The 82,746-nt window shown below is 41.2% G+C and carries 73 protein-coding genes, 3 tRNA genes and 1 pseudogene; 56 read left to right on the top strand and 21 right to left on the bottom strand.

Features of this window, described 5'->3' with window-relative positions; translation table 11 throughout:
* The first annotated feature begins 627 nt into the window (after window positions 1-627).
* From OCV72_RS11580 to OCV72_RS11540, 9 genes are all read left to right on the top strand, one after another.
* Window positions 628-867: a helix-turn-helix domain-containing protein gene (locus OCV72_RS11580; RefSeq protein ID WP_055283959.1), complete on the top strand. Its 240-nt coding sequence runs from the start codon at window positions 628-630 to the stop codon at window positions 865-867.
* A 371-nt stretch (window positions 868-1,238) separates the two neighbouring features.
* Complete coding sequence (locus OCV72_RS11575) at window positions 1,239-2,114, top strand: hypothetical protein (protein ID WP_055283957.1); 876 nt, start codon at window positions 1,239-1,241, stop codon at window positions 2,112-2,114.
* Window positions 2,115-2,178: 64 nt separating this feature from the next.
* Window positions 2,179-2,817 (top strand): DUF1847 domain-containing protein, encoded by a 639-nt coding sequence (locus tag OCV72_RS11570; protein ID WP_055283955.1) that lies wholly within the window; start codon window positions 2,179-2,181, stop codon window positions 2,815-2,817.
* A gap of 115 nt (window positions 2,818-2,932) precedes the next feature.
* Complete coding sequence (locus tag OCV72_RS11565; RefSeq protein ID WP_055283953.1) at window positions 2,933-3,922, top strand: LacI family DNA-binding transcriptional regulator; 990 nt, start codon at window positions 2,933-2,935, stop codon at window positions 3,920-3,922.
* Window positions 3,923-4,166: 244 nt separating this feature from the next.
* Window positions 4,167-5,489: an ABC transporter substrate-binding protein gene (locus tag OCV72_RS11560; RefSeq protein ID WP_055283951.1), complete on the top strand. Its 1,323-nt coding sequence runs from the start codon at window positions 4,167-4,169 to the stop codon at window positions 5,487-5,489.
* A 38-nt stretch (window positions 5,490-5,527) separates the two neighbouring features.
* A complete protein-coding gene (locus OCV72_RS11555; RefSeq protein WP_227079906.1) occupies window positions 5,528-6,445 on the top strand; it encodes a carbohydrate ABC transporter permease in 918 nt (305 codons plus the stop codon).
* A gap of 2 nt (window positions 6,446-6,447) precedes the next feature.
* Window positions 6,448-7,278: a carbohydrate ABC transporter permease gene (locus OCV72_RS11550; RefSeq protein ID WP_055283948.1), complete on the top strand. Its 831-nt coding sequence runs from the start codon at window positions 6,448-6,450 to the stop codon at window positions 7,276-7,278.
* A 31-nt stretch (window positions 7,279-7,309) separates the two neighbouring features.
* Window positions 7,310-8,653: a glycoside hydrolase family 172 protein gene (locus OCV72_RS11545; RefSeq protein WP_006427727.1), complete on the top strand. Its 1,344-nt coding sequence runs from the start codon at window positions 7,310-7,312 to the stop codon at window positions 8,651-8,653.
* An 18-nt stretch (window positions 8,654-8,671) separates the two neighbouring features.
* On the top strand, window positions 8,672-10,153 hold the full coding sequence (locus OCV72_RS11540) for a glycoside hydrolase family 32 protein (RefSeq protein ID WP_055283946.1): 1,482 nt from the start codon (window positions 8,672-8,674) through the stop codon (window positions 10,151-10,153).
* A gap of 65 nt (window positions 10,154-10,218) precedes the next feature.
* Here OCV72_RS11540 and OCV72_RS11535 read toward each other — a convergent pair whose 3' ends face one another.
* From OCV72_RS11535 to OCV72_RS11520, 4 genes are all read right to left on the bottom strand, one after another.
* A complete protein-coding gene (locus OCV72_RS11535; RefSeq protein ID WP_055283944.1) occupies window positions 10,219-12,516 on the bottom strand; it encodes a DNA topoisomerase III in 2,298 nt (765 codons plus the stop codon).
* A gap of 64 nt (window positions 12,517-12,580) precedes the next feature.
* Window positions 12,581-12,651: transfer RNA gene (locus OCV72_RS11530), tRNA-Cys, on the bottom strand.
* 60 nt (window positions 12,652-12,711) lie between these two features.
* On the bottom strand, window positions 12,712-13,350 hold the full coding sequence (locus tag OCV72_RS11525) for a lactate utilization protein (protein ID WP_055283942.1): 639 nt from the start codon (window positions 13,348-13,350) through the stop codon (window positions 12,712-12,714).
* Window positions 13,351-13,458: 108 nt separating this feature from the next.
* Window positions 13,459-14,598 carry a PucR family transcriptional regulator gene (locus OCV72_RS11520; protein WP_055283940.1) on the bottom strand — a complete coding sequence of 380 codons (1,140 nt, stop codon included), beginning with the start codon at window positions 14,596-14,598 and terminating at the stop codon, window positions 13,459-13,461.
* A gap of 355 nt (window positions 14,599-14,953) precedes the next feature.
* On the opposite strand from OCV72_RS11520, the gene OCV72_RS11515 reads away from it, so the two are divergent.
* The 4 genes from OCV72_RS11515 (at window position 14,954) to OCV72_RS11500 (ending at window position 17,540) form a co-directional block, all read left to right on the top strand.
* The gene (locus OCV72_RS11515) at window positions 14,954-15,910 is read left to right on the top strand and encodes an L-lactate dehydrogenase (protein WP_055283937.1); all 957 of its coding nucleotides are present in this window, start codon (window positions 14,954-14,956) and stop codon (window positions 15,908-15,910) included.
* Between the two features lie 175 nt (window positions 15,911-16,085).
* Window positions 16,086-17,108, top strand: coding sequence for a type I glyceraldehyde-3-phosphate dehydrogenase (gene gap, locus OCV72_RS11510; protein WP_055283934.1), 1,023 nt, complete (start codon window positions 16,086-16,088; stop codon window positions 17,106-17,108).
* A gap of 286 nt (window positions 17,109-17,394) precedes the next feature.
* Window positions 17,395-17,466, top strand: a tRNA-Glu gene (locus OCV72_RS11505).
* 3 nt (window positions 17,467-17,469) lie between these two features.
* Window positions 17,470-17,540, top strand: a tRNA-Cys gene (locus OCV72_RS11500).
* Between the two features lie 93 nt (window positions 17,541-17,633).
* Here OCV72_RS11500 and bilS read toward each other — a convergent pair.
* From bilS to OCV72_RS11480, 4 genes are all read right to left on the bottom strand, one after another.
* Complete coding sequence (gene bilS, locus OCV72_RS11495; protein ID WP_055283932.1) at window positions 17,634-18,152, bottom strand: flavodoxin family protein BilS; 519 nt, start codon at window positions 18,150-18,152, stop codon at window positions 17,634-17,636.
* A gap of 74 nt (window positions 18,153-18,226) precedes the next feature.
* Window positions 18,227-18,931 carry a DnaJ domain-containing protein gene (locus OCV72_RS11490; protein ID WP_055283930.1) on the bottom strand — a complete coding sequence of 235 codons (705 nt, stop codon included), beginning with the start codon at window positions 18,929-18,931 and terminating at the stop codon, window positions 18,227-18,229.
* Window positions 18,928-19,872 carry a DUF5685 family protein gene (locus OCV72_RS11485; RefSeq protein WP_055283927.1) on the bottom strand — a complete coding sequence of 315 codons (945 nt, stop codon included), beginning with the start codon at window positions 19,870-19,872 and terminating at the stop codon, window positions 18,928-18,930. Before OCV72_RS11485 ends, OCV72_RS11490 begins: the two co-directional genes overlap by 4 nt.
* A gap of 9 nt (window positions 19,873-19,881) precedes the next feature.
* Window positions 19,882-20,253, bottom strand: a complete 372-nt coding sequence (locus OCV72_RS11480) for a TFIIB-type zinc ribbon-containing protein (RefSeq protein ID WP_006427708.1) — start codon at window positions 20,251-20,253, stop codon at window positions 19,882-19,884.
* Window positions 20,254-20,473: 220 nt separating this feature from the next.
* Between OCV72_RS11480 and OCV72_RS11475 the strand changes: the two genes are divergently transcribed.
* From OCV72_RS11475 to nagB, 8 genes are all read left to right on the top strand, one after another.
* On the top strand, window positions 20,474-21,763 hold the full coding sequence (locus tag OCV72_RS11475; RefSeq protein ID WP_055283925.1) for an L-cysteine desulfidase family protein: 1,290 nt from the start codon (window positions 20,474-20,476) through the stop codon (window positions 21,761-21,763).
* A 37-nt stretch (window positions 21,764-21,800) separates the two neighbouring features.
* Entirely contained in the window at window positions 21,801-22,637 is an 837-nt protein-coding gene (gene srtB, locus OCV72_RS11470; protein WP_055283923.1) for a class B sortase, read from the top strand.
* Window positions 22,637-22,831, top strand: coding sequence for a DUF951 domain-containing protein (locus OCV72_RS11465; protein WP_022415154.1), 195 nt, complete (start codon window positions 22,637-22,639; stop codon window positions 22,829-22,831). Before srtB ends, OCV72_RS11465 begins: the two co-directional genes overlap by 1 nt.
* A 129-nt stretch (window positions 22,832-22,960) precedes the next feature.
* On the top strand, window positions 22,961-23,248 hold the full coding sequence (rpsF, locus tag OCV72_RS11460) for a 30S ribosomal protein S6 (protein WP_006427704.1): 288 nt from the start codon (window positions 22,961-22,963) through the stop codon (window positions 23,246-23,248).
* A 20-nt stretch (window positions 23,249-23,268) separates the two neighbouring features.
* Complete coding sequence (locus OCV72_RS11455; RefSeq protein WP_055283921.1) at window positions 23,269-23,733, top strand: single-stranded DNA-binding protein; 465 nt, start codon at window positions 23,269-23,271, stop codon at window positions 23,731-23,733.
* 59 nt (window positions 23,734-23,792) lie between these two features.
* Entirely contained in the window at window positions 23,793-24,059 is a 267-nt protein-coding gene (gene rpsR, locus OCV72_RS11450; RefSeq protein WP_006427702.1) for a 30S ribosomal protein S18, read from the top strand.
* 178 nt (window positions 24,060-24,237) lie between these two features.
* Window positions 24,238-24,852 carry a carbohydrate-binding family 9-like protein gene (locus OCV72_RS11445; protein ID WP_055283919.1) on the top strand — a complete coding sequence of 205 codons (615 nt, stop codon included), beginning with the start codon at window positions 24,238-24,240 and terminating at the stop codon, window positions 24,850-24,852.
* Between the two features lie 25 nt (window positions 24,853-24,877).
* Window positions 24,878-25,609, top strand: coding sequence for a glucosamine-6-phosphate deaminase (nagB, locus tag OCV72_RS11440; RefSeq protein ID WP_022415243.1), 732 nt, complete (start codon window positions 24,878-24,880; stop codon window positions 25,607-25,609).
* A gap of 108 nt (window positions 25,610-25,717) precedes the next feature.
* Here nagB and OCV72_RS11435 read toward each other — a convergent pair whose 3' ends face one another.
* Window positions 25,718-26,581: an RpnC/YadD family protein gene (locus OCV72_RS11435; protein ID WP_055283917.1), complete on the bottom strand. Its 864-nt coding sequence runs from the start codon at window positions 26,579-26,581 to the stop codon at window positions 25,718-25,720.
* A gap of 612 nt (window positions 26,582-27,193) precedes the next feature.
* Window positions 27,194-28,111 carry an AraC family transcriptional regulator gene (locus OCV72_RS11430; RefSeq protein ID WP_055283915.1) on the bottom strand — a complete coding sequence of 306 codons (918 nt, stop codon included), beginning with the start codon at window positions 28,109-28,111 and terminating at the stop codon, window positions 27,194-27,196.
* A gap of 230 nt (window positions 28,112-28,341) precedes the next feature.
* Between OCV72_RS11430 and OCV72_RS11425 the strand changes: the two genes are divergently transcribed.
* The 4 genes from OCV72_RS11425 to OCV72_RS11410 all read left to right on the top strand — a co-directional run bounded on the left by OCV72_RS11425 (window position 28,342) and on the right by OCV72_RS11410 (window position 33,640).
* On the top strand, window positions 28,342-29,649 hold the full coding sequence (locus tag OCV72_RS11425; protein WP_055283912.1) for an ABC transporter substrate-binding protein: 1,308 nt from the start codon (window positions 28,342-28,344) through the stop codon (window positions 29,647-29,649).
* 96 nt (window positions 29,650-29,745) lie between these two features.
* The gene (locus OCV72_RS11420) at window positions 29,746-30,651 is read left to right on the top strand and encodes a carbohydrate ABC transporter permease (RefSeq protein ID WP_022414981.1); all 906 of its coding nucleotides are present in this window, start codon (window positions 29,746-29,748) and stop codon (window positions 30,649-30,651) included.
* A 15-nt stretch (window positions 30,652-30,666) separates the two neighbouring features.
* Window positions 30,667-31,545, top strand: coding sequence for a carbohydrate ABC transporter permease (locus OCV72_RS11415; RefSeq protein ID WP_022414982.1), 879 nt, complete (start codon window positions 30,667-30,669; stop codon window positions 31,543-31,545).
* 151 nt (window positions 31,546-31,696) lie between these two features.
* A complete protein-coding gene (locus tag OCV72_RS11410) occupies window positions 31,697-33,640 on the top strand; it encodes a DUF5107 domain-containing protein (protein ID WP_055283910.1) in 1,944 nt (647 codons plus the stop codon).
* A 20-nt stretch (window positions 33,641-33,660) separates the two neighbouring features.
* Here the strand turns inward: OCV72_RS11410 and OCV72_RS11405 are convergent, their stop codons facing one another.
* Complete coding sequence (locus OCV72_RS11405; RefSeq protein ID WP_055283907.1) at window positions 33,661-34,578, bottom strand: helix-turn-helix domain-containing protein; 918 nt, start codon at window positions 34,576-34,578, stop codon at window positions 33,661-33,663.
* Between the two features lie 198 nt (window positions 34,579-34,776).
* On the opposite strand from OCV72_RS11405, the gene OCV72_RS11400 reads away from it, so the two are divergent.
* The gene (locus OCV72_RS11400; RefSeq protein WP_055283970.1) at window positions 34,777-36,162 is read left to right on the top strand and encodes an aminopeptidase; all 1,386 of its coding nucleotides are present in this window, start codon (window positions 34,777-34,779) and stop codon (window positions 36,160-36,162) included.
* Between the two features lie 90 nt (window positions 36,163-36,252).
* Here OCV72_RS11400 and OCV72_RS11395 read toward each other — a convergent pair whose 3' ends face one another.
* Window positions 36,253-37,182, bottom strand: coding sequence for an AraC family transcriptional regulator (locus OCV72_RS11395; RefSeq protein WP_055283905.1), 930 nt, complete (start codon window positions 37,180-37,182; stop codon window positions 36,253-36,255).
* Between the two features lie 149 nt (window positions 37,183-37,331).
* Between OCV72_RS11395 and OCV72_RS11390 the strand changes: the two genes are divergently transcribed.
* From OCV72_RS11390 to OCV72_RS11370, 5 genes are all read left to right on the top strand, one after another.
* Window positions 37,332-39,221: a DUF5696 domain-containing protein gene (locus OCV72_RS11390; protein WP_055283903.1), complete on the top strand. Its 1,890-nt coding sequence runs from the start codon at window positions 37,332-37,334 to the stop codon at window positions 39,219-39,221.
* A 38-nt stretch (window positions 39,222-39,259) separates the two neighbouring features.
* On the top strand, window positions 39,260-40,564 hold the full coding sequence (locus OCV72_RS11385) for a Gfo/Idh/MocA family protein (RefSeq protein ID WP_055283968.1): 1,305 nt from the start codon (window positions 39,260-39,262) through the stop codon (window positions 40,562-40,564).
* Window positions 40,565-40,659: 95 nt separating this feature from the next.
* Entirely contained in the window at window positions 40,660-41,943 is a 1,284-nt protein-coding gene (locus tag OCV72_RS11380; RefSeq protein ID WP_055283901.1) for an ABC transporter substrate-binding protein, read from the top strand.
* Between the two features lie 23 nt (window positions 41,944-41,966).
* Window positions 41,967-42,893, top strand: a complete 927-nt coding sequence (locus tag OCV72_RS11375; RefSeq protein WP_028088580.1) for a carbohydrate ABC transporter permease — start codon at window positions 41,967-41,969, stop codon at window positions 42,891-42,893.
* 18 nt (window positions 42,894-42,911) lie between these two features.
* Window positions 42,912-43,736, top strand: a complete 825-nt coding sequence (locus OCV72_RS11370) for a carbohydrate ABC transporter permease (protein WP_028088579.1) — start codon at window positions 42,912-42,914, stop codon at window positions 43,734-43,736.
* A gap of 109 nt (window positions 43,737-43,845) precedes the next feature.
* On the opposite strand, the gene OCV72_RS11365 is transcribed toward OCV72_RS11370, so the two are convergent.
* From OCV72_RS11365 to OCV72_RS11355, 3 genes are all read right to left on the bottom strand, one after another.
* Window positions 43,846-44,490 (bottom strand): YesL family protein, encoded by a 645-nt coding sequence (locus OCV72_RS11365; RefSeq protein ID WP_055283899.1) that lies wholly within the window; start codon window positions 44,488-44,490, stop codon window positions 43,846-43,848.
* A gap of 31 nt (window positions 44,491-44,521) precedes the next feature.
* Window positions 44,522-46,237 (bottom strand): sensor histidine kinase, encoded by a 1,716-nt coding sequence (locus OCV72_RS11360; protein ID WP_055283897.1) that lies wholly within the window; start codon window positions 46,235-46,237, stop codon window positions 44,522-44,524.
* A gap of 67 nt (window positions 46,238-46,304) precedes the next feature.
* Window positions 46,305-47,030 (bottom strand): response regulator transcription factor, encoded by a 726-nt coding sequence (locus tag OCV72_RS11355; protein WP_055283895.1) that lies wholly within the window; start codon window positions 47,028-47,030, stop codon window positions 46,305-46,307.
* A 297-nt stretch (window positions 47,031-47,327) separates the two neighbouring features.
* Here OCV72_RS11355 and OCV72_RS11350 point away from each other — a divergent pair, with 297 nt between their 5' ends.
* The 11 genes from OCV72_RS11350 to dnaB all read left to right on the top strand — a co-directional run bounded on the left by OCV72_RS11350 (window position 47,328) and on the right by dnaB (window position 59,442).
* Window positions 47,328-48,674 (top strand): ABC transporter substrate-binding protein, encoded by a 1,347-nt coding sequence (locus OCV72_RS11350; protein ID WP_055283893.1) that lies wholly within the window; start codon window positions 47,328-47,330, stop codon window positions 48,672-48,674.
* A gap of 35 nt (window positions 48,675-48,709) precedes the next feature.
* Window positions 48,710-49,612, top strand: a complete 903-nt coding sequence (locus OCV72_RS11345) for a carbohydrate ABC transporter permease (RefSeq protein ID WP_028088569.1) — start codon at window positions 48,710-48,712, stop codon at window positions 49,610-49,612.
* A gap of 2 nt (window positions 49,613-49,614) precedes the next feature.
* Window positions 49,615-50,457, top strand: coding sequence for a carbohydrate ABC transporter permease (locus tag OCV72_RS11340; RefSeq protein ID WP_055283891.1), 843 nt, complete (start codon window positions 49,615-49,617; stop codon window positions 50,455-50,457).
* A gap of 49 nt (window positions 50,458-50,506) precedes the next feature.
* Window positions 50,507-51,538 (top strand): Gfo/Idh/MocA family protein, encoded by a 1,032-nt coding sequence (locus tag OCV72_RS11335; RefSeq protein ID WP_028088567.1) that lies wholly within the window; start codon window positions 50,507-50,509, stop codon window positions 51,536-51,538.
* A 115-nt stretch (window positions 51,539-51,653) separates the two neighbouring features.
* Window positions 51,654-52,208 carry a hypothetical protein gene (locus OCV72_RS11330; protein WP_155515231.1) on the top strand — a complete coding sequence of 185 codons (555 nt, stop codon included), beginning with the start codon at window positions 51,654-51,656 and terminating at the stop codon, window positions 52,206-52,208.
* An 87-nt stretch (window positions 52,209-52,295) separates the two neighbouring features.
* Window positions 52,296-53,222 (top strand): nucleotidyltransferase family protein, encoded by a 927-nt coding sequence (locus OCV72_RS11325; protein ID WP_055283887.1) that lies wholly within the window; start codon window positions 52,296-52,298, stop codon window positions 53,220-53,222.
* Window positions 53,223-54,341 carry a phosphotransferase enzyme family protein gene (locus tag OCV72_RS11320; RefSeq protein WP_055283885.1) on the top strand — a complete coding sequence of 373 codons (1,119 nt, stop codon included), beginning with the start codon at window positions 53,223-53,225 and terminating at the stop codon, window positions 54,339-54,341. It abuts the gene before it with no gap.
* A gap of 11 nt (window positions 54,342-54,352) precedes the next feature.
* The gene (gene galE, locus OCV72_RS11315; protein WP_044925843.1) at window positions 54,353-55,375 is read left to right on the top strand and encodes a UDP-glucose 4-epimerase GalE; all 1,023 of its coding nucleotides are present in this window, start codon (window positions 54,353-54,355) and stop codon (window positions 55,373-55,375) included.
* Window positions 55,376-55,566: 191 nt separating this feature from the next.
* Window positions 55,567-57,630, top strand: coding sequence for a DHH family phosphoesterase (locus tag OCV72_RS11310; RefSeq protein WP_055283883.1), 2,064 nt, complete (start codon window positions 55,567-55,569; stop codon window positions 57,628-57,630).
* Window positions 57,630-58,079 carry a 50S ribosomal protein L9 gene (rplI, locus tag OCV72_RS11305; protein ID WP_028088561.1) on the top strand — a complete coding sequence of 150 codons (450 nt, stop codon included), beginning with the start codon at window positions 57,630-57,632 and terminating at the stop codon, window positions 58,077-58,079. The genes OCV72_RS11310 and rplI overlap by 1 nt, the downstream gene beginning before the upstream one ends.
* A 13-nt stretch (window positions 58,080-58,092) precedes the next feature.
* Window positions 58,093-59,442 carry a replicative DNA helicase gene (gene dnaB, locus OCV72_RS11300; RefSeq protein ID WP_028088560.1) on the top strand — a complete coding sequence of 450 codons (1,350 nt, stop codon included), beginning with the start codon at window positions 58,093-58,095 and terminating at the stop codon, window positions 59,440-59,442.
* Here dnaB and OCV72_RS11295 read toward each other — a convergent pair.
* Window positions 59,416-59,790, bottom strand: a complete 375-nt coding sequence (locus OCV72_RS11295) for a hypothetical protein (protein ID WP_028088559.1) — start codon at window positions 59,788-59,790, stop codon at window positions 59,416-59,418. The two genes, dnaB and OCV72_RS11295, sit on opposite strands and share 27 nt — an antisense overlap.
* A gap of 209 nt (window positions 59,791-59,999) precedes the next feature.
* Window positions 60,000-60,170: a DUF362 domain-containing protein gene (locus OCV72_RS11290; protein ID WP_028088558.1), complete on the bottom strand. Its 171-nt coding sequence runs from the start codon at window positions 60,168-60,170 to the stop codon at window positions 60,000-60,002.
* 376 nt (window positions 60,171-60,546) lie between these two features.
* On the opposite strand from OCV72_RS11290, the gene OCV72_RS11285 reads away from it, so the two are divergent.
* Complete coding sequence (locus tag OCV72_RS11285) at window positions 60,547-61,767, top strand: substrate-binding domain-containing protein (RefSeq protein ID WP_055283881.1); 1,221 nt, start codon at window positions 60,547-60,549, stop codon at window positions 61,765-61,767.
* Between the two features lie 76 nt (window positions 61,768-61,843).
* Here the strand turns inward: OCV72_RS11285 and OCV72_RS11280 are convergent, their stop codons facing one another.
* Genes OCV72_RS11280 through OCV72_RS11270 form a run of 3 tightly spaced genes read right to left on the bottom strand, consistent with a single transcriptional unit; the run spans window position 61,844 to window position 66,385 of the window.
* Window positions 61,844-63,256: a sensor histidine kinase gene (locus OCV72_RS11280; protein ID WP_055283879.1), complete on the bottom strand. Its 1,413-nt coding sequence runs from the start codon at window positions 63,254-63,256 to the stop codon at window positions 61,844-61,846.
* A 15-nt stretch (window positions 63,257-63,271) separates the two neighbouring features.
* Window positions 63,272-63,973, bottom strand: a complete 702-nt coding sequence (locus tag OCV72_RS11275) for a response regulator transcription factor (protein WP_028088555.1) — start codon at window positions 63,971-63,973, stop codon at window positions 63,272-63,274.
* 33 nt (window positions 63,974-64,006) lie between these two features.
* A complete protein-coding gene (locus tag OCV72_RS11270) occupies window positions 64,007-66,385 on the bottom strand; it encodes an endonuclease MutS2 (protein ID WP_055283877.1) in 2,379 nt (792 codons plus the stop codon).
* A 157-nt stretch (window positions 66,386-66,542) separates the two neighbouring features.
* On the opposite strand from OCV72_RS11270, the gene OCV72_RS11265 reads away from it, so the two are divergent.
* The 10 genes and pseudogenes from OCV72_RS11265 to OCV72_RS11220 all read left to right on the top strand — a co-directional run bounded on the left by OCV72_RS11265 (window position 66,543) and on the right by OCV72_RS11220 (window position 77,509).
* A complete protein-coding gene (locus tag OCV72_RS11265) occupies window positions 66,543-67,832 on the top strand; it encodes a S1C family serine protease (protein WP_055283874.1) in 1,290 nt (429 codons plus the stop codon).
* Window positions 67,833-67,905: 73 nt separating this feature from the next.
* Window positions 67,906-68,847 carry a 3'-5' exoribonuclease YhaM family protein gene (locus OCV72_RS11260; protein WP_055283871.1) on the top strand — a complete coding sequence of 314 codons (942 nt, stop codon included), beginning with the start codon at window positions 67,906-67,908 and terminating at the stop codon, window positions 68,845-68,847.
* A 2-nt stretch (window positions 68,848-68,849) separates the two neighbouring features.
* Window positions 68,850-70,253, top strand: coding sequence for a 23S rRNA (uracil(1939)-C(5))-methyltransferase RlmD (rlmD, locus tag OCV72_RS11255; protein ID WP_055283966.1), 1,404 nt, complete (start codon window positions 68,850-68,852; stop codon window positions 70,251-70,253).
* Window positions 70,254-70,617: 364 nt separating this feature from the next.
* A complete protein-coding gene (locus OCV72_RS11250) occupies window positions 70,618-70,896 on the top strand; it encodes a helix-turn-helix domain-containing protein (protein WP_055283868.1) in 279 nt (92 codons plus the stop codon).
* Between the two features lie 80 nt (window positions 70,897-70,976).
* Window positions 70,977-72,026: an ORF6N domain-containing protein gene (locus tag OCV72_RS11245; protein ID WP_055283867.1), complete on the top strand. Its 1,050-nt coding sequence runs from the start codon at window positions 70,977-70,979 to the stop codon at window positions 72,024-72,026.
* Between the two features lie 15 nt (window positions 72,027-72,041).
* Window positions 72,042-72,366 (top strand): annotated as a pseudogene (locus OCV72_RS11240) (KilA-N domain-containing protein); the annotation flags it as partial.
* Between the two features lie 158 nt (window positions 72,367-72,524).
* Window positions 72,525-73,847 (top strand): MATE family efflux transporter, encoded by a 1,323-nt coding sequence (locus OCV72_RS11235; RefSeq protein ID WP_055283860.1) that lies wholly within the window; start codon window positions 72,525-72,527, stop codon window positions 73,845-73,847.
* An 8-nt stretch (window positions 73,848-73,855) separates the two neighbouring features.
* On the top strand, window positions 73,856-74,707 hold the full coding sequence (locus OCV72_RS11230; RefSeq protein ID WP_055283858.1) for an AraC family transcriptional regulator: 852 nt from the start codon (window positions 73,856-73,858) through the stop codon (window positions 74,705-74,707).
* 76 nt (window positions 74,708-74,783) lie between these two features.
* Window positions 74,784-76,430, top strand: coding sequence for a glycoside hydrolase family 13 protein (locus OCV72_RS11225; RefSeq protein ID WP_155515232.1), 1,647 nt, complete (start codon window positions 74,784-74,786; stop codon window positions 76,428-76,430).
* A 143-nt stretch (window positions 76,431-76,573) separates the two neighbouring features.
* Window positions 76,574-77,509 (top strand): exonuclease domain-containing protein, encoded by a 936-nt coding sequence (locus OCV72_RS11220; RefSeq protein ID WP_055283852.1) that lies wholly within the window; start codon window positions 76,574-76,576, stop codon window positions 77,507-77,509.
* Window positions 77,510-77,601: 92 nt separating this feature from the next.
* Here the strand turns inward: OCV72_RS11220 and OCV72_RS11215 are convergent, their stop codons facing one another.
* Window positions 77,602-78,474 carry a LysR family transcriptional regulator gene (locus OCV72_RS11215; protein ID WP_055283850.1) on the bottom strand — a complete coding sequence of 291 codons (873 nt, stop codon included), beginning with the start codon at window positions 78,472-78,474 and terminating at the stop codon, window positions 77,602-77,604.
* A gap of 174 nt (window positions 78,475-78,648) precedes the next feature.
* On the opposite strand from OCV72_RS11215, the gene OCV72_RS11210 reads away from it, so the two are divergent.
* From OCV72_RS11210 to OCV72_RS11200, 3 genes are all read left to right on the top strand, one after another.
* A complete protein-coding gene (locus tag OCV72_RS11210; protein ID WP_055283963.1) occupies window positions 78,649-79,926 on the top strand; it encodes an L-cysteine desulfidase family protein in 1,278 nt (425 codons plus the stop codon).
* Between the two features lie 16 nt (window positions 79,927-79,942).
* Window positions 79,943-80,887, top strand: a complete 945-nt coding sequence (locus tag OCV72_RS11205; RefSeq protein WP_055283848.1) for a DMT family transporter — start codon at window positions 79,943-79,945, stop codon at window positions 80,885-80,887.
* Window positions 80,888-81,133: 246 nt separating this feature from the next.
* Window positions 81,134-82,630 (top strand): alanine/glycine:cation symporter family protein, encoded by a 1,497-nt coding sequence (locus OCV72_RS11200; protein WP_055283846.1) that lies wholly within the window; start codon window positions 81,134-81,136, stop codon window positions 82,628-82,630.
* Window positions 82,631-82,746 lie beyond the last annotated feature (116 nt).

Below are 82,746 nucleotides of genomic sequence, written 5' to 3'. Positions count from 1 at the left end.
AGAGCATTCGGCTGTTAACCGAAGGGTCGTTGGTTCGAACCCAACTCGGGGAGTTAAAGACAGAAATCGATTTGATTTCTGTCTTTTTTCGATATTTCAATATAAAAGCACAAGCCTTCTGCTTATTAAAAAGGAGGTTTGTGCTTTTTATAATACATTATTTCTGTAATTGAATCTTATTATTGTCAACCCGATATTCATACTCTGCGCAGGAATATCCTTTCTTAAAACACCATGAATTTGCAAACAGAACAATCTGATAAGTCGTATCACCGGAAAGTTTATTAACAGCCCGGTGCTTTTTTATAATTTCTTTGCAGTACTGATCCGGTCGAAAGACAATGAAACGATTCGTTACTATATATAGTTCAATTTCTAGCGTATTATCATTGGTATAGACCGTAGAATGCATGACAGAATAAGGTCTGGTTTGAATAAAGGAGAAAAAGAATGCAATGATCAATAATATAGCTAGGATTCGGATAGTTCTTTTTTTCAAGGCAAACCTCCTAAATGGTAATTTCTTACAGTGTATATAAATACATCTATATAAATACAGTGTAAGTTATCACATCTATTTTTTCAACCGAAATCTTAGTATACTTCAGTTATAGGATGGTACGAAAGATGAGTAGAATTAAGATTGAACTGGAAAAGGTATTAAAAGAGAGGAAGATCAGCAAGAATCAGTTATGCTATGCATGTAAGCTGCAGCATACACAGTTAAACAATTACTGTAAGAATAAAGTGGTAAGAGTTGATCTGGCTACAATCGCAAAGATCTGCGATTATGTGGGATGCAGTATAGCGGATATATTGGTGCTGGAGAAGGATGAAGAATCGGAGCAAGAGATAGCGGAAAAGTAAAAAAAGACTACAGATTTTAAACGTGCGATGATTAAAAAAGGAGATTATTATAACTCATTAATAAATGAGTGTAATAATCTCCTTTTTATTGACGAAAAATAGTATACATGATAGTATAAACCCACAGATGATGGTCTATCAGAGAGACTGTCATACATCTTCAAATTTTAAATGTTAATTTTCAATAATTTTTCAGAAATCAGAATCGACAATTCATGACAAATCAACCCTGAATCGGGGAACATTTCTCATAGAAAAGAACTACAAAAAATAAGAAAATAAAAACGGAAAACCATTGTCTGTAGTATAAGTATTTGTTATTATGAAGTAAAGATAGTTTCTCTGTATAGTATTTCCAGAAAGGATACTATATGGCAGATAAAAAACAGAAGAAAGATCTGGCAAATGTCGGAAGTCAGAACATTCAGCAGGAAGATACTGCAATGAAAACCTTGGCGTTGTTCTTCGCAGAAGAATTGTTCCCATTATTAAATATTAAGGGAAAAGTAAAAAGAGTAGCACCTACAGAGATTGTACATTTGGAATTAAAGAAAATGTATCAGGACTTTAATTATGAGATGGAAGACAACTCATGGGTGCATCTGGAATTTCAAAGTACAAATGAAGGTGTGCAAGGCTTAAAGCGGTTCCGAACTTATGAAGCACTGGCAAGCTATCAGTACGGAGTAGCAATTACAACGTATGTACTTTTTTCAGGAAATATTAAGAATCCGATTACAGAGTATTCAGAAGGAATCAATACATACCGTGTACATCCAATTATCCTGCAAGGGAGAAATGCAGACCAGTTACTTGAAAGATTAGAGACAAAGATTCAAACAGGAGAAGAAATTGCAAAAGAAGAACTGGTTGAACTGGCGATGTGCTCTTTGATGGGCGGTGAAAGTTCACAAAAGGAAAGATTTCATAGAAGTTTTGCTGTGATGAGGGAGATAACAGGACACTTACCAATCGACAAAGAGAAGATAGAGGCGGTGATGTATGCAATGGCAGAGAAATTTTTAGATGAAATGGATCTGGAAGAGATTAAGGAGGATTTGAAGATGTGGAAGATTGGGAAGATATTACTTGATGAAGGTCGAAGTGAGGGCTGGAATGAAGGTGCCATTGAAGCAACACAAAAGATCATCAGAAATATGAAAGACAAATTTTCTGTCGAGCAGATTGCCGAAGTGACAGATATGAGTATAAAAGAAATAGAGGATATTTTACAAAGTAAAGCTTAATCTAGAGAATCTGCCAGTGGCAGGCCTCTGTAGATACCAAGGTATACAAAAGGAGAATGAAGAAATGAAAAAAGAAGACATGTCTTGTATTGACTGCGCAGTAAAAAACTGCAACAAAATGGATAAAACCTATCCGGATTTCTGTCTGACAACACATATGGATGAAGAAGTCTTAAATGAAGCAATGGAATGCTACAACGAGGATGACAACCGTAAAGTAACGATTGCTGCAGCTGAAGTAGAGTATGAGAATTACTGCAAACATACCCGTGTCGAAGAAATCATGGATTTTGCAAAGAAGATCGATGCGAAAAAGATCGGGATCGCGGCCTGTGTCGGCTTACTGAAAGAAAGCCGTATCCTGGCAGATATCCTGCGCAGACACGGCTTTGATGTGTATGGTGTCGGCTGCAAGGCAGGAACACAGAAGAAGACATCCGTCGGCATTCCGGAATGCTGCGAAGGTGTCGGTGTGAATATGTGTAATCCGATCCTGCAGGCAAAGCTTCTGAACAAGGCGAAGACGGACTTGAATGTTGTGGTCGGACTTTGTGTGGGGCATGACAGTCTGTTTTATAAATATTCCGAAGCACTGACTACGACAGCAGTGACGAAAGACCGTGTATTGGGGCATAATCCGGTGGCGGCGCTTTATACTGCGGATAGTTATTATTCGAAGCTTAAGAAGAGAGAAGAAGAGTAATATTCTAATTTTGGCGTTTAAAGATACATAAAAATATAACAAAGCGAAAAATGAAACTAGAGCTTGTGTAAATGTTCTGTTATAATAAATTGTTGAAATGAGAGGAGGTGTAAACATGGCAAGTATAAAAGATGTAGCACAAAAGGCAGGAGTCGGTGTTGGAACAGTATCAAGAGTACTGAATAACAGTGGATATGTATCGGATGAGACACGTGAAAAAATAGAAGAGGCTATGAAAAATCTTCAGTATACACCGAATGAACTTGCCAGAAATCTGTATCATAAAAAGAGTGGGATCATTGCTGTTCTGGTGCCAACAGTAGAAATTCCTTTTTTTGCAGAACTTGTACATAATATTGAAGCAGAACTCTATAATGAAGGATTCAAGATCATGTTATGTAATACAGATAAGGCACATAATGCAGAACTCGAATATCTGGATATGTTAAACAGGCATATCGTGGATGGTGTGATTACAGGTGTACATTCCTTAGATGTAGAAGAGTACAAAAAGATAAAAAAACCAATCGTTGCATTTGACCGTTATTTGGGAGAAGATATTCCTGTGGTTACAGTCGATCATAAGGAGGGCGGACGACTGGCGGCGGAAATTCTGCTTAAGAATGGGTGTAAAAAAGTAGTACATTTCAGAGGTGCAACTGCAGTAGAGTCGCCATATCATGAAAGACATTTTGAATTCGCAAGAATTATGAAGGAACAGGGAGTAGAGTGCTTTGATTATGAACTGGCATGGAATAAATTTGATCTGGAGTATTATAAGTATGCGGTAAAAGATTTGTTTGACAGACTGGATGAATGGGAATTTGATGGGATATTCGGAACAGATCTGGTTGCAATCGAGTGTATGAATGAGGTTATCCGAAGACATAAAAAGGTTCCGAAGGATGTAAAATGTGTGGCTTATGATGGAACATATATTACACAGATAGTAGAGCCAAGTGTGACTGCAATCGTTCAACCGATAAAAGAACTGGCAAAAGAGGCGGCCAGGTTAATTTGTGAATTGGTTAATGGGAAGACATATAAAAATGAAAAAGTAACATTGGGCGTATCTGTAAGAAAGGGGAGAACAACAATGAAATAGTAAAAATGCACAAAAATGGTGCGCGAAAATTGATAAAATAAACGAAATGATGAAAAAATGTTGACATCTGAGCAGCTAAGAGTTATATATAGATTATACAAATCAGTCACGTGCACAGCTGAATTTATTTTTTTAACAAACATGGAACGGGTTCCATAAAAAAGAAAAGATGCGGAATTATTTTTTTTAGGAACATGGAACGGGTTCCATAAACAACCATCTACTCATTTAGGGAGGAAAAACTATGAAGAAAAAAAGCTTAAAAAAGGTTACATCTGCAGTATTAGTTGCAGCGATGTCGATGGGACTGCTTGCCGGATGCGGAGGAAGTAAGTCATCAGAAGAAGCAAAAACGGATGCGGACGGGGCAACCGTCATTAAATTTGGTATTCATGTGGCAAACCCAAAAAAACAGGAAACGGTTACTTACAATATTGTTCAGGGATTTAACAAAGAAAATAAAGGAAAATATAAAGTAGAATTCGTAGCAGCTGATACAGAAGCACATTCAAAAAATATGAAACTGGCAGCACAGGATGGAAGTCTTCCGGAAATTGTACATTTAGATTCAGCGGAGGCACCGGAATACAATGAGGCCGGATACTTATTAGATATGTCTGATTTCCTGAAAGAAAATAAAGACATTGATGATGCACTGGATGGTATGGAAGATGCATTCAATGATGGAAAAGTACAGTATGGACTTCCATATCAAAGTAATGTTCAGGGATTTTTCTATAATAAAGATTTGTTTGATAAAGCTGGGATTGCTTATCCAACAGATGATACAACTTATGACGAATTCCTTGATATGATCGCAAAACTGAAAGATTCAGGAGTTACACCAATCGCAATCGGAAGTAAGAACAGTGGATACTCAATGTGGGAGTTCAATGAATTCTTTTCAAGATATGGATGGGAAGATAATGAAAAATCCTATACTGGTGATAAGGCAAAATATTCAAACGATGATATGAATGCATGTTTTGAAAAAATAAAAGGACTTGCAGATGCCGGAGCATTTCCGGAAAATATGGCAACGATCGAATATTTTGACGCAAAACAGCTCTTTGATGAAGGAAAAGCAGCTATGTTCGGAACAGGCCAGTGGGACTGTGGAGAATTTGATAAAAATATCGGTGAACACATCGGATTCTGGTGGGGACCAAAATTTGAGGATTCTTCTTATGAACAGAATATTGCAATGAAAGTTCCGGCAGCTCCGCTGGTAGTAAGTTCAGCGGTAAAAGATAATGATAAAGCAAAAGAAGCTGTGTATGCATTTTTGAAATATTATTATGGAGAAGAAGCAGCAAAGATTTCTTATGAAGGATCCATTTTCCCGGCAACCAATTATGATGGTATTGCAGCAACAGATTCACAGTATGCAATGAATGCAATGATCACAGCACTTGGAAATGGATGGAAAACACCAAAAGCAGCTCCGGACCAGACAGTTACTCCGGCAGTTCAGGAAGCAATGTATGATGCAATATTTGGTGTTATGCAAGGAACATACAGTCCGAAAGATGCTTTAAAAAATATGGATTCGGCAGCAGCAAACTAGACAGACGTTAATATTGGCTGACACTGCATGGGACCGCCATGAAGATTTATCATGGTGGTCCCGGATATAAAGAGGATGAGCGTATGCATTGGTTAAGTAAAAAGAGATACAAGATAGGATTGGTAATTCCGACACTGGTTGTGTATATGGTATTTATTATTATTCCTATTGGAATGTCAATTGGATATAGTTTTACAAAATATTCTGGAATTGGAAAGGCTACATTCAACGGATTGACAAATTATATGAGATTATTTAAAGACCGTTTGTTTTGGATATCCTTAAAGAACACAATGATTATGTTTATATTGGCATTTGTATTGTTATTGTCTTTATCTTTTCTCATTGCTTTGTTACTGAATAATAAATTAAAAGGAGTGGATTTTTCAAAGTCATTAATCTTTTCTCCTGCGATTATCGCACCGATCATTGTTGGAATTATCTGGGTTTATATATTAGATCCAAACATTGGTATTATCAATAATGTTTTGGATGCGATAGGGGCATCTGGTTTGAAACAAAAATGGATAGGCGGCAATACACTGTCTCCGTATAGTATCGCGATTATCTATTTCTGGCAGCAATTAGGATATCTAGTAACGGTATTTATTGCAGGTCTTAAAATGATACCGGGAGAGGTGTTGGAAGCAGTTGAAATAGATGGTGCAAGCTTTATACAGAAGACAATGTATGTCACAATTCCAATGATGAAATCAACGATTTCAACAGTAGCAGTTCTGATCATTACAGGAGTGTTTAAGATCTTTGAAATTGTGCAGCAGACAACAGGAGGAGGTCCAAACCACCTGTCTGAGACGTTGGTTACATATAGTTACTCAATGACATTTAACAGTGGAGATTATGGTTATGGAATGTCTTTGGCTACATTTACATTCCTTCTTTCACTGGTGATCACAGGTATTTATTCAATACTTACAAGAGAAAGAGGTGAATAGGAATGGTACCGAAAAGAAAGAAAATTGCAATGTATGCTGCGATGATTATTATAACAGCGATTGTTGTATTTCCATTTTTATGGATGGTATTGCTTTCGTTCAAATCAAGTTCAGAGATCATGTCTAATCCATTGGCAATGCCGAAGGCATTTAATCTCGACAACTTCAAACATGCATTGGAAACATTAAACTTTCCACAATTATATGCGAACACTTTTGTTGTATGTATAGTATCTGTTGTGTTGGAACTTATTATTACATTCTGCAGCTCTTTCGTAATTGCAAGAATGGAATTTAAGCATCCGAAGGCAAAGAGTTTATTGTATGGATTTTTGATTTTGGGATTATCTGTTTCACCATTTATTTTATTGTTCCCGGTATATAAGATTAATATCTTTTTCGGGTTGAGAGGAAAATGGGCATTGATTTTTCCATATGCAGCAAGTTCGATTTCATTCAATACGCTTCTTCTGACAGCATATTTGAAACAGCTTCCTACGGAAATTGACGAAGCGGCTGTAATAGATGGCTGTAACATCTGGCAGCTGATGGTGAAAGTTATTTTGCCAATGGCAAAGCCGGTTATTGCAACAATTGTCATTTTTAACGTGTTATACATATGGAATGAATATCCGTATGCATCTGTAATGCTGAAAGATGTATCTGATTATACACTTTCTATGGGAGCTTCATTCTTCAAAGGAAATTATACGGTAGATTATGGTGGAATTGTAGCATCCAGTCTTATGATTATTGTTCCGGAACTGATCTTCTATGGATTATTCCAGAAGAATATTGTAGAGGGTATGACAGCGGGAGCTGTGAAAGGATAATTATTAACAAAAAGAAAAGGAGACTTATATTATGAGCAATGTATCAGGATTATTTAAAGATTTGACAACTGTAAAAAAAGCCAGAAACGGAAGACTTGCCAGCTGGGATCAGAGAGGTAAGAATCAGGATTATTGGGAAATCCCGGCAGGTGAGACAATCTCTCTTGGAGAAGTGGAAGGACCGGGATGTATCACACATATTTGGATGACTTCTTCCTGCAGAAAAGTAGTAGCACCAAGTATTCTTGATCCGGTATTAAATGCTTCAGCAGCTCCGGTTATGGAGATTCATCCGGCACTTGGAGTTATCTGGGATGATTATGATCCATTCTATTATAGAAAAGTTCTGATCAAGATTACATGGGATGATCAGGATACACCAAGTGTACTTGCACCATTGGGAGATTTCTTCTGTATTGGTAACAGTTATCCGGGCAATTTTTCTTCGCTGCCATTTAATGTTTCGCTGAAACCAGAAGAAGCAGGAAGATATGGAGCTCCTTGTTCTGTGTCATGCTATTTCCCAATGCCTTTTAATAAAAAAGCAAAAATTGAGATTGTAAATGAAAACGAACTTCCATTTATTTTATATTTCAATATTGACTATGAAATGTATAAAGAGCCACTGGATGAGAATACAGCATATTTCCATGCAAGCTGGCACAGAGAAAATCCTTGTCAGGGCTGGGGACCAGACCTTCAGACAAACTGTCCGGAAGTTAATAATGTAACCAATTTTAAAGGTGAGAATAACTATACAGTGCTTGACGTAGAAGGAACGGGACATTATGTAGGATGTAACCTTACTGTAAAACACTACCAGGGAAGCTGGTGGGGAGAAGGAAATGATATGTTCTTCATTGATGGAGAGGAATACCCGTCATTAAATGGTACAGGAACAGAGGATTATTTCAATCATGCATGGGGAATGCAGAAAAATGCATATCCATTCTTTGGAACTATTGTACATGAAAGTGATACGGATGGATTCCAGGTATCTTATCGTTTCCACATTACAGATCCAGTAAGATTTGAGAAACATTTGAAAGTTACGATTGAACATGGACATGCGAACCATCTGTCAGATGACTGGAGTTCAACAGCATACTGGTATCAGACACTGCCAACAGCAAAACCAATTACGATTCTTCCTGTAGAAGAGAGAATTCCAAATGTACCGGTACTTCCAGAACGCAATCTTCAGATGCCGGAATTAACAGAAGAAATGAAAGCAGCGAGAGAATCATGGGCAAAACGCTGGGAAGAGTATAAGCCTGCAAGAGAAGAACAGTTCAGAATTAAAGAAAATAAGGCCCGCCGGGAATCAAAGCTTAATACTGAATTTGCAAAGAAGCTTCGTGAAGAATATAAGTAATAATATCGGAGGCACAATATGTCAAAAGAACTGATGATTGAAAGAATAGAAAAAGCCCAGAAAGAAATTGAAGCAAAAAGAGAAACCGTACAGCAGGGAAAATTTCGTCAGGACTATCATTTTATGGCAGAAACCGGATGGATCAATGACCCAAATGGGTTGATATATTTTAAAGGAAAGTATCACTTTTTCTATCAATATAATCCATATTCCGGATTTTGGGACTGTATGCACTGGGGACATGCTGTCAGTGAAGATATGATTCATTGGGAGTATCTGCCATTAGCGCTTGCACCAAGTGAAGTATATGATGATCATTTGAAGGGGGGCTGCTTCTCCGGCAGTGCGATTGAACATGATGGAAAGTTATTCCTGATCTATACAGGAACCTGTAATAATGGAAATGGGTTTGAACAGGCACAGTGTATCGCATATAGTGAAGACGGAATCCACTTTGAAAAATATGAAGGGAACCCGGTGATCACAGCACCGGAAGGTGTTCCAACAGATCTGTTCAGGGATCCGAAAGTGTGGAAACATGATGATATCTATTATGTAGTCTGTGGAGCAAGCAAAAATGGATTTGCACAGGCAAGACTGTATAAATCGACAGATATGTTCCACTGGGAATTTGTCAATGTCCTTGCAGAGAGCAGAGGCGAATGGGGCTATATGTGGGAGTGCCCGGATTTTTATCCGGTAGGAGATAAATATGTGTTGATGTTCTCTCCGATGGGAGGAAAAGAGCGCACCAGTGTTTATCTGGTGGGAGATTTTGACTATGATACCGGAAAATTTTTCTATACAATTTCAGGGGAAATTGACTGGGGATTTGATTATTATGCACCACAGTCATTCCTGGCACCGGATGGCAGAAGGATTCTGGTAGGATGGGCGAATGCATGGGATTGGATGCCATTTTGGAAAGACTGGGGTCCGACATATCAAGAAGGCTGGTGCGGATTCTTTAACATTCCGAGAGAGGCGGTATTAGCAGAAGATAATACATTAAAGTTTATTCCTGTAAAAGAATTACAGGATCTCCGGAAGAATAAGCAGGAAGAAGCGGACATTCTGATAAAAGAAGACGAGAAAAAAGAACTTCGGAGCGGCTGTGTTTATGAAACGGAAATGCGGATAAATCTGAAAAAATCAACTGCAGACAAGATTAGGCTGAACTTAAGAATGTCTCAGGGAAAGAAGACAGAGATCCTATTTGATCTGAAGAGAGCGGAAGCATATTTTGACCGTAATAATTCCGATGGCTGGAGTAAAGGAGTCGCAAGATGTCCATTGAATTTAATGGGCAAAGAGCATCTGGATATTCATATTTATTCTGACAAAATTTCATTAGAAATATTCAGCAATGATTATCAGAATAATTTTTCTTGTAATATATATAATGTGGATGATGATCAGAAAAATGAAGTGAAAGCAATTGGCGGAGATCTGGTTATTGAAAGCATTCGGTCATGGGAACTTGAAAAGACAATGAAATAATTATTCTCTATCTGAAAAGGAATAACAAACCAGATTAGCAAAGGTTTGTTATTCCTTTTTGCATATTATTTATCTAACTTAAGTCCCGCCAGTGCCTGTGCAAATGCGTTATTCACCGGTTCGTCATTTTGCTGCTGCTGTTTCTTCAGATATTTCTGGACATCGCGCTTAGATACGCCGGCACCTTCTTTGGCACGACGGTTCTTGAATGCTTCCAGCTTCTCTTTGTAGCCGCAGGAGCATACAAATGTCTCACTGTCCCCCTTTTTGATCAGTTCCATCTTCTTGTGACAGTTCGGACATCTTGCATTGCTGGTGCGTGCGATCGTCTCGCGGTAGCCGCATTCACGGTCCTGGCAGACCAGCATACGGGAGTTCTTGCCTTTGACAGAAAGCATACGCTTGCCGCAGTGCGGGCATTTTGTATTAGTCAGGTTATCGTGACGGAAAGTTCCGTCGGAAGTCTTGATATCCTGAATTAATTCTTTGGTGTAGCTTTCGATATCTTTGATAAATACCTGTTCTTTGTGTGCTCCTTTGGCAATCTTGGCAAGTTCCATTTCCCAGGAAGCGGTAAGCTCCGGTTTTTTCAAATCTTCCGGGACTAATTCCAGAAGCTGTTTTCCTTTGGATGTCAGAAGAATCTCATTTCCCTTCTTTTCCAGCAGGAAAGAGTGGAACAATTTTTCAATGATATCGGCTCTTGTCGCTACGGTTCCGAGTCCGCCGGTTTCACCGAGAGTTTTTTTCATCTTATTATCATCAGAAGACATATAACGTACCGGATTCTCCATGGCGGACAGAAGTGTCGCTTCTGTAAAACGGGCGGGAGCTTTGGTCTTACCGCTTGTGATATTCGTGCGTGTGACAGTCAGGGTGTCGCCTCTGTGGAGAACAGGAAGTGCCTGCTCTGAAGCCTTTAAGTACATATCATTATTTTGGAAATCTTCTCCAAAATCTTCAGAATCTTCATAATCTCCGTAAGCATCATACTGTGAAGCAGAGGAACCGGAAGATGCAGCATCGGCATATACGGCCTTCCATCCGGCGGCTTTGATGACCTTTCCTTTTGCAGTAAATGTTTCACCTGCGGCTTCAGCTTTCAGTGTAGTCTGCTCATATTCAAATGCCGGATAGAGGACGCTGATAAAACGGCGTACGACCAGATCATAGATCTTGCGTTCATTGTTCGACATATGTTCCATCTGGACATATTCTTCCGTCGGGATGATCGCATGATGGTCGCTGACTTTTTTATCATCTACGAAGGCTTTGCTTGTCTTAAGCGGTTTCTTTAAGAGCTCCGGAATATATTTCTTATAAGGTCCGATATTGCAGGCTTTCAGGCGCTCTTTGATCGTTGGCACAATGTCCGTGCCGATATAGCGGGAGTCTGTTCTTGGATAGGTGAGGACTTTGTGGTGCTCGTACAGACTCTGCATGATATTCAATGTCTCCTTTGCGGAGAAGCCAAAGCGCTTATTGGCATCGCGCTGTAATTCCGTCAGATCATAGAGGCCCGGGGAAGGTGTCCGCTTGGATGAGGTATGCACATCTGTCACGGTAAGCGTCTGGTTCTTTAATTTTTTATCAAGGCCGGTTATCAGCTCTTTGTTAAAGGAGCGCAGGGAACCGCTTTTCTTTTGCTGCCATGTCCATGTGACGATAGAAGCCATAGTGCCGACAGAACCACCGGTAACAGAAGTTGTACACCGCAGTCCATAATAATCTTCCGGTTTAAATGAACGGATCTGCTGTTCGCGGTGTGCGATCATGGCAAGTGTCGGTGTCTGTACACGTCCGCAGGAGAGCTGGGCGTTATACTTGCAGGTCAATGCACGGGTGGCATTGATCCCGACCAGCCAGTCTGCCTCTGCGCGGCTTCTTGCGGCATGATATAAGTCGTTGTACGCACGACCGTCCTTCAAGTGGGCAAACCCTTCTTTGATCGCTTTATCGGTAACAGAGGAGATCCACAGACGGCGGATCGGCTTATGACAGCCGGATTTGTCCAGGATCCAGCGGGCAACCAGTTCTCCCTCACGTCCGGCATCGGTGGCAATGATGATCTCAGAGACATCTTTCCGGAAAAGCTGTGTTTTTACATTATGGTATTGTTTGGATGTCTGTTTGATCACGACGAGTTCCCATTTCTTTGGAACCATCGGGAGATAAGACATATCCCAGGCTTTGAATTTCTTATCATATTCTTCCGGGTCTGCTAAAGTGACCAGATGGCCGAGTGCCCAGGTGACGATATAATTGCTGCCTTCGATCGCACCGGAAATGTTCTTGTGACAGCCGAGAACACGGGCGATATCGCGGGCAACAGATGGTTTTTCTGCCAGTACGAGTGATTTCATATATATATACTCCTTTCAGATATAGAAAAACCCCGAAAACATGATGTTTCCGAGGTTATATAAGAGGCGCCAACCAGATTTGAACTGGTGATAGAGGTGTTGCAGACCTTTGCCTTACCACTTGGCTATGGCGCCATGCCTTACGTACTGTTAAGTATAACAAATACGTAAGATGAAGTCAAGAAAATCTGTATGTTAAAATCCGAGATCTTCATTTACCAGAATGACTTTGATGCGCTGTGGTGTCTTGGAATATCTGGTGATCAGGATCTGACAGCAGATCGTATCCGGTGTTTTGCAGTCGAAACAGGCACCTGTTTTGCAACAAGGAGTGCTCAGGTTGAAACGTTGTGCGTTGATCGGCGCGGCTTCATTTCTTGCACGGGACATGGCAGAATCTACATCGCGTGTAACTTTATTCATTCCGATGATCATCAACACATTCTGTGGTCCGGCAGCGATAGAGGATACACGGTTGGAATGTCCGTCGATATTGATCATAATTCCATCTTCCGTGATTGCATTTGCACTGGTCAGGAAGTAATCACAATCATATGCCGCAAGCTCGATCTTGCGCTTATCTTCCGGTGTCGGTGCGGTATCGCGGTTGTATACCTGATAATTTCCCTGACAGACAGCTTCTTTTAAGCCGATCTCATTGACAGACATGGAACCGCCCCAGGAGATGCTGCTTCCTTCCGGGATTAATTCCAATGCTTTCTTCAGAGCCTCTTCTTTGGAGTCTGTATAATAAGCTTCCATGTTGCGGGCTATAAGTTCTTTTACAATCTTTGCGCCTAACATCTGGTTTCGTTTGATTCGATTCTGATCCATAATGAATCCCTCCCACGTTTATGTTGTTTAGATATTTCTACTTGAAATTATAACACAGATTCAGGTCCGTAGTCTTTGAAATCATGCAGAAGTTGAGGGGATGATCATTTATATACTGCGCTTTTCCAGTCTTAAAATATAAAAAGAAAGCATGATGTTTGTCCGGTTCTCATTGGTCAGGATATCATAATCCAGAAGTTCTTTTATCTTATTCAGTTTATACGACAGCGTATTCTTATGACAATAAAGTGCATCTGCGGTATGGATGATACTACAGTCATGATCAAAGTAGACTTCCAGGATATGCAGATAATCGGTATGATGCACAGCGTCATAGTCAAGAATCGGGCCAAGTGTGGAGTTCAGGAAATCCGTTGTCAGAGATTGATTGTGGATATCGGCCAGAAGTTTGTATACACCAAGCTTATTGTACTCAAGGAAGTTCTTCGGGAGAGCAGTTTTGGTGAGCTGATAGGCGGTAAATGCGGTCTCGTAAGAGCGGTGAATGTCTGTAAGCTGCGAGACCGTAGTTCCGATCCCGACATAGACATCGGAGTTATTCTGACAGACATCGTAGAGCTTCTGAGATATATCGTTTACAGATTCACCGGCAAACAATACGATCAGATGCTTCCCTTCTTCATATACGATCCCTTTAGACATGAAATAACGGATCTTCTTTTCCAGCTGTTCCAGGTAAGAATTACCGGAATCACTGTCATAAGTGTGGCAGCTGATTATGAGGACAGTATAGTTCATGTCGCGGAAGAATCCATTGCTTTCCAGAGGATTCAGATAGGAGTCTTCATTCTCGGGGTAATAGATCGCATTTTTCAAAGCAGCGGCAAGACTGGTCTCGCGGTGTTCGTTTTTTAACAGAATCTCAGAAAAGATCCGCATGATATCAATGAACGGAGTGTCCCAGGAAGTGGAGAACAGCGGAAGCTGTATTTCATTGCAATAGTCGATAATCTCCTGGGAAAATGCAGGACGTGATTTTACAGAGATGATCAGTCCGCTGGCGTGTGCGTCTTTCAATGACTTTAAGAACTCTTTCAGCCAGTCTTGAGAGGTAAAATTCAGACCGGAGTTAAAGATCAGTTCATCACCGTGGAGCAGATGGGAGAATTCACCCTGTTCGACGGTATGGATCCAGGTTACTTCTTTATCATAAAAACTATTGGTATGAAGGATGACATCAAATTGGTTGTTAATTGCTTCATACAGGGACTGTAATTTAATTGCCATAAGTGTAGTCCTCCTGATATATGTTGATCAGAGTATAGATATATTTTATCATAATTGTGTGCGACACACAATTTATAGAATAAAATCTGTCGATTAAAACTATATTCATAGTGAATTTCATATGATATATTGTATGAGAAGTACAAAAGAATGAATATTCAACCCCGAAAAATGTGCTTCTAAAAAATCCATTCTCTAGATTTTTAAAAGACGGAAAGCTCTTCAACGAAAGTTGAGGAGCTTTTTGCAATTCCAAAAAGCAAAAAACAGAGTGCACTCTATTTACAGGTAATACCAATAGTGCTAGAATGAATAACATATTGATACTACCCAGGAAAAGACGGAGGAATGAAAAATGAAAGCAATAAAAAATGGGAAAATTGTAATTATCGGAGCAGGACATGTAGGATCTCATTGCGGACTGAGTCTTATGATGCAGGGACTGGCAGATGAGATCGTATATATTGATATAGATAAGAATAAAGCGGCAATGCAGGCACTTGATCTTGATGATATGGCCTCTAATCTGGATAGAGATTTTACAGTGAGAGCCGGAGATTATTCCGACTGTGCGGATGCGCATATCGTTGTGATGGCGGCCGGAAAGAGCCGTCTTCCGGGACAGACAAGGCTGGATATGTTCGATGATTCGATCAAGATGATGAATACGATCGTAGGACCGTTAAAAGAGTCAGGATTCCATGGGATTCTGATCAGCATTTCCAACCCGGCAGACATCATTGCTGATTTTTTAAGAAAAAGACTGGGACTTCCAAGAAATCAGGTATTCAGCACCGGAACATCTCTGGATTCAGCAAGACTCCGCAGAATGTTATCTGAGATCACCGGCGTAAGCCGTCATTCCATTCAGGCTTATTGTATGGGTGAGCATGGGGATTCACAGTTCATTCCGGTATCACATATACAAATTGGCGGAATACCGGTAAAAGAATACCTGAGCATTCATCCGGAATACCGGGATAAAATGGATTTTGATAAGATCAGTGCGGAGGATAAGGTCTGTGGATTTCACATCGTAGAAGGAAAAGGCTGTACAGAATTTGGAATCGGTGCCGTACTCAGCAATATTACAAGAGCAGTCATGCATGATGAAAAGAGGATCCTTCCGGTATCCGTTCTCCTTGAAGGAGAATATGGAGAACAGGGTATTCCAGCGGGAGTACCATGTGTAATCGGGAAAAACGGTGTGGAAGAGATTTTGGAAATCTCCCTGACAGAGAAAGAAAAAGAGCAGCTTCATAATTCATGTAACGTCATTCGGGGATTCGTCGAGAAAGCCGATCAGATGTAAAAATCGTTAATATTTTAATTACTTTTGGATGTGTTGCATTTTATAGCGTCCTATGTTACATTGACAACAGAGTACAAAAAGAATCAGAAAGAGCCAAAAACAGTGCCCCTCTAACAACAGAGACCGGAACAGGATAACCGGCAGACAAGTATGTCTTATAGGAGGTAATTGTAACATGGCAATTTCAATCGGCATTAACGGATTTGGACGTATTGGACGCGTAGCACTCCGTATCGCCATTAATCAACCAGATACTTTTAAAGTATGCGGAATCAATGTACGGAATGCAGACCTGGGTTATATGAAGTATATGATCCGGTATGATTCTACATTTGGACGTTTTCAGGGAGAACTGGATACATATGAGAATGGACTGATCATTGAAGGACAGAAGATTCCTGTATTTTCAGAATCAGATGCGGCATTGATTCCATGGGGAGCATGTGGTGCAGAGTATATTATTGATGCAACAGGTGCATACTGTACAATGGAAAAGGCAAAAGCCCATTTAGAAGGCGGTGCGAAGAAAGTTATTATCTCAGCACCGGCAAAAGATGGGGATACACCGACATTTATCATGGGAATCAACCATGACAAATATACATCGGATATACCGGTTGTATCGAATGCATCATGTACTACGAATTGTCTTGCACCAATCTGTAAAGTTCTGGAAGATAATTATGGAATCGAATATGGGCTGATGTCAACGATTCATGCCGCAACTGCAAAACAAAAGGTTGTGGACAGCCGTTCCCAGAAAGACTGGAGAACCGGACGTTCGGCATTTGGTAACCTGATTCCATCTACAACGGGAGCCGCAAAAGCAATCTCGCTTGTCATTCCGGCTTTAAAGGATAAGATGAGTGGTATTTCTTACAGGGTTCCAACTTCAGATGTATCAATTGTTGATCTGAATGTAGCGTTAAAGCAGCCGGCATCATATGATGAGATCTGCAAAAAAGTCCGGGAGGCCTCTGAGACATATTTGTCCGGCATTTTGGATTATGTAGAGGATGAAGTGGTATCTTCAGATTTTATCGGAGATTCACATGCATCGATCTTTGATGCAAGGCAGGGAATTCAAGTGAATTCCCACTTTTTCAAGGTCATCTGTTTCTATGACAATGAGTGGGGATATACAAGTCAGATATTCCGGCTGATTGAGCATATGGACAGGATAGATCACAATCGCTAATAATTAAGATGACGACAGGGGCATGTAAGATCTGATTCTGATGTAACACGTTTGATTTTATATCACACACTTCTGTAAGGGACATATGGATTCGTTATTACGATTATGAACCGGACAAGATGCGGACAGAAAAAAGCAGACAAAGCTTTTGCTGTCCGCAGAAAATAAGAAAAAATCTTAAAAATAAAAAATTTTCGGAAAATTCAAAAAAACACTTGCCAAACAACCGAGTCTATGATATATTAAATCTCGGTCGTGTGAAAAACACAGTGACAAATAAATATACGGCTCCATGGTCAAGCGGTTAAGACATCGCCCTTTCACGGCGGTAACACGGGTTCGATTCCCGTTGGAGTCATATGGCGCCATAGCCAAGTGGTAAGGCAAAGGTCTGCAACACCTCTATCACCAGTTCAAATCTGGTTGGCGCCTCTTATAAAAAACACCCGGAATATTTATTTCCGGGTGTTTTTGTCAAAGAATACAAGAAAAGCTGCCGGTGGCAGCCTCTCGTATATTATTTCGTTATAATTGAATCTTCTTTAACATATGATCGACGAATACTTTTGCATGCTCCACATCCAGATCATCCGGATGAGTAAGTGCAAGATCGAAATTCTGGATAAAACGGTCGATCTGGTCGTTATTCTCGTTAGTTCTCATGGATTCATACTTCATACGTACCTTCTGCGGCATCTTTCCCTGACAGATAAAATATCCAAGATAATCGTTGTCTGCTTCGATCCAGGCACTGACGCGTCCGGCAATATCCTTATAATATTCCGGAGAATCCCCCATTCCGCAAGTTCCGAATAAAGCGATCTGTTTGCCGCTTAAGTCACTTAAGAAGTCACTGACCTCCATACTGCAGCTTCCGCGGTGCACGCAGAATCCGATGAAGTAGACATTGGCTTCCGGAATTGTCTTATCTGTATCGATATCGATCAGATCTTTGGAATTGCCGGGAAGGCGCGAGAAGATAGATGCAGCAATTTTCTTTGTATTTCCGGATTCACTCTGATATAAAACAAGATAATCCAACATAAGAATTCCTCCTTTTTGCGTTTGTTGATGGTCACAATTTATTGTACATCTGGATTACATTGAAATTTTATGAGTTACATATAATGGCCGCCGCTGTAACCGCCCGGGGCACCGCAGCACATTCCGCCGCTGCAGCATAAGTTGCAGACGATGTTGGCAATACATAATTTTACACACCAGTCGCTTCCACCGCCGAAGGTGGTGGTATACGGATTCTGGCGTTGTCGGTACCAGCTTCCGCCGCTTTCAAACTGGTTAACTAACATCTGGTATTGATAGTTGGCTGGTTCCATGCGGAGCGCTTCTTTGGCATGCTGAAGGGCCGTTGCATTGTTGCCGAGACCGGAATTGGCAATCGCACTGTAGTAATACCACTGGGCAGTATGCTCGTTGATTCCGTTTAATACGTTCATTGCTTCCTGATACCGGCCGTTGTTGATGAAGTTGGCAGCAGCTCTTAAGTGAAGATCCTGCTCACTTTCCTGACCTGCATTACCTGCATTACCGGTCTGTCGGTATTCTCCGTAGAAGCCGCGGAACGGACCATATCCGTTCTGGCTATATGGACCGTAATTCCCGGATGAGCCGTATTCCCGCTCTTTCATGATCTGCTGATAGGCCTGCTGGACTTCTTTGAATTTCGCCTCTGCCTGATCCTTGTTCGGATTATTGATATTGGCATCCGGATGATATTTTCGGCTGAGGTTACGATATGCTTTTTTTATCTCGTCATCAGAAGCATTACGGGATACTCCTAAGACACTATATGGATCTGTCATTGTTCTTGATCTCCTGTTGTTGAATTATCTGTGTCAGGATGTGGATTATCATTCGTGGTTCTACCGGAAGTGGAATTGCCGTCAGCAGTATCTGCAGCGTTGTGTGTATTCTTGCCGGCGAGTCTTTCGGATGTTACGGCAGTGTATCTGCTCCATACTCCGGAATAGAGAACGTTCCGCAAGATCTCTGCATGCAGCAGTATCGGAAGCTGTTCGAATTCCCTGGAGCATTCCGACATCATAAGCGTCAGAAGGCTGCGGCAGTCATCTGCAAATGCAGGATCGTCTAGGTATGCCTTCCTGAATGGATTATAGCTGCCGGATTTGATGTCTTTTTCGACATCATCGTAGGCATCCATCAGATAGATGAATTTTCCGAGGAAGAATCCGATCTTACGAAGAGAGGATTCCCATTCATCGTGGCGGTATGCAAAAATCTCAGCCATGATATTGCCAAAAAGTCCGGACATAAGATCCAGATTCTGTTCATTTTCTGCCTCATATTTTGAGATTTGGGCGAGATTTTCTGAGATGACCTTACATTTTACGGGATATAATTTTTCAATCTTCTTTATCTTTGAATGCAAAAGTTTTGCGGCAACAAAAGATTTCTTCCTGTGTTCGTCTGCCCAGTCATCTTCACACTTATAATAAGATAACAGCATGTTGATGGCTGCGGCATATTCAGTAAATTCATTGGTCTTTGCCGCATGCTTTTGCATGGGATGTGCAATACAACGGACCATCTCTGTCTTTGTGTCCGGTTCATAAAGACCGGTGAGCAGGATCACAAGAAATGTCATATCAAAGGATAAAGTCACCTGACCTCTTCTACCATAACATTCTTTTAAGACTTTGCATAGTCCACAGTAATAAGAATGATAGACATCATAATCTTTGAATTTCATCTCGGCTTTGTTGATAGAAATATAACCAAACATGGGAACTCCTTAGCTTCGTTTGATAAATCTGGTGTTACACTTCGGGCAGCGGATCTCAATCTTGCCTTTTCCTTTTGGAACACGGATCTTCTGTTTGCATGACGGACATTTGTAAATGTGGTGTGTCTTGCGCTGTGTTATCATGTTACGCTGCCTGTAGAAAAATGTCCGGATGCCGCGTGTCATCTGCAGATATTTCTGATTCTCGGCGGCTCGTTTGTAAGTATTTTTGGAAAACATCCGGAAATAAGAATAGATGATACCGGCCCATGCCAGCCAGGAAAGGATTCCCCGATGCGTCCATCCTGCGATCAGCATAAGGATCAGGGATCCCCAGATGGTAAATTTGCCAAAGGAATCAACACCATATCTTCCGTACATAAAACGTATAAATCTGTCTTTTAGTTTCAATTCATTCACCTCTTAAAATAGTACTTGCAATATACATTTAATCATACGCCGGGAATAGGAAAAATCAATAAACAGAGTATTAAAATTTCTAAAGATTTTAGATGAGAAAAGTGCAGAAACTGCGGTGGATGTGTTAAGATAAGAATGTTAATTTTGTAGAACAGGGTTGATAACGGGGAGGAGGCAGAATATGCAGAATCTGACGGAGCTGATCAGAGAAGATATGAAACCGGCACTTGGCGTGACCGAGCCGGGAGCTATCGCATTTGCCGTGGCAAGTGCGAAGAAATATACGGAAGGTAAGATTGTAAATGTACATGTGGCATTGAATTCCGGTATGTACAAGAATGCATTTACCTGTGGAATTCCTAATTCGGAGAGATTCGGCAACTATTATGCGGCGGCACTTGGGGCGGTAGCGGCAGATTCGGAAAAAGGACTGGAATCGCTGGCAGATATCACACCGGAAGATGATGAGAAAGCGGCGCAGATGGTGAGCGACGGTCTGGTGGAAGTGGTTATGGATCATGTCGGATCCGAGATCACGATCGATGCCGTGGTGACAACGGAGAATAACCGGTGTAAGGTGATGATCCGGGATGCACATACGAATATCGTAAAGATAGAAAAAGACGGCATTGTAATATTTGAGACAGAAGATAAGATGTACAGGGGTGAATCCCGGAAAAAGCAGGCACGTCCGGTAATTCACGGATATTCCCTGGCAGAGATTCTTCGATATGTAAATACAGTTCCGGTTGAAGAGATTGCGTTTATAGAAAAAGCGTATACGATGAATCTGGAATTGTTAAAAGAAGGACTGGCTTCGGACAGGGCAGTGTTCGCAAAGAAACTTTATCGTGAGAATGGCAACCGGATCATATCCAGGGATGCACTTAAGACGGCACAATTACTGTGTAACGGTGCGATAGAGGCCAGGGTTCTGGGCCTTTCCAGACCGGCTATGAGCATTACCGGGAGCGGTGCACACGGAATCATTGCGACGATGCCGTTGTATGCGTACCGGCATGCCAATGAAGATAAGACGGATGATGAGACCCTGTGGAGAGCAACTGCACTCAGCTATCTGATCACGATGTATATCAAAGAGTACTCAGGAAGATTATCGGCATTTTGCGGCTGCGGGATTGCAGCCGGAACCGGGATGGCCTGTGGACTGGCATATCTGCAGGGAGCGGATGGAGAAAAACATACAAAAGTGATTCAGAATATGGCAAGCGGTCTGACCGGAATGATCTGTGACGGAGGCAATCACGGATGTACGATGAAAGGGATCGTGGCAGTAGATGCAGCATTCCGTGCAACAGATATGGCAATGGATGATATCTGCATAGAAAATATTCATGGAATCAACGGCAGGACTCCGGAAGCAACTATGAAGTACATGGGAATGATCGCATCCCCTGGAATGACAGGGACGGAAAAGACGATCGTAGAGATTATGGAATCGAAAAAGTAAAGAAAATAGAACAGCACAGGGAGGGATCGAATCCGGAATGGGAAATGAAAATGCAGACAATGAAAGAAAAAAACATCACCGCGGAAGAAGGCGGAAGAAAAAAGGGAATATAATCGCCAATGTGATTCTTGTGATCGCACTGATCGTATTCTGCGTGTCGGGCTTTCAACTGTTTAAGATCGGAAAAGGTTATCTGGATGGAAGAAGTGAGTATGATAAAGTGCGGAAACTTGCGGTGACGGATGATAAGAATAAAAATGATAAAGATAAAAATCATAGTGAAGACGGAGATGATACATTCTCTGTTGATTTTCAAAAACTGTTGGAGATCAATCCGGATACGATCGCATGGATCAGATTCCCGGATGAGCCGAGTCAGATCAATTATCCGGTTGTTCAGGGAACGGATAACAGTAAATATCTGAAGAAAACATTTTCGTCTAACGAAAATACGCTGGGAGCAATCTTCCTGAATGTTGACAATCAAAAGGATTTTTCGGATAAAAACTCTGTAATATATGGACATAGAATGCGGGACGGTTCGATGTTCCGTCACCTGCAGGATTATGATACCCGTGAATTCTGGAAGAATAATCCATATTTTTACATATATACCGTTGATGGAAGAATTCTGAAATATCATATTTATTCGGCAGGACAGGTAGTCGACACTTCGGAATCGTATCAGACAACATTTGAAACAGATGAAGAATATCAGGAATTTTTGAATATGACGCAGAGTACTTCTCTGTATAATACCGGCGTGGAAGTGACAACGGCAGATACGATCGTTACATTGTCGACCTGTACCAGTGCCAGTGATAATCACCGGTTTGTTGTAAGAGGGGTAAAAGAGGAGGAGACGAAACAGTGATGAAGAAAGAATATACCTATGAAGTAGGAGATGTGGTAACAATGAAAAAGCCGCATCCATGTGGAAGTAAAGAATGGGAGATACTAAGGGTTGGAGCAGATTTCCGACTGAAATGTATGGGATGCGGACATCAGATCATGATCGCCCGCAAATTGGTAGAAAAAAATACAAAAGATTTGAAGAAAAAAGCTTGAAAGAATCGAGACTTTATGGTAACATAAGAACTCGTGATACAATAATTCTGTCCTAAAATAGAGACAGAAATCCTTGCTCCCACATAAGATGAGCGGGGGCCAAAAGACCAGAAGGAGGTGCAAGACGACATGAACAAATATGAATTAGCTGTTGTTGTCAGTGCAAAAATCGAAGACGACGAAAGAGCTCAGGTAATCGAAAAGGTGAAAGCATTAGTTGAACGTTTCGGTGGACAGATCTCTGACGTTGATGAATGGGGTAAGAAGAGATTAGCTTACGAGATTCAGAAGATGAAAGAAGCATACTACTATTTCATCCACTTCGAGTCTGATGCTGAGACTCCAAGCGAAATCGAGCAGAGAATTCGCATTATGGACAACGTTATCAGATTTTTATGCGTTAGACAGGATGCATAAGCAGGAAGTAGAGGTATAATATGAATAAAGTAATTTTGATGGGACGCTTGACAAGAGATCCTGAGGTAAGATATTCACAGGGTGAGAATTCTACAGCGATCGCAAGATATACATTAGCTGTAGACCGCAGATTCAGACGTAACAACGACGGAGAGCAGACAGCTGACTTTATCGGATGCGTAGCTTTCGGAAGAAGTGCAGAATTTGCTGAGAAATATTTCCGTCAGGGACTGAAGGTTATCGTAACCGGACGTATTCAGACAGGAAGCTATACCAATAAAGAAGGTCAGAAAGTATACACAACAGATGTTGTTGTAGAAGATCAGGAATTTGCTGAAAGCAAGGCAGTAAGCGACGCAAATGCAGGAAGTTTCCGTGCGGCAGCTCCATCACCGACTCCGGCACCAGCCACGCCAGTATCTGATGCAGGTGACGGCTTCATGAACATTCCGGATGGAATTGATGAGGAATTACCTTTTAATTAGGCAATAGTACCATGCTGTGGTACTTGCCGCATTTCATTTTGTTGAAAGGAGAAACCAAAATGGCTTACGATAAAGGAAATCGTCCAGAAGGCGGCTTCAAGAGAAGAGGCGGCGGACGCAGAAGAAAAAAAGTTTGCGTATTCTGTGGAAAAGAGAATAACGAAATCGATTACAAGGATACAGCAAAATTAAGAAAGTACATCTCTGAAAGAGGAAAAATTCTTCCTAGAAGAATTACTGGAAACTGCGCTAAGCACCAGAGAGCTCTTACAGTAGCAATCAAGAGAGCACGTCACATCGCTCTTATGCCATACGTACAGGACTAATATTGAATGTTGAAAACCGTCAGTGCATTGCACTGGCGGTTTTTTGCGTAAAGAATGCTGTCACGATTGGTTTATTTTTTTGTACGTTTGTCTCTTTGATTTTATACAATCTTGTTTTTCTGCGGTATATTTGCTAGATTGAGATAGAAGCCATTAACTATGCAACAGGAGTCGGCATATGGAAGTTCGGTTGATAGAAAACAAAGAGTTATTAGAATCAGTAGAGCTGTTTAAAATCGAAAATCTGTTATGGGGAACAGAGAAGATTGAAAAAACTTATGGGTATATTGGATTTGTTCAGGGGGAAGGATTGTATATCAAACTTGTGTGTGAGGAGAAGGATCCTCTCCGGGTTTATAAAGAAGACCAGGATCCGGTTTACAAAGACAGTGCTATGGAGGCTTTTTTTCAATTTAAAGGAAATGATACGGCAGCAGATGATATTTATCTTAACTTCGAAATGAATGCAAATGGTGCACTTCTTGCATGCTATGGAAAGAATAAGATGAACCGGATACCATTTACGCCGGATCAGATACGGAAGATGAAATGTAGCGCAGAAATACAGGAAGAGCAATGGAATGTGAATCTTACGCTTCCGATAGAAATACTGGAACAAGTATACGGGAAATTGAATTTACAGGAAGGATCCGATTTTCGCTGCAATTTCTATAAAATTTGTGAAACAAAGGAATACGAACATTATGCAGCGTACAGATGCGTGGAAAGCGAACGGCCGAATTTTCATCTGCCGGAGTATTTTGAAAATGCAGTAATTTTGAAAAGAAAGTAACAAATACAATTGGGAGGTTGTACTTATGAAAATTTACAAAGCAAAAGATTACAAGGACATGAGCAGGAAAGCAGCGAATATCATCTCTGCACAGGTGATCATGAAACCAAACTGTGTACTGGGACTGGCAACAGGATCTACGCCAATCGGAACTTATGATCAGCTGGTTGAATGGTATAACAAGGGAGATCTGGATTTCTCGGAGGTTACGACAGTAAATCTGGATGAATACAAGGGATTGCCACGTACGAATGATCAGAGCTATTATTACTTTATGCATCAACATCTGTTTGACCGTGTGAATATTGATCCGGAACGGACCAATGTTCCGAACGGAATGGAGCCGGATGCGGAAAAAGAATGTGGAAGATATGAAGAACTGATCCGATCACTGGGCGGTGTGGATCTTCAGCTGCTCGGACTCGGACATAACGGACATATCGGTTTCAATGAGCCGGGAGAAGCATTTGAAAAGGAAACACATTGTGTAGATCTGACAGAGAGTACGATTGAGGCAAATAAGAGATTCTTCGCATCTGCCGACGATGTGCCAAAACAGGCATATACGATGGGAATCAAGACAATCATGCAGGCAAAGAAGATCCTGATAGTAGTGAATGGAGAAAACAAGGCAGATATCGTAGAGCGTGCTTTCTTCGGCCCGGTCACACCGGAAGTGCCGGCTTCTATTCTCCAGCTGCATAATGATGTGACGTTGGTTGGGGATGAGGCAGCGCTTGCTAAAATTGGGATTTAATTCAGGAAGGCTGTGGATACCCGACCGATTTATTACAAATAAGTCCCCAGTTGTTACCGGAAACATGGATGAAAAGGGAGCTGATCAACTACGATCAGCTCCCTTTTACTAGCAATTTATAATCTTTTCCACTTCATCTTCTTTCGTTTTCAACAGTTTTGAAATCTCAGCAACTGTAAATTTTGCTTCATATAGATTTTTTATAAGATTCTTTTTTTCCTCAAATTTTCCCTCTTCTCTTCCCTCATCATATGCTTCGCCTCTCTGTACTTCAATATCTGTCTCATAATCATACTCAGCCGTTAACATATTTACAACCTCGCTTCCTTTTCTTTTTAGATAGTCTGCAAGAATTCCTTTTTCTATACATTCTTCAATTGCATGTTTATATGGTTCTACATCTTTTTTCTTCTGATATTTACGGATTATTTCTATAAATTCACTATATTCCCGTATTATCGGACAACGCTCCAACAATTCATGTCCTGCTTCTGGATTGATATTAATCACCCGGACTTTCAATTCCAGCATAGGATCATCACTCTTCGTTTCAAATGCATCTGATAACTTTAATATCTTCTCTTTTTCCATAAAATCCTTGCCATTATACAATGTATAAAATTCAGGTGTAGGAAAATGAACCTGTCCTTTCTTATACCTGTCTTTTATCGGAATTAACTGTTCCAATACTCTTCCAATATACATAAGTTCTCTGAGAGGCATGTTGTTATTCAATGTCGACTGATGTTCTCCAAGAACTAAAACCTGATCTCCTGTTTTAAATGAAAAATCATTTTTAAAATTCATATATACAACATTTTCTACTCGCAGTTTCTTAATCTCTATATTGTTCGGTAACTGCTCCTCATGTAAGGCATTATAAAAAGAACGTTCATTTTCTTCTGCAGATTCATCTTCATACATCAAATCTACCAGTACACTACTTTTTGCTTCTCTGTTTTCTTTTCCCATCCGGACTCCTTTCCGCACTTTGCACGAAAAAATCCCGGATATTTACTTTTAGTATAAGCAAAATATATTTTTTCTGCAACATCAATCGTGCAAATATGCTTTTCATTTTTCCTTTGTTTCAAAATTTTCTGTGAATTATCTTCTGATTTCCCTCACGAATAGCTAACGCTATTTTGAAATATACAAGACCCGATTCTTATATATTTTGAATTTATCCGACAGACAGAATAGCTGTCGATGAATGTATATTAACATAACATTCCTTAAATGGCAATTGCGTAACCGTAGTGGACTCCGCCGGGTTACACTTCCGGGCATTTTATTTATTAACATCTGCTGCCAGTCACGACTTGAAGGAAACAATAGATAAGAATTATTGTGAATGTGGAATGCCGTTAGAAACAATCAGAGAGTCAGAAGCACCGTTAAAGGAACGAAGCGAACGTGTTTGAGGCGAACGCCGAGTTTGAGCGTAGTTCCTTTGCTTTTAGGTGATTCTGACTCTCTTAGTGTTTCTTATGGTATGGAACCTGAACAAGAAGCCTTATCTATTGTTTCCTTCAAGGACTGAGAGGCCGCTTCCCCAGTTAATAAATTAAATCCCAAGAAAAATTATTTGAATTCCCCCTCCGCCATAGCCTTAATCGAAGATGCATACTCCGAAGGAGTCATTCCGGACACTTTTTTGAATTGTCTGGAAAAATAATGGATGGAGGTATACCCAAGGTGTTCTGCAACCTGAGTAAAATTTAATTGCTTGGTACGTATTAATTCTTTTGCAGCATTGATCTTCAGCATTGAAAAATATTCAATGATTCCGAGATCACAATGTTCTTTGAAAATCTTTTGGAGCTGTGAACGTCCGATCAGATTGTCTTTGCAGATCTGGTCAATGGTAACATGTGTGTTCAGATGGCTTTCCAGGTAGTCGGTAACACGATTGAAAACTTCGGCATCGCTTTTACTTTTTGTAGCTTTGGGGGCATCTACTTTTGAAAGTTTTTTCTGAAGGACGACCGGATTGGAATAGCGGCGGATCAGGTGGATCAGAAAATGTTCCAGATAGAGTCTGATCATCTGCTGAGATCCAAATGTATTGGAATCCTTTAAAGGCATATTCTGTAGATAAGGATCATCCAGTCTGCAGTCAAAACAGCGTCTGGCTTCTATTATAATGTCGGCAAGCAGATTACGCTCTGTCTCATCAATCCGCAAGATCCTGTCATTGAAAAAGTACATGGCATCATCATGGCATTCAAAAGAAATAACAACCAGGTTGGGCGCAATATTGCCGGTCGCTTTAACATTATGAAATTCATTGGGCTTGTGAAAAACGAGATCTCCTTTTTTTAATATCGTATGCGTTTTTCCTCTGGTTACATCAACTTCGCCTTTGTCGACACAGACAAACTCCCAGAAGTTGTGAGATTCTCCTTCAAAGCTGAAATCACTCATATATTCAAAATAATGAATACTGAAGATTCGTCCTAAAGTGATAGAATTATGTAAATCCACTCCATAGTATGCCATGCTTATTCTCCTTTGCGTGTATGTTTTACAATATGTTTTGTAAATAAAAGCAAGTCTGTGAAAATAATACTTTGTAAAATCTATACAATATGATACAATAAATTTGTTCAAAAATCAAATAACTAATGCAGATAGTGCAAATTTAGAGTTCTATAAGACAAAGATTTTTGTGCAAATTTGTATTAGAATAGATTTAACAACAAACGATACGAAATAGGAGGAAACGTGTTATGAAAAAGAAAATTGTGAGCGCACTTCTGTGCGTGGCAATGGCAGCTTCACTGGTTGTAGGATGCGGAAGCAAATCAGGTTCAGACAGTGGAAGCAGCAAAGGTGGGGACAAACTTGTATACTGGGCTATGTGGAGTGAGGATGAACCACAGGCAAAGGTTATCAAGGAAGCTATCAGTAAGTATGAAAAAGATACTGGTGTTAAGGTTGATGTACAGTTCAAGGGACGTACCGGACAGAGAGAGGGACTGGAGCCGGCTTTGAGCGCAAAACAGCAGATTGATTTGTTTGATGAAGATGTTAACCGTGTAAACGGAAGTTGGGGAAAATACTTATTAGATCTGGAAGATATGGCTAAGGATTATGAATCTGAGCACGGTAACGAGACATTGTTCAAGATTGCACGTAATGCATATGGTCAGACACATGATGGAGATGATACATTACACAGCATTCCATATCAGCCATCTATCTTTGGTTTCTTCTACAATAAGACATTATTTACAAAAGCAGGAATCGAATCCGTACCAACTACATGGGAAGAATTAGATGCAGCTTGTGCAAAATTAAAAGAAGCAGGAATTACACCAATTACAGCAGATGATGCTTATCTGACATCATTCATTGGATATCATCTTGCAAGATATATCGGACAGGATGGAGTAAAAGCTCTGGTAACAGGAGAAGAATATAATGGCGAATCTGTAACATGGGATGATGAAAAAGTTAAAGCAGCAGCAGAAAGTTTTGCTGATTTCGCTAAGAAAGGTTATTTCTCAAAAAATATCGCAACAAACAAATATCCGGCAGGACAGAATCAGGAATTCGCTCCTGGTGATGCAGCAATTGTTATCTGCGGATCATGGCTTCCGAATGAAGCAAAAGATTCTGTAGCAGATGATCTTGAATGGGGTTACTTCAACTACCCATCAGTTCCGGACGGAAAAGATGATAATACAGCTAACAACATTGCAAACCAGGTACTTGCAATTAACAAGGATTCTAAGATGGCAGACGAAGCATTCCAGCTTATCGAGTACATTACAACAGGTGAGTACGATAAGAAGATGACAGAAGATGCTCTTTGTATCCCAACTGACAAAGCCAATTCAGATGCATGGCCGACAGAACTCGCAGGAGTAAAAGAAGCATTCGATGCAACAACAACTTTCTATGACTGGGCAGCAGGCGTAGAAAGCAACAATGATATCACACCTGTGCTTCAGGAAAATACACAGAAACTTGCTTCAGGCAAACTGGACGCAGCAGGATTCATCAAAGCAATGAAAGAAGCAGCAGGAAAGTAAAATCAGACAGTAAAGAAAAGAGACTAGATAGTGATCAATATGGTGGCAGGGCGGTTACTACGCGGCCACCATATTTTAGTAAAAGGAGGCATATACGTGAAGAAGAATAAAAAAATGATCGTTGGGTTTCTTGCCCCGGCAGTAATCATCTTCCTCATAGTATTCCTGTATCCGATTATCAGAACCATTATGATGAGTATGTATAAGATCGAGTCAGTAACGGATACAATGGAATGGTGGACATTTGTTGGATTGGGCAACTACCAGAAGTTGTTTACGACAGCGATCTTTAAAACAGCAATGATGAACATTTTGAAAATCTGGGCACTGGGTGGAATCATCGTATTATCGGTGTCCCTGTTATTCGGAGTAATCCTGACAAGTGGAATACGCGGGAAGAAATTCTTCCGTGCAATCATCTATCTTCCGAATATCGTAAGTGCGGTAGCGCTTGCAACTATGTGGCTGCAGTATGTATATAGTTCTAAGTTTGGACTTTTAAAGGGCGTTTTAGATTCGCTTGGATTACATAAACTTGCGAAAACTCCATGGCTGGATTCCGATCACAAGTTCTGGGCATTGCTTTTTGCATACTGCTTCGGAATGATAGGATATCATATGTTGATCTGGATGAGTGGAATCGAAAGAATCAGCCCGGATCTTTTTGAGGCGGCAACAATTGACGGTGCGAATAAACCGCAGCAGTTCCGCTATATGACAATGCCTCTTTTAAAAGGTGTATTTAAAACAAATATTACAATGTGGACAGTAAGTACAGCGGCATTCTTTGTATGGTCGCAATTGTTCTCAACGGTTACGGCAGATAAGGCAACAATCGTACCGGTACAGTATATGTATATGCATACATTTGGCGCAGGTAATGCGGTGACAGAGAGAAATGCAGGATATGGAGCTGCAATCGGTATCATTCTGTGCGTATGTGTAGTGATCGTATTCTCAATCTGTAACAAATTGATCAAAGATGATGATCTTGAATTTTAGAAAGGAGGAGCAGTTATGGAAAAAGAAAAGAAAGTAAGACAGAAAATCAACTGGAAAAAAGAAATGAAACTGGCTCCTGGATATATCGTGATCATCTTGTGGGTTATCTTCACATTTATGCTGCTTGGCTGGATTCTTGCAGCGAGTCTTTCGACAACAACTGATATTTTCGCAGGAAAAGCATTAAAGTTCCCTACAGGACTACATTTTGAAAATTATATACAGGCATGGGGATCTGGTGGTGTGGCAACGTTCTTTATGAACTCAATGTTATATTCCCTGATATCATGTTTCCTGCTGATCCTGATCTGTGCGCCGGCAGCATATGTACTGGCGAGATTCACATTTTTGGGAAATAAAATCATTCAGACAAGTTTTGTATCGGCAATGGGAATTCCGATTACCATGATTGTGCTTCCGCTGTTTAGTATCGTTGCCAATCTTGGAATCTTGAACAGTGTATTTGCTAGCAAAGTAACATTGATCTTTCTGTATATTGGAATCAACATTCCATATACAACAATTTTTCTGCTGACATTCTTCTCGAACCTGTCTCGAACATATGAAGAGGCTGCTGCAATTGATGGCTGCCCTCCAACGAAGACATTCTGGAAGATTATGTTCCCGATGGCTCAGTCGGGAATCGTCACAGTTACGATTTTCAATTTTATCAATATCTGGAATGAATATTTCCTGTCATTGATCTTTGCAAACAACGATACATTACGGCCGGTAGCGGTTGGACTGTACGGAATGCTCCAGTCTATGCAGTATACAGGCAACTGGGCAGGAATGTTTGCAGCAGTTGTTATTGTATTCCTGCCGACCTTTATTCTGTATCTCTTCTTATCAGAGAAGATTATAGGTGGAGTAACGGGAGGAATCAAGGGATAGAGAGAACCTTGTAGTAGAAAGGTGGTGAAGCTGTTATACCATGTAAGGAGGTAGTCATGGTTGACAGCTTCATTTTTATATTAAAGCATACGGGAGAAACTGCCACTGGCAAGTCCTGTGGATTTTATTTGAAGCGAAGAAAGGAAAAATTATGTCAGAATTAAGATTTGAATGGAAAAATATGCTTGCAGCAGATTTGGGAGAAGAGTCATGTGTACCAGATCTTCTTGGAGAACGGATTCTGCAGAATTCGTTAAAGTTCTATTTGGATGAAACAGATGAAATTTATGAAGGATATGGGAAAGTAGCGGATTCTTATCCATACCGTCAGAGAAATAATTACAAAAGGCAATTGAAAGAAAAGCAAATTCGTACGGCAGTATTGGAAAATAATCAGCTCAAGGCAGTATTTCTTCCAGATTATGGTGGAAGATTATGGGAACTTTGGGATAAAAATGAAAACAGGAATCTGCTTTATACGAATGACGTATTACAGTTCAGTAACCTGGCGGTACGAAATGCCTGGTTTTCGGGAGGCGTGGAATGGAATCTTGGCATTATAGGACATCAGCCGTATACGACAGAGCCATTATATGTTGCAGAGACACATACCGATGAAGGAGAACCGGTACTGAGAATGTATGAGTATGAAAGAATCAGAGGGGTAACATGGCAGATGGATTTTTGGCTGGATGATGATTGTTCATATTTGAAATGTAGAATGAGAATAGTGAATGAAAGTACGGAAGTGATTCCGATGTATTGGTGGAGCAATATGGCGGTTCCGGAGTATGAACAGGGACATATAACAGTTCCTGCATCAGAAGCATATGCAGGAACAGGTGTTGAATGTCGTAAAGTATCTTTGCCAGAAGTGGATGGTGTGGATGTTTCGGATTATCAGAAAATTCCACGGAGTATTGATTATTTCTTTAATATCCCGGAAAACGAGCCGAAATATATTGTAAATGTAGATAAAAACGGAAAAGGGCTTTTACAGTTTTCGACAGGAAGACTGAAAGGAAGAAAACTGTTTTCATGGGGAAGTAATGCAGCATCTGATCACTGGCAGGAGTTTTTGACAAAAGATGCAGGGCGCTATGTAGAAATTCAGGCGGGACTTGGAAAGACACAGTATGGATGTATTCCGATGGCACCACACACTGCGTGGGAATGGATGGAATGTTACGGACCGGCATATTCAGAAGAACTGACTGCAGAGATATATGATAAATCATTTGAAGAAAGAAAAAGATACATAACAGACTATCTGCAAAAAACTCAGCTGATCGGGAAACTGGAAGAAGAATTGAAGAAAACAAAAAAGATGGCATTAACAGAGGCAGAACTGATTACTCCGGGAAGTGGTTATGGTGCATTTCGCAAAGAGTACGCAAGAACGGGTCATTTGAAATTTGTAAAGAAAACGGAAAGTATGGAAAAGTGGGAACATTTTTTTGAGACAGGAGAGCTTCATTGTCCGGACCCAGAGACAGAACCGGATGCATTCTGGAATGGAGAAGAATTTCTGGCTTATCTGAAAAAGACGACGCTGAAACCACTAGCACCGAATTATGAAAACTGGTATGCATATTATCATCTTGGGATTCTTGAATTCCGAAAAGGAAATGATAAAATTGCGAAAGAAATGTATGAAACATCGTTGAAACTTCAGGAGAACGCATGGGCGCTGCATGGACTGGCATGTTTAAGTATTCATGAAGGAAATAAAAATCTTGCGGCATTGTATGCACAAAGAGGAATGGAACTTAAGAGACACTGTCTGTCATATCAGAAAGAAGGACTTAAAATTCTGAGTCAATGCGAAGCATATAGGGCAATTTTACAGCAGTATGCTGTTATGGATGAAGATATGAAATCCATCGGGCGGGTGCAATATTATTATGCACTGGGGCTTGTGAAGACAGGAAGGCTTGAAGAAGCGGATAAATTGCTGAACAGTGAAGAAGGAATTGTGGTTGATGATGTAAGAGAAGGAGAAGACAGTATCCAGGATCTCTGGGAGATCCTGAATCATGAATTGTATGGGGGAAAGCAGATACTTCCTTTCCGCTATGAATTTCATGCAAATTAAATAACAGTCATAGAAGACGATTAGTTTGCGTTTCCTTCTGCTATTGCTTTGACAGAAGAAGCGTATTCAGAAGGTGTCATTCCGACAATTTTTTTGAATTGCCTGGAAAAATAATGAATAGAGGTGTAACCAAGATGTGCAGAAATCTGTGTAAAATTCATGTGATTGGTTCGGATCAGTTCTTTGGCAACTTCGATTTTCAATATTGAAAAATATTCGATAATACCCCGATTGCATTGTTCCTTGAATAATTTCTGTAATTGGGAACGACCAATTAGATTGTCTTTGCAAATCAAGTCAATAGTTACATGTGATGTTATGTGCCGGTTGAGATAATCAATGATTTTATTGAATGTTTCAGTGTCATTATTTGTTTTTGTAGCTTTCGGAAGCTTTGCTTCTGAAAGCTTTTTGTGTTGCAGGAAAGATTGAGAGTAACATCGGATTAAATGAATCAAAAAATGTTCCAAATATAATCGAATCATTTGTTGTGAACCAAAAATGTCTGTGTCTTTTAAAGGCATATTTTGAAGATAAGGATCGTCTAGACGACAGTTAAAACAACGTTTTGCTTCGATGATAATATTGGCGAGCAATGTTTGTGCAGTTTCATCAATTTTCATACGACGATTGTTGAAAAAATTCATTGCCTTGTCATTGCACTCAAAAGATATAACAATAAGATTGGGTGCAATCGTGCCTGTTGCCCGGACACTGTGAAATTCATTGGGTTTATGAAAGAAAAGTTCCCCTTTGTGTAGTACTGTATAAGATTTATTGTGAGTTATACCGGCTTCGCCTTTATCAATATATACAAATTCCCAAAAATTATGAGCTTCACCAGAGAATTTAAAGTTATTCATATATTCAAAATAATGAATACTGAATATCTTTCCGACAGTAATAGAATTATGTAACTTAACACCAGAATATTCCATGATAGAGTGCCCCCTTTTTTATCCCACATCATACAGCACAGAAAAATAAAAAGCAAAGGGAATATGGTTAAAAAGAGAATTTTTTGTAGAATATTGGACGATTCTACAATTTCAATGGACAAAAATATAATACAATTTTAAAAGACATGGTTTATAATACAGTTTAAATAAAAGGAGAAAGAGGTGAGATCAGAAGTTATGAAACGTAAAAATTTATGGCAGACATATAGCGAGACACAGCTGGAGAAGTTGGAAAAAACCAATGCGTTATATCGTACATGTCTGGATGAAGGAAAAACAGAACGGGAGTGCGTACAGAAGACCATTGAACTTGCCAGAGCTCAGGGATATGAAGATATGAAACAGCTGATCAAGGCAGGAAAGAAGATTCGCACCGGAGATAAAGTATATATGGATTATATGGGGAAAGCCATTGTACTTTTTCATGCAGGAACTGCGCCGGTTGAAGAGGGGATGAATATTCTTGGTGCACATATTGATTCACCGAGAATTGATGTCAAACAGAACCCGTTATACGAGAATGAAGGACTGGCTTTTCTTGATACGCATTATTACGGTGGCGTTAAAAAATACCAGTGGCTTTCGATTCCGCTTGCGCTTCATGGTGTAGTGATTAAGAAAGATGGGGAAAAAGTAGAGGTCTGTGTGGGGGAAAAAGAGACAGACCCGGTGCTTGTGATCAATGATCTTCTTCCGCATCTAGGAGCAAAGCAGAGAGAAAAGCTGGCAAAAGATTTCATCGATGGGGAACAGATGGATCTTTTGATCGGCAACCGTCCGGAGGACGGAGAAGAGGATGCGGTGACACGGAGAATCAGGAATCTTCTGAAAGAAAAATATGATATTGAAGAGGAAGATTTCCTCTCGGCAGAATTAGAGATTGTGCCGGCAGGAAAAGCCAGAGAGTGTGGACTGGATAACAGTATGATTCTGGCATATGGACAGGATGACAGAGTGTGTGCATTCACTTCGTTGTTTGCAATACTGGAAGCAGAAGAGGTTACGAGAACTGCCTGCTGTCTGTTGGTTGACAAGGAAGAGATTGGAAGTACGGGTGCGAGTGGTATGACATCCAGGTTTTTCGAAAATGCAGTTGCGGAATACATTCTTTTGAATGAAGGGATTGAATATAATGACATTGTTCTCAGAAGGACGCTGGCAAATTCCAAGATGCTCTCATCTGATGTAAGTGCGGGATTTGATCCGATGTATGAGGATGTATATGAGAAAAAGAATGCGGCCTTTCTTGCATGTGGGCCGGTATTTAACAAGTATACAGGTTCGGGAGGAAAGAGCGGTTCCAATGATGCCAATCCGGAATACGTGGCTCAGTTAAGAAAGATCATGGAAGATGCAAAGGTGCATTTCCAGACAGCAGAACTTGGCCGTGTTGATGTAGGCGGCGGAGGAACGATCGCTTATCTGATGAGTGTGTACGGCATGGAAGTTATCGATAGCGGTGTGGCAGTCCTTGGAATGCATGCACCGTGGGAGACGACGAGCAAGGCAGACATATATGAAGCAGTAAGATGCTATGAAGCATTTTTAAAGGCAGAGTTTTAGACAACAGACTGAAAATAAAAATGAAATAATAAAAAATGGCACAACGGGGTGTAATGAATAAGCCTTGTTGCGCCATTTTTTTATGAGTGATTATAGATCGCGGTTTCGCTCTTCTGCCTCGTAGACAGCATCGGTAATTCCTTTTATGGAAGATGCATAAGCGGAAGGTGACATGCCGGTTGCAAGACGGAACTGCTTGGAAAAATATGGCAGTGAGCTGTAAGAAAGAAAATAAGCAATTTCGGTAAGGTTCATAGAACCGTCACGGATAATGTCTTTGGCACGCTGAATCTTCATTTGGTTGAAATAGTCGATCACACCACAGTTCAGTTGTTCGTGAAACAGTAACTGAACGGCAGAACGGGACATGGAGAATTCATTGCAGATGTCTTTTACCGTCAGCTTTTCGCAGATGTGATATTCGAGGTATTTCAGAATTTCGCTGAGGCGTTCCTGCTCTGCAGATTCTTTCTCGGGAGAAGACTTATGCTGTATAGAGGCGCCGCTCTCTTCCTGATGTTCACGGATCAGGGTGATCAGAAACATCTCAAGATAAAGGAGAATCATCTGCTGGGAGCCAAAAGGTGCATGTTCCTTTAACTGTACCTGTTCGACCGAAGGAATGTGCATAGGCGTTGCAAGCGTATGCCGGCCTTCCGTGATGATTCTGGAGATCATGGCCCGTTCTTCCATACTGAGTGTAAAGCTTTTATTTACGAAGAAAGACATGGCCTGCGAACTGGAAGTGAAAGACATGGCGACCAGATTGGGTGAATCTTTCCCGATGGACTTAATGGCATGGAATTCATTTGGCTGGTGAAAGATAATGTCACCGGTATAAAGAGTTGTCCAGGTATCATCGGCACGGACTGCAACGGTTCCTTTGTCGACATAAAGAAATTCCCAAAAATTATGTGACTCGCCTTTGAATTCGAAATTTTTCATATATTCAAAATAGTGCAGTGTGATGATCGCATCAATGTCGATGGAATGCTGCAATCTGGTTTTTACATAAGTCATAAGCGTCCCTCCAGGCTTATATTATAACAACTTGTGGATGATATGACAATAAGCATGGACAATATGTCAAGCAATCTTGTGCAGAATACAATATAATGAACGAAAAGGAATAAGAAAATTAGCGAATTTGCCAATGAAAGGTGGTTCATATGTTGGAGGTAAAGACTAACACAATACAACTTAGAATGGATGATAATAATCTAAAGTTTTCGTTCGGGAAAGGGGATACCGAATGGAACTGGACAAGTGAGTACCGTCCGAAAATGGAATGCAAAGAAGGAACCGTTTATTTTGACGAAGCACTGGAAATCCATCACGAACTGGTACAGAACGGAATCGGAAAGGGAATCCGCAGTTCATTTGCCGGATTTGAGATAGAAGGAAAAAAAGTTCCATATGCATTTGAAACTTATGCATGGATTGAAGAATGTACAGAAGACATTTTCTTTGAATGGATTCCGATTTGTGAGGAAGGGCTTGCGGTGGAAAAATTGTTCTGGCCGGGAGAACTGGAATTGGAAGAAAAGAGAAAAGACTGGTATACGCTCCTGAATATGCAGCAGGGGGTGATGATTCCGAATGACTGGGAGACAGAACTAAAGGATATCCCGTTTGATGGATTCTTTGAGACAGCCGGAGGATATATGCCTTGGTTCGCACAGTTTAAAGGTGGAAATGGATACATTGCGATCTGTACTACACCATGGAATGCAGGATATCAGGCGGAGCATCCTCAGAACGGACCATACACACATGTCAGTGTGAGATTTGAGCCAAGTCTCGGAAGGATGGATTACAGAAGAATTGTACGATATACATTGATCGAAGATGGTGACTATAACGATGCATGTAAGATCTACCGGCAATATGTAAAAGAACAGGGCAATTTATGTACGCTGAATGAAAAGGCAGCAAGAGTTCCTTCGGTTAATGATCTGATCGGATGCAGTTTTATACATAAAGGGATTAAGACATTTGTCCAGCCGGAATCAGACTTTTTTGATCCGGAAAATCCGGAAAAGAATAATAACCTGACATCATTTGCGGTCAGAACCAGAGAAATGAAAGAACTTCACGAACTGGGAGCCGGTAAACTATATCTTCATCTGGATGGATGGGCAGAACCTGGATACGATAATAATCACCCGGATTATACACCGGCTTGTGAAGAAGCAGGTGGATGGAAGGCAATGAAAGAATTGTCGGATACTATGAAAGAACAGGGGGATCTGTTCGGGATCCATGATCAGTACCGTGATTATTACTTTTCGGCAGAAAGTTTTGACGAAGACTATGCCTGCAGACTGCCGGACGGAACAATTCCGACACATAAGAGATGGGCAGGCGGGCAGCAGTCATATCTGTGTGCAACACAGGCTCCACATTATGTACAACGTAATTTTAGTGAACTGGAAAAGAACCAGATTCATCTGGACGGAGCATATTTGGATGTGTTCACCTGTAACGAAGGAGATGAGTGCAATAATCCGAGACATCGTATGACAAGAAGGGAATGTTACGACTACCGGGCAAGATGTTTTGATTATCTGATGTCAAAAGGAATCCTTCCAAGTTCGGAGGAAGTCAGTGACTGGAGCGCAAGAAGCCTGGTGTTCTGTCATTACGCACCATATGATTTTATGCTTCGCAAACCGGGAAGTCCGAAACACGGAATACCGGTACCACTGTTCAATCTGGTATATCATGACTGCCTGATCGAACCATGGATGATGGAAAAGATAGATGATACCGAAGATTACATGCTGTATGCTTTACTGAATGGAGGTGCACCATATCTGATCCGTGATGGAGCATATCCGGATTTTGACGGTTCCTTTGAAGGAAATGTTAAGATGCATATCATGGAGGACATCAAGAGATGTAAAGTGGTGACGGAACTTCACAAAAAGGTTGCAAAATGCGAGATGGTAAGCCATGAAATGGTGGATGGCAATCCGGAGATCCAAAGAACGATGTTTTCGGATGGCACAAAGGTAACCGTTGATTTCGGGAAACAGATTTATAGCATTGAAATGTAAGATACACTAATACAGATAAAGGAAGGCGGATGAGAAAGATGAGTAGACAAATGACGGTTGCAATTGCAGGTCTCGGAAGCAGAGGAAGAGATACTTATGCAAAAGCTGCAAAAATATATCCGGATAAGATGAAAATCGTAGCCATTGCAGATATTGATCCGGAAAAAGTAAAACTGACGGCAGAAGAATATGATGTTCCGATGTCACACTGTTATGAAAGCGCCGAAGACATGTTAAAGGAGGAAAAACTTGCGGATGCGATGATCATAGCAACACAGGACAGACAACATGTGGGTCAGGCTATAAAAGCTTTAAAGAAAGGGTATCATCTGCTTCTTGAAAAACCAATTTCACCGGATCTGGGTGAATGCAGAAAAATATCCGAAGTGGCAAAAGAATGTAAAAGAGAAGTGGTTGTCTGTCATGTTCTAAGATATACACCAATCTATCAGAAGGTGAAAGAAATCCTGGATGCAGGAACGATAGGCGATGTGATCTCGATCATGGCGATTGAAAATGTCGGATGGTTTCATCAGGCACATAGCTTTGTCAGAGGCAACTGGGCAAATTCAGATGAGACAAGCCCGATGATCCTTCAGAAATGCTGTCATGACATGGATCTGTATCTGTGGCTTGCAAATAAGACATGCAGATCACTTACATCCTATGGAGAACTGAATTATTTCAAAACGGAACATGCACCGGAAGGTTGTACAGACAGATGTCTGGAAGGATGCAAAGCGAAAGATAACTGCATCTTTGATGCAGAAAAGATATACCTGGAACATGAAAGAATCGGTTACCGCCAAGGTAACAGAGGGTGGCCGTTAGATGTGCTTGTTCCATCCGGACCAACAGAAGAAAAGCTGATAGAAGCACTGAAGACAGGTCCATATGGAAAATGTGTATTCCATTGTAATAATAATGTAGTGGATCATCAGGTGGTTAATCTGAATATGACAGATGGAACAACGATGAGCTTTACCATGTGTGGTTTTACAGCGGAGACTTCCAGATATGCGAAGTTTATGGGAACCAGAGGTGAAGTGATCGTAGATATGCAGCCGGATGAAAAGGAAAGCAAAATCGTAATCGAGTATTTCGATCCGGGAAGGACGAAAGAAGTAATCGATGTAGCAGCTTTATCGGATGATTTTTCGGGACACGGCGGTGGAGACAATAAGATGGTTGAGGAATTTCTGGATATTATAAGCGGAGAAAAGACAGAGAGTACATACATAACATCTCTGGACAGATCGCTTCAGAGTCATTATTGTGCACTGGCAGCCGAATATTCGAGACTGCATGACGGAAAAGCAGTTGAGATAGATACATTCCGGTAAATATGACAACAATATAGTATATGTGTTTTTTGCAGAGAAGCAGAAGACTTCATATAAAACGTAACCCTATAATAATAAGAGAAGGAGTGAACATTATGAAAAAGAACATGAGAAAAGTAGCAGCTCTGGGACTTTGTGTAGCCCTGGGTGCAACGATGCTGACAGCATGTGGCGGAAGTAAAGGTGAAAGTGCTTCCGGAGGAAAGACAGAATTAAATTTTGGTATCTGGGATGAGAATCAGAGACCGGCTATGGAGAAAATGGTAAAGGCATATGAAAAAGAAAATTCAGATGTCAAGATCAATATCCAGTTAACACCATATAAGGGGGGGGAATACTGGACAAAACTTGAAGCTGCAGCAAGTGGAGGAAAAGCTCCGGATGTATTCTGGCTGAACGTTCTTCATCTGGACTCATATGTAGAGGGAGGAATCCTGGATGATCTGACAGATAAGATCAAAGACTCAGATATCAAGGACAGCTATTCTGAGACGCTGGTTAATAACTATGTCCGTGATAAGAAGAACTATGCTGTGCCGAAAGATTTTGATACCAATGCATTGTGGTATAACAAAGAAATCTTTGACAAGTGCGGAGTTCCATACCCTACAGATGATATGAGTTATGATGACCTGGTTGCAACTGCTAAGGCATTAAAAGACAGCGGAAAACTTGGAGACGGTGTATATCCGTTTGCCTGCCCGGTTGATTTCCAGACATGGTATTATCAGACCGTCTATGCAAATGGCGGATATATCTTAAGTGATGATAAGAAGTCTACAGGATATGATGATCCTAAGACACAGGAAGGTATTCAGTGCTGGATCGATATGTATAATGAAGGATTATCTCCAAGTGCATCAGCTCTTTCAGAGACAACAGCAGATGCGATGTTCGAGGGTGGACAGCTTGCAATGAACTTTGCCGGATCATACATGGTTCCAGAGTATGCAAGCAATGACGCAATTAAAGATAAGGTTGATTGCGTAGAGATTCCGACATTCAACGGAAAAGAAGACAACTGCATCAACGGACTTGGATATGCAGTATTTGAAGGAAGCAAGAACAAAGAAGCAGCGGAAGATTTCGCTATCTGGCTTGGAAGCAAAGAAGCTCAGGAAATCCAGGGAAAAACAGGTGTTGTAATCTCTGCAAGAACAGATGCACAGAAATACTTTGCAGAAGCCAATTCACAGTACAATCTTGCAGCTTATACCAATCACGCTGATGAAGCATATCCACTTCCGGTATGTGCGAAAGCAGCAGAACTGTATGATCTGGAAGCAACAGAACTTCAGAAAGCATATAATGGAGAGAAATCACTTTCAGATGTCTGCAAGGGTCTGACAAAACAGGCAGATAAGTTACTTCAGAAATAATAGTAAGAAACAGGTGAAAAGATATGGCTGAAGGTAAATCAAAAACAGGCGTAGTGAAAAAACGGGCGAGTAAGAGAGAGAAGAAGGATTGGATTGCGGCGTATATATTTATTGCGCCGGTTACCCTCGGCCTTCTGGTGTTCTATATCTGGCCATTTATCCAGAATATCTGGTTTAGTTTTAACGAAGTAAGTAAATTTAATGTCGCAACTTTTTGCGGTCTGGCAAATTACCAGAAATTATTCCATGATGGCGAAGTATTGAAAACATTTGGAAATACATTGAAGTACGTTGTAGTTACGGTTCCGATTGGATTGTTCTTATCAATCCTGATCGCAGCTCTTCTGAACTCCAAGATTAAAGGTACCTCTATCTACCGTACTTTGTATTTCTTACCATCCGTAACCATGGCAGCAGCTGTTGCCATGGTATGGAAATGGATCTACAACGAGAAAATGGGTATCTTAAACAGTGCGATCCGTGCACTGGGTGGAAAAGGTATCGGCTGGCTGACAGATCCGAAAATTGCATTATATAGTGTTATGATCGTAGGTCTCTGGATGTCGATCGGATATAACATGATCATCCTGCTTGCAGGTATGCAGGGAATTTCAAGATCTTATTACGAAGCAGCACAGATTGACGGAGCAGGACCAATTCAGTTATTTTTTAAGGTAACGATTCCTCTTCTGACACCAACGATCTTCTTTGTGATGATCACATCCATCATCAGTGGATTCCAGGTGTTCGATGTCATTTATATGATGATTGGAAAAACGAATCCGGCATATGCAAATACGCAGACGGTTGTTATGTTATTCTACCGTCAGGCATTTGATTATGGATACAAAGGATATGCAGCAGCAATTTCAATTCTGATCTTTGCAGTAATCATGCTGGTAACAGTGATCCAGATGATCGGTCAGAAAAAATGGGTAAATTATGATTAAGAGAGGAGGAGAAGAAAAATGAAGAGTAAAAATTCAAGAAAAATAATTGTACATATCTTACTTCTCCTTGGAATTACGATCACGGTATTTCCGTTTGTGTGGATGATCCTGACTTCTTTTAAGACAGTCGGAGAGGCCATGCAGATACCGCCGACCATTTTCCCGAAGAAGTTTCTGACAGATGCGTATTCATCTATCGTAACAGCACTTCCGTTTGGAAGAGTATATTTGAACACAATTATATCAACTGTGGTAACAACTGTTGTACAGGTGCTGTTCTGCTCTATGGCAGCTTATGCATTTGCAAGAATCGAATTCCCGTTTAAGAATGCGATCTTTGTACTGGTGTTATCTGTACTTATGGTACCGGGTCAGATATTCCTGATTCCACAGTACCGGATTGTTCAGAGTCTTGGACTTCTGGACACGATACCGGCATTGTTCCTGCCAAACTTATTCAGTGCATTTGGAACATTTCTTCTGAGACAGTTCTTTATGTCATTGCCGAAGGAACTGGAAGAAGCGGCGTTGCTGGACGGTTGTAACCGTTTCCAGATCTTTGGAAGGATTATGCTTCCGCTTACAAAAGCAGGTATCGTATCGCTGGTAATCTTTACAGCAAAATTTGCATGGAATGATTTCATGTGGCCATTGATCGTTAATACGTCTATGGATAAGATGACACTTGGTCCTGCTCTTTCGACATTACAGGGACAGTATACAACCAAGTATCCAATGCAGATGGCAGGAGCCGTAATGGCGGTTATCCCGATCATTGTATTGTTCTTCGTCTTCCAGAAACAGTTTATTGAAGGTGTGGCACAGTCAGGAATCAAGGGCTAGAATATGAATAGTTATAAGAGGATGAGATAGCAGGTCTTGTCCTCTTTTTATATGAAATAGAGACCATCCGTTATGTCAATAACAGGATAGTCTCTTATAGTTTTTACAATTATTCTATATTGTCCGGGGATTCCGGCTCATATTTTTTGAATATCCGGTCAAACAGAATACTGTAGATAAATGCTACTACAGAGAATCCGCAGATCCCGCTGATCACAACGACCAAAGCAAATGTCTTAACAGAGCAGGCGCATAAGTACAGGATCAGTCCGGTAATCACCAACATTACCAGTGTATACGGCAGGTGTCCGAATGTCATAAAAACTGCATTTTTTAACGCCTGTGTTGTACTGCACACAAAATGTGAGATGATCGGAAAGACATATAAGAATACAGATAATGCAATGAGACATACACACCAGAGGAGAATGCGTATCACTGCAAACAGTGTTGTATTCTGTGAATTGATGATGTAAAAATCCATTCCAAGAAAGATAAAGACCAGAATGGAAAATACCCATATCAGTGTACCTTGTTTAAAATTCTGACGGAATGATTTCCAGAAATTCTGCCAGATGTAGGGGTCCTCACCACGGACCATCTTCAGTGTCACATAGGAAAGTGCGCTGGTGGATGCGCCGATGGTGATGATCGGAACACAACTGAAGATAAAGATCAGGTTCAATAGGATCAAATCAAATATTTTTGCGATGAACTCCATAATAGGGTTATCGGGATTGAAAAAACGACTCATGACGTATGTCCTCCTGGGAAGTAAAAAAATACTAAGTTGTAGTTTGCTGCTTTGCATTCAGATGCAAAGTGACAGAAGTATGATTTGGGATACTGTCAATGGAGAGACCATAATTATTTCCTTCATAAAGTCTTATCTTATTATGGATATTGATCACACCGATATTGTCAGAGGTTCCGGAAGGTGAATTGTTAATAAATGTGATTTCTTCTTCCAATTTCCGAGTTAGATCGTACAACATTTCTTTGGAAAATCCGACTCCATTATCTGTGACAGCAATGTACAGATCATCTTCTGATCTGGTAGTCTTTATGGTGATAATGCCGCCTTCTTCAATCTCATCCAGACCGTGGAAAATAGCATTTTCTACAATTGGCTGCAGAATCATTTTGGGAATCAGGCAGTCTTTTGTATTCTCAGAGACTTCCAGTTTATAAGTGATCCTTCCCTGAAAACGAACTTCGATCATATACAGATATTTGTCGATGATATTCAATTCATTTTCCAAAGGAACAAGAAAAGCACCTTTGATAGAGTAGCGGAACAAATCTGCCATATTTGTACAGATTTGTGCGACTTCCGGAATATCATGCATCAGAGAAATCCCACGCATACATTGTAACATATTATAGAGAAAATGTGGGTTGATCTGGCTTTGATATGCATAAATTTGCGTCTGTTTTTTATTTAGTTCCATTTCATAAATTCGCGCCTGTGATTCAATGTCACGCTGGTTCAGAGAAGAAATCCTGTCAAGCATATGGTTCACATGAGAAGCGATGGAGCCAATTTCATTTTTTGCGTTTGTCTGAATGTGCAGTTCATTATTTTTATAGTCAAGATTTTCGATTGTTTCATTCAGCTGATGAATCGGATGGATGATCAGGTGTTGTACAGCAAGAATAACTAACAGTATGTATACAAGAAGCAGAATCGCAAGTGAGAGCAGGAATTGAGATTCCTGACCCTGTAAAAGATGGATCTGTCCGTTATAAGCGATGGCAGTGATATCCAGATTACTATTGGAAAGCTCCATGGTTTTTTTGAAGAATTCAAAATTATTACGTGCCGGGATATGTCTTCGGGCAACGGCATTTGAATACAATATCTGATTGGTAGTCCGGTCAGAGATTGTCAGTGAAATATCTGTGGATGCATTTACCAGTTTATATAATGCATTAGTTTTGCAGATGATGGCGATGTTGCCAATGTATTTCCCAAAGTTTTCAGAAAATGAAGTAAGATATATTGGTGCAAAATATATCATGTAAGGGGTGTCGGTTGCGGGCTGTATGTAAAAACGAAAATAAGAGGCTGTATCATTCCGGCTGTCTTGAAATTGATTTACAACAAAATCTTCCATATCAGCAGGAATGTAGCTAATCAGACTTGTTACAGAAGTCTGATCCCACATAAGGATATCTATCAGTCCCGGAGTGTAAGACTGCGCCATGCCAATCAGCTCAGAGTAAGACTGCCGCTGAAGCTGATGAGAATCAGAAGATGAACTTTCAAGATATGCCTGTGTTTCTTTTTGAGATGAAAATACAGTGGCTGTTTTCTTCATACTGGTGGTCATGGAAGAGACATTTACATTAATATTTTCAAGTGTAGAGATACAATAGTTCTTTAATTCCTCATTCTGACTCTTGTGCAGATGGATAATGATACAAAAGTTAATTACGAGAATAATACAGACCGGAATTAACAGAAGTGCAATAAATTGGCGGAAAAGCGATTTTTTCATAAGTATCAAACCTCGCAGATATCTTTTTGGTGTTCAAATAAACGGTAAAGCCGTCATTGGCTGTTTTTTAATGTGGAAGAGTACGATATTCTTTTGGAGAATATTTGCAGTATTTTTTAAATACTTTGCTGAAATAAAAGTAATCTTTAAAACCAACCAGGGAGGCAATCTCTTCCAGAGAATAATCGGAATTATGAAGCAGGTTCTGAGCTTCCGTGATCCGAAGTTCTGTAAGATAAGCGGAAAATGTCTGGCCAAGATATTTTGTAAAAAGTGAGCAGCAATAATTCGGATTCATATTAAACTCTGCGGCCAGAGATTTTAATGTCAGTTTTTCTGAAAAATGAGTGATTATATAGTTCCTCAATCCTTCAAAATTCTCATCAAGATAGGACGGCTCCGGTGTAATAGTCTTTCGGCTGTCGAGATGATTCTTGGCACGGTTCAGTGCTTCTGAGGTTTCATGTGGATCCAGTGGTTTCAGACAATATCCGGCAACGCCGTAAGAAATTGCCTCCTGTGCATAGGAAAAGTCACTGTGACCACTGACAATAATGAATTCACAGTTAATCTTCTGATTACGGACACTTTTGATGAGTTCCATTCCTGTCATTCCGGGCATTCGGATATCTGTAATAACCAGGTCGGGTTTTTTAGAGATAATGGCAGGAAGTGCTTTCTGCGGTGTCCGATAAGAGCCGACAATTTCAAATCCCATATCTTCCAGAGAAAAAGTTTTTTCTATATCAATGATTGTCCAGGGTTCATCATCGATGATAATTGCTTTATACATAATGCGTACACCAACTTTCACAAAAATCTACAATATTGTGCACAAAAATCCTACTTAAAGTATAAATTCAATATCTATTAAAAAGCAAGCAAATTTATAAATATAATAAAACATCAAGACAGTTGATGAATACATGGATGAAATATCAGTATGTTAAATAAGTATCAAGAATATTCAGAAAAAATGTAAAATACTCATAAAAAAACACAAAAAACTGAGTTAATTACATGTCAGTGAAATATTGAATTTTATATAATTAAATCAACAAAAACGACCATAACAAAAGGAGGAGATGTTATGAAAAAAAGAAGAAAAGTTCTTTCGGTTATGCTTTGTGCGGCAATGATAGCTAGTCTGGCAGCCTGTGGAAGCAAGGGCGATGACAAAAAAAGCAGTGATGATGGTGGAAAAGTAAAGCTGACATTCTCAACATCCGTATATGTTGAAGAACCACATCAAAAAGCAATCGATGCATTGCTTGAAGCATACAGCAAAAAAGAACCAAATGTAGAAATTGAAATTCTTGGAGCTGGTTATGATGGATATTGGGATAATATCACAACTGAGATTCTTTCAAACAACGAAAGTGATATGATTCAGGTATATCCAGAAAACATTTCTACATATAACGCAATCCGTGATGGCGGAACATTTATGGATCTTTCAGAATACATGAGCGACGATCTGAAAGAAAAACTGGTCGGACAGGATATGTGTGATGTAGATGGACAGACACTGGCAATCTCTAGCTATGCATGGGGAACAACCGGAATCTTCTATCGTAAATCCATGTTAAAAGATGCAGGTGTAAATCCGGATGAGATCAAGACACAGGAAGACTTCAGAAAAGCATGCAAGAAGTTTACAGACGATGGAAAATATGCAATGGGCGTTGTATCCGGAACACATGCATTCACAGTCAGTGAGTGGAACCGTCTGATCGCAAGACCTGTATCAAACGGACTGTACTTCCCGAACGGAGAGTCAGAGCCATATACAGCTGACAATGTAAATATCAATGCACCTGAAAATGTATGGGCAGCTCAATGGTGGCAGGATTTTATCTTGAAGGATAAAGCAGCAAAACTGGTTACAGATAAGAAAGACTCCAGAGAAATGTTCTGGAACGGAGATGTTCCATTCAACATGGATGGTCCTTGGTTTGTGGGAATGTGCAAAGAAAGAGATGAGTCTTTAATGGATGATATCGGAATCATTCCACAGTTTGACGTTGTATATGACGGAACAGCATATAAACCGAATCCGACAAATTATCCACTGGTAACAATGATCAGCAAGAATTGCAAACATCCAAAAGAAGCTTATGCATTCCTTGAGTGGATGACAACAGATGAAGCACAGAAGATTATCGCTGACTGCGGTATGATCCCAAGTAACACAGATTACTCTACAAGTGATGAATATATTCAGAATCACGAGTTAGAGCACAAGATCGTTGAGTTTATGCAGAACAACTACACAGATCTTGTAGCTGATCCTAACATCTCTCAGCTTGGAGAAATTTCTCAGATTATGCTGGATGCAGCACAGAAGATGTTCTCAGAGCAGGCAGCGGATGTACAGGAAGAAATGGATTCGGCTCAGAAACAGGTAGAAGAAGTTATGAGCAGAGATGCTGAATAGTAAGTAGAAAAGATTAAGTAAGGAGTGGTCCATCAATGAATCAGACAAAGAAAAATGGTAATTGGAAAAGAAAAATGGAACCATATGCCTTCCTTGTTCCACTGGTACTGATATTATTCCTGTTTCTGGTTATCCCGTTAGTAAAAGCAGCGATCATGAGTTTTCAGTATTATTACGTAACAAAACCATCGCCGAACGGACACTATTTTGTGGGACTTGAGAACTACGGAAAAGTATTACAGGATGAATATTTCTTCAATTCCGTAAAAGTAACACTGATCTATATCGTAGTAACCGTTGCAGGAAGATATATCATCGGATTTATTACAGCATTGTTATTAAATACAAAGTTTTTGGGACGTGGTCTGGCACGGGCACTGATCATCATTCCGTGGGCTGTTCCGGAAGTTGTAGCATGTCTGGTATGGATCTTAATGTATGACAAAGATTATGGAATCATCAATTTTCTGTTGAATAATGCCGGAATTCTGTCACATAATATCGCATATCTTCAGGATGTGTCGGTTGCTCTTCCGGCAGCAATGGTTGTTAACATATGGAAAGGTTTTCCGTATGTTGCAATCATGCTGCTGGCAGGCATGCAGAGTGTATCTACAGATCTGTATGAGGCGGCAGATATTGACGGTGCGACAACATTTCAGAAAATCCGGTACATCACGATTCCGGCAATCCGTTCGGTATCAACAACAGTATTCTTACTGTTGATTATCTGGACGATCAAGGATTATGCAATTGCATATGTACTGACAAAGGGAGGTCCATCAAGGGCGACAGAACTTCTGACTATTTATATACAACAGACAGGATTTAAATACTTTGATTTTGGAAAGGCTTCGGCGGCTGGTATGCTGATGCTCCTCGTAGCGCTGGCATTCACATTCTTCTATTTCAAGGTCCTGAATAAGGAGGAGGAATAGATATGAAAAAAAGAACAGGTAGAAAGGTAATTACAGTAATTTTGGTTGTTATTGTGTGTATGTTCGCACTGTTCCCGTTTGTATGGATGATTTCGACATCATTTAAAACGGCAGGAGAAGTATACAGCAAGACACCGTCCTTTATCCCAAAGGCAGCAACTATGCAGGGATACAAAGAGATGCTTACAACCCATTCCACAACATTTAACTTTATGCAGTGGTTGGGAAACAGTGTAATAGTATCACTGTTGACAACAGCATTTTCCATGATCATTGCTACATTAGGCGGCTATGGAATTTCAAGATTCCGTTTTCGTGGAAGAGGATTTTTATCTTATTTTATATTAACAACACAGGTACTTCCGGGATCACTGTTGATCATTCCATTATATGTAATTATGGGGAATCTGCAGCTTCTGGATACAAAGATTGGTCTGGTAGCAGCTTACTGTACATTCTCCATTCCATTTTGTACATGGATGATGAAGGGATTTTTCGATACGATACCAATCTCCCTTGAAGAAGCAGCAAGAGTGGACGGAGCAGGAAGATTCAGAATTTTTGCAACGGTAATCCTGCCGTTGACAGTACCGGGTTTGGTAGCAACGGGTATCTTTTCCTTCATCAATGGATGGAACGAGTATTTATTTGCCAGCACATTTATGAAGAGTTATGAAAATTGGACGCTGCCAATCGGAATTGCAAGCTTCTCAGGACAATATGCGACGAACTGGGGAACATTGATGGCGGGAGCGGTGCTGATCACCTTGCCGGTAGTGATCATGTTCTTATTACTGCAGAAACATCTGGTAAGTGGTATGACCGCTGGAGCGGTAAAACAATAAACAACAGCAATATTTTTAATGTGATAAAAGTGAACAGGAGGATGCAATTATGGAAATTAAACAGATCAGAATGGGTATTGTAGGAGCTGGTACATGGGGACGCACACATGCGTCAATATATGCAGAACATCTTTTTGCAGATCCGGTAGCAATCTGTGATATGAATGAAGCGAGAGCAAGAGAGATTGCAGACGAATTTGGAATCCGTAAAGTATATACAGATTATCATGATATGGCAGCTGATGAGGAGATTGATGCAGTTGCAATCGTAACACCTGATTTTGCACATGCTGATATTGCCTGCGCTATGGCAGATGCAAAGAAAGATATTCTGATCGAAAAACCGTTGGCAACAACAAAAGAAGATATTGCAAGAATCTGTGAGGCAGTAGAGAAAAATGGTGTACGCTGCATGGTAGACCTTCATAACCGATGGAATCCACCGTTTAATACGGCAAAACAGGAGATTTCTTCAGGAAAACTCGGAAAACCATATACAGCATATATCCGTCACAGCGATGTGAAATGGGTTGCAACAGATATGCTTTCATGGGCTTCTAAATCTTCTATCTTATGGTTCCTTGGAAGTCATAGTCTGGATTCCTTAAGATGGCTGGTAGGATCAGAAGCAAAACGAGTATATTCGGTTAAGAAAGAAGGCATCTTAAAAGGACTTGGCGTAGATGTACCGGATATCTATCTTACAACAATTGAATTTGAAAATGGCGTAGTAGCCCATATGGAAAACGGATGGGTAACACCAAACGGAAACCGTAATATTAACGACTTCAGATGCAGTGTCATGTGTACAGAAGGAATGATCAGTCTTGATCTTTCCAGCCACAACCTGATCGAGGAAGTAACAGAAGAGAAGGCAACTGTGCCGGATATTCTGGTATCAAATATGGTATTTGACCGTTGCAAGGGTCTGTCTTATGAAAGTATCAGAGATTTCGTAGATCGTCTGGTAGATGGAAAAGAATTCAGAGTAACTTTGGAAGATTCCAGAAGAACTGCGCTTGCAATCATCGCAATTCTTGAATCAGCAGAGACGGGAATGCCGGTAGAAGTTGAATATTAATCGTATGAATAAAAAAGAAAGCGGGAGAGAATGGGAATCTGTTCTCTTCCGCTTATTTTTGCCCGGAAGTATGATATAATGAAGAACAGTGATGAAAGACAAGGAGGAAGTATATTTGGACAAAAATTTTGGTTCAATGCCGTTGGGAAAAAAGGTAGAATATCTATGGATGTACTATAAGATATGGCTGGTCATACTTGCAGTGGTAATCGGTGTTATCTACCTTGGCTGTACGATGTACAAGGGCAGACATACGACAGTTCTTCTGAATGTAGCGGTCACAGGGGGCGATTCGCAGAAGGCAGAAGAATTGAACAAAGATTTCTGTAAATACGCAGGCATTGACGAAAAGGACGGGATCATCCGGATACAGGCGAATATTCCGGAAGATGGAGGGAGCCTGTCCTCAAAGACAGCGCTGACAACGCTGGTAGGCGCAGATGCAGTGGATGTACTGATCTGTAGAGAAGATGTATATCAAGAGTACAAAAAACAGGATGGTTTTCAAGAAACCATTGATTTTCCGGAAGATAATATGCTTAAAAAGAAGAAGATTATTTCTTATGATGATGCGCATGCGGCTATTATGGTGAATGCACGGAATAAGAAAATGGCAGAAAAATTCATCAGTTATCTGGAACAATTAAACCACATAAATAATGCAAATTAAGAAAATAATAGGATAAAGATTTCTGGAAATAGTTATACTACAATGAATCTAGAAACGAAAGATCCTAAAGACATGGAGGTAATTATAATGAATAAACCAGTATTAGTGATCATGGCAGCAGGAATGGGAAGCAGATACGGAGGTCTGAAGCAGTTAGATCCTGTAGACAATGACGGACATATTATCATGGATTTTTCCATGTATGATGCAAAGAGAGCCGGCTTTGAGAAGGTCGTATTCATAATCAAACACGAGATCGAAGAAGAGTTCAAAGAGCATGTGGGAAAACGTATGGAAAAATACATGGACGTAGCATATGCTTATCAGAATATCGACAACATTCCGGAAGGCTATGAAGTACCGGAAGGACGTGTAAAACCTTGGGGAACAGCACATGCTGTGTACAGCTGTATGGATGAGATTGACGGACCGTTCGCAGTGATCAATGCAGATGACTATTATGGAGTAGAAGCATTCAAGCTCATCTATGATTATCTGTCTACACATGCAGATGATGATAAGTACAGATATACAATGGTCGGATATCATCTTGCCAATACGGTAACGGACAACGGATATGTATCCAGAGGTGTATGTGAGACGAATGAGAATGGAGAATTGATATCCGTAACAGAACGTACCAGAATCGAAAAGTACAACGGCGGCGTTGCATACACAGAAGACGACGGTAATACATGGGTACAGGTACCGGATGATATAACGGTATCTATGAATATGTGGGGATTTACAAAGAGCATCTTAGAAGAGATCAAAGCTGGATTCCCGGCATTTCTTGACAAAGGACTGCAGGAGAATCCTATGAAATGCGAGTATTTCCTGCCAACTGTAGTAAGTAATCTTCTTGCGGAAGACAAAGCAACAGTATCGGTACTGAAATCCGCAGATAAATGGTATGGAGTAACTTATAAAGAAGATAAACCGGTTGTGGTTGCAGCCATTCAGAGAATGAAAGACGAAGGACTGTACCCGCAGCATCTTTGGGAGGGAAAATAAATGAATCCTGTAACACGGGAACAAAGAGATGAAGCGATTGCACATTTTAAATATGAAGGAACATTAGTAAAGGACTGTCCATACGGAAGCGGACATATCAATGATACATTTCTTCTGATATTCGAGATTGCCGAGATGGGAAGAATCAAAGTCATTCTTCAGAGAATGAATTCTACGGCATTTCCAAAACCGGTAGAAGTCATGGAGAATATCACAGGAGTAACGTCATTTCTGAAAAAGAAGATTATAGAAAATGGCGGAGATCCGGAACGTGAGACATTGAATGTGATCCCGGCGGTTGATGGGAAACCATATTACATAGATTCTACGGGAGATTACTGGAGATCTTATAAATTTATTACCGATGCAAGTACCTATGATCTGGTAGAGAAGCCGGAGCAGTTTTATGAAAGTGCGGTGGCATTCGGGAATTTCCAGAGTCTGCTGTCTGACTATCCGGCGGAGACACTGCATGAGACGATAGAAAAGTTCCATGATACGAGAAACCGGTTTGCGCTGTTTAAGAAAGCAGTGGAAGAAGATGTTATGGGAAGAGCAGCTTCTGTAGAGAAAGAGATCCGGTTCGTTCTCGAAAGAGAAGAGCTTGCTAATTGTTTTGCAGAAATGCTGGACAGGCATGAGCTTCCACTTCGTGTTACACACAATGATACAAAATTGAATAATGTTATGCTGGACGATAAGACCGGGAAAGGAATCTGTGTGATCGATCTGGACACAGTTATGCCGGGGCTTGCGATGAATGATTTCGGGGATTCCATCCGTTTCGGTGCAAGTACGGCACTGGAAGATGAGACAGACCTTACGAAAGTATCCTGCAGTATGGAATTATTTGAATTGTATACGAAAGGATTTTTAAAAGGATGTGCCGGAAAGCTGACAGCTAAGGAGATCGAGCTGATGCCGATGGGTGCAAAGACGATGACATTTGAATGTGGCATGCGTTTCCTTACGGATTATCTGCAGGGAGATAAATATTTCAGGATACACAGAGAAGGTCATAATCTTGACAGATGCCGTACCCAGTTCAAGCTTGTTGAAGATATGGAACAAAAGTGGTATACTATGAACGAAATCGTGAAAAAGTATAGTAACAACTAGGAGGTACTATTGTGGCCAAGAAAATATTAATTACCGGAGGAGCCGGTTATATCGGAAGTCATACGGCACTGGAACTTCTGAATGAAGGATATGAAGTGGTTGTATATGACAATCTTTGTAATTCATCTAAAGAATCTTTAAAAAGGGTAGAAGAGCTTACCGGAAAGACGATTACATTTTATGAAGGGGATGTAATGGATGAAGCTGCATTGAAGGCAATGCTGGAAAAAGAAGGCGTAGATGCGGTTATCCATTGTGCAGCACTGAAAGCAGTCGGAGAATCCGTACAGAAGCCATTAGAGTACTACCGTAATAATATAACAGGAACTCTGACACTGATGGATGTTATGAAACAGACCGGTGTTAAGAATATTGTATTCAGTTCTTCTGCAACTGTATACGGAAGTCCGGAAGAGATGCCGATCACAGAGGAGTGTCCGAAGGGACAGTGCACAAATCCTTATGGATGGACAAAGTCTATGATGGAACAGATCATGACAGATGTACAGAAGGCAAATCCGGATATGAATGTCATTCTGCTTCGTTATTTCAACCCGGTCGGAGCGCATGAAAGCGGACGTATCGGAGAAGATCCAAAGGGAATTCCGAATAATCTGATGCCATATATTTCGCAGGTGGCAGTAGGAAAGCTTGAAAAACTGGGTGTGTTCGGGGACGATTATGATACACCGGACGGAACAGGAGTCCGTGATTACATTCATGTAGTAGACCTTGCAAAAGGACATGTGAAAGCAATTGATTATATCTTCAGCAATCCTGGACTTGACGTGATCAATCTTGGAACAGGTGTGGGATATTCCGTGCTTGATATGGTAAAAGCATTTGGAAAAGCATGTGGTAAGGAGATTCCTTACGAGATCAAGCCGAGAAGAGCAGGAGATATCGCAATGTGTTATGCAGATCCTGCAAAAGCAGCGAAAGTTCTTGGATGGAAAGCAGAAAAAGGTCTGGACGAGATGTGCGCAGACACATGGAGATGGCAGTCACAGAATCCTAACGGATATGAGGCATAAATGAAAAAGGAATTTAAGAAATAAAAACATAGACAGATGGGGAACACTTAACAGAACGTTAAGATTTCCCATCTTTCTTTTTATGATAAGAAATGGTATAATCATCACGTATATAAAGTGTAATGTGAGATGCCATCGGCATTTTGTAGTGCAAAAGTAGTGAGTAAGACTCACGAACAGAGGCGAGAATCATGGAAAAAAAGAATGAAAATGGAAAGGTGCAGCTGAAAGGCCAGTTGAAGCTTTATATTCAGTGGCCGGCAATCATGGCACTGCTTTTGATCGCAATGGATCTGTGGGTGTATGAGATGGATCACAGAGCGGGAATCCTGATGGCCGTATTCGTGCTGATATATATCATCATGGTAGGCGGACTGTATTTTTACAGTAAGAATATCATCATGAAGGATCTCGTGGAATTTGCTGCACAGTATGGCATTGTCCAGAATACGCTGCTGAGGGAACTGTCGATTCCCTATGCAATCCTGTTAGATGATGGGAAAGCAGTCTGGATGAATGACGAATTCGAAGCAATTCTGGGCGGAAAGCCAAAAGGAGAAGCTTACATCAGTAAATACATTCCGGAATTGAACCGGAGTATATTTCCAAAAGAGGATCAGCAGAAGGTCATGATGGAAGTATATTATGATGATAAGGAATACCAGGCAGAGCTGCGCAGGGTATCGGTAGAGGGATTCAGCGATACGGAACAGCTTATGGAATTGCCGAAGGAGAAGGAATATTTCATTGCGGTATATCTTCAGGATGTTACAGAACTGAACCGTACGATCAGGGAAAATGAAGAACAGAGAATGGTTGCAGGCCTGGTATACATCGATAACTACGATGAAGTGATCGACAGTGTGGAAGAGGTCAGACAGTCACTTCTGATGGCTCTGGTAGACCGTAAGATCAACCAGTATATTGCAAAAGTTGACGGAATCGTCAAGAAGCTGGAGAATGATAAGTATTTCATTATCATCCGAAAGTCTTATTTTAAACAGTTGGAAGAAGATAAGTTCTCCCTGCTGGATGATGTAAAGTCCGTAAATATCGGAAATGGGATTCCGGCAACACTTAGTATCGGTCTGGGACTGAGTTCCGATTCTTATGCACAGAGTTATAACTATGCGCGTGTAGCGATCGATCTTGCACTTGCAAGAGGCGGCGACCAGGCTGTGATCAAGGACTGTCACGGTGTTACCTATTATGGTGGAAAGCGAGAACAGACAGCGAAGAATACCCGTGTAAAGGCGCGTGTAAAAGCCGAGGCACTGCGTGAATTTATCACGGTCAAAGATAAGATATTCGTTATGGGGCATAAGCTGACAGATGTGGATGCGTTCGGTGCGGCAATGGGAATCTATCGTGCGGCACTGGCACTGGAGAAACGTGCTTATATTGTGATCAATGAAGTGTCAGCATCGCTCAGGCCTTTATATGAATTATTCGAACAAGATCCGGCTTACCCGGATGATCTGTTTTTGACATCGTCACAGGCGATGAATATGGCAGACGAGAATTCAATGGTAGTCGTTGTAGATACGAACCGTCCGATGATGACAGAGTGTGAGGACCTTCTGAAGACAACGAAGACGATCGTGGTATTGGATCATCACAGACAGAGCAGTGACAATATTGATAATGCGCTGTTATCTTATATTGAGCCATATGCCTCATCGGCTTGTGAGATGGTATCAGAGGTATTGCAGTATATTGTAGATGGGATCAAGATCCCGAAGATTGAGGCGAGCAGCCTGTATGCCGGCATCATGATCGATACCAACAACTTTGTGAACAGTACCGGAGTCCGTACTTTTGAAGCGGCAGCATTCCTGAGAAGGTCCGGTGCAGATATTACGCTGGTAAGAAAGTTGTTCCGTGACGATATGGAATCTTACAGGGCAAAAGCGGAGATCATCAGCAGTGCAGAAGTGTACCGTAACAAATTTGCCATTGCAAGGGGTGTGGATCTTCACATTGAAAGCCCGACGATCATCGGGGCACAGGCGGCAAATGAATTATTGGACATCAGTGCGATCAAGGCATCATTTGTATTAACAGAATATAATGGAAGAATATACGTCAGCGCACGTTCGATCGATGAAGTTAACGTACAGATCATCATGGAACGTCTGGGCGGAGGCGGTCATATGAACGCTTCAGGTGCACAGTTTAACCATACTGATATGGATGAAGCGGTAGCCTGCTTAAAACAGGTGATTGACGAAATGATAGAAGGAGGAGACTTGTAATGAAAGTTATTTTGACAGAAGACGTAAAGTCACTTGGTAAAAAGGGAGAGATCGTAAACGTCAGCGACGGATACGCAAGAAACTTCATCTTAAAGAAAAATAAAGGTGTAGAAGCTAACGGAAAGAATTTAAATGACCTGAAATTAAAGAAAGCGAACGATGACAAGATCGCTCAGCAGCAGTATGAAGATGCCCAGGAACTTGGCAGAAAGATCGAAGCAGGAAAGATTGAAGTTGCGATCAAGATGGGTGAAGGCGGCAGAGCGTTCGGCTCTGTATCTTCAAAGGAGATTGCAGAAGAAGTCAAAAAACAGATGGATCTTACAATTGATAAGAAGAAAGTTCAGTTAAAAGAAGCAATCAGAACACTGGGAACACATACGGTTCCGGTTAAGCTGCATCCAAAGGTAACGGCTGAGCTGAAAGTTGTTGTAAAAGAAGAAGCATAGGAGGAATTCAGGCGTGGAAGAAGCACTCATCAAACGAGTCATGCCACACAGCATCGAAGCAGAACAGTCTGTTGTCGGCGCCATGCTTATGGATAAAGATGCCATCACCACTGCAGGAGAAATCATCAGTGGTGATGATTTTTATCAGGCGTCATATGGAGTGATCTTTGATTCGATGATCGAACTGTTCAATGAAGGAAAACCGGTCGATCTGATTACTTTGCAGGAACGACTGAAGGAAAAAGATGTACCGGCAGAGATTGCCAGTCTGGAATTTGTCAGAGACCTGGTGACAGCAGTGCCGACTTCTGCGAATGTGAAATATTATGCACAGATCGTGGCAGACAAATCTGTGATGCGTAAGATGATCAAATTGAATGAAGAGATTGAAAATATGTGCTATGCCGGAAAAGAACCTCTGGAGTCTATCATGGAGCAGACCGAGAAATCCATGTTCCAGTTATTACAGAGACGAACGACCGGCGAATATGTTCCGATCAAGCAGGTGGTCCTGAATGCGCTGGATAAGATTGAAAAGGCATCTAAGAGTAAGGGAACCGTTACAGGAATCCCGACCGGATTCATCGATTTGGATTATAAACTGTCCGGCTTCCAGCCGTCAGATTTTATCCTGATCGCAGCGCGTCCGTCCATGGGTAAGACGGCATTTGTCCTGAACATCGCACAGTATATGGCATTCAAGAAGAATAAAGCGGTTGCCATCTTCAGTCTTGAGATGTCAAAGGAACAGCTGGTAAACCGACTGTTCTCACTGGAATCACAGGTAGATGCACAGTCACTTAGAACCGGTAATATGAAAGATTCCGACTGGGAGAAACTGATTGAAGGAGCAGGTGTGATCGGTCAGTCGAAACTGATCATTGATGATACACCGGGTATCTCCATCTCGGAATTAAGATCAAAGTGCAGGAAATACAAGCTGGAGCACGGACTGGATATCATCATCATCGACTACTTACAGTTAATGACCGGAAGTGTAGGGAAGAGTTCCGAATCCAGACAGCAGGAAGTCTCAGACATTTCTCGTCAGTTAAAGGGACTTGCCAGAGAGCTGAATGTACCGGTTGTATCGCTGTCACAGTTAAGCCGTGCGGTAGAAAGCCGGCCGGACAAGCGGCCGATGCTTTCTGATCTCCGTGAATCCGGAGCCATTGAGCAGGATGCGGATGTGGTAATGTTTATCTACAGGGATGAATACTATAACAAAGATTCAGAGTTCAAAAAACAGGCAGAAATCATTATCGCAAAACAAAGAAACGGTCCGGTAGGGACCGTTAATCTGGCCTGGTTAGGTGAGTACACAAAGTTTGCGAACCTAAGCAGACAGGAAGATTCGTTTTAGTTTTTTTACTGGACCGGCATCGGCCGAAGCTTTCCGGAAGGATTGCTGCTGGCGGATCAGCTGGTCCAGTTTTTTGAATTCCAGCTCTTCCTGGCGTTCTTTTGCATCCAGAAGAAATGTCATCTCCTGGCTGAACATGTTGAGAAGCACTTCGTTGTTATTCTGCAGCATGCGTTTTAACTGAAGCTGTTCCCTGGTCCGTCTGATATCCGGGATCAGGGCTTTGAGATCGGAAAGGGAGACACCCTGTTCGTAGAGATCCCTGATACATGCATACAGTCTGGCATCATCTTTGGTCTCGCGTTTGATCTGTTCTAAAGTATTCAAAGCATTGGTATGATTTCCCACATTAGATACCCCCTTATATTATAATACTTGTCCCTTATGGGTAAATGTATCATAGCACAGGGAAAAGCACCGATTTCGTCAGAATCCGTCGAGGGAAACAAAAATGTTGAAAAATGCGCAGTACATAAATACTGCGCATGAGTTTGCCTGAATATGCAAAAGAACCTGCTGTTGGCAGGTTCTTTGTATATGCTTCTTATTTCGAATGATTAGCCTTCAGAAATAGCTCCTACTGGACACTGAGCTGCACATGCTCCACAATCTACACAAGCGTCAGCATCAATTTCATAATGCTCTGCTCCCTGAGAAATAGCTCCTACTGGACATTCAGCTTCGCAAGATCCACAGCTTACACATTCATCACCAATTACGTGTGCCATAGTATTATACCCTCCTTTGAGTTTAAATTCTAGACATAAACCAATTCGTTGTCTCTGTCCATATCATAATACAAAAAGCTGAAATAAACAAGTAAATTACATGTTTTTTTGGAAATACACAAAAGTTTAGTCATAACTAACTTGCGTTAGCAGATACTGTTGTGAAAAAGCATATTCGGTGGTGAAAAGAGACGTTCTTTTGAATTTTGGGTAAATCCCGGTTAAAATTAAAAAAAATTTCAATAAAAAATTCAACAAATTTTCACCGTTTTGGTGTATAGTATAGAATGCTGATGAAGTATAAGAAAAATAGAAGTGAAAATAGGAGTAGAATATAATACAGGTAGAAATGATACCGGATATAGGAGAGAGGAAAATGAAAAGAAATCGAATCATTGCTATGCTGCTTGGTACGGCACTGCTTGTATGCGGATGTCAGCAGACACCGAAAGCAACGGATGAAGAGAAGAAGATTGAAGCAGAGAAGAATACAACCAAGACAGAAGAGAAGGAATATCAGGGCAAATTAGACCTGATCAGTCCGGCGGCTTATAATAATACAAACGGACTGAAGCTGAAAAAGGGAGACTACATTTCTATTATAGGAAAGGCGAATGGTACGCAGTATTGGGACGAAGTAAAGAAAGGCGTGACACAGGCTGCAGAGGATCTGAATGCAAGTCTTGGATATACAGGAAAAGACAAGATAAAAGTAACGTATAATGCACCGGATAAAGCAGATAATGTGGATGATCAGGTGAACCTTCTGGATGAAGAATTGGACAGATATCCGGTTGCGGTCGGAATCTCAATTGTAGATCTGCAGGCTTGCCAGGTACAGTTTGATCTCGCAACAGACAGCGAGATTCCGGTTGTCACTTTTGATTCCGGGTCTGATTATCAGGGAGTGGCTGCGGATGTATCGACAGACAATGTAGCTGCAGGAACAGAAGCAGCACAGAGACTGGCAGAAGAGATGGGAGACAGCGGGGAAGCAGTTCTGTTCATTCAGGATTCGAAATCACAGGCTGCTCTTCAGAGAGAAAAAGCGGTGACGGATGAACTGACAGCAAACCATCCGAATATTTCTGTGGTAAATGTATATCACATGGATGAATTGAGCAATATGCAGAAGACAGTATCTGACGAGATCAATGCCGGAACTTACCGTCCAAAAGACAGTGAACTTCCGGATGGACAGCTTACCGGAGAAGATATAGTGGCTGCAGACAGTATTACAGAAGACCAGGTAGTCGATTACATCCTTGCCAAACATCCGAATATCACCGGCTGCTTTGCGGCAAACGGTGATTCTGTGAAACTGGCAGTTGATGGACTGGAAAGAAATAAAATGGAGAAAAAAGTAAAAGTGATCGGTTTTGATGCCAATGATGATGAGATCCAGGATCTGAAAGACGGTACGGTTGATGGATTGATCGTGCAGAATCCATTCGGCATGGGATACGCAACCGTGGTGGCTGCGGCAAGAGCTTCTCTTGATATGGGAAATGAAGCTGTAGTGAATACCGGATATACCTGGGTGACAAAAGAGAATCTGAAGACGGATGAAGTGCAGAAGATACTCTATACAAAATAAAAAAGAAAGTCATTTCTGTGAATATGAGCAGAAGTGACTTTCTTTTTATGGAGATCAGGAAACATTCCCTGTCACATTAACCTGCAGCTTTCGGAAGTGAAAATGAAAACTCTGTTCCTACTCCTTCCGTACTCACTACAGTGATGTTCTCACCATGTGCCTGCACCGCTTCTTTCACGATCGCAAGTCCAAGACCGGTGCCTTTCTTATCCTTCCCGCGGGAGAGATCACTTTTGTAAAAACGTTCCCAGATTTTTCCGAGTGCCGCTCTTGGAATTCCGATCCCATTATCTTTGACTGCTGTATATACTTTTTCGCCGCGGTCTGTTGTTTCGATGGTAATAATAGAATCCGGATCGCTGAATTTAATGGCATTGTCCAGCAGGTTGTATAAGACTTGCTGGATTTTACGTTTGTCGGCATTTACATTCAGATGCTTTGTTGCGAAGACCAGTTCAATAGAGATCTTTTTCTGGGTGCAGACTCCCTCGAAGGATGCTGCCACGTGTTTGATCATCTCGTGGATATCGAATACTTCCCGGTTGAGAAGCAGGTGATTGGTGTCGAATTCATTTAATGTCAGCAGATCATGTGTAAGGTCTGTCAGACGTTCCGTTTCAAATAAGATAATCTTCAGGTACTTCTCATGTAATTCGGGTGGGATAGTTCCGTCTGTCATAGCTTCTATATACCCTTTGATGGAAGTAAGCGGAGAACGGAAATCGTGGGATACATTTGCCACAAATTTCTTCTGGTAATCTTCCATATCACGAAGCTGTGAAGACATATAGTTCAGTGATGCAGACAGATAACCCATCTCGTCTTCGGCCGTGACCGGAATCTCATACTCCAGATTGCCGGAAGCATACTGTGTTGCAGCTTCGGTGATCTTGTGAAGCGGGCGGTAGACAAGGAAATGGAATGCCAGCAGGATAATGAACGAGAGCAGGAAGATCACGATAAATGTGATATATACACCACGCATCAATATATCCGTCATAGTATCAACGACGGTAGTGTACTGATGGATCATCAGATAACCTTTTGGAAAATACCCGTAAGTTACCGGAACGGTCACAGTGATGACATCATTGTCGAAATATCCGTGATAATCACCGGTCTGTGAACGGTCACTTCCGGATTCGGCAGGATCAAAATCCTTGATCGTATCCGGAGCGGATGGGTACTCACCGGAATGAGCGGAGGCGATCAGTTTTCCGTCCCTGGAAACGAACCAGACTGCGGCATCCAGCTGGGTCTCAATCCCGGATAAGATCATCTGTGTATCGGATTCCTGCAATTCACCGGAAAAATAACCGGGAAGATAGCTTGTGGCAACCATCGTAGCTTCCCGGTACATGCTGTTACTTACACGGTTAAAGATCGGTGTACGGACCAGATTCTCTGTCAGCGTTGCGGCTGTAAAAAGGCTTAAGAATCCGAATATGATATAGATAAATATGAATTTTAAATATAATGTACTTTTCATGATATCTACCCGCTGTTATTTTACTTCAAATTTATAACCGATTCCCCATACGGTGCTGAGACTCCAGCCGTTGTGATCCTTGATCTTCTCGCGGAGACGTTTGATATGCACATCTACGGTACGGGTATCGCCGATGTATTCGTATCCCCAGATCTGATCCAGCAGCTGCTCTCTGGTGAAGACCTGATTTGGAGAAGATGCGAGGAAATAAAGAAGTTCCAGTTCCTTCGGCGGCATCTCAACGGTATGTCCGTCAACAATGACAGAATAATTAGTCAGATTGATCTCAATTCCTGGATATTCGACACATTTTCCCTTATCTGCCTGAGGGGTCTCAGGTTTTGAACCAACCTGATAGCGGCGTAAAACAGCTTTTACGCGGGCAACAAGCTCTTTGGCATCGAATGGTTTCATAATATAATCATCTGCGCCGAGTTCAAGACCAAGTACCTTGTCGAATACTTCGCCTTTGGCTGAGAGCATGATGATCGGGGTGTTGGATCTGGTGCGGATCTCACGACAGACCTGATATCCATCGATACCAGGCAGCATAAGATCTAAAAGGACCAGATTCGGTTTGTAAGTATCAAAGGCAATCAGTGCCCGTTCGCCGTCGTGGACCATCATGGTATCAAAGCATTCTTTGGCCAGATATAAAGAGACCAGTTCGGCAATATTTTCATCGTCATCGACGATCAGTATTTTCTGTTTATTCATAGATGTATACGCCTCCCATATGCATTTTTTGTTTTATTTCAGTTCGGCAATGGTTACGCCTGCGTCACCCTCGCCGAAAGCCCCAAGACGGAATGATTTGACATGTTTCTGCCGCTTCAGATATTTGTGGATACCGGCTCTTAAGGCCCCGGTACCTTTTCCGTGAACGATTCTTACGGAACTGAGATGTGCAAGCGATGCATCATCCAGATACTTATCCAGTTCGGCCACCGCCTCATCGACCGTTTTTCCAAGAAGGTTGATCTCCGGACTGATCGCAAGGGATTTGCCCATTTTAACTTTACCTTTGCCGGTCTGACGAGTTCTTCCGGCAAATGAATATGCCGGCGCTTCGTCGATGATCTCCAGATCGGAAATATTGACTGTGGAGCGCAAGATTCCCATCTGCACGGTGACATTTCCTTTGGCATCCGGAAGTGAAGTGACAGATCCGGTCAGGTTCATGCTGAGTACTTTGACAGATTCACCCAACTTGAAATCACTGGCTTTGTAAGTCTTTTTCGGTTTTTTCGCATCCGTCTTCATGGAATTCTGTGTGGCATTCATTTTCTTACGGAGACGTTCACGTTCTTTTTCCATCTCGGCAACGGAAATATTTGCCTTGCCGAACTTGTGGAAGTTACGCATCGTCTCATCGGCGGTTTCCTTGGCATCGGCCAGAATCTCATGCGCTTTTTCATTGGCTTCACGGATGATGCGGTCGCGCTGTTCTTCTAATTTGTCACGTTTCTGCCGGGTCTCTTCTTCGAGACGTTCCAGCTCACGTTTGTAGTGCTCGATTTCTTCCTGTTCTTTCCGGATAGTACGCTTACTTGTCTCGAGATCGGTTAACAAGTCTTCGAAGGATTCATCCTGTTCGGTCAGGTGTGTTCTGGCATCATCGATGATGTAATCAGGAAGGCCAAGCTTTCCTGCGATGGCAAACGCATTACTCTTTCCCGGGATACCGATCAGAAGACGGTAAGTCGGACTGAGCGTCTCGACATCAAATTCACAACAGGCATTCTCAACACCTGGTGTGGAAAGGGCGAAGACTTTCAGCTCACTGTAGTGAGTGGTTGCCATGGTGCGGATACCTCGCTGATGGAGATAGTTTAAGATGGCGATCGCGAGAGCGGCACCTTCAGTAGGGTCGGTTCCTGCGTTCAGCTCATCGAACAGCACCAGAGAATGTTCATCTACATGTTTTAAGAATGAGACGATGTTCGTCATGTGAGAGGAGAAAGTACTGAGGCTCTGCTCAATACTTTGTTCATCCCCGATATCGGCATATACATTTTCAAAAAGAGCCAGCTCCGAACGGTCCAGTGCAGGGATATGAAGTCCCGCCTGTCCCATCAGGGTAAATAATCCGACCGTTTTTAAGGAAACAGTCTTACCGCCGGTGTTTGGTCCGGTTACGATCAGAAGGTCGAAAGTGTCACCGAGAGTGACGGTGATCGGAACGACTTTCTTCTTATCTAACAGAGGATGACGTCCTTCGCGGATATGGATTTTTCCCTTTGTATTGAAGACAGGCTTACTTGCGTTCATAAGAATTGCAAGGTTCCCTCTTGCGAAAATGAAGTCCAGTTCCGTCATGATTTTATAGTCGGTGCGGATGGACTCTGTATATTCTGCGACATCGGCACTTAAGCGTGCAAGGATTATCTGTATCTCTTCCTGCTCTTTGCCGTAAAGTTCTTTCAGGTCATTATTCAGTTTTACAACAGACATTGGTTCGATGAACAGGGTAGAGCCCGTGGCAGACTGATCGTGGATCAGACCGGATACCTGGCTCCGGTATTCGGCTTTGACCGGGATACAGTAGCGGTCCCCGCGCATTGTGATGATCGAATCCTGCAGATAGGTGCGGAGTGAACCATTGACCAGAGAAGATAAGGTAGAATGTACTTTATCGTTGATCTGGTTCATGGAGCGGCGGATCTGCTTCAGAGTGCTGCTGGCATCATCGCTGATCTCATCTTCGTCAATGATACATCTGCGTATCTCGGTGCTGATCAGTGTCAGCGGCTCAATCTGCTGGAAAAATATATCCAGACAATCTTCCGCATCGTCTACAGTCTCATGACGGCCGTAGGCTTTGATCTGCCCTGCATTTTCCAAAAGCTTGCAGATGCGCAGGAGTTCCCCGCTTCCAAGAGCTGCACCGACTTCCAGACGCTTTAAAGATTCCCCGACCGGGTTGCAGCTTCCGAAAGAAGGACGCCCCTTTCTGATGATACGGGTAAATGCGGCGGCAGTTTGTTCCTGTGCAGTATTGATATCCGGAAGAGATGTCATGGGTTTCAATCTTTTGCAGCGTTCTTTGCCGCCGAAAGAGGTTGCCTGTTCTATTAAGATGTCAATAATTTTATGATACTCTAATTTCGTTAATGTTTTTTTATTCATGTTTTTCACCTGGATCTATTCTATGTTACTGTATGTACAGTAATTCTAGTCAGTAACTATTCTACCTTATTTACGCTATAAAGAAAAGGATAATATTGAACATTCCCATTCCATACGGTATACTATAAAAAGGATTGTAAAGGAGACGGAAGAGCTGATGGATGAGCAGAAACATCTGAAAAATGAACAGGGCGAACCTGGAAATAAAACTGAAAAATCAGAGTATTTATTTATGCAGGAAACAATCAAAGATGAGAACAGCCGCGGGAAAAAGTACCGTAAAGATCTGCTTCGGATCGCAGGACTTGGAGTGGCGTTCGGTGTGTGTGCCTGCATTAGTTTTTCTGCGCTCAGGCCATGGCTTGATGAAAAGTTTCCCGGAGATTCACAGGAAGTTGTAATACCGGAAGAAAAAGAGGAAGAAAAGTCGGATGAAACCACTGCAGATACCGGCAATGACAGTACAGTACAGACGCTTGGCATTGACAGTTACAGAGAACTTCAGAAAGCAATGAATTCAGTAGCATCCGAAGCCGAAAAATCGGTAGTTGAGGTCATCGGTATCTCGGGAGAGCAGGACTGGACGGAAGAATCTTATGATAATAAGAACAGTGTGTCCGGACTGATCATTGCGGATAATGGCCAGGAACTTCTGATATACGGAAAGACTTCTATATTAAGAGATACAAAAGAGATCCATATCAGATTCGCAGATGGGACAACGAAGCAGGCTTCTGTGAAGAAGAAGGATGAAAGTCTTGGATTTGCGATTTATGCTGTAGCCAAAAGCAGCATCGCGCAGTCAACATGGCAGCAGATCAGTATTGCAACTCTTGGCAGTTCCGGTTCGGTACAGAAAGGAGATGCTGTGGTGGTTCTTGGAAAACCGTTCGGTTATGCGGGAGCGGTTGGATTCGGAACAATTGCGAGCAGCAGAAATGAACTGGACGGTGATGACGGAAGTTATCCGCTTCTTTGTACAGACATTGGTGCGGCAGAGGACGGGACAGGTGTGATCATCAACCTGTCGGGCGAAGTGGTTGGAATTATTGACCAGGGCATATCCGGAAACAGCAGCAAAGAACTGGTGACTGGTTATGGAATCTCAGGATTGAAATCAGAGATTGAACTGTTATCCAACGGTCAGGCGGTGCCATATATCGGCATCCGTGGACTGGATGTGACGGCAGAAATCGAAGCGCAGGGAATTCCCGAAGGCGTGTATGTCCGGACCGTAGAGACGGATTCACCGGCAATGGCAGCAGGGATCCAGAGTGGAGATATCATTACGGAGGCAGCAGGGAAGAAGATAGCATCACTATCAGCCTACCAGAGTGTACTGCGGGATCAGAAAAGCGGCAGTAAGATCAGACTCAAAGGACAGAGACAGGGATCCGGTGGTTATGTGGACATTTCCTTTGACGTGACAGTCGGAAGTAAGGAGTAGTCTGCCGGACTGGATGTTTTGGTGCCGGGACAGTTGTAAAATAAAGATATAGAATATAGAAAGAGGAAATAAGATGAGATATATCAATACCCTTCACGAAGGGGAAACGATCAGAAATGTATATTTGTGTAAAGGAAAGCGTTCGGCGGAGACCAGAAATGGAAGACCGTATGATAATCTGATCCTTCAGGATAAGACCGGAACACTGGACGGAAAAGTGTGGGATCCGAATTCCGGTGGGATCGCAGACTATGACGAGTTGGATTTCATTGAGGTATATGGTGAGATCATCAGCTATAACAATAATCTGCAGATGAATATCAAGCAGATCAGAAAGGTGCAGGAAGGCGAATACATCGCGGCCGATTATATGCCGACAACAGAGAAAAGTACAGATGGCATGTATGAGGAACTGCTTGGATACATTAAGAAAGTAGACAACCAGTATCTGAGACAAGTACTGGATCATTATTTTATAAAAGACGAGACATTTATCCGTAATTTCAAGGGACATTCGGCAGCGAAGACGGTACATCACGGGTTTGCCGGAGGACTTCTGGAACATACACTGAGTGTTGTGAAGTTCTGTGATTACATGGCAGGGGCATATCCGATCCTGAATAAGGATCTGCTTTTCACGGCGGCAATCTGTCACGATATCGGAAAGACGAAGGAATTGTCATCTTTCCCGGAAAATGATTACACAGACGAAGGACAGCTTCTGGGACATATCGTGATCGGTGTGGAGATGATCGGAGATGCAGTCCGCAATATCTCGGATTTTCCGGAGAAACTTGCGAACGAATTAAAACACTGTATTGTTGCACACCATGGAGAACTGGAATACGGTTCCCCAAAGAAACCGGCACTTGCCGAGGCGATGGCCCTGAATCTTGCCGACAATGCGGATGCGAAGATGCAGACTCTGACAGAGTTATTCAAAGATAAAAAAGGTAATGACTGGCTGGGATATAACCGCCTGTTCGAATCAAATATCAGAAAGACAGTTATCTAATGATGCAGAAGAATGAAGTAGTAAAGGTTAAAATTGAAGATATCGGAGTCGGAGGAGAAGGCATCGGCAAGGTAGACGGGTATACACTGTTCATCAAAGATGCCATTATAGGGGATGTTGTAGAGGCAAAGGTCATGAAAGCCAAGAAGAATTACGGCTATGCCCGCCTGATGAAGGTTCTGACTCCGTCGAAGGACCGTGTGGAAGAGCCGGTCTGTCCGATGGCAAGAAAATGCGGCGGCTGTCAGATTCAGGAGATGAAGTATCCGGCACAGCTTGCATTTAAAGAATCTAAGGTACGCGGCAATCTGGAGCGGATCGGAGAAGTTCCGGGTGAACTTCTGGATCAGATCATGCACCCGGTTGTCGGTATGGACGAGGAAGGGATGCAGCCGTTCCGCTACCGTAATAAGGCACAGTTTCCGATTGGAACAGACAAAGACGGAAGAGTGACCGCAGGATTCTATGCCGGCAGAACACACAGCATTATCAGGAATACAGACTGTGTACTTGGTGTGGAAGTGAATGGAGAGATCCTGAACTGTATCCTGGATTTTATGGAAGAATTTGAAATTCCGGCATACGATGAAGTGAAACATAAGGGACTGGTGCGCCATGTATTGCTCCGTTACGGATTTAAAACGGATGAGATCATGGTATGTCTGGTCATTAATGGAAAGACCATTCCACACTGCCATGATCTGGTCGGACGTCTCCGTCAGATTCCGGGCATGACAAGTATCACACTCTGTACGAATACGGCGAAGACGAATGTGATCATGGGTGATACGATCCGCCTTTTGTGGGGGCAGGAGTTCATTACAGACTATATCGGTGAGATCAAGTATCAGATTTCCCCTCTGTCATTTTACCAGGTGAATCCGGTCCAGACAGAGAAGTTATACGGACTGGCACTGGACTATGCAGGTCTTACAGGCAATGAGACAGTGTGGGATCTGTACTGCGGAATCGGAACCATTTCCCTGTTCCTTGCGAAGAAAGCAAAGCAGGTATATGGTGTAGAGATTATACCTCAGGCCATTGACGATGCGAAGAATAATGCGAAGATTAATAACATTACGAATGCGGAATTCTATGTAGGCAAGGCAGAAGAAGTTCTGCCGGAATATTATAAAGAATATGAAAAGACACATAACGGAGAGACGGCGCACGCTGATGTGATCGTGGTCGATCCGCCGAGAAAGGGCTGTGAGGAATCCCTGCTTCAGACGATCGTGGATATGCAGCCGGAGAAAGTTGTGTATGTAAGCTGCGACAGTGCAACGCTTGCGAGGGATGTGAAGTTCTTAAGAGCAAAGGGATATGAACTTAAGGATGTGACGCCGGTGGATCAGTTTCCGCATACGGTGCACGTGGAAACTGTGTGCTTATTATCACGGAAATAGGCGGTTTTATAGGTGTGGTTCAGTCTATTTGCCACCCATTTGCCACCGCAATTTTTAAAATCATTACTGAACAAAGAAAAGGGAGTGAACACGCTGAACAATCAGCGGATTCACTCCCAATATTTTATTTATGACGTTTTTGCTTGTGTTGTTTTTTCAAAGAGATCAACAGAACGTCCAACCATCTTTTCAGTATCATGCACGTAGGTCTGCAATGTTAGCCTGTAAACGATATCAGCGGTATTTCGATTGTATGAAAGATATTGTAAAAAATGACGCAACATGACATAATCGGATTGACTAAAGAAACACAGATATATATAATATAGACAAAATGAAAATGACATGAACGGAGGACAGGATAATGGAGAAATCTGTAACACTTGAAGAGGCGTTAAAAAGAATTGAGGAGTTGGAAAAAGAGAATGCAGAACTTCGGGAGGAATTGGAGTATTACAGAAATCGTAAATTAAGCGGGCGGCAGAAACATAACGCCAAATGGATGGCAATTTATAATGATTTTGTCATTGGATATGAGAGTGGTATGACGATGATAGAAATTGCGAAGCGGAACAATGTCAGTGAGCGGACGATTTATAGGTATAAAGCGTATTATGACAAAATGAAGAAAAAAGAGGAATAGACCATTTTACTGACGTCAGCAATATGTAATATGAGAGTTGCGGACAATTTTTTTGACCGCAAAATGGATGGAGGAGTTTTATGGCAGAAGATAAAAAGAAAGAAATCGATGTTGCAGTAATAGAAGTAACAGAAGAATATCTAAAAGAAAAACTGTATAAAATTAGGGGTAAAAGGGTATTGCTTGATGCTGATTTAGCAGAGATATATGGCTATGATACGAAGGGATTTAATAGACAGGTAAAAAATAATATTGAAAAATTTGATGAAGATTTTATGTTTGAATTGACAGATGAGGAATTAGAAGATTTGCGGTACAAAAATTGTACCGCAAATATAAGTTCAAAAAGTCGTTATAATCCTCATGTATTTACAGAGCAAGGATTATATATGTTGATGACTGTCTTGAAAGGACCGTTGGCTGTTAAGCAGAGCAAGGCATTAATAAGAACCTTTAAGAAAATGAAAGATTACATATTAGAAAATCGTGATCTTATAGGTCAGCGGGAAATTCTTCAGTTAAGCATGGAAACTGCTAACAACAGAATAGAAATTAACAAAATCAACTCAGATATGATATCTCTTGAAAAGCAGATTTCAGATGTTGCAGAAGGCTTGAAGGATGTTGTGACCAAATCTGAGTTGGCGGATATGATGAACAGCTTTGTTTCAGATGATGATGAAAAGTGGCTCATGTTTAATGCAAAATTTAGTAGTGCAGATGAGGTATATGAGTCCATCTATAAGCAGGCAAAGTCGTCAATATATGTCGTTGACAATTATATTGGATTAAGAACGCTGGTACATCTTAAAAATTCTCCTACAGGAGTAAATATTACCTTATTCAGCGATAATGTTGGCAATAATAAACTTCATAATATAGAATTTACGGATTTTTGCAAAGAATATCCATCCGTAAAAATATCAATGAAAAAGACAGGCGGTATATTTCATGATCGATTTATAGTGTTGGATTATGGAACTGATGATGAAAGAGTTTTCTTATGTGGTGCTTCATCAAAGGATGCAGGCGCTAGAATAACCAGTATTGTTGAAGATTATGGAATATCTAAATATGCCCCGGTTATTGCCACACTGTTAAAAAACCCAACGTTGATTTTACCACAATAGAGGGAAGTGAATGTATTGGAAAAGAAAACAAAATGCTATATATATACTCGTGTATCAACAGCAATTCAGGTTGAGGGTTACAGCTTGGAGGCACAGAAGGACAAACTTAGGAAATATGCAGAATTTTGGTGTGAATCTGATTTGTGTAGAGGATGGAATTGATTCATCTAAAGATGCCGGGAAGCTAATGATATCTGTTCTGTCAGCAGTGGCAGAGATTGAACATGAGAACATTCGTGCTCAGACCATTAAGCGAGGTAAATACGGCGGAACATTCGCACATAAAGATATTGCTTTTGAATTTGCGTCTGCTATCAGTCCAGTGTTCAAGTTGTACTTAATAAAGGAGTTCCAGAGATTAAAGGAAGCAGTATTGTTATATATACGAGAGTATTGAGTGGAAATAGTGCAATTTTCACATGATATTATACAAGAATTACATAGAAATATATCGTATTATTGATATAGTATTCTTGAATTGTATGTGAGGAGAAAACTATGGAAACTGAAAGAAAAACATTAACACAGCTATCTGTGCCAATATGTTTAGAAACTTTATTTTATATGCTTTCAGGCATGGTCGATACGCTTATGTTATCATCTGTGAGCGACCAGGCTGTAGGAGCAGTGGGAACAGCAAATACATATATAGGCGTTTTTATTATCATGTTTGGGGTTATATCATCGGGTATGATAGCTGTTATGTCACAAAATATCGGAGCCGGAAGACCGGGAATTGCATATCAGGCAAGACAACTTGGACTTATATTCAACACATTGATAGGTATCGTAATGTCTGTCATTCTTGCTGCTTTTTCTGGCGGGATACTTAGAATCGTAAGTATTGCTCCGGCTTTGCTTGAACCGGCTGAAATATATCTTAGAATTGTCGGAGGTGCATGTTTTTTAAATGCGCTGATTCCTATTTTTTCCAGTTATTTGAGAGTGTTTGGATATACAAAACATTCTTTGATAGGAACTGTTGTTGGAAATGTTCTCAATATAATACTTAATTCAGTATTCTTATTTGCATTCGACTGGGGTGTGATGGGAGTTGCTGTTGCCACGGTTATTTCGAGAGTTGTAAATCTTATTATTGTAGCCGGCATGGGGGCTGTACTTATAAAAGCAAAACAGAGTCCTGAGCGGATTACATCAAGAAAGATATTTGCACAGATTGTTAAGATTGGTTTTCCTTCTGCGCTTGAAACAGCACTTTACAACATCGCAATGACATTTATAGTGCGTTTTATGAATCAGATGGATGTGGATGGAATGAATGTTACAGCGCGTTCATATGCTGTACAGATTGCAAATTTCTCGTATTGCGTGGGAGCTGCCCTTGCTCAGGCAAATGCAATTATGACCGGCTGGAGAATTGGAGCAAAAGAGTTTGAGGAATGTAATAGGGGGACGAGAAAAGCTGCGATATATGGTATCATCACAGCGACATGCTTTTCCGTGACCTTTGCATTTGCCGGACATTTTATCGTGCATATATTTACTGATGATTCACAGATGATAAATCTTGTGGTAAAGTTGTTAATAGTAGATATATTTCTTGAACTTGGAAGGGTAACAAACCTTGTATATGGGCAGGCGTTAAAAACGAGCGGAGACGCACTTTTTCCGGTTATATTAGGTGCGATATTTATGTATTTGTTTGCAGTTGGCGGAACCTATTTTCTCGGAATACACATGGGACTTCTGGCTGTAGGAGCATATATTGCTATGGCAGGTGACGAATGTGCGAGAGCTGTGGGAATGGTACTTAGATGGAAGAGTGGAAAATGGAAGAGTAAAGGTCTTGTAGAAGTATAGGAGAGAGTATGTACTTTGAATTAAAGGAAAATAAACCACATGGTACAAAGGATGATCCGTTTAGTACATATCATATAAAAAATGAGGGACGATCATTTCAGATACCGGTTCATTGGCATGATGAACTAGAAATTATATATGTAAAAAGTGGATTTTTGACTGTAAGTATATCAGGAGAAAATTATATTGGACCCCCCGGGGATGCTTTTGTAGTATTGCCGGGCAATCTGCATTTCATGGGTTCACAGACTGGTACAGTGGATTATTTTACTTTCCTTTTTCCGTTAAAATATATATCTTTTTGCATAAATGACATGTTGGATGAGAAATTACTGGAGCCGTTAAAAAATGGTCATCTGATGATAAGTCCACAAGTAAAAGATACAGCCAAAGAACTGTGTGAGCAGTTGGTTGAAATATATGTGGCAAAAAACAAGAAAACTGAGTCCCAAATAACTGCTCAGATAAAAACAAAAATAATTCTTTTACAATTTATTCTTGAAATGTGGGAGAAGGGCTTTGTAATCGAAAATGATAAAAGCGGGAGAAATACGATAGAAAAAGAAATGATTTCATATATACAGCAGAATTTTATGGAAAAGATATCATTAAAAGAATTTGGTGAGCAGTTTCATCTTTCGGAAAAATATATATCGCGATATTTTAAGGAACATTTTCATATTACACTTTCGCAATATATAACACATTTACGATTAGAGCATGCAAAACAGCTGTTACAAGATACGGATATTCCTGTTACAGAGATTGCAATGCAGAGTGGATATCAGAATGTAAGCTATTTTATCAGAAGCTTCAAAAAAACATATGGAGTTTCTCCGTTAAAATATAGAAAAAAATAAGCCAGGTATATGGTTAGAAAGGAGAGGATATCTCGGTAGAATCAGAAAATCTGCCGGAGAGATATCGAGAATGAGTATGGGAAATAAGAATAAATGGTGGAGAAATGCAGTTGTATATCAGATTTATCCGAAAAGCTTTCAAGATTCGGATGGAGATGGAATCGGTGATATTCCGGGAATTATCAGCAGATTGGATTATTTGAAAAAACTTGGAATAGATGCAATCTGGCTTTCACCGGTGTATCGTTCGCCACAGGATGACAATGGATACGATATTTCAGATTATCAGGATATTGAGCCGATGTTCGGAACAATGGAAGATATGGAACAGTTATTTGTGGAGGCAAAGAAACGCGGAATTCGAATTATGATGGATCTTGTGTTGAATCATACTTCTGATGAACACAGATGGTTTTTGGAAGCAAAGAAAAGTAAAGACAATCCGTACCATGATTATTATGTGTGGCGTGACGGAGAAGAGGGTGTTTATCCAAATGATATGAATTCTGCGTTCGGAGGACCGGCATGGGAGTGGGTTCCAGAACTGGGGCAGTATTATTTTCATCAGTTTTCAGTGAAACAGCCGGATCTGAACTGGGAGAATCCGAAAGTGAGAAGAGAACTCTATGATATGATTCTCTGGTGGATGGAAAAAGGTGCAGGTGGATTTCGTCTGGATGTGATCGATCAGATTGCAAAAGAGCCAGATCTTAAAATTACAAATAATGGACCAAAGCTGCATGAATTTCTGCGTGAATTAAGCAGGGAAACATTTCAGAAGGGTGATATGATCACTGTTGGAGAAGCCTGGGGAGCAACACCGGAAATTGCAAAGAAATATAGCAATCCGGATGGAAGTGAATTTTCCATGGTTTTCCAGTTTGAGCATATTATGCTTGATCAGGAAGAAGGAAAGGAAAAATGGGATACTATTCCATTGAATATGGTTAAGCTGAAAAAATGCCTTGCGAAGTGGCAGAATACTTTATATCAGACAGGATGGAACAGCCTGTTCATGAATAACCATGATCTTCCCAGAATCGTGTCGCGCTGGGGAAATGACGGAAAATACAGAAAAGAGTCGGCAAAAATGCTGGCGACAATGCTTCATGGAATGCAGGGAACTCCTTACATTTACCAGGGAGAAGAGCTGGGAATGACGAATGTGCAGTTTGACAGCATTGAGGACTATGAAGATATTGAGACATTGAATATGTACAAAGAGCGTCTGGAAAAAGGATATCAGCCAGAAGAAATCATGCATTCTATTTACGCAAGAAGCCGTGATAATGCCCGCACTCCAATGCAGTGGAGCGGAGAGGAAAACGGAGGATTCACAACAGGAGAACCATGGTTTACCGTGAATCCAAATTATATCAGGATCAATGCCAAAGAGGCACTGGAAGATGAAAATTCGGTATTTTACTATTATCAGAAGCTGATTCGTTTAAGAAAAGAAAATCCAGTATTTGTGGATGGAAAATTTGACCTTCTTCTGCCGGAAGATGAGAAGATTTTTACCTATACGAGAACAGATGAGCATACAAAGATGCTGGTATGTGCAAACTTTACGGATGAGGAAGTTAGCTGCCCATTGCTTGATGAGTGGAAAGATGGGGAAGTCTGGATTCGGAATTATGAGGATGACAGAGAAGGAAATGTATTGCGTCCATATGAGGCGGTGATAATTGGAACTGCTGTGAATATTGTGAAAGCAGGATAGTTCCCGTTTGACAGAGTAATTGAGGAGTACAACATAACCGGAGAATTTTGGATAAAACGGAAGAAATAAAGATACTTGCAAAATCCCTTCACACCCTGTATCATTTCAAAAGGAACAAAACGAAATGACAAGGAGTGGTTTCATTGGCAAAGATCAGGAAAAAACCAAAGAAGAGCATAAATAAAAATATAAATAAAAAATCGTTCACACAAAGCACACCTAATATCGCAGAAAAACTCGACAACGAGATGGTTGCGTTCCTGGATACGGAATTCTTAACATCCCAGATAAAAGGAGGACCGCCGGCCAAGCTTGTGTCGGTTGGGTTTGTAGTCTGTGGGAAGAATTTTGAAGAAGTAACAAGATTTCATTCCTATATTTATGCAGAAGATAAATTGCATGACCGGTTTCAGGAGATGACCGGGATAGAGCGGAAAGATCTCTTAAGTGCCCCGGATTATGAACTTGTGATGGAAGAAGTCGCAGAGCAGCTGGAAGCGTGGGAAGTATCAAAGATCTATGTATGGGGACCGGATAAGTATGTGATACAGCGGGATCTTCTGGAATATCGTAAGGACATATCGAAACGGACCAGAAAGATCGTGAACAGAATCCTTCGTATGATCAAGGATATAGAGGGAACTTATTCGGCAAAGCTGGATCTGCAAAGTGCGGGGATTGGAAGTCTGAAGATTATCTGTGGACTCGGAACAGAAGTCAGCCACAATGCGCTGGACGATGCGGTAGATCTGAAAAATATCATCAGCCACATTGATCTGAAAGGCTGTTCAGAGCATATGCTGCAGATTATGAAAAAGTATACATCGGAGAAAGAAGTATACTACAGGCTGCGCAGATTCCGTGAAAAATGGGATGATGTATCGGAAGGGATTCAGGAAAAGAGTCTTAGCCTGCTGAAAGAACTTGGAAAAGTGGATACGGTAGAAGCAAGAGCACTCCGGGATGATCTTTTGGTAATGTGTACCGGGGAAGCAATGGCATTTCCGACTTTAGAAGAATATATCCAAAAAGAGAATGCAAAAACAGGGAAAGTAATTTGTGATAAAAACGATAAATAAAGGAAATTGACAGATAATTTTAAGCAAAATTGCAGATTGACGGAAATCGGTAAAACAGTTTGAAGGGCAGGGAAACCTGCCCTTCTCCAATGTTACTGCACCAGCTGGAAGAATGCTTTCATCTCCCGTGTCAGAAGTTTGTCCTTGTGGTATACAATCTGCCGCCAGATATGCAGATCAAAATCACTGACCGGTATGGGGGTCAGGATTCCCTGTGCAATCTGATTCTGTACAGTAAACTGAGGAACAAAAGATAAAAATTCATTTTTCAACAGAAGCTGAATGATGAAGTCGGTACTGCTGGATTCCACCCGTGGATGGATTTCCTGACCATATGCAGCAAGATACTGATCCAGAATAAAACGGTAACTTGCATCTTTTTCGGTAAGTATAAAAGGTTCACTGATAATTTTATTTAATGTCAGAGGACTTTTTTTGGTGCAAGGATGATCCGGACTTGCAACGAAAATGATATTTTCCGGTTCTTCTAAGATCTTGACCCACTTCGGATCGTACATACGTTTATCCATAAAATAGACGAGATCTACACAGGATTTATTCATCATATCAAGAAGAGCTTCCGGGGAATCTGTGATGATACTGATCTCAACCGCAGGGTGAAGTGCATGATATCTGGACAGGATATCCGGCAGAATAGAAGAACAGATCGACTCGATCGTTCCGATCCTGAGTGTTCCATTCAGATCCTGGGATCCGGAGAGTACATCTTTTGCTTCTTCAATCTCACTGGTGATGCGCAGAGCATACTGATAAAATACATTTCCCTGATGTGTAAGGGAAATGTGTTTGCCGATCCGGTCAAAAAGCCGGGTGCCTAATTCGGATTCCAGCTGTTTGATCTGGATACTGACGGCAGCCTGTGTGTAACCGAGAACATCGGCGGCTTTTGAAAAACTTTCCTGATTGGCAACATGTATAAATGTGTTTATTTCACGAAAATCCATAATTCCTCCGTTCTTCTTGCATAAAATATTTTTAATCATTTTATAAAAAAGTTAAATTTTACGAATCGTTTATTTGATGATACAGTGTCTAAGTGAGAAAAACAAGATAAAATGCGTTTTCAGGAAAAATTGTTTTATGGTATTATAGATAGAAGAAAGGAATACAAAAGAGAGATGGAAAAGACAAATCGAAAATATCAGGCGTACATACAGATTTTAAAAGAAGAATTACATCCTGCAATGGGATGTACGGAACCGATTGCGTTGGCTTATGCGGCAGCGGTAGCCAGAAGAGAACTCGGATGTCTGCCGGACAGAGTTGTCATTGGGGCAAGTGGCAGTATTATTAAGAATGTAAAATCAGTGATTGTTCCGAATACCAATCATCTGAAAGGGATACCAGCCGCAGTATCCGCAGGAATCGTGGCAGGAGATCCGGACAAAGAACTGGAAGTAATTGCAGAGGCGACAGAAGAAGATTCGGCAAAAATCAAAGATTTCTTAGAGAATACACCAATCACTGTTGAACATCTGGATCAGGGTATCACATTTGACATTGTACTCACGTTATATCACGGAGATGAGTATGCAAAAGTAAGGATTGCAAATTATCATACCAACATTGTGCTGATCGAGCACAATGGGAAAGTTGTAAAAGAATCAGAAGTCAAGGGTGAAGAAGAGGAAGGGCTTACAGACAGAAGTCTTTTAAATATGAAAGATATCTGGGACTTTATCAATACAGTAGACGTAGAAGAGATTAAAGAAGTTCTTGACAGACAGATGGAGTATAATTATACAATTGCAAAAGAAGGAATCCGCGGGGATTATGGTGCCAATATAGGAAAAGTACTTCTTGATATGGATGATGACAATGTAAAGACCCGGGCAAAAGCGATGGCGGCAGCAGGATCCGATGCCCGTATGAATGGCTGTGAACTGCCGGTTGTGATCAATTCCGGAAGTGGGAATCAGGGAATTACGGTATCGGTACCGGTCATGGTATATGCGGAGGAGTTGAACGTAGAAAAAGAAAAACTCTACCGTGCACTTGCACTTTCCAATCTGACAGCAATCCATGAGAAGACACCGATCGGTCGTCTGTCAGCATATTGCGGTGCGGTTAATGCGGGAGCAGGAGCGGGAGCAGGTATCGCCTACCTTTGCGGCGGAGGATATGAGGAAGTGATCCATACGGTTGTCAATGCACTGGCAATCGTATCAGGTATCGTCTGCGATGGCGCGAAAGCATCCTGTGCGGCAAAGATTGCATCGGCAGTAGATGCCGGAATCCTTGGATATAATATGTATATCCGTGGTCAGGAATTTTATGGCGGGGATGGAATCGTGACAAAAGGTGTAGAGGCGACATTGAGAAATGTCGGACGTCTCGGAAAAGAAGGTATGCGTGAGACGAATGAAGAAATCATTAAAATGATGATCGAAGATTAAGATAGGAAGTGATAGATTGGGAAGCAGTGTATCCAAGGAACAGCTTTCGAACAGGCTGGACCGGAGAGAGATCGTAAGAGGAACTGCACTGACGATTACGGGTGGCTTTCTGTGGGGACTCGCCGGAGTATTTGGCAAATATTCGTTTGAATACAAAGGAGTGATGGCACCGTGGCTGGTTAATGTCCGGCTGATCATAGCAGGGATTATTTTGCTGATGAGAGCATATATGGTGCAGAAGAATGGAATCTTCCGTATCTGGAAAAATAAAAGACATGTGTTACGTATGCTGGTGTATGGAGTGATCGGTATTGCAGGATGTCAGATGACGTATTATATGGCGGTACAGGATTCAAATGCCGGAATTGCGACAGTCCTGCAATACACGGCACCGGTTATGATTATGGTCCTTCTGGCAATCAGAAACCGGAAACTGCCTGAGGGAAATGAGATACTTGCGTTGGTATTGGCATTTGGAGGAACGGTTCTTCTGGCAACGCACGGCAATCTTACGCAATTGAGTGTGTCAAAGACAACATTAGTATTAGGGCTTGCTTCAGCAGTCGCAACGGTATTTTATAATCTCGTACCGGGTAATATGATGGATATCTATGGAACCTTTTCCATGGTCGGCTGGGGAATGCTGATCAGTGGAATCGGTCTGACACCATTTGTGCAGCCATGGACGATGACGGGAGATATCCTTTTGGACTGGCAGTGTATCGGCTGCATTGCAGTCGTGATCATATTTGGTACGGTAATGTCCTTTAGCTGTTATATGGAAGGGGTTCGTCTGATCGGAGGTTCCAAGGCAAGTTTGTTTGCATCGGTTGAGCCGCTGACAGCAACGGTGATGTCGGTACTCTTTATGCATGTGGCTTTTTCGGGAATGGATCTGGCAGGATTTGTCGGAATTATAGCGGGTGTGATTATCTTGTCGCTGCCAAAGAAGAAAAAATGATACAAAAAAATATAAAAAGATTACAGAAAGTCCTGTCGGGAGAATAATATTCCCGAGAGGACTTTTTGTCTTAAAATTAACAAGGGAAACAATGCATGAATGCATAAAAATCAATAATATAATACATGAATGCGTAAAAATAAACAAAAAAATTCCAAAAACATATCTGCAATTGTGAATAATTTGTTGATTTTTTGAAAATATTGTGATAAAATTAACAAATCAAAAGGATATGGAGGATATCATATGTTAAACAGTTTAAACAACGTTGTGAATTTCTTGAATAGTTACATCTGGGGCGTTGGAATGCTGATACTGATTGTAGGAAGTGGGTTATATTTTACAATCAGATTACACGGTTTCCAGTTTGTACATTTTAAGGATATGTGGAGCAGAATCATCGATAAGCAGGATTCTGATTCGGGAATTTCAGCATTTGGTTCATTTTGTACGACCATGGCAATGCGTGTCGGTACAGGTAACGTAGCCGGAGTTGCAGTGGCAATTTACATGGGCGGTCCGGGAGCATTGTTCTGGATGATTCTTGCAGGTATGACCAACTCGGCAGTATGTTTTGCAGAGTGTACGTTGTCAGTTCTTTATAAAACAAGAATTGACGGACAGTATCGTGGCGGAGGAGCTTACTGTGCGGAGAGAGGACTTGGCTGGAAGAAATATGGTGCATTTATGGCCATGATTCTGATGATCGGAACTTCTGTATTTATGCCTGCAGCAGCTACATATACAATCTGTGACGGATTCCACAATGCGATCAAGATTCCAATGTGGGTAAGTGCATTAGTGATTGCCCTGATTCTTGCGGTTGTGGTTATCGGTGGTGTGAAACGTATCAGCGCAATTGCATCTATGATTGTACCATTTATGGTAACTGTATATCTGATCGCAGCAATTGTAATCATTGTAATGAATATTACAGCAGTACCTGGACTGATCAAAGAGGTTGTAACGGCAGCATTTGCCAAGAATGCAGTTTTCGGCGGAACAATCGGTGTGATCATCCAACAGGGTGTTAAGCGAGGTACATTCTCAAGTGCATCCGGTATGGGTGAAGCTTCTCCTACAGCCGCAGCAGCAGAGACAAGCCATCCGGTAAAACAGGGCATGGCGAATGCAGCAGGTGTATGGCTTGACACGGTTATCATCTGTACCGCATCGGGACTGATGATTCTGTTAACAGACTGCTTCAACACAGCGAATGGATATGTTGGCAGTGGTTCGGGAGAACTTCCTGCACTTGCAGCAGCAGGAACAAATGGAGTGATCTTTGTGCAGCTGGCATGTAAGACTGTTATGGGCAAGATTGCACCTACATTCATTGCGATCATGCTGGCACTGTTCTCATTCACTTGTCTGATCAGTTACTATTACGAAGCAGAGACAGCAGCTATGTACCTGTTCCAGGGTGATTCAAAAGCGAAAATACGTAAAGTTGTTACTTGGATCATGAGAATTGCAATGCCTGTTCTGATCTTTATCTGGGGTAATCTGGAATCAGATATCGCATGGAACTTATCGGATCTGGCACTTGGAAGCTGTACATGGGTAAATATGCTGGTTGTTCTTTTGTTATCACCAAAGGTAATAGCACTTTACAAAGACTATGAATCACAGATGAAAGAAAAGAAAGATCCATACTATAATCCGGATAAACTTACATGGGATGGTGTAGACACAGAAATGTGGAAAGACATTAATAAGAAATATATTGAAAATGATAAATAAGTCATAAAAAATAACCCCTGGGAAGATGATATGCTACCCTCATATAGGACAATGAAATATAAAAGTCCTATATGGGGGTATTTTCATGTTCAGAAAGAGTAAGATAGAACCAGTAG

Source organism: Dorea amylophila (genome assembly GCF_025567265.1).
Taxonomy (GTDB): domain Bacteria; phylum Bacillota; class Clostridia; order Lachnospirales; family Lachnospiraceae; genus Dorea_A; species Dorea_A amylophila.
This window is presented reverse-complemented; position numbering and strand designations above follow the sequence as displayed.

Bases quoted from the DNA above. Each gene is read 5' to 3' on its own strand.
- OCV72_RS11580 (WP_055283959.1), top strand. From the start codon at position 628: ATGAGTAGAATTAAGATTGAACTGGAAAAGGTATTAAAAGAGAGGAAG.
- OCV72_RS11575 (WP_055283957.1), top strand. From the start codon at position 1,239: ATGGCAGATAAAAAACAGAAGAAAGATCTGGCAAATGTCGGAAGTCAG.
- OCV72_RS11570 (WP_055283955.1), top strand. From the start codon at position 2,179: ATGAAAAAAGAAGACATGTCTTGTATTGACTGCGCAGTAAAAAACTGC.
- OCV72_RS11565 (WP_055283953.1), top strand. From the start codon at position 2,933: ATGGCAAGTATAAAAGATGTAGCACAAAAGGCAGGAGTCGGTGTTGGA.
- OCV72_RS11560 (WP_055283951.1), top strand. From the start codon at position 4,167: ATGAAGAAAAAAAGCTTAAAAAAGGTTACATCTGCAGTATTAGTTGCA.
- OCV72_RS11555 (WP_227079906.1), top strand. From the start codon at position 5,528: ATGAAGATTTATCATGGTGGTCCCGGATATAAAGAGGATGAGCGTATG.
- OCV72_RS11550 (WP_055283948.1), top strand. From the start codon at position 6,448: ATGGTACCGAAAAGAAAGAAAATTGCAATGTATGCTGCGATGATTATT.
- OCV72_RS11545 (WP_006427727.1), top strand. From the start codon at position 7,310: ATGAGCAATGTATCAGGATTATTTAAAGATTTGACAACTGTAAAAAAA.
- OCV72_RS11540 (WP_055283946.1), top strand. From the start codon at position 8,672: ATGTCAAAAGAACTGATGATTGAAAGAATAGAAAAAGCCCAGAAAGAA.
- OCV72_RS11535 (WP_055283944.1), bottom strand. From the start codon at position 12,516: ATGAAATCACTCGTACTGGCAGAAAAACCATCTGTTGCCCGCGATATC.
- OCV72_RS11525 (WP_055283942.1), bottom strand. From the start codon at position 13,350: ATGGATCAGAATCGAATCAAACGAAACCAGATGTTAGGCGCAAAGATT.
- OCV72_RS11520 (WP_055283940.1), bottom strand. From the start codon at position 14,598: ATGGCAATTAAATTACAGTCCCTGTATGAAGCAATTAACAACCAATTT.
- OCV72_RS11515 (WP_055283937.1), top strand. From the start codon at position 14,954: ATGAAAGCAATAAAAAATGGGAAAATTGTAATTATCGGAGCAGGACAT.
- gap (WP_055283934.1), top strand. From the start codon at position 16,086: ATGGCAATTTCAATCGGCATTAACGGATTTGGACGTATTGGACGCGTA.
- bilS (WP_055283932.1), bottom strand. From the start codon at position 18,152: ATGTTGGATTATCTTGTTTTATATCAGAGTGAATCCGGAAATACAAAG.
- OCV72_RS11490 (WP_055283930.1), bottom strand. From the start codon at position 18,931: ATGACAGATCCATATAGTGTCTTAGGAGTATCCCGTAATGCTTCTGAT.
- OCV72_RS11485 (WP_055283927.1), bottom strand. From the start codon at position 19,872: ATGTTTGGTTATATTTCTATCAACAAAGCCGAGATGAAATTCAAAGAT.
- OCV72_RS11480 (WP_006427708.1), bottom strand. From the start codon at position 20,253: ATGTACGGAAGATATGGTGTTGATTCCTTTGGCAAATTTACCATCTGG.
- OCV72_RS11475 (WP_055283925.1), top strand. From the start codon at position 20,474: ATGCAGAATCTGACGGAGCTGATCAGAGAAGATATGAAACCGGCACTT.
- srtB (WP_055283923.1), top strand. From the start codon at position 21,801: ATGGGAAATGAAAATGCAGACAATGAAAGAAAAAAACATCACCGCGGA.
- OCV72_RS11465 (WP_022415154.1), top strand. From the start codon at position 22,637: ATGAAGAAAGAATATACCTATGAAGTAGGAGATGTGGTAACAATGAAA.
- rpsF (WP_006427704.1), top strand. From the start codon at position 22,961: ATGAACAAATATGAATTAGCTGTTGTTGTCAGTGCAAAAATCGAAGAC.
- OCV72_RS11455 (WP_055283921.1), top strand. From the start codon at position 23,269: ATGAATAAAGTAATTTTGATGGGACGCTTGACAAGAGATCCTGAGGTA.
- rpsR (WP_006427702.1), top strand. From the start codon at position 23,793: ATGGCTTACGATAAAGGAAATCGTCCAGAAGGCGGCTTCAAGAGAAGA.
- OCV72_RS11445 (WP_055283919.1), top strand. From the start codon at position 24,238: ATGGAAGTTCGGTTGATAGAAAACAAAGAGTTATTAGAATCAGTAGAG.
- nagB (WP_022415243.1), top strand. From the start codon at position 24,878: ATGAAAATTTACAAAGCAAAAGATTACAAGGACATGAGCAGGAAAGCA.
- OCV72_RS11435 (WP_055283917.1), bottom strand. From the start codon at position 26,581: ATGGGAAAAGAAAACAGAGAAGCAAAAAGTAGTGTACTGGTAGATTTG.
- OCV72_RS11430 (WP_055283915.1), bottom strand. From the start codon at position 28,111: ATGGCATACTATGGAGTGGATTTACATAATTCTATCACTTTAGGACGA.
- OCV72_RS11425 (WP_055283912.1), top strand. From the start codon at position 28,342: ATGAAAAAGAAAATTGTGAGCGCACTTCTGTGCGTGGCAATGGCAGCT.
- OCV72_RS11415 (WP_022414982.1), top strand. From the start codon at position 30,667: ATGGAAAAAGAAAAGAAAGTAAGACAGAAAATCAACTGGAAAAAAGAA.
- OCV72_RS11410 (WP_055283910.1), top strand. From the start codon at position 31,697: ATGTCAGAATTAAGATTTGAATGGAAAAATATGCTTGCAGCAGATTTG.
- OCV72_RS11405 (WP_055283907.1), bottom strand. From the start codon at position 34,578: ATGGAATATTCTGGTGTTAAGTTACATAATTCTATTACTGTCGGAAAG.
- OCV72_RS11400 (WP_055283970.1), top strand. From the start codon at position 34,777: ATGAAACGTAAAAATTTATGGCAGACATATAGCGAGACACAGCTGGAG.
- OCV72_RS11395 (WP_055283905.1), bottom strand. From the start codon at position 37,182: ATGACTTATGTAAAAACCAGATTGCAGCATTCCATCGACATTGATGCG.
- OCV72_RS11390 (WP_055283903.1), top strand. From the start codon at position 37,332: ATGTTGGAGGTAAAGACTAACACAATACAACTTAGAATGGATGATAAT.
- OCV72_RS11385 (WP_055283968.1), top strand. From the start codon at position 39,260: ATGAGTAGACAAATGACGGTTGCAATTGCAGGTCTCGGAAGCAGAGGA.
- OCV72_RS11380 (WP_055283901.1), top strand. From the start codon at position 40,660: ATGAAAAAGAACATGAGAAAAGTAGCAGCTCTGGGACTTTGTGTAGCC.
- OCV72_RS11375 (WP_028088580.1), top strand. From the start codon at position 41,967: ATGGCTGAAGGTAAATCAAAAACAGGCGTAGTGAAAAAACGGGCGAGT.
- OCV72_RS11370 (WP_028088579.1), top strand. From the start codon at position 42,912: ATGAAGAGTAAAAATTCAAGAAAAATAATTGTACATATCTTACTTCTC.
- OCV72_RS11365 (WP_055283899.1), bottom strand. From the start codon at position 44,490: ATGAGTCGTTTTTTCAATCCCGATAACCCTATTATGGAGTTCATCGCA.
- OCV72_RS11360 (WP_055283897.1), bottom strand. From the start codon at position 46,237: ATGAAAAAATCGCTTTTCCGCCAATTTATTGCACTTCTGTTAATTCCG.
- OCV72_RS11355 (WP_055283895.1), bottom strand. From the start codon at position 47,030: ATGTATAAAGCAATTATCATCGATGATGAACCCTGGACAATCATTGAT.
- OCV72_RS11350 (WP_055283893.1), top strand. From the start codon at position 47,328: ATGAAAAAAAGAAGAAAAGTTCTTTCGGTTATGCTTTGTGCGGCAATG.
- OCV72_RS11345 (WP_028088569.1), top strand. From the start codon at position 48,710: ATGAATCAGACAAAGAAAAATGGTAATTGGAAAAGAAAAATGGAACCA.
- OCV72_RS11340 (WP_055283891.1), top strand. From the start codon at position 49,615: ATGAAAAAAAGAACAGGTAGAAAGGTAATTACAGTAATTTTGGTTGTT.
- OCV72_RS11335 (WP_028088567.1), top strand. From the start codon at position 50,507: ATGGAAATTAAACAGATCAGAATGGGTATTGTAGGAGCTGGTACATGG.
- OCV72_RS11325 (WP_055283887.1), top strand. From the start codon at position 52,296: ATGAATAAACCAGTATTAGTGATCATGGCAGCAGGAATGGGAAGCAGA.
- OCV72_RS11320 (WP_055283885.1), top strand. From the start codon at position 53,223: ATGAATCCTGTAACACGGGAACAAAGAGATGAAGCGATTGCACATTTT.
- OCV72_RS11310 (WP_055283883.1), top strand. From the start codon at position 55,567: ATGGAAAAAAAGAATGAAAATGGAAAGGTGCAGCTGAAAGGCCAGTTG.
- rplI (WP_028088561.1), top strand. From the start codon at position 57,630: ATGAAAGTTATTTTGACAGAAGACGTAAAGTCACTTGGTAAAAAGGGA.
- OCV72_RS11290 (WP_028088558.1), bottom strand. From the start codon at position 60,170: ATGGCACACGTAATTGGTGATGAATGTGTAAGCTGTGGATCTTGCGAA.
- OCV72_RS11285 (WP_055283881.1), top strand. From the start codon at position 60,547: ATGAAAAGAAATCGAATCATTGCTATGCTGCTTGGTACGGCACTGCTT.
- OCV72_RS11280 (WP_055283879.1), bottom strand. From the start codon at position 63,256: ATGAAAAGTACATTATATTTAAAATTCATATTTATCTATATCATATTC.
- OCV72_RS11275 (WP_028088555.1), bottom strand. From the start codon at position 63,973: ATGAATAAACAGAAAATACTGATCGTCGATGACGATGAAAATATTGCC.
- OCV72_RS11270 (WP_055283877.1), bottom strand. From the start codon at position 66,385: ATGAATAAAAAAACATTAACGAAATTAGAGTATCATAAAATTATTGAC.
- OCV72_RS11265 (WP_055283874.1), top strand. From the start codon at position 66,543: ATGGATGAGCAGAAACATCTGAAAAATGAACAGGGCGAACCTGGAAAT.
- OCV72_RS11260 (WP_055283871.1), top strand. From the start codon at position 67,906: ATGAGATATATCAATACCCTTCACGAAGGGGAAACGATCAGAAATGTA.
- rlmD (WP_055283966.1), top strand. From the start codon at position 68,850: ATGCAGAAGAATGAAGTAGTAAAGGTTAAAATTGAAGATATCGGAGTC.
- OCV72_RS11250 (WP_055283868.1), top strand. From the start codon at position 70,618: ATGGAGAAATCTGTAACACTTGAAGAGGCGTTAAAAAGAATTGAGGAG.
- OCV72_RS11245 (WP_055283867.1), top strand. From the start codon at position 70,977: ATGGCAGAAGATAAAAAGAAAGAAATCGATGTTGCAGTAATAGAAGTA.
- OCV72_RS11235 (WP_055283860.1), top strand. From the start codon at position 72,525: ATGGAAACTGAAAGAAAAACATTAACACAGCTATCTGTGCCAATATGT.
- OCV72_RS11230 (WP_055283858.1), top strand. From the start codon at position 73,856: ATGTACTTTGAATTAAAGGAAAATAAACCACATGGTACAAAGGATGAT.
- OCV72_RS11225 (WP_155515232.1), top strand. From the start codon at position 74,784: ATGGGAAATAAGAATAAATGGTGGAGAAATGCAGTTGTATATCAGATT.
- OCV72_RS11215 (WP_055283850.1), bottom strand. From the start codon at position 78,474: ATGGATTTTCGTGAAATAAACACATTTATACATGTTGCCAATCAGGAA.
- OCV72_RS11210 (WP_055283963.1), top strand. From the start codon at position 78,649: ATGGAAAAGACAAATCGAAAATATCAGGCGTACATACAGATTTTAAAA.
- OCV72_RS11200 (WP_055283846.1), top strand. From the start codon at position 81,134: ATGTTAAACAGTTTAAACAACGTTGTGAATTTCTTGAATAGTTACATC.